At 48.3% G+C, this 115,343-nt stretch carries 93 protein-coding genes, 3 rRNA genes, 1 other RNA gene and 2 pseudogenes (2 of these 99 running past the window's edge); 51 read left to right on the top strand and 48 right to left on the bottom strand.

Going from position 1 to position 115,343, the window contains the following annotated elements; all coding sequences use genetic code 11:
* On the top strand, positions 1-912 hold the 3' portion of the coding sequence (gene yjeH, locus N5E87_RS20165; RefSeq protein ID WP_086903538.1) for an L-methionine/branched-chain amino acid transporter. It extends 357 nt beyond the left edge of the window; the window shows 912 of its 1,269 coding nt (coding positions 358-1,269); the start codon falls outside the window, past its left edge; its stop codon occupies positions 910-912.
* A 72-nt stretch (positions 913-984) separates the two neighbouring features.
* Here the strand turns inward: yjeH and N5E87_RS20160 are convergent, their stop codons facing one another.
* On the bottom strand, positions 985-1,596 hold the full coding sequence (locus N5E87_RS20160) for an energy transducer TonB (RefSeq protein ID WP_086903539.1): 612 nt from the start codon (positions 1,594-1,596) through the stop codon (positions 985-987).
* Positions 1,597-1,891: 295 nt separating this feature from the next.
* On the opposite strand from N5E87_RS20160, the gene N5E87_RS20155 reads away from it, so the two are divergent.
* Positions 1,892-2,716 (top strand): HDOD domain-containing protein, encoded by an 825-nt coding sequence (locus N5E87_RS20155; protein WP_011624479.1) that lies wholly within the window; start codon positions 1,892-1,894, stop codon positions 2,714-2,716.
* Between the two features lie 89 nt (positions 2,717-2,805).
* Here N5E87_RS20155 and N5E87_RS20150 read toward each other — a convergent pair whose 3' ends face one another.
* Complete coding sequence (locus N5E87_RS20150; RefSeq protein ID WP_279775798.1) at positions 2,806-3,267, bottom strand: TerB family tellurite resistance protein; 462 nt, start codon at positions 3,265-3,267, stop codon at positions 2,806-2,808.
* Positions 3,268-3,363: 96 nt separating this feature from the next.
* Positions 3,364-3,891 carry a DUF2780 domain-containing protein gene (locus N5E87_RS20145; protein WP_011624477.1) on the bottom strand — a complete coding sequence of 176 codons (528 nt, stop codon included), beginning with the start codon at positions 3,889-3,891 and terminating at the stop codon, positions 3,364-3,366.
* A gap of 190 nt (positions 3,892-4,081) precedes the next feature.
* On the opposite strand from N5E87_RS20145, the gene N5E87_RS20140 reads away from it, so the two are divergent.
* Positions 4,082-4,789, top strand: coding sequence for a hypothetical protein (locus N5E87_RS20140; protein ID WP_011624476.1), 708 nt, complete (start codon positions 4,082-4,084; stop codon positions 4,787-4,789).
* Positions 4,790-4,825: 36 nt separating this feature from the next.
* On the top strand, positions 4,826-6,283 hold the full coding sequence (locus tag N5E87_RS20135) for a DUF4145 domain-containing protein (protein WP_086903542.1): 1,458 nt from the start codon (positions 4,826-4,828) through the stop codon (positions 6,281-6,283).
* 2 nt (positions 6,284-6,285) lie between these two features.
* On the opposite strand, the gene N5E87_RS20130 is transcribed toward N5E87_RS20135, so the two are convergent.
* Positions 6,286-6,621 (bottom strand): hypothetical protein, encoded by a 336-nt coding sequence (locus N5E87_RS20130; protein WP_086903543.1) that lies wholly within the window; start codon positions 6,619-6,621, stop codon positions 6,286-6,288.
* 444 nt (positions 6,622-7,065) lie between these two features.
* Here N5E87_RS20130 and N5E87_RS20125 point away from each other — a divergent pair, with 444 nt between their 5' ends.
* Positions 7,066-8,937, top strand: coding sequence for a methyl-accepting chemotaxis protein (locus N5E87_RS20125; protein WP_086903544.1), 1,872 nt, complete (start codon positions 7,066-7,068; stop codon positions 8,935-8,937).
* A gap of 62 nt (positions 8,938-8,999) precedes the next feature.
* On the opposite strand, the gene N5E87_RS20120 is transcribed toward N5E87_RS20125, so the two are convergent.
* Positions 9,000-9,959, bottom strand: a complete 960-nt coding sequence (locus N5E87_RS20120) for a LysR family transcriptional regulator (protein WP_126512152.1) — start codon at positions 9,957-9,959, stop codon at positions 9,000-9,002.
* 115 nt (positions 9,960-10,074) lie between these two features.
* Between N5E87_RS20120 and N5E87_RS20115 the strand changes: the two genes are divergently transcribed.
* Both N5E87_RS20115 and N5E87_RS20110 read left to right on the top strand, forming a co-directional pair.
* Positions 10,075-11,283: a multidrug effflux MFS transporter gene (locus N5E87_RS20115; RefSeq protein ID WP_086903546.1), complete on the top strand. Its 1,209-nt coding sequence runs from the start codon at positions 10,075-10,077 to the stop codon at positions 11,281-11,283.
* Positions 11,284-11,408: 125 nt separating this feature from the next.
* Positions 11,409-12,011 carry a tRNA-uridine aminocarboxypropyltransferase gene (locus N5E87_RS20110; protein WP_086903547.1) on the top strand — a complete coding sequence of 201 codons (603 nt, stop codon included), beginning with the start codon at positions 11,409-11,411 and terminating at the stop codon, positions 12,009-12,011.
* Between the two features lie 267 nt (positions 12,012-12,278).
* Here N5E87_RS20110 and N5E87_RS20105 read toward each other — a convergent pair whose 3' ends face one another.
* Positions 12,279-14,399, bottom strand: a complete 2,121-nt coding sequence (locus N5E87_RS20105) for an EAL domain-containing protein (protein WP_086903548.1) — start codon at positions 14,397-14,399, stop codon at positions 12,279-12,281.
* A gap of 291 nt (positions 14,400-14,690) precedes the next feature.
* Here N5E87_RS20105 and N5E87_RS20100 point away from each other — a divergent pair, with 291 nt between their 5' ends.
* Both N5E87_RS20100 and N5E87_RS20095 read left to right on the top strand, forming a co-directional pair.
* Positions 14,691-15,044, top strand: coding sequence for a hypothetical protein (locus tag N5E87_RS20100; protein ID WP_086903549.1), 354 nt, complete (start codon positions 14,691-14,693; stop codon positions 15,042-15,044).
* A 60-nt stretch (positions 15,045-15,104) separates the two neighbouring features.
* On the top strand, positions 15,105-15,743 hold the full coding sequence (locus N5E87_RS20095; protein ID WP_086903550.1) for a class I SAM-dependent methyltransferase: 639 nt from the start codon (positions 15,105-15,107) through the stop codon (positions 15,741-15,743).
* A gap of 16 nt (positions 15,744-15,759) precedes the next feature.
* Here N5E87_RS20095 and ftsZ read toward each other — a convergent pair whose 3' ends face one another.
* Positions 15,760-16,896, bottom strand: a complete 1,137-nt coding sequence (ftsZ, locus tag N5E87_RS20090) for a cell division protein FtsZ (protein ID WP_086903551.1) — start codon at positions 16,894-16,896, stop codon at positions 15,760-15,762.
* An 81-nt stretch (positions 16,897-16,977) separates the two neighbouring features.
* Positions 16,978-17,973, bottom strand: a complete 996-nt coding sequence (locus tag N5E87_RS20085; RefSeq protein ID WP_086903552.1) for a WYL domain-containing protein — start codon at positions 17,971-17,973, stop codon at positions 16,978-16,980.
* A gap of 320 nt (positions 17,974-18,293) precedes the next feature.
* On the opposite strand from N5E87_RS20085, the gene N5E87_RS20080 reads away from it, so the two are divergent.
* The 3 genes from N5E87_RS20080 to N5E87_RS20070 all read left to right on the top strand — a co-directional run bounded on the left by N5E87_RS20080 (position 18,294) and on the right by N5E87_RS20070 (position 22,635).
* A complete protein-coding gene (locus N5E87_RS20080) occupies positions 18,294-19,706 on the top strand; it encodes an amidohydrolase (protein ID WP_086903553.1) in 1,413 nt (470 codons plus the stop codon).
* 137 nt (positions 19,707-19,843) lie between these two features.
* On the top strand, positions 19,844-21,175 hold the full coding sequence (locus N5E87_RS20075) for a pitrilysin family protein (protein WP_086903554.1): 1,332 nt from the start codon (positions 19,844-19,846) through the stop codon (positions 21,173-21,175).
* Positions 21,172-22,635, top strand: coding sequence for a pitrilysin family protein (locus N5E87_RS20070; protein ID WP_086903555.1), 1,464 nt, complete (start codon positions 21,172-21,174; stop codon positions 22,633-22,635). Before N5E87_RS20075 ends, N5E87_RS20070 begins: the two co-directional genes overlap by 4 nt.
* A gap of 74 nt (positions 22,636-22,709) precedes the next feature.
* Here N5E87_RS20070 and N5E87_RS20065 read toward each other — a convergent pair whose 3' ends face one another.
* Entirely contained in the window at positions 22,710-24,737 is a 2,028-nt protein-coding gene (locus tag N5E87_RS20065) for a S9 family peptidase (protein ID WP_086903556.1), read from the bottom strand.
* A 244-nt stretch (positions 24,738-24,981) separates the two neighbouring features.
* Here N5E87_RS20065 and N5E87_RS20060 point away from each other — a divergent pair, with 244 nt between their 5' ends.
* Entirely contained in the window at positions 24,982-25,536 is a 555-nt protein-coding gene (locus N5E87_RS20060; protein WP_086903557.1) for a hypothetical protein, read from the top strand.
* A 1,166-nt stretch (positions 25,537-26,702) separates the two neighbouring features.
* Here the strand turns inward: N5E87_RS20060 and N5E87_RS20055 are convergent.
* Positions 26,703-27,680, bottom strand: coding sequence for a transposase (locus N5E87_RS20055; RefSeq protein ID WP_086903558.1), 978 nt, complete (start codon positions 27,678-27,680; stop codon positions 26,703-26,705).
* 95 nt (positions 27,681-27,775) lie between these two features.
* Positions 27,776-28,240, bottom strand: a complete 465-nt coding sequence (gene trmL, locus N5E87_RS20050; RefSeq protein WP_011624457.1) for a tRNA (uridine(34)/cytosine(34)/5-carboxymethylaminomethyluridine(34)-2'-O)-methyltransferase TrmL — start codon at positions 28,238-28,240, stop codon at positions 27,776-27,778.
* A 197-nt stretch (positions 28,241-28,437) separates the two neighbouring features.
* Here trmL and N5E87_RS20045 point away from each other — a divergent pair, with 197 nt between their 5' ends.
* Both N5E87_RS20045 and N5E87_RS20040 read left to right on the top strand, forming a co-directional pair.
* Positions 28,438-29,292, top strand: coding sequence for an EamA family transporter (locus N5E87_RS20045; protein ID WP_086903559.1), 855 nt, complete (start codon positions 28,438-28,440; stop codon positions 29,290-29,292).
* A complete protein-coding gene (locus N5E87_RS20040; RefSeq protein WP_086903560.1) occupies positions 29,293-30,228 on the top strand; it encodes a LysR family transcriptional regulator in 936 nt (311 codons plus the stop codon).
* Here N5E87_RS20040 and N5E87_RS20035 read toward each other — a convergent pair.
* Entirely contained in the window at positions 30,221-31,093 is an 873-nt protein-coding gene (locus N5E87_RS20035; protein ID WP_086903561.1) for a patatin family protein, read from the bottom strand. The genes N5E87_RS20040 and N5E87_RS20035 overlap by 8 nt on opposite strands.
* 79 nt (positions 31,094-31,172) lie before the next feature.
* Positions 31,173-32,135 carry a LysR family transcriptional regulator gene (locus N5E87_RS20030; RefSeq protein WP_086903562.1) on the bottom strand — a complete coding sequence of 321 codons (963 nt, stop codon included), beginning with the start codon at positions 32,133-32,135 and terminating at the stop codon, positions 31,173-31,175.
* A 121-nt stretch (positions 32,136-32,256) separates the two neighbouring features.
* Between N5E87_RS20030 and N5E87_RS20025 the strand changes: the two genes are divergently transcribed.
* Positions 32,257-34,248: a ligand-gated channel protein gene (locus tag N5E87_RS20025; RefSeq protein ID WP_086903563.1), complete on the top strand. Its 1,992-nt coding sequence runs from the start codon at positions 32,257-32,259 to the stop codon at positions 34,246-34,248.
* A 57-nt stretch (positions 34,249-34,305) separates the two neighbouring features.
* Here N5E87_RS20025 and N5E87_RS20020 read toward each other — a convergent pair whose 3' ends face one another.
* The 3 genes from N5E87_RS20020 to N5E87_RS20010 form a co-directional block, all read right to left on the bottom strand.
* Positions 34,306-35,244 (bottom strand): DUF4424 domain-containing protein, encoded by a 939-nt coding sequence (locus N5E87_RS20020; protein ID WP_279775795.1) that lies wholly within the window; start codon positions 35,242-35,244, stop codon positions 34,306-34,308.
* Between the two features lie 28 nt (positions 35,245-35,272).
* On the bottom strand, positions 35,273-35,506 hold the full coding sequence (locus tag N5E87_RS20015) for a helix-hairpin-helix domain-containing protein (protein ID WP_279775794.1): 234 nt from the start codon (positions 35,504-35,506) through the stop codon (positions 35,273-35,275).
* A gap of 115 nt (positions 35,507-35,621) precedes the next feature.
* Entirely contained in the window at positions 35,622-36,959 is a 1,338-nt protein-coding gene (locus N5E87_RS20010) for a coproporphyrinogen III oxidase family protein (protein WP_011718647.1), read from the bottom strand.
* Positions 36,960-37,345: 386 nt separating this feature from the next.
* Between N5E87_RS20010 and N5E87_RS20005 the strand changes: the two genes are divergently transcribed.
* Entirely contained in the window at positions 37,346-38,275 is a 930-nt protein-coding gene (locus N5E87_RS20005; protein WP_011718646.1) for a bile acid:sodium symporter family protein, read from the top strand.
* Between the two features lie 99 nt (positions 38,276-38,374).
* Here N5E87_RS20005 and N5E87_RS20000 read toward each other — a convergent pair whose 3' ends face one another.
* Both N5E87_RS20000 and N5E87_RS19995 read right to left on the bottom strand, forming a co-directional pair.
* Positions 38,375-39,958, bottom strand: a complete 1,584-nt coding sequence (locus tag N5E87_RS20000; RefSeq protein ID WP_086903565.1) for a methyl-accepting chemotaxis protein — start codon at positions 39,956-39,958, stop codon at positions 38,375-38,377.
* Positions 39,959-40,292: 334 nt separating this feature from the next.
* Complete coding sequence (locus N5E87_RS19995; protein WP_041412850.1) at positions 40,293-40,541, bottom strand: hypothetical protein; 249 nt, start codon at positions 40,539-40,541, stop codon at positions 40,293-40,295.
* A 43-nt stretch (positions 40,542-40,584) separates the two neighbouring features.
* Here N5E87_RS19995 and N5E87_RS19990 point away from each other — a divergent pair, with 43 nt between their 5' ends.
* Entirely contained in the window at positions 40,585-42,642 is a 2,058-nt protein-coding gene (locus tag N5E87_RS19990) for a TonB-dependent receptor (RefSeq protein WP_011718644.1), read from the top strand.
* Positions 42,643-42,722: 80 nt separating this feature from the next.
* Here the strand turns inward: N5E87_RS19990 and N5E87_RS19985 are convergent, their stop codons facing one another.
* From N5E87_RS19985 to N5E87_RS19930, 12 genes are all read right to left on the bottom strand, one after another.
* Entirely contained in the window at positions 42,723-43,706 is a 984-nt protein-coding gene (locus N5E87_RS19985; RefSeq protein WP_086903566.1) for a formate dehydrogenase subunit gamma, read from the bottom strand.
* A gap of 76 nt (positions 43,707-43,782) precedes the next feature.
* Positions 43,783-44,352, bottom strand: a complete 570-nt coding sequence (gene fdh3B, locus N5E87_RS19980; protein WP_011624446.1) for a formate dehydrogenase FDH3 subunit beta — start codon at positions 44,350-44,352, stop codon at positions 43,783-43,785.
* A gap of 29 nt (positions 44,353-44,381) precedes the next feature.
* Entirely contained in the window at positions 44,382-47,234 is a 2,853-nt protein-coding gene (locus N5E87_RS19975; RefSeq protein ID WP_086903568.1) for a molybdopterin-dependent oxidoreductase, read from the bottom strand.
* 17 nt (positions 47,235-47,251) lie between these two features.
* Complete coding sequence (locus tag N5E87_RS19970) at positions 47,252-47,452, bottom strand: twin-arginine translocation signal domain-containing protein (RefSeq protein ID WP_011624444.1); 201 nt, start codon at positions 47,450-47,452, stop codon at positions 47,252-47,254.
* 380 nt (positions 47,453-47,832) lie between these two features.
* Positions 47,833-48,861 (bottom strand): formate dehydrogenase subunit gamma, encoded by a 1,029-nt coding sequence (locus tag N5E87_RS19965; RefSeq protein WP_037423454.1) that lies wholly within the window; start codon positions 48,859-48,861, stop codon positions 47,833-47,835.
* A gap of 49 nt (positions 48,862-48,910) precedes the next feature.
* A complete protein-coding gene (fdh3B, locus tag N5E87_RS19960; protein ID WP_011074129.1) occupies positions 48,911-49,507 on the bottom strand; it encodes a formate dehydrogenase FDH3 subunit beta in 597 nt (198 codons plus the stop codon).
* A 26-nt stretch (positions 49,508-49,533) separates the two neighbouring features.
* Complete coding sequence (locus tag N5E87_RS19955) at positions 49,534-52,383, bottom strand: molybdopterin-dependent oxidoreductase (protein WP_086903569.1); 2,850 nt, start codon at positions 52,381-52,383, stop codon at positions 49,534-49,536.
* A gap of 17 nt (positions 52,384-52,400) precedes the next feature.
* Positions 52,401-52,598 (bottom strand): twin-arginine translocation signal domain-containing protein, encoded by a 198-nt coding sequence (locus N5E87_RS19950; RefSeq protein ID WP_011074127.1) that lies wholly within the window; start codon positions 52,596-52,598, stop codon positions 52,401-52,403.
* Between the two features lie 167 nt (positions 52,599-52,765).
* Positions 52,766-53,443, bottom strand: a complete 678-nt coding sequence (locus tag N5E87_RS19945) for a molecular chaperone TorD family protein (RefSeq protein WP_086903570.1) — start codon at positions 53,441-53,443, stop codon at positions 52,766-52,768.
* A 10-nt stretch (positions 53,444-53,453) separates the two neighbouring features.
* Positions 53,454-55,115, bottom strand: a complete 1,662-nt coding sequence (locus N5E87_RS19940; RefSeq protein ID WP_176370330.1) for a 4Fe-4S binding protein — start codon at positions 55,113-55,115, stop codon at positions 53,454-53,456.
* 186 nt (positions 55,116-55,301) lie between these two features.
* Positions 55,302-55,958, bottom strand: a complete 657-nt coding sequence (locus N5E87_RS19935) for a DUF3306 domain-containing protein (protein WP_126512138.1) — start codon at positions 55,956-55,958, stop codon at positions 55,302-55,304.
* On the bottom strand, positions 55,958-56,422 hold the full coding sequence (locus tag N5E87_RS19930; protein WP_011718638.1) for a DUF3305 domain-containing protein: 465 nt from the start codon (positions 56,420-56,422) through the stop codon (positions 55,958-55,960). Before N5E87_RS19930 ends, N5E87_RS19935 begins: the two co-directional genes overlap by 1 nt.
* A gap of 297 nt (positions 56,423-56,719) precedes the next feature.
* Here N5E87_RS19930 and N5E87_RS19925 point away from each other — a divergent pair, with 297 nt between their 5' ends.
* The 6 genes from N5E87_RS19925 to N5E87_RS19900 all read left to right on the top strand — a co-directional run bounded on the left by N5E87_RS19925 (position 56,720) and on the right by N5E87_RS19900 (position 65,807).
* A complete protein-coding gene (locus tag N5E87_RS19925; RefSeq protein ID WP_086903573.1) occupies positions 56,720-57,616 on the top strand; it encodes a formate dehydrogenase accessory sulfurtransferase FdhD in 897 nt (298 codons plus the stop codon).
* Between the two features lie 56 nt (positions 57,617-57,672).
* Complete coding sequence (locus N5E87_RS19920) at positions 57,673-58,578, top strand: helix-turn-helix transcriptional regulator (protein WP_011624435.1); 906 nt, start codon at positions 57,673-57,675, stop codon at positions 58,576-58,578.
* Between the two features lie 705 nt (positions 58,579-59,283).
* Positions 59,284-60,826, top strand: a 16S ribosomal RNA gene (locus tag N5E87_RS19915).
* 306 nt (positions 60,827-61,132) lie between these two features.
* Positions 61,133-64,026: ribosomal RNA gene (locus N5E87_RS19910) — 23S ribosomal RNA — on the top strand.
* Positions 64,027-64,157: 131 nt separating this feature from the next.
* Positions 64,158-64,273: ribosomal RNA gene (gene rrf / locus N5E87_RS19905) — 5S ribosomal RNA — on the top strand.
* Together the 16S, 23S and 5S rRNA genes form the textbook arrangement of a ribosomal RNA operon.
* A gap of 259 nt (positions 64,274-64,532) precedes the next feature.
* Positions 64,533-65,807, top strand: a complete 1,275-nt coding sequence (locus N5E87_RS19900) for a CinA family nicotinamide mononucleotide deamidase-related protein (protein WP_279775872.1) — start codon at positions 64,533-64,535, stop codon at positions 65,805-65,807.
* A 97-nt stretch (positions 65,808-65,904) separates the two neighbouring features.
* Here the strand turns inward: N5E87_RS19900 and N5E87_RS19895 are convergent, their stop codons facing one another.
* Together N5E87_RS19895 and ppc are read right to left on the bottom strand one after the other, a co-directional pair.
* On the bottom strand, positions 65,905-66,450 hold the full coding sequence (locus tag N5E87_RS19895) for a DUF1439 domain-containing protein (protein WP_279775792.1): 546 nt from the start codon (positions 66,448-66,450) through the stop codon (positions 65,905-65,907).
* On the bottom strand, positions 66,450-69,119 hold the full coding sequence (gene ppc, locus N5E87_RS19890; protein WP_279775791.1) for a phosphoenolpyruvate carboxylase: 2,670 nt from the start codon (positions 69,117-69,119) through the stop codon (positions 66,450-66,452). Before ppc ends, N5E87_RS19895 begins: the two co-directional genes overlap by 1 nt.
* Positions 69,120-69,784: 665 nt before the next feature.
* Here ppc and argC point away from each other — a divergent pair.
* The 5 genes from argC to argH all read left to right on the top strand — a co-directional run bounded on the left by argC (position 69,785) and on the right by argH (position 75,232).
* Positions 69,785-70,765 carry an N-acetyl-gamma-glutamyl-phosphate reductase gene (argC, locus tag N5E87_RS19885; RefSeq protein WP_279775790.1) on the top strand — a complete coding sequence of 327 codons (981 nt, stop codon included), beginning with the start codon at positions 69,785-69,787 and terminating at the stop codon, positions 70,763-70,765.
* A 31-nt stretch (positions 70,766-70,796) separates the two neighbouring features.
* A complete protein-coding gene (gene argB / locus N5E87_RS19880) occupies positions 70,797-71,579 on the top strand; it encodes an acetylglutamate kinase (protein WP_037424139.1) in 783 nt (260 codons plus the stop codon).
* A 12-nt stretch (positions 71,580-71,591) separates the two neighbouring features.
* Positions 71,592-72,497, top strand: coding sequence for an ornithine carbamoyltransferase (locus N5E87_RS19875; RefSeq protein ID WP_011624429.1), 906 nt, complete (start codon positions 71,592-71,594; stop codon positions 72,495-72,497).
* A 60-nt stretch (positions 72,498-72,557) separates the two neighbouring features.
* Positions 72,558-73,781 (top strand): argininosuccinate synthase, encoded by a 1,224-nt coding sequence (locus tag N5E87_RS19870; RefSeq protein WP_086904085.1) that lies wholly within the window; start codon positions 72,558-72,560, stop codon positions 73,779-73,781.
* Positions 73,782-73,864: 83 nt separating this feature from the next.
* Positions 73,865-75,232, top strand: coding sequence for an argininosuccinate lyase (gene argH / locus N5E87_RS19865; protein WP_109287268.1), 1,368 nt, complete (start codon positions 73,865-73,867; stop codon positions 75,230-75,232).
* A 61-nt stretch (positions 75,233-75,293) separates the two neighbouring features.
* Here the strand turns inward: argH and N5E87_RS19860 are convergent, their stop codons facing one another.
* Entirely contained in the window at positions 75,294-77,813 is a 2,520-nt protein-coding gene (locus N5E87_RS19860; protein WP_279775789.1) for a PBP1A family penicillin-binding protein, read from the bottom strand.
* 191 nt (positions 77,814-78,004) lie between these two features.
* Between N5E87_RS19860 and N5E87_RS19855 the strand changes: the two genes are divergently transcribed.
* From N5E87_RS19855 to N5E87_RS19835, 5 genes and pseudogenes are all read left to right on the top strand, one after another.
* Positions 78,005-79,084 (top strand): pilus assembly protein PilM, encoded by a 1,080-nt coding sequence (locus tag N5E87_RS19855; protein ID WP_086904088.1) that lies wholly within the window; start codon positions 78,005-78,007, stop codon positions 79,082-79,084.
* On the top strand, positions 79,072-79,656 hold the full coding sequence (locus N5E87_RS19850; protein ID WP_086904089.1) for a PilN domain-containing protein: 585 nt from the start codon (positions 79,072-79,074) through the stop codon (positions 79,654-79,656). Before N5E87_RS19855 ends, N5E87_RS19850 begins: the two co-directional genes overlap by 13 nt.
* Positions 79,653-80,279 (top strand): type 4a pilus biogenesis protein PilO, encoded by a 627-nt coding sequence (locus N5E87_RS19845; protein WP_086904090.1) that lies wholly within the window; start codon positions 79,653-79,655, stop codon positions 80,277-80,279. The genes N5E87_RS19850 and N5E87_RS19845 overlap by 4 nt, the downstream gene beginning before the upstream one ends.
* Complete coding sequence (locus tag N5E87_RS19840) at positions 80,279-80,794, top strand: pilus assembly protein PilP (protein ID WP_011718625.1); 516 nt, start codon at positions 80,279-80,281, stop codon at positions 80,792-80,794. The genes N5E87_RS19845 and N5E87_RS19840 overlap by 1 nt, the downstream gene beginning before the upstream one ends.
* A gap of 21 nt (positions 80,795-80,815) precedes the next feature.
* Positions 80,816-81,637 (top strand): annotated as a pseudogene (locus tag N5E87_RS19835) (AMIN domain-containing protein); the annotation flags it as partial.
* A gap of 10 nt (positions 81,638-81,647) precedes the next feature.
* Here N5E87_RS19835 and N5E87_RS19830 read toward each other — a convergent pair.
* Positions 81,648-82,856, bottom strand: a complete 1,209-nt coding sequence (locus N5E87_RS19830; RefSeq protein ID WP_088585397.1) for an IS4-like element IS10A family transposase — start codon at positions 82,854-82,856, stop codon at positions 81,648-81,650.
* 106 nt (positions 82,857-82,962) lie between these two features.
* Here N5E87_RS19830 and N5E87_RS19825 point away from each other — a divergent pair.
* The 5 genes and pseudogenes from N5E87_RS19825 to N5E87_RS19805 all read left to right on the top strand — a co-directional run.
* Positions 82,963-84,207: pseudogene (locus N5E87_RS19825) on the top strand (type IV pilus secretin PilQ family protein); the annotation flags it as partial.
* Between the two features lie 219 nt (positions 84,208-84,426).
* Positions 84,427-84,942, top strand: coding sequence for a shikimate kinase AroK (aroK, locus tag N5E87_RS19820; protein ID WP_011718623.1), 516 nt, complete (start codon positions 84,427-84,429; stop codon positions 84,940-84,942).
* A gap of 5 nt (positions 84,943-84,947) precedes the next feature.
* Positions 84,948-86,027 carry a 3-dehydroquinate synthase gene (aroB, locus tag N5E87_RS19815; protein WP_086904092.1) on the top strand — a complete coding sequence of 360 codons (1,080 nt, stop codon included), beginning with the start codon at positions 84,948-84,950 and terminating at the stop codon, positions 86,025-86,027.
* A gap of 18 nt (positions 86,028-86,045) precedes the next feature.
* Positions 86,046-87,461: an AAA family ATPase gene (locus N5E87_RS19810; protein WP_279770632.1), complete on the top strand. Its 1,416-nt coding sequence runs from the start codon at positions 86,046-86,048 to the stop codon at positions 87,459-87,461.
* 48 nt (positions 87,462-87,509) lie between these two features.
* Positions 87,510-88,349, top strand: a complete 840-nt coding sequence (locus N5E87_RS19805; RefSeq protein ID WP_279770631.1) for a Dam family site-specific DNA-(adenine-N6)-methyltransferase — start codon at positions 87,510-87,512, stop codon at positions 88,347-88,349.
* Positions 88,350-88,375: 26 nt separating this feature from the next.
* Here the strand turns inward: N5E87_RS19805 and N5E87_RS19800 are convergent, their stop codons facing one another.
* Both N5E87_RS19800 and N5E87_RS19795 read right to left on the bottom strand, forming a co-directional pair.
* The gene (locus N5E87_RS19800; RefSeq protein WP_011624416.1) at positions 88,376-88,561 is read right to left on the bottom strand and encodes a DUF2970 domain-containing protein; all 186 of its coding nucleotides are present in this window, start codon (positions 88,559-88,561) and stop codon (positions 88,376-88,378) included.
* Positions 88,561-88,926 (bottom strand): hypothetical protein, encoded by a 366-nt coding sequence (locus tag N5E87_RS19795; protein ID WP_011624415.1) that lies wholly within the window; start codon positions 88,924-88,926, stop codon positions 88,561-88,563. Before N5E87_RS19795 ends, N5E87_RS19800 begins: the two co-directional genes overlap by 1 nt.
* Positions 88,927-89,188: 262 nt before the next feature.
* Between N5E87_RS19795 and rpe the strand changes: the two genes are divergently transcribed.
* From rpe to trpS, 3 genes are read left to right on the top strand one after another with little or no spacing between them, the layout of a single operon-like run.
* The gene (gene rpe, locus N5E87_RS19790) at positions 89,189-89,866 is read left to right on the top strand and encodes a ribulose-phosphate 3-epimerase (protein WP_011624821.1); all 678 of its coding nucleotides are present in this window, start codon (positions 89,189-89,191) and stop codon (positions 89,864-89,866) included.
* A complete protein-coding gene (locus N5E87_RS19785) occupies positions 89,866-90,549 on the top strand; it encodes a phosphoglycolate phosphatase (RefSeq protein ID WP_279775788.1) in 684 nt (227 codons plus the stop codon). The genes rpe and N5E87_RS19785 overlap by 1 nt, the downstream gene beginning before the upstream one ends.
* Before the next feature lie 36 nt (positions 90,550-90,585).
* The gene (gene trpS / locus N5E87_RS19780; RefSeq protein ID WP_011624823.1) at positions 90,586-91,584 is read left to right on the top strand and encodes a tryptophan--tRNA ligase; all 999 of its coding nucleotides are present in this window, start codon (positions 90,586-90,588) and stop codon (positions 91,582-91,584) included.
* A gap of 223 nt (positions 91,585-91,807) precedes the next feature.
* Here trpS and N5E87_RS19775 read toward each other — a convergent pair whose 3' ends face one another.
* Both N5E87_RS19775 and N5E87_RS19770 read right to left on the bottom strand, forming a co-directional pair.
* Positions 91,808-93,421, bottom strand: coding sequence for an IS1634 family transposase (locus N5E87_RS19775; protein WP_218558478.1), 1,614 nt, complete (start codon positions 93,419-93,421; stop codon positions 91,808-91,810).
* Positions 93,422-93,685: 264 nt separating this feature from the next.
* On the bottom strand, positions 93,686-94,558 hold the full coding sequence (locus N5E87_RS19770; protein WP_011624411.1) for a LysR substrate-binding domain-containing protein: 873 nt from the start codon (positions 94,556-94,558) through the stop codon (positions 93,686-93,688).
* A 120-nt stretch (positions 94,559-94,678) separates the two neighbouring features.
* Here N5E87_RS19770 and N5E87_RS19765 point away from each other — a divergent pair, with 120 nt between their 5' ends.
* A complete protein-coding gene (locus tag N5E87_RS19765; RefSeq protein ID WP_279775787.1) occupies positions 94,679-95,599 on the top strand; it encodes a DMT family transporter in 921 nt (306 codons plus the stop codon).
* An 18-nt stretch (positions 95,600-95,617) separates the two neighbouring features.
* Here N5E87_RS19765 and dolP read toward each other — a convergent pair whose 3' ends face one another.
* The 4 genes from dolP to N5E87_RS19745 all read right to left on the bottom strand — a co-directional run bounded on the left by dolP (position 95,618) and on the right by N5E87_RS19745 (position 99,087).
* Complete coding sequence (gene dolP, locus N5E87_RS19760) at positions 95,618-96,184, bottom strand: division/outer membrane stress-associated lipid-binding lipoprotein (protein ID WP_011624409.1); 567 nt, start codon at positions 96,182-96,184, stop codon at positions 95,618-95,620.
* On the bottom strand, positions 96,181-96,774 hold the full coding sequence (locus N5E87_RS19755) for a phosphoheptose isomerase (RefSeq protein ID WP_011070670.1): 594 nt from the start codon (positions 96,772-96,774) through the stop codon (positions 96,181-96,183). The genes dolP and N5E87_RS19755 overlap by 4 nt, the downstream gene beginning before the upstream one ends.
* Positions 96,775-96,880: 106 nt before the next feature.
* Entirely contained in the window at positions 96,881-97,207 is a 327-nt protein-coding gene (locus N5E87_RS19750) for a YraN family protein (protein WP_023266395.1), read from the bottom strand.
* Positions 97,204-99,087, bottom strand: coding sequence for a penicillin-binding protein activator (locus N5E87_RS19745; RefSeq protein WP_279775785.1), 1,884 nt, complete (start codon positions 99,085-99,087; stop codon positions 97,204-97,206). Before N5E87_RS19745 ends, N5E87_RS19750 begins: the two co-directional genes overlap by 4 nt.
* A gap of 88 nt (positions 99,088-99,175) precedes the next feature.
* Here N5E87_RS19745 and rsmI point away from each other — a divergent pair, with 88 nt between their 5' ends.
* The 3 genes from rsmI (at position 99,176) to N5E87_RS19730 (ending at position 102,067) form a co-directional block, all read left to right on the top strand.
* Entirely contained in the window at positions 99,176-100,021 is an 846-nt protein-coding gene (gene rsmI, locus N5E87_RS19740; protein ID WP_279775784.1) for a 16S rRNA (cytidine(1402)-2'-O)-methyltransferase, read from the top strand.
* Positions 100,022-100,096: 75 nt separating this feature from the next.
* Positions 100,097-100,450: RNase P RNA component class A (rnpB, locus tag N5E87_RS19735), an RNA gene on the top strand.
* A gap of 72 nt (positions 100,451-100,522) precedes the next feature.
* Entirely contained in the window at positions 100,523-102,067 is a 1,545-nt protein-coding gene (locus N5E87_RS19730; protein WP_279775783.1) for a tyrosine-type recombinase/integrase, read from the top strand.
* A gap of 251 nt (positions 102,068-102,318) precedes the next feature.
* On the opposite strand, the gene N5E87_RS19725 is transcribed toward N5E87_RS19730, so the two are convergent.
* On the bottom strand, positions 102,319-102,861 hold the full coding sequence (locus tag N5E87_RS19725) for a recombinase family protein (protein WP_279775782.1): 543 nt from the start codon (positions 102,859-102,861) through the stop codon (positions 102,319-102,321).
* Between the two features lie 422 nt (positions 102,862-103,283).
* Between N5E87_RS19725 and N5E87_RS19720 the strand changes: the two genes are divergently transcribed.
* Positions 103,284-103,676, top strand: a complete 393-nt coding sequence (locus N5E87_RS19720) for an ASCH domain-containing protein (RefSeq protein ID WP_279775781.1) — start codon at positions 103,284-103,286, stop codon at positions 103,674-103,676.
* 22 nt (positions 103,677-103,698) lie between these two features.
* Positions 103,699-104,208: an ATP-binding protein gene (locus tag N5E87_RS19715; RefSeq protein ID WP_279775780.1), complete on the top strand. Its 510-nt coding sequence runs from the start codon at positions 103,699-103,701 to the stop codon at positions 104,206-104,208.
* 41 nt (positions 104,209-104,249) lie between these two features.
* Here the strand turns inward: N5E87_RS19715 and N5E87_RS19710 are convergent, their stop codons facing one another.
* Positions 104,250-105,305 (bottom strand): hypothetical protein, encoded by a 1,056-nt coding sequence (locus N5E87_RS19710; protein WP_279775779.1) that lies wholly within the window; start codon positions 105,303-105,305, stop codon positions 104,250-104,252.
* Positions 105,306-105,630: 325 nt separating this feature from the next.
* Between N5E87_RS19710 and N5E87_RS19705 the strand changes: the two genes are divergently transcribed.
* Positions 105,631-106,824 carry a hypothetical protein gene (locus N5E87_RS19705; RefSeq protein ID WP_279775778.1) on the top strand — a complete coding sequence of 398 codons (1,194 nt, stop codon included), beginning with the start codon at positions 105,631-105,633 and terminating at the stop codon, positions 106,822-106,824.
* A gap of 372 nt (positions 106,825-107,196) precedes the next feature.
* On the opposite strand, the gene N5E87_RS19700 is transcribed toward N5E87_RS19705, so the two are convergent.
* From N5E87_RS19700 to N5E87_RS19690, 3 genes are all read right to left on the bottom strand, one after another.
* Complete coding sequence (locus tag N5E87_RS19700) at positions 107,197-107,724, bottom strand: hypothetical protein (protein WP_279775777.1); 528 nt, start codon at positions 107,722-107,724, stop codon at positions 107,197-107,199.
* A gap of 132 nt (positions 107,725-107,856) precedes the next feature.
* Positions 107,857-109,497, bottom strand: a complete 1,641-nt coding sequence (locus N5E87_RS19695; RefSeq protein ID WP_279775776.1) for a hypothetical protein — start codon at positions 109,495-109,497, stop codon at positions 107,857-107,859.
* 175 nt (positions 109,498-109,672) lie between these two features.
* Positions 109,673-110,893 carry a threonine/serine exporter family protein gene (locus tag N5E87_RS19690; RefSeq protein ID WP_011718608.1) on the bottom strand — a complete coding sequence of 407 codons (1,221 nt, stop codon included), beginning with the start codon at positions 110,891-110,893 and terminating at the stop codon, positions 109,673-109,675.
* A gap of 155 nt (positions 110,894-111,048) precedes the next feature.
* Between N5E87_RS19690 and N5E87_RS19685 the strand changes: the two genes are divergently transcribed.
* Both N5E87_RS19685 and N5E87_RS19680 read left to right on the top strand, forming a co-directional pair.
* The gene (locus N5E87_RS19685) at positions 111,049-111,447 is read left to right on the top strand and encodes an MAPEG family protein (RefSeq protein WP_279775775.1); all 399 of its coding nucleotides are present in this window, start codon (positions 111,049-111,051) and stop codon (positions 111,445-111,447) included.
* A 213-nt stretch (positions 111,448-111,660) separates the two neighbouring features.
* The gene (locus tag N5E87_RS19680) at positions 111,661-114,012 is read left to right on the top strand and encodes a YgiQ family radical SAM protein (protein ID WP_279775774.1); all 2,352 of its coding nucleotides are present in this window, start codon (positions 111,661-111,663) and stop codon (positions 114,010-114,012) included.
* A gap of 203 nt (positions 114,013-114,215) precedes the next feature.
* Here the strand turns inward: N5E87_RS19680 and N5E87_RS19675 are convergent, their stop codons facing one another.
* A protein-coding gene (locus N5E87_RS19675; RefSeq protein ID WP_011624392.1) for a porin crosses the window boundary here: on the bottom strand, positions 114,216-115,343 show its 3' portion. The gene runs 27 nt beyond the window's last position; only the last 1,128 of its 1,155 coding nucleotides appear in the window; the start codon falls outside the window, past its right edge — the gene reads right to left on this strand; it ends in the stop codon at positions 114,216-114,218.

Below are 115,343 nucleotides of genomic sequence, written 5' to 3'. Positions count from 1 at the left end.
TGGTCTAAGGTGGGCGCTGAGGTATTAGTGATTTTCGGCTTGTTCCTACTTAATCTGCGTGGCATTCAAGTCTCGGCCAAGCTGCAATTTGGCTTAACCCTTTGTATTGTAGCGATTGTGGTGCTGTTATTCGGGGCGAGCAGTGTGCAACCTGGGCACTTAACCTCATTAGCGAGCTATGGCGCGCCAGAAATCCCCACCATTATGATTGCCGCAGGTATCGCCTTTTGGAGTTTCCTTGGGATTGAGGCCATGACTCACCTCGCCGATGATTTCCGCCGTCCGCAGCAGGATATGATCCCAGCGATGATGATGGGCACTGTGCTGGTGGGCATTATTTATGTGGCCTGTACCTTGATTTTATTGTTAGTGCCGACCGATAAAAGCGTGGCCATGATCGGTGTGTTCGATGCGCTCTTGGGCGGCTATGGCGCACAAGTGATTGGTGTGCTGGGGATTGCCAGTGGTCTTGCTACGGTTAACGTGTATGCCGCCAGTGCCGCACGCCTTATCTGGAGCTTTAGTAACGAAGGCATTTTGCCACGCTGCTTTGCGGTAAAAAATCGTCACGGGGTGCCTATCCGCGCCTTGGCGGCGTTACTCAGCGTGATGGCGAGTGTGATAGTGCTGACCCACACCACGGGCCAAGAGCTCGAACATTTGATTGCATGGAGTAATGGGGTGTTCGTGGTGATTTATTTAATGGCGATGTTAGCCGCGGCTAAGCTATTGCCCCGCAGCAACTTACCCTTAGTGGTATTAGGTTGTGGCTTCTGTTTGGCCTTAGGTATCGCGCTTGGGGCAAGCATGGCCTACGTGCTGGTGTTGATTTTGTTCGTGGCACCATTTTTGTGGTGGCAAAAGACGCATATCAGTCGCAAACAGAGCTTAGCGGTAAATAAAGTGTCTTAGTGTCCGAAGTGCAGAACTATCTTTGAATGACAGACCAGAACGCCAACTATCATGCGTTCTGGTCTCTTGGTCTTAAATCTTCTGATCCAGTTTAAAGTCGAGCTGTACCTGTTGATTCAGCTGTGGCACGGCCTTGCCAGAATCAAACTTAGGTTTGTATTTCCAGTTTTGCACCGCTGACAGTGCCGCCTTATCAAACACTCGCTTCGGATTAGCATCGAGCACGCGCACATTGCTGACACTACCATCCGCCGTAATATCAAATCCCACGACCACATAACCTTCCTTGCCATTTTGCGCCGCATCAATGGGATAGCGAGGTGACACTTGCACCACAGGTAAGGCTTCGGCCGTCATTGCCGATTGGGTAAAGAGTGTGGTTTGAGTTGGCATTTCGGGGGTAAAAGTCTGAGTGTTGAAATCGACGAGTTGATTGCTCTCACCCGGAGCGGTAACGCGCTCCCTAGCCGGAATGGGTTTAGGTGGTTCGGGTTTACGGCTTTCCTTCGGCGGAATGGGTGTTCGCTCGCTCATCAAAATATTAATTTGCGGCGCATCGCTCGCTTGTCCGCTCAAGGGCTGCGGATTATGGATAAGTTGCGCCATAAACACGAACAAACCTAAGGTGATCAGTGCGCTAACAAGGATAATACCTGTGCGATTAACGAGTGCATTTTGGCCCACAGTGTTTCCTTACAATGGATGAACAAGATTTAATCTATATCACCTATCACTAAATTTTAGAAATATTTATTTACAAATAAGCATAATTGTTGAGCAATTTTTGACGGGCTGGAATGGCATAAAGCACGAGCCAATCGCGCCTGCCGAGCGGATTTGTAGCAATCACGGCCTGCTTTCAATATCGTTTGAAGTAAGACAAAAGTGCCAGACGCCATTGATATACGGCGATATCTTTGCAAGCGAGGCTAAATTCTGTGTTCTATATTTTGATCATTCATGTCGAAGGAGAATAAATATGGATTCTGCTGCGCTACTGAGTCGAGTCGATGACTTACCCCGTTTACCTAAAGCCATTAGTGAGCTGCTTGAAGTAGTTAACGATGATAATGCCACGGTCAAAAATATTGCGACTAAGGTGTCCCACGATCCCTTGATCAGCGCTAAGGTGCTGAGGCTGGCAAATTGCGCCCACTATGGTCACAGCCGCGAGGTGGGCAGTATTGACGAAGCCGTAGTGCGCCTTGGCATGCAGACGCTGCGGACGTTGGTCCTAGCGTCGGCGGTGATGGGCTCTGTGCCTAAATGCCAAGGGGTTGATCTCGCGCAGTTTTGGGGGCAGACCTTTGAAATTGCACTCTATTGCCAAGAGATGGCCAAACGTTGTGGGGTACAGCCCGATGAGGCCTTTACCTGTGGGATCCTCCATCGGATTGGTGACTTACTGATTGCGGCGATTTCCCCCGAAGATGCCGAGAAGATTACCGAAGCCGTCGCTCAGGGCAAAGATAAGCATACGTTTGAGCGTGAACTGCTCGGCTATGATTCGCCCGATATAGGCGCCTTGTTGGCCCAAAACTGGAAATTTACCCCCGCGCTGGTGCAGGGCATTCTGTATCAGGATCACCCCAAGGATTCGAATCCGTTTTCTAAATTGGCCGCCTTGTTGTGCCTCGCCTATAAAGTGCTGGAGGAGTGGGACAGCATAGATGATGACGATAAAACCAGTTGGTTATCGCAATTAGCGACCAAGAAGGGCTTAAAGATGGAAATGGGGGGATTGCGAGTCAAGTTAACAGAACTGAGAGGCGCTGGATTCGAAATAGGTAAGGCCCTTGCTTAAGACTGTTTGACCCGCAAACGGCAATTTAAAACGTTAAACTCAAAGCATGAATGGCAGCACTGCGATTCATGCTTTTTTATTGGGCGCTTTTAGCGTGCCGCTTGGGTCGCTTCGATAGCCTGATTACGCATCTGGATCAGTTCACTGTGCTTGAGGTACAACAAATCGGCGGTACGGCGAATAATTTGATCTTCGTACTGGGAGAGTTGTCCATCGGCATAGGCCAATTGCCACATAGCTAACAGCAATTGTTGCTTTTGCTCCAAGCTAAATTCGGCATTGATGGTATCGGTAAACTCAAACAGCGAGGTGGCATTACCTTGGGCTTTTTTCGCTTCTTCAATCAGTTCATTGGCTTCCTGCGCTGGCATCGACAATGTTTCTGTCAGCAAGGTCGGCAGTAACGCCATTTCTTCTGCCGCGAGGGTTTCATCGGCAAATACCACTTCGAGCAACATGCTCGCGGCCGCCAACTTCAGCTGGTGGGCTTTCTCCTCGGGGGAGATGGCCTGGGTGTGGGATTGAAGGAATCGTTTCAGCTTAGCAATCATAAAAGGGCACTGCTCTGGCAAGAAGGGATAACTAAATAGAGTGATTTACGGCGCTAAAGTTCACCCTAAGCCGTGTGCTTAGGGTGAAAGCGAAGATTACAGCAGAGAGTTTAGGCCCTTCATCAGAAGATCTGAGCTGCCTTCTGCACCATTTGTCTCAAGATAAGACTTGGCGATATTGATCATCGGCATAGCGAGATCTTTAGAAATACCTAATTTTTCAAAAGCATCTAACACCATTGCGCTGCCTTGAAGGGAAGATCCAATATTACCCGCCTTAGACAATAGGCCTGAAACGCCTGAGTTAGCGTCAAGCTTTGGCGCTGCGGCTAATAGGCTGTCGGCATTAGGAATGCTGGCGGCTAATTTGGTGTAATCATTCGAACCTAGGCTAGACTGGGCTAGGCCTAACAGGCTACCTAAACCGCCTTCGGCTTGGTTTTGACTTAAACCGAGTTGCGACATCACACTACCGACTAACTCGTTGGATTGAGTCGCGGTACCTGTGGCTACTTTTTCTGTTTTTGCTTGTGTTCCTGCGAGGTTATCTAACCAGCCTGCACTGGCGGGAGCCGCTAAAAGCGTGGCGCTGATCAGGATTGAGAGAGTGAGAGTGTGTTTCATGAGTGGCATCCTTTGAGGGTTTGCGCGCAATAAAGGCCCACAGTGTAACGGCTTTGCGACTTTTGTTGCAGTCCTTTTCTGTGATTTACGGTTCACTCAAGTGATTTGTGTTGTGCATTGGGGCGGGATTTTGGGTATCCTTAGCGGCAATTCACGGTGTTAATTTACTTCAATTATTTTGGAAAGGCGCATGTCACTATCCGCAATTTTGACCGAAGCTTATAACTTTTTCCGTAATCATCTCACTCAGCTTGCCATGCTGACAGTGCCATTGCTGTTAGTGCAGGTGGGGATCCAGCTGTGGCTAGGCACAGAGATGAGCAAAGTCGATCTGGAAAACCCACAGTTTGGCGCGCCACATATGATCGCCATGATGCTACTGTTATTGATTTTTTCGGTGCTGATCGCCGCATTAACGCTATTTTTAGAGCTGAGATCCCAAGGGCATAATCCCCCGACGGGTATGGTATTGAAGGCCAGCTTACCCTTTGTACCGCCCCTGCTGCTGGCGGGTGTGTTTTCGGGACTGGCGATTTTAGCGCCTGTGATGCTATTTGCGGCGTTCGGTCCTCTGTGGTTAGTTGGCCTCGTCATCAGTTTCTATCTGTTTGCGCGACTCGCCTATGTGAACTTTATGGTGGTGGTTGAACGTCTCACACCGCTAGAAGCCATTAAGGCAAGCTTTAGCTTTAGCGGTCCTATCGTACTGAAAACCATCGCCTTATTGATGCTTTATCTGCCGCTTTCTGTCGTGGGTGCGCAGCTCTCTGGCGCGGCTTCTCTGGGCGGCCTGCCAGTGCAAATGTTGGCGGATACCTTGATGGCATTTATCGGTCTATTCGTGAACTTAGCGCTGTTCCGCCTGTATATGGTGACGAAAAAGCCTACCGCGGAATAATATCAACTGAGTACATTTGAACTGAGGTAAAGATTTATGGGGACAGGGGCTGAGTTACTGGATAGCGAATTTATCCAAGGGTTTTCGGCCTCTCTCCTCGATGATTACCTCAACGCCAAAAACTATGTGCAGGATGTGCCCACCCAGTCACTGCTGCATATCCGCAGTTTTACCCACAGGCTGACTGAACTACTCGGTCAGGATAAAGCCGTCTCCTTCACCAGTCCTAACCTCTATGATCGTATCGAGCTGTTAAACCAAAAGCGACTGATCGATGTGAAGACGACTAGAGCCTTGCATCGCCTGCGTGGCGATGGTAACCGTGGCGCCCACCCTGAAAAATACCATTTAACCCAAGAACAATTGCTCGCCTTGGCCCAAAAGGCCATCAAGGATGTGTTGGCCTTAATTGAGCACTTGTATCCTAAGGTGGTTGGGCGTGCGGCTCCCGCTTATCGTTACCAAGCCAGCGATGCAGTTACCATCAAAGATCTCTGTTACCGCGCGGTGATGGAAGACGACCCTAAGGCACAATATCTTGTGGGGATTTCTTTTAAAACCAAAGCATTAATGCTTAAAGAACAAGAGCTTGCCTTGGCTGACCAATCCTATGGTAATGAAGATGAAAATGGCCCAGCGGTAAAGGAAGTGGCGCAAAAAGCCAGTGATACCTTTGCTAAAGCTGCCTATTGGTTTGCCCTTGCGGCGCCAAAACATTCCGATGCCCTCTATGAACATGGGGTGGGGCTTATCCATGGCTATCAAGGACAGGCCGATGCCATTCAGGGCGAAGCTGCAATTGCCAAGGCTGCTCAGGCGGGCGTTGTCAATGCAATGGCGTTACTCGGGTATTTTTATCTGGTGGGCAGCGAGTCATTTAAGCCGGATTTAGTGCAGGCGAAGCACTATTTGCAACTGGCGGCCGAGGGCGAGCAGACCGAAGCCATGGCGAATTTAGGCGTGCTTTACTATCAGGCGAAAGATCTGACCCAAGCCTATCATTTTATTAATAAAGCGGCGCAAGCGGGTTATCCCCATGCCCAGTACCATTTAGCCTTAATGCTCGCTAATGGCGATGGTTGTAAGCGCGATCCTATTGTGAGTGAATATTGGATGGCTGAAGCGGCGGAACAGGGCCAACTCGATGCCATGCTTACCCGCGCACAACACATGTTAAACGATGAAAGTGGTTTGGGTGGCGATGTGAGTCAGGCGGAGCGTTACCTGCGTGAAGTGATTAAATACGGTCACAGCGTGCCAGCCATGATTGAACTGAGCATGGCACTCGCAGACGGTATTTTAGGGCGCATCGATGTGGTGGGCTCTGCGGCACTGCTCAACCTCGCGCGTCGTCATGCTAATGCCAAAGAGGCCGAGATCATCGAGCCTCTCTGGCAATCACTCGCGCTGCAAATTGATACTGTGCTGGATATGACCCAAGATCCCGCTGAGATTCAAACCCTTAAGCGCGCAAAGACATTACTAAGCGCCTAGTATTATTTCTCATCCTGTTGATGCTCGAAGGTGCGGCCACGATAATGTTCTGCATGGGGTTCACGTACCACATTCGCCGAGCGATAAAAGTCCGATGCTTGGCTTGCCGCCTCCTGTGCTTGCGCTTGGGCGCGATTAAACTTACTCATTTGGCGTGCGACATAAAAACGGCTAAATAGCACGACACATCCGAGCGCAATCGCGCCGAATAAAAGCACAAAAGGTAATAAAAACAGAGATAAGCAGATTAAGCTGACGCTGATCGCCATGGCTAACCAAGCCCGAGCTCCTGAAATGCGTGGCTGAAATGGGCTCTGTTGAAATTGTTGATAGATCATAAGAACTCCTAATCAAAATGGGCGAGGCGGAAAACGAATAAAGCCATATTGTAGAGTGGATGTCACCAAGCTGGCGCCATCAATGGGCCTCTTTCCCAATGCTATGGAGGGTCAGTGTGCAATAAATAATCGGATTGGGTCACGTTAATTTGGGTTAATTTACGTTGTTTTACGTCTATGAAGCCGAAATTGTTGTGCCTTTTGTTTGACTGTGATCTTTGTGTTTGCCTGAGGTTTGTTTTTGGCGTCGTTTAGTTATCTTAATGTTTTTGCTTAATTATTTGTTATTCCGACTGTAACGTATTCTTTGTTTGTTGTGCAATATGTGCGAAAATTTAGCCGATATTTTGATTGGTTTTGGCTAAAACTGTAAATTTACGACGTTAACTGCCTGCCTCTCATCATTACCTTCCTTCAGTGCTGTGTAAAACCGTAGATACCAAAATGAACTCATATTCGCTTAAACAAAAGATCCTGATTTCGGTCGTGATCGCGCTTTCCCTCGTCATCGGCTCACTGTCATGGCAAAGCTATTCCAGTCAAAAGTCATTGTTGCTGCAAAATAGCCTAGAGCAGGTGCAGCGCTTGGGTGAACAACAGGCCGAGCGCATTCAGGAGTGGCTCGCAGGACGCCAAGATATCGTAGGCGCATTGGCCTCTAAGGTTGAAGGTAATAGTTTAAGTGCATTACAGCAGGCGCAGGCCTCTGGGCGATTCCAGCTGACCTATTTTGGTACCGAGACTGGGCAAATGTTGGATTCAGATCCAAGTATAGACCGCATGGGTTACGATCCGAGAACGCGTCCTTGGTATAAACAGGCGATGAATGAGCGCGGCCTCATCCTGACAAAACCCTATGTCGACGTGGCCTATAACGTGTTAGTGGTCACTATGGCACAGGCGACCTCGCAAGGTGTGGTGGGGGGCGATCTCTCAATTGCGAGCCTAGTTGAGAGCGTGAATCGTATGACTCTTCCCGCCAATGGCTATGCGATCATGATGCACAAAGACGGCACTGTGATTGCTTACAAAGATGCTTCAAAGGCGATGAAGCCTGTCGGCCAAATCGACAACGATCTGAATCATGATTTACCCCAGCAGAGCCGCAAAGCGGGAACCTTGCTGCCCATGTATTTTGAAAATGAGGGCCGCGACAAGTTAGTCTGGGGCGTCGATATTCCCAATACCGATTGGGAATTGGTGATAGTGCTGGATAAGGAGACTCTTGAGGCACCTCTGACCGATCTTTTGTTGACGCAATTTGGACTTTCCGCCGTTGTATTACTCCTGAGCGTGTTGGCGATTTCCTGGTTGGTGAATCTATTGCTAGGTCCACTCGGACGCGTGTCACAGGCACTGGCACGCATTGCCGACGGCAATGGCGATTTAACTCAACGCATCGAGGTCGACACACAGGATGAAGTGGGCGTGTTGGCCGATAGCTTTAACCGTTTTGTCGGCAGCCAGCACCAACTCATCAGCCATATTCGTCAGTTAGCGAGCGAGCTGGATGCGGATGCCGAGCGCAGTCTTAAAACCAACCATATTGCCGTGGCAGAGTTGCAACGTCAGCAGCAGGAAGTGGCTATGGTGGCAACGGCGGTGACCGAAATGGCAAGCGCGACGAATGAAATTGCCGCCAATGCGGAAAACACTGCGACAGCGGCGCAGCAGTCGGCCGCGAGCAGTTTCCAAGGCAAAGAGCTGGTCAATAAAACCCGCAGTTCGATCAATTCCCTAGCCGATGAAGTCGCTCAGGCAACGGACGTGATTGAAGATTTAAGTCGCCATGCCCAGTCGATTTCTAGTATTTTAGCGACTATTCAAGGGATTGCGGAACAGACTAACCTATTAGCGCTCAACGCGGCGATTGAAGCTGCCCGCGCGGGTGAGCAGGGCCGTGGTTTTGCTGTGGTCGCTGATGAGGTGCGGGTATTGTCTCGTCGGACTCAAGATTCGACCCAAGAAGTACATGCGACCATTGAAACCCTGCAACGCACCACAGCAAAAGCCGTGAGTTTGATGGAAAGCAGTCAAATGCTTGCAGGCAACAGCGTGGAAGATGCGAATGCCGCCGCAAAGGCGTTGGAAGAAATCACCCAAGCCGTGAATGTGATTTCGGATATGGCAGGCCAAATTGCCACTGCCGCCGAAGAGCAAACACAGGTCACGGGGGAAATCACCCAAAATACCGTAGCGATCAAGGACGTGACCGACGAAATCACCGAGGCAGCGAAATCGGATCTGACTCAAGCCCAAGGATTAAAGGCGCGCGCGAATGATCTCAACGCGCAGGTAGCGACCTTTATTCTGTAAGTGTGTTGAGTTGAATAAGCCCAGGATACGCTTGTACCCTGGGCTTTTTTATGGCTTTTATCCTAAGGTTGCATAAGTTTTTCAACACTTTGGCAGATGGTATCACGCATCCATTTATGGCCTTGGTCTTCATCGTTGCGCTGATGCCAGAGCAGCACATAGGCCATAGGGATAAATTCAAAGGGCAGAGGCAATAGCCTTAGTGGATACAGCTTGCATGCGTGCAGTGCAAAGCTCGAAGGCAAAGTGAAAATTAAATCACTGTGGGCACAGATGCTGGCCGCGCCATAAAAATCGGGCACAGTCGTGCTGATTTTGCGCCTGTGGCCAAGGTCGGCCAGAAAGTAATCCAGCGCCCACCAATCACTCCCTTCACAACGAACCTGCACATGTGCCATATCCAAGTACAGGGATAAATCCCACTTGGGCGAGGTGAGTGCAGTCATCAAGGGATGATCTTGGCGCACCAAACACACTTGCCTGTCGGTAAACAGGGTTTGGCAGCTAATGCCATCTGGGAGTCTGTCCGTTTGCGAGTCCGACAGTGGGTGTAGATCCCGCCCCGAGATCCCAAAGTCAATTTGCCCCTGCTGTAAATCGTGCATCGATTTCTCGGTCCACACATAGGAGTCGAGCTTCAGATTCGGTGCAGTACTTAATAACGGACCGATAAAATAGGGAATTAAGGTTTCGTAGGCGCTTTCAACCATGGCAAAGGAAAACTGCCTGTTACTGCTGGCCGGCGTAAACGTCGGTGGCTGAGTGAGTTGATATAAGTCCTGCAAAATATTCGGCAACTTGAGCCCGATATTGAGCGCATGTGCCGTGGGTTTTAGGCCGTGGGCAGTGCGCTGGAACAGGGGATCATCTAGAGTTTCTCGCAGGCGATTCAAGCTCTTGCTCAATGCCGACTGGCTAATATGTAATCGACTCGCCGCGCGGGTGACGCTCTGCTCTTCGAGCAAAACCTTCAATATCACCAGTAGGTTGAGATCGATTCTGGCTAAGTTGTCGAGATTCATAGATATTCCTTAAAGGAAATTCACTTTGGAAATTATACCATTTCTGTTCATACCTTGAGTTATTTAAAATAGCGCCCACTGAAATACTTTTTACTGTTTAACCGAGATAAGTTTTATGCGGCGCAATCTGTTACCTATTTTGATGTCTTTGGTGCTACTTAGCCCTCTGGCAATTGATATTTACCTCCCTTCTATGCCCACTATGGCGGCAGAGTTCGCCGTGTCTGCCAGCGAAGTACAGTCCACCTTAGTACTGTTTTTATTTGCTATGGGTGTGGGACAGGTATTGATTGGCCCCTTGGCCGACCGTTATGGACGTCGCCCCGTGGCACTCTTTGGTGTGTTGCTCTATGGCGCGAGCAGTTTGCTCGCCGCTGCCGCGATTGAATTTCACTGGTTGCAACTTGCTCGCGTGCTGCAAGGGTTAGCGGCGTGTTCAACCTCGATTGTGGTCTTTAGTGCTGTGCGTGATTGTTATTCGCCGAAGGAAGGCGCCCGTATTTACAGTTACTTAAATGGTGCTATTTGCGTTATTCCTGCCTTGGCACCTACCCTTGGCGGACTATTAGCCATGCAATTTGGCTGGCGCTCGACCTTTGTGTTTATGACCCTATACGCGATTTTGATGATGTTATTGGTGGGCTATCGTTTACCCGAAACTCGTCCAGCCAATACCGTTAGCACAGGCCCATTGTACCGTTGGAGTCGTTATAAGCCGGTGCTGAGCAATACCCATTTCTTGTTTTATGCCTTTGCCTGTATGTCGGCGATGGCGGCAATTTTAAGTTATGTGTCTTACTCTCCCGTGTGGCTTATCGGCCATTTAGGGGTGTCTGAGTTAGCTTTTAGTGGTTTGTTCGGTTTGAACGCTGTAGTCAATATTGTGGCCTGTTTTGCCGCGCCAGTAGTGATCCGCAAATTAGGCAACCGTCCAACTGCAATCCTTGCCTTAGTGCTACTGGTGCTCTCGGCGGTATTGATTATCGCAACGCAAGCCTTCGGCCCGAGTGTAGGCATGGCAGCCGCCTTTGCCTTTATGCTACCTATGATGCTGTTGTGTATTGGTTTTGCGCTGTTATTAGGCCCAGCGACCAGTATGGCACTGTCTGCCTTTGGCGAGCGGGCGGGTACCGCGACGGCGATGTTAGGTTTTATTCAGATGAGTGGTGCGTCTGTGGTGGCTGGCCTTGTGCAGCAAACAAACCTGACCGCCCCCTATGCCGTGGCCTTAGTGATGGGAGTATTTTCTGTCGGATTACTTTCAATGATGGCGCTCAGCCGCTTCGACCACTGGCACCAAGAGCAATTAGCCGCAGAGCATTAATTCACCCTAAACGGCTAACCAAAAACACCCTTTGCCCGTAGCTTATTTGACCATAACTACGGGCATTTTTTATCGATAATTCAAGCTGCTATACTGGTGGATAAACGTTTTATAGAGATTTTGCTTTGAGTCGCCACTATTGTCCTATTTGCTGTTATCCGATGAATGCGTGCCTCTGCGCCCATGTGCAGCCGATACAGCCGCAAACGCAGCTAGTGATATTGCAACACCCCTCCGAAGTCGAGCATAAAAAGAATAGCGTCAAGGTGTTAAGTCTAGTGATACCCAACACCCAAGTGTATGTGGGGGAGACTGAAGCGGATTTTGCTTTATTGCGCGAACAATTCATGAATGGCGGACGCCCAGTCTATCTTGTTTATCCCTCTGAGCAGAGTGTGAGTGTTGAACAACAGAAGCTTTGCGCCGATTGTGTACTGTTGTTGATCGATGGCACCTGGCGCAAAGCCTTTAAAATCTTGCAGCTCAATCCATGGTTAGCTCAATTGCCGGCGGTGCACTTGGCCGAAGGTTATGCATCAAGATATAAGATCCGCAAATCGAGTCGCAGCGACAGTTTATCAACCTTAGAAGCGAGTGCTTATATGCTAAAAGCACTCGAGCCGGATTTAGATGTGTCGCCTCTATTGAATGCCTTCGATGCTATGGTGGAGATGCGCATTCGGGCGATGCCAGCTCAAGTAAGACTGCGTTATCAGGGCGGAGAATAAGTGTTTTTAAATTCTTACGTTTTTGAGACCCCGTACGAATTAAAATAGTTAAAATCTTATTCAGATCACGCTAACGTAACGTAAAACAAGGTTTAATAGCGGTGATTCATTTGCAGCGCAAATGATGAGATAGCTTTGCCAGCCAATTGCTTTGCAGGGGAGTGATTCCATTCTTAATGGTGTGCTGGCAGGGCTATCGAGCCAATGAGTCAATTCGTAAAAATCCACCCATAAACCAGTCAATTATCACCGAGTTGCAGCTCAACCTTAAGCGATACACCTTTCGGCTAAAAAGGCTTGGGTAAACTGCTCAACCGAACTGGGATAGCCAAACAAAAAGCCTTGTGCAAAACCTTGCCCCATATGGGTAATGATGTCTTTTTGCTGCTGTGTTTCAATGCCTTCTGCCACAAAGTGAATATCGAGAGCCTGTGCTAATTGCACTATGGCATGGCAAAGTTTTTGTCCCGAGGCATCATGTAAACGCAGAGCAAATTCAGCATCAATTTTGACACTGTCTATCGGTAAGGTTCCTAAGCGGCTGAGTGATGAGAGACCCGTACCAAAGTCGTCAATGGCGATGCCGACACCTAAGGCTTTGATGCGCTCAAGGGTTTGGCGCGCTAACTCGGGTTGACGTAACAGCGCTGACTCGGTGATTTCTAAAATCAGCGCTTCGGCGGGCAGAGCGACCATTTCTAGGGCGCTAATCACTTGGCCGACAAAATCCACATGCTCCAACTGTAAGGGCGATACGTTAACCGACACTTTAAAATCAGGCTGATAACTCGCGCGCCATATGGCGGCCTGCTTACAGGCTTGCTCCAGTGCCCATTGCCCAATGGTAATAATCAGCCCTGTTTCCTCGAGTAAAGGGACGAATTCGGCCGCTTCATAATGCTCGTTGGGGGATTTTTGCCAACGCAACAGCGCCTCGGCACCAATGGGCTTATTGGTGTGTAAATCCACAATTGCTTGATAGGCAAGATTGAACTGCTTGAGGCTATGTGCATGCCTTAGATTGTTGATAAGCTTTAATTTAAGCTCAGCTGCTTGGCTCATCGCCTTGTCATAAAAGACTAAGTGCGGCTGATTTTTCTTCGCGCTATACATGGCGGTATCGGCCAAGCTAATCAGCTGTCCCGCTTGATCGCTGTGGGTTGGGAACAGTGCGATACCAATACTGGTACCGAGGAAGAACTTTTGCCCTTCGATTTCAAATGGACTGTCGAACAGGCTCAGTATTTGCTCGGCAAATAATTGAATTTCTTCCTTACAGCTGCATTCCTGCAGCACTAAGGTAAATTCATCGCCCCCCATACGGGCGATATCGGCCTTCTCAATGCAGCCCGCTTCTAAACGCGCGGCCACCAGTTGTAACACCCTGTCCCCCATGGAATGACCAAAGCTGTCATTGATGTTCTTAAAACCATTGAGGTCTAAAAACATCAGTGCGCCGAGGGTGGAAGGATCATCCTTCAGTTTATCGAGGGCACTATTGAGTATTTGCTTGAGATGATAACGGTTCGGCAACCCCGTTAATGTGTCGTACATAGCGCGGGTGGTGAGCTGCGTTTCGAGCAGTTTTTTGGTGCTGATATCGCTGAAAATATTCACATGATACAGGGCATTATCATCGGTCTCGATTCGGCGACTGCTCTGCCATGCGGGAAAGTGGCTCCCGTCAGATCGCTGTTTAAGCGTCTCGCCATGCCAAAATCCCCGAAGTTTCATGGCGGCTTGGCAATCGGTTTCTTGCCCTGGAGGCAGGAGTTTAGCCTCTAAAAACTCAGGGGTTTTACCGATCAATTGCTCCGCACTGTAACCGCAGATACGGCACATAGCCTTGTTTACGGCCAATATGCGATTATCAGCATCGGTGATGTAAACGGCCTCGGCACTCTCCTCGAGTGTGGTCGCCATAATCTCCCGTGGGATATGGGCAAAGCCATCGGAGATCGACGGCCGAACTTGAGTTCGACGGTTGAGGGCTTGTAGCTCAACGAGCACTACGGCTTGTTGCTGTAAATAACAAGGGTAGAGTCTTACCTTGGTGGGGAGTTCTTTACCCTGTTGGCTCAGGTGGAGCCAACTAAATTCGACATGGTTCCCCGATGCCGCCTCAATAATCATTTCCCGTGCAAATTCAACGCTATTGCGTCCAGAGGATTGGATCCTAGGTGAAAAGTCATAGGGCGTGGTATTCACTAAGGCATCGTATTCGGTACCAAAGTAATCGAGGGTGGCGCTATTTGCGCTAATAAAACTAAAGCCTTGGATCAGGGCGAGGGGAGTCTGGTACGGATCGGCTTGCCAGCATGACAGCTTATCTTGCAATACAGGGTCATCTGTACTGAGTTTATTGAGCAAGTGTTGCCATCTGATCATTTAGGATACTCCCTTGTGACGCAAATTAAGGTCACATCCTATAGCTAGGTACTTCGTTTATAACGAAATTAATTCAAATAGTACATCATTCCAGCGAGGTTAAAATAAACCTAATCGAGGTTTTGCTCAAATAACAACTAAAAACTGACAGTCTAAGATAGCTGATTTTCAGCGTCTTACACGAAAATCATTCTAACTCACCACTGCAAAATACGGTTTTATGCTATGTTTTGCCCTGAATACCCAGTTTGCCGTGTCAATCAGCCGAGGAAGGACTCTAAGGAACATAGGATGCAAAAACTTATCCCCACCATCGCATTAAGTGTCGTTGTCGGCCTAGTATTACCTTCCGCGCACGCGGCTGATCAGTCGAAACCACGGCTGACCTTAGAGCAACGGGCCGATAAGGCGCGTATCGACTCGCAGCGTATCGAGCAGGCGCAGCTTGAAAAGGCACGTCGAGCCGCCCAAGAGACCTCGGCACGGGAAGAAAAAATCCGCCAACAGTCCAATCCGCAGGATTGGGAAGCCCAACAAAAGCTTAAGGCTCAAAAGCAGTTCGATGAAAGGGAAAGCCGCGAGCAAAAATATCTGCAAGAAGCCAAGGAAGCGGCCGCCAAAGAGCGTAAAATCCCCAAACCTTAGTTATTTTTACATTAAGGGCAATATTCACCGTTTGCCCTTTGATTCTGCTAGGAATTGCCGTTGAACACCTGCCCCCTTTGCCACAGTGCCAATTTAGTGGCTTACCACCAAGATAAACGCCGTCGTTACCAACAGTGCCAGCAGTGTGCCTTGGTGAGCGTGCCTGCCGAATTTTATCTGAGTCCTGCAGCCGAAAAGGCTGAATACGATAAGCACGAGAATCACCCGCAGGATCTCGGTTATCAGCAGTTTCTAGACCGAACCCTCGCCCCCTTGTTGAGCCGCTTTGCGCCAACGGCATTGGGGCTCGATTTTGGTTGTGGTGAGGGCAAAGCTTTGAGTCTACTGGCGCAAACGCGGGGTTATCGGGTCGAAAACTACGATCTCTATTACGCCAACCACCCCGAGTTACTCACGCGGCAATACGATTTCATTACCCTGACAGAGGTCATTGAGCATGTGAGCGATGCCGATGCGTTACTGACCTTATTAAACACCTTGCTCAAACCCAAGGGCATTTTGGCCGTGATGACGAAGCGAGTGCTCAATCCCACGGCCTTTAGCACTTGGCATTATAAAAATGATCCCACCCATATTAACTTTTACTCCGAAGCCACCTTTCAATGGCTCGCCGAGCATTACGGCTGGCAATTGGAAATCATCGACAAAGACGTCGTGTTTTTGCATCAAGCTAATTAACCTGAACTCAGGTTAACTAATGCGCTTGGGGCTTTTGTTGCCGCAGATAAGTTGGGATTTGTAAGTTTTCTAAATCAAACTTGGATGGTGCAGGCTCGGCGATGGATATTGCCTGACGCTTAATAAAATCATGCACATTGATATAGTTGTCATTGACTGCCTGGATAGGAGCTTGAATTTCCGGCGGCGCGAATCCAATCCCCGTTGCTATCACCATGATTTCGAGCTCCGATTCGAGGTTCGGGTCGAGAGTGAGCCCAATAATCACTAGGGCATCCCGCGGTAATTGCTCATGTACAGTTGCGCCGATTTGGTTGTATTGACTGAGCTCTATCGTGTCTTTTGCGACAACACTGACAATTGCCGCTTGTGCTTGATTGAGTTCAATATTATCGAGCAAAGGATGTTGCATGGCGCGTTTAACCGCCGAGATAAGATCCTCGTCGCCCTGAAGGCAGCTCACGCCCATTGCGGCGCGACCTTGGCGGCTGATAACGGAAATAAAGTCATTTAAATCAATATTGATAAGCCCAGCTTGGCTGATGGTATTGGCAAGCCCCAGTAATACATCCTGTAAAATTTTATTGCTCTCTTTGAATGCATTAAGCAGGGTCACTTTGGCGCCAAGCACCTCGGCAAGCTTATCGTTGGGGAGAACGATAACGGCATTGGCGCTCTCCAATAATTCCTGCAGTCCGGCTTCGGCATTGGTCTTTCTGTGCTGGCCCTCAAAGCTAAAAGGCATGGTCACAACGGCGATAACAGGTTTGGTTAACTCTCGAGCGAGCTTTGCCACCTGCGGTAGCGCGCCCGTACCTGTGCCGCCGCCTAATCCCGCGGTGAGAAACACGATATCGCTATGCTGCATTTGTTCAGTTAATGCCTGCGCCGACTCAATCGCTGCTGCGCAGCCGACATCGGGCTTGGCGCCTGCGCCTAAGCCTTTCGTCGTTTGTGGACCAATTTGAATGCGGTAATGGCTGCTGGTGGCGGCCATGGCTTGGGCATCGGTATTGACGGAAATTAATTCTACGCTGGATGGCAGATTGACTTGGCTGAGTTGATTAATGGTATTACAACCACAACCTCCGACGCCGAATACCGTTAATTTGGGCATGGCGCCAGTGGCGGTTTCATGAATTAGTTCAAACATAGCACTCTCACAGTTAGCAATGGTAAAGCAAGACTAACCTTGAGTTGCGACTCAGCTTGTCGCATCACTGCGATAAACGGTTTAACGGTATTTCGCCGCCATTTTTTGGCTGAGGGCGGCAAAGTGCTCCCGCAGTTTTACCGGTGCTAGCACCTCCACGGTATCGGCCATTTCCCACAATGCTGCGCGCAGTTTTGGGGTGTCAGTGACTTCTGCGACCACATAAAAGCGGCCATCCTCGCGTAATTGCATGGTCTGGTTATCGCTAAACTTGGCTTCGCGCATGATAAAACTCGCCTTATCGGAGAGCAGCAGTTCGAGACGCATCTTCTCGCCACGCGAGCCCTGTGCGGTTTTATTTATATCAAAATCGGCACTCTTAACCGCCGCGCTGGGCAATAGCTGCGCATTACGCAGTAAGCCTATCGGTTTGTGGTGGCGGCGCTTATCAAAGCTGCCAATGGTAAAAGCGAGTAGCGCCACCCCATCGCGAATTAAAATTCCTTGTGGATTTATAGGGTTGTAATGCAGCCAATGCATTTTGCCATTGATCCATTTTTTGATATCGCAGCGAATTTGTTTCTTATCCAAAATCGCTTGCTGTATGACCTCTAAGGACTGAGGTTGGTGCTGCGGCAGGATAAAGGGGTAAGGCTCGGGAAGCTGTGCGACTCGGCACGCCCAATAGAGCCAAGGGTTTTCGGGATCGCTAGCCAGCACCTGATCGGCCCTGTCGAAGTAGGGCTGTAGTTGTTGCAAGCTTTGTGGTGGCATCAACTGACTCGCACTGCGCTTTAAGGTGGTTAAAGCCAGCGCCATATGTTGGTCCATTAGCTCTAGGTTCAACCCGCGCCAGCAGGACTCAATCGACCAACCATAGGGCTTGTTTCTATCATCGAGGCGTAAGCCAAAGGTGCCCATTTCATACATGGCCTTTAAATCCCTTTGCACCGAACGCTTACTGATATCCTGCGTGCGGTTTGCCAGCCGCTCGACTAATTCGTTCACCGAGATTTTACGTGGCGCCCGCGGGATTAAGCTCAGTAGTGTCACTTGGCGTTGAAAGTTAGGCTGCATGATGAATTTTTCGATGTTTAGCGGAATAACATTATATTAATCAAAGGCTGCGACAAAAGCTGTCGCAGGTTTTGTATGGTGTGTGAAAATCTTTCAAAATCCCGACTGACTCACCTTATGCGAGTAATCGCATTGTCTCGGCTTTTGATTTCATAAGACCATCAACAATGGATTGTCGGCATATTTTGCAAGCCGCGTGATTTACACTGAGTGTAGTAAAACATTCACTGCGTAATGTCTCCTTACTATTAAATCTATTAACAATTTCTCAATGTCCGTGTAGTTTAGATAGCTTATAAAAACAACAATAGGTTATCGCTATGACTGTATCCTCGGTATCGCGCGCGTTATCAACATCCTCTGTAGCTACATCCTTTGCACCTTATTCCCGTTCACTCGGTGTGAGTCCATCCAAACTGACCAAGAGCTTACTCGCTTCCCTTGTCACCTTGAGCTTAATGGGCGCTGGGGTAAGCGCTGCTAATGCGGCGCAGCCCGACGCGGCCAAGTTAGCGGCGGGTGTGGAGCAAAAGGTGATCGACTGGCGCCGTGATTTGCACCAACATCCTGAGTTATCTAACCGCGAGTTTCGCACCAGCAAGATTATCGAAAAACATCTGAAATCCCTCGGATTAGAAGTACAGACGGGCATTGCCCATACTGGGGTTGTTGCTATCTTGAAAGGCGGAAAGTTAAAGGGCGGTAAACCCGGCCCCTTGATTGCGATTCGCGCGGATATGGATGCTTTGCCCGTGACCGAAGTAGTCGATGTGCCTTTTGCCTCTAAAGCGACAGATACCTATCGCGGTAAAACTGTTGGGGTGATGCATGCCTGTGGCCATGATACCCATGTGGCTATGTTGATGGGTGTGGCCGAAAATTTAGTGAAAGTGAAGGATAGTCTTGCCGGCGATGTGATGTTTATCTTTCAACCCGCCGAAGAAGGTGCGCCTGATGGCGAAGAAGGCGGCGCGGAATTAATGCTAAAACAAGGGCTGTTTGCCAAGCGTAAACCCGACCAAGTGTTTGGCATGCATGTAACTTCAAGTATGCCAAGCGGCATGATTGGTGTGCGTAGCGGCCCAGCCATGGCGAGTGAAGATTCCTTTATAATCAAAGTGAAAGGTCGCCAAACCCATGGTTCGCGCCCGTGGAATGGCGTCGACCCTATCGTCGCCGCGGCGCAAATTATTACCAATGTGCAAACCATTGTCAGTCGTCAGGTGGATATTACCAAAGCACCCGCCGTGGTGAGTTTTGGCGCAGTAAATGGCGGCATTCGCTCGAATATTATTCCCGATGAAGTGGAACTGATTGGCACCATCCGTACATTCGATCAACCTATGCGCGCCGATATTAAGGTGCGCTTGGCCGAAATCGCCGAGTTATCGGCAAAAACCTTAGGCGCCACCGCGACAACCGAAATCCATCAAGGTTATCCCGTGGTGGTGAACAATCCTGAATTGGTCGCCAGTATGCGCCCCGTGCTTGCCAGTGTGGTCGGCGATAATATGTTGATTGAGCCCGGATTAATCACAGGTGCCGAGGACTTTTCCTTCTATGCCCTAGAGTCTCCTGGGATGTTTTTCTTCCTAGGGGTAACACCAAAAGACACAGATCCTGAAACGGCGGCCAGTAACCATTCTCCCGCCTTCTATGTGGATGAAAGTGCGTTAAAAGTTGGTGTTGAGGCCATGACCAAGGTTGCCCTTACGGCACTTAAGGCGCAATAAACCGCTTAAGCCTTATTCCGTCAGCTTTTCGGTATAACTTGAGCTTACAAAAAATCGGCGCGGGAAGGCCTTCCTGCGCTTGATTTGCTAGGCAATTTGCCTTCATATGTGGATTTTTACAGCAAGGAGCGAACAAGATGAAGCGCACGCTATCGGCGCTGGTGTTGGCGATGGGGCTCTTTAATCCCTTGAGCCAAGCACAGGCCACAACGGCAGAAGACATCAAGAGTTTTACGCTAGCCAACGGCATGAAAATCATGGTGCTAGAGGACTCTTCTATTCCCAATGCCAACATGTATCTGTTTTGGAAAGTCGGTTCCCGCAACGAAGTCCCGGGGATTACCGGTATTTCACACTTTTTCGAACATATGATGTTTAACGGCTCGAAAAAATACGGCCCTAAGATGTTCGACCGTACCATGGAAGCCGCAGGCGGGGCTAACAATGCCTACACCACAGAGGATATGACGGTTTACACCGACTGGTTCCCAGCTAATGCGCTAGAAACCATGTTCGACCTCGAGGCTGACCGTATCGCCAACTTAGATATCAATCCCGATATGGTGGAAAGCGAGCGTGGCGTAGTACAGTCGGAGCGTTCGACTGGGCTTGAAAACTCCAACTGGAATACCCTCGAAGGCGAAGTTAAAGGCGTGGCCTTTTTAGCGCACCCTTACTCTTGGTCTGTGATTGGTCATGAGTCGGATATTGCCGCTTGGACTCTAGAAGATTTAGTGCAATACCATAAAACCTACTATGCGCCGAACAATGCGGTCGTAGTGATTGCCGGTGATGTAAAGCTGGCTCAAGTTAAGGCATTGGCGGATAAGTATTTTGCGCCCATTCCTGCGCAAACGCCGCCTAGGGCCGTGCGTACCGTCGAGCCTTTGCAAAAGGGTGAGCGCCGTACTTTCGTTCAAAAAGCCTCGGTCAGTACACCTAACGTGATGTTGGCGTACCATGTGCCAGCGGCGACCCATGCCGATTATTATGCCTTGGATCTGCTCAGCTCTATCCTAAGCCAAGGTAATAGCTCGCGTTTATATCAAGCGCTGGTAGATAAGCAAGTCGCGCTCGAAGCCGAGACTTATATGCCGATGTCGGTCGATCCTAACCTGTTCTATGTGATGGGCGTAGCCACGCCTGAAGTGAATGCTAACACCTTAGAGCGCGCGCTGATCGAACAAATTAATAGCATTGCGACCAATGGCGTGACCCAGCAAGAGCTAGATAAAGTCAAAAATATCAAGTTGATGGACTTTTATCGTGCGATGGAAACCATCAATGGTAAGGCCAACACCATAGGCACCTATGAAATGTATTTTGGTAGCTACGATAAATTATTTAATGCGCCAGAGGCCTATAACAAGGTAACGCCTGCGGATATCCAACGTGTTGCCCAAACCTATTTACGCAAATCGAATCGCACTGTTGCGGTATTGGCGGCAAACGAGGAGTCGGATCAATGAAATTCTCCTTTGTTAAATCATCCTTTATAAAATCATCTCTGCAGCCGACTAAGTTAATGGTCGCATTAGCCCTAGGCGCTAGCTTAGCCTTATCCGGCTGTGCCTCCACCACGGCACCAAAACGCGTCGATACCGGCAGCTTTGCCATGCCAAGTTACGACAAGTTAGTGCTAGATAACGGCCTAACCGTGTATTTAATGCCACAGCGCGAAGTGCCGTTAATCACCCTAAACGCGGTCGTGCGTGCTGGGGCGGTAAACGACACCACAGCGGGTATCGCTCAAATGACCGCCGAGGGTTTACTCCTTGGTGCGGCGGGTAAATCCAAGGCCGAGATTGAGCAGCAAGTGGATTTTCTCGGCGCTAGCTTAGGGGCCGAAGCCGACAAAGAAGGCAGTTATCTGGCCGCCGATTTTATGGCGAAAGATACCGATGTGATGCTCGGCCTATTCAGCGCCGCGCTATTAAGCCCAGACTTTGATTCGGCCGAGTTCGACAAGCTTAAGCAGCGCGCCATTGCGGGTTTACAGCAGGATAAAGAAAGCCCGCGCGCCGTGATTGGTCGCTACTTCGATAAACTGGTGTTCGGTGCCCATCCTTACGGTAATGCCTCATCGGGTAATCGCGAGTCACTTGAGCAAGTCACAGTGTCGCAGCTGCGCGCCTTCCATAAAAGCTACTATCAACCTGCCAATACCGCATTAACAGTGGTGGGGGATTTTGATGTGGCGGCGATGAAGGCCAAGCTAACCCAGACTTTTGGTCAGTGGAAAGGCAGCGAAAAACTCGTTCAGCCCGACTTAAACCAAGGTTTGCCAAAGTTAACTGAGGCCAAAGTGCTGCTGGTGGATAAGCCAGATGCGATGGAAACCACCTTTGTTATCGGTGGTTTAGGCATTAGCCGTGATAACCCTGACTATGTGGGGCTAACGGTCGTGAACACCATTTTAGGTGGCCGTTTTACCTCTTGGCTGAACGATGAACTGCGGGTGAATGCGGGGCTAACCTACGGTGCTCGCTCCGGTTTTAGTCCTTATACCGACTCGGGCGTGTTTACCATTAGCACCTTCACTAAGACGGAAACCACTCAAGAAGCGATTGATTTAGCGCTGAAAACCTATGCTCGCTTATGGGAGAAAGGTGTCGACCAAGCGACTCTTGATTCGGCTAAGGCCTATGTTAAAGGTCAGTTCCCGCCTAAGTTTGAAACCTCGGGCCAATTGGCTGGACTCCTATCTGGCATGTATCTCTACGGCTTCGATGATAAGTTTATCAATGAGTTCCAAGCCAAAGTGGATGGCTTAACCTTAGAAGAAACCCAAAGGTTAGTGAAAACTTACTTCCCACAAAAAGACCTGCAGTTTGTGCTGATTGGCAACGCCAGCAAGATAGCACCTATCGCGGCCAAGTATGGCCAAGTGCAAACCGTGGATATTAATGCGGTGGGTTTCGGTCAATAACCACTGGCGTTAGTCTATTTCGCCCAATAAAAAGGTCTGCTTAGTGCAGACCTTTTGTTTTTCTTTTCTAGGTGTTATTGCGCACCGGGCTTAGCGTAATGGGTCATCCAATCCTTCACTTGGTTATACCAATAGATGGAGTTGTTGGGTTTCATGATCCAATGGTTTTCATCGGGGAAATAAATCATCCGCGATTCGACATTACGGGTTTGCAGGGTGCGGAACAGCTCAAAACCTTGGCCGACGGGCACACGGTAATCGAGTTGTCCATGGCTGACTAAGGTTGGGGTGTTAAAGTTGGCGGCAAAGTAATGGGGCGAAATGGCTTTATACAGCTCAGGATTATCCCAGTAGTTACCAAAGCGAGTGCTGTGGACGGCAAAGTCCGCCGACATTTGGGAGTACATGTCGTACACCGCTGCGTGGATCAGCAGCGCCTTGAAGGGATGCGGCTGACCTAAAATAATCGAGGTTAAGTAGCCGCCATAGCTGGCGCCGCCGGCGACCATACGATCGCTATCGATCCAACTTTGTTGCTTAAACCAGTCTGCGGCTTTGAGTACATCTTCGAGGGATTTGTTTTTCCAATCTGGGTTAATAGCATCGGCAAACTCTTGTCCGAAGCCGCTAGAGCCGTGGAAGTTTGGCCAGGCGGTGACATAACCCCAAGAGGCGAAGGTTTGTGCGTTCCAGCGGAAGTGGAAGCCATCGCTAATGGCGTTGTGTGGGCCACCGTGGATCAACATAAACAGCGGGTACTTTTTGCTGCGATCGAAGCCGGGTGGATAGTGCACCCACATTTGAATGTCTTGGCCCTGGTAACCCTTGTAGGTGACCGACTCATAGGTGCCTAAATCGACATCCTTTAAAATCTCGTCGTTAAACTGCTCTAAACGCTCGGTTTTACCATTGCGAGGGTTGATGCTGACTAAACGCGCGGGATACAAGAAGCTTTGATTGGTCGCAATCAACTGGCCATCTTTAGCGATAGCTGGCTGGCTAAAGTCGGTGGCTTGAGTGATGGCCTTGGCCTTACCGCTCTTGGCATCGATATGATAAATACGGTTTGTCGCCGCATCATCAATGCTGGCATAGAAGCCCTTGCTGTCGGGTGTCCACTCGAATTGAGACACTGAGCGATCCCAATCCGCGGTGAGCGTGGTGAGTTTGCGACTGTTCACATCCAGCAGCATCAACCTTGCGGTATCGGCATAAAATCCGGGGATTTTTTGGCGAGTAAAGGCGAGGGTTTTGCCATTAGGGCTAAATGTTGGGTTCAGGTCCGGCGCTGGGTTATCTGGAGTGATATTTTCAGCCTTGCTGCCGCCAATGGTGGCGAGGAACAAGTCTAACTTAGGGTCGACGCGATTATCCGAACCATAGGCGCTGAAGGCTATTAAGCGTTCATCAGGGGAAATATCATAACTTGAGCTGCTTTGGCTTGAGCGTGGCAGTTCATGGCCTAACGGCTGAGTCACGGCTTCAACCGCGCCGCCTGTGGCTGGGATCCTAAATACATGGGCCTGACGGCGCTCATCTAACCAATGATCGAACTGCGAATAGGGCAGCGCATTCCACTGGCGGGCGGAGACTTTATTGTCTTTATCAGTCTTAAGCTGGGCCTTCATTTGCTCCCAATTCTGCTCAGGAAAGATATTGCTGATAAAATACAAATGCTTGCCAATCCACTTGATGCCATTGACGCCGGTGGGTATATCCGTGAGCTTGCTGGCTTCACCCGGGCCGTCCATAGGTAACAGGTAAATTTGGCCCGCGTCATCATCGTTACGTTCGCTGATAAAGGCCAAGGTTTTGCCGTCTGGCGAGAATACTGGCTCGCTGACTTTTAAGCCTTTGGCGGTAATCGCACGGTTATTTTTACCTTCACCGTCGAAGCGCCACAGTTGGGTTGAACCTTTGTCTTCCTTAAGGTCGTATTCAGTCACAGGCGCAATAATGTGCTCGCCCGTGGAGGACACCACTGGGCTACCTATGCGTTTGAGTTGCCAAAGTAATTCGACTGAGAGTGGTTTGCTGGCTTCTGCAAATGCCGTACTGAGGGGCATTAGCAGACTCAGCAGTATAATTCCTGCCTTCTTCACTAGATGTCTCCTTATCATTCAGAGTGTTATCGTTATTTTTCCCATTAAACCCCAAAGTATAAAAACCGAGCATGAAATCAAGCTGAGTCTGTGAAGGTTGAGACGGACTTTTATGTAAGTAACTGTAACCACAGGCCTCATTTTGATGACTAGGTATGACATGCACGGCGCAAACTGTCGTAGCGTATTTGTGGCTAAGGTGTTTTAACGCTAATGTATTGGGAGATTGAAATAGGACTCGAATATGGCGTTAATCATCCCGCAAAAACTGGGCAAGCTATTGATAAAAAATGTATTGATACTCGCCTTGGGCAGCTTAGCTATCTTTCCTGCGCAAGCCGCTAAGATCAGTTTTAAAGCCTTTTGCCCACAAATGGTGGGGCAGTGGCAGGGCAATGCCGCGAAGGTGGGGGAAATCCCGAAGCAAGTCATAGTCAACGGCTTTTGCTCCCATGATCAGCGCCAGTTGATCCTCTCCGTAAGTGTCGGTACACGCGCTCCCTACAGCGAGACATGGTGGTTTCGGGAGCAGGGCGAGCAAGTACTGTTAACCTACTACGACGGTGTCTCACAGGAAAAGCAGCAACTCTTTAGTTTATATCAACAAAATGGCGATTATTCCCTGCTGGGCGAGGGAGTCGTGAATGCGCGCGCCGCCTTAATCCAACTGTTATTTGAAGCTAAATCGCCCCAGGGCGCATGGCAGTGGACACAAAATATCCAATATTTAGACGATGATATCGACCGCTATCAGCTCTTTCGTGGGATAGAGATGGCGCCTTTCGCACCATCTCATTAAGCCAACTCATTGATACCAGAATGGGCAGTTTTGATCATGTAGTACAACCTTGGCTGGATACCCATAAAATTCACTTCTGAGCGTAGGAGTGACATTCAAAGACAAGTATTTTTAGTTAGTACTTGTTATAAATAATTTTCAGCTTTTCCTTAAGCTCTTTGGCTGGCCGACTTCTGTTGAGCACAAAAATACTAATAAGCAAACTCGGGACATACAAAAATAGAACGGCCCCTGCGAATGCGTTTTTAGCTTCAGGAGATATTGCTACGATAACTAATGTTACTGATAACAAAATACAACACCACACCATCCTAGAGATGAACCCCTCTACAGTGCGAATGATCTTTGAACTACGTGAATAACAATATAGAGAAAAGCAAAAAATACTCAAAAGTATTAATGCCTTATCTATATTTCCTTGAATAAGACAATAAAGAATAAAACCTGGCATCAATACTGGTATGAAAGTGATTAAGATATAATTTCTCTCAAACGCTCGATTACTCAAATAATACCTCGATGGAAATTAAATCTAGCCACCCATTTTAAATCAATAACATAATGCACTTTAGGTTTGCCTACAACTTGTCCGAGTTAAAATGGCTTAAACAAGAACCATAAATCGCCGCATGGACAGCATCGGGGTAATAAATTGCGCTAGTTCCATCTAAAATGGGGGATTTCAAACGAGGTATATCGTCCCATAGGATTGGGAGCTGCTGAGATAAGACTACTTTAGGAGTGATGTAAGCCGTTGTCAGTTGCAGTGAAATTGCTGGTAGCTTGTCACAAAGTGTGGTCATCGAGCCTAGCGGGACAACTCTGTTAAATAAAACCGCATTGTGTCAGTGGGAAACAATGACAATTCATCCAACATACCTGACGGCAAAATTACTGGCTTTCAGGCCGAATTGAGTTAAAGCGATCTTTCGGAAGCTAAATCTTGCCACCCATTTTAAATCAACAACATAATGCACTTTCCGTTTACCTACAACTTGTAAAAGTTAATGTTGTTTAAAAAAGAACCATCACAGTCGCAGGGACAACATCTAGGGCAATAAATTACGCTAATTCCTTTAAAAATGGGGTATTTCAGACGAGATAAGTCATCCCTTAGTGCTTGGGATGTGTTCTGGATGGGGCATTTGAAGTGATATAAGCCGTTGTCAATTGCAGTGAAAGTGCTGACAGCTTGCCGCAAAATGCCGTCGTCGCTTTTCTAAGTGTTCGCAGTAATCGGTTAGTGCTTGCAGTGTGCCCACGGGACCATGAAATAACTTGCCAAATTCGGTTGTCAGTTTGAGCCAATTATCATGGGGGATATTTAATCTGTTCAGTATCTTGGCGCTACTTTCACTGATGTATCCACGTTTATCATTGCGAATAATTCGGCCAGTATCATCGACTAATTCGAGATAATCCGTTAATGAAAACGCAATGCCATTGGGTTGATTGTCGCACTCGCTACCAATAAAAGGCAGGAGATTGCTTGGCTGCTCACCTTTTAATGCGGCCCGAATACGCAGTTGAATACTGGTATGGTCGGATTGTTCTGGTGTATCAGCAAGTTGCGCTCGAATCGGATTCAAATCAACATAGGCCATACAGGCTAACACCGCGGCTTCATCGAGTAGGGCTTGGGATTTAAACCGACCTTCCCAGAACCTGCCTGTGCAGTTATCTTCTTGATTTGCTTGCCTTGCAATCGGTTCGTTGAGGCAGCGCATAAACCATGAAATATCACACAAACGACTGCGATAAATGGCAATTGAATGCTTTAATCGGTTGACCTCATGAGCTTCAACCAATTCACCTTTGGCGAACTTTTGTGTTAATTCATCGCCTTTAAACAACTTATGCCATTGCTCTAGTACTTCGCAGTCAGTCCAACGATTGGCAGTCTCGATATCTACCCGCAACACCACATGCAGATGATTCGACATCACAGCAAACGCGGCCACATCAATAGCAAAAACCGCTTCAAGTTCAAACAATAATGCCCCTACCCAAGCGCGGCGATGGTCATAGTTTTTACCCGAATAGGTATCATCGCCACATAAAAATGCACGCCGCACCACGCGACTACAGCAATGGTAATAGGGCGTGTCTTCAAGACTTATCTGAGTTCTGCGAGGGCGCGGCATACAAACCTCCTTGTTCAATGCTTAACCAAAGCATAGTCGGAGGTTAACTAACGCGCTATTAACGTTGGGTGTCCAACTTTAAACATTCTTACTTATTAAATTGCGCCTTCAAACCCGAGCTGACGCCAGGCTTCGTAGCTGATAATCGCCACGGCATTGGAGAGGTTGAGGCTGCGACTGGTGGCTGCCATCGGAATGCGTAATCGCTGCTCGGTCGGGATCGACTCGATAATTGGCATAGGTAGACCGCGGGTTTCAGGGCCAAATAACAGTACGTCATCCTTAGCAAAACTGAGTTCAGTGTGAGGGCGGCTGCCCTTAGTGGTACAGGCCATAATGCGTTTGCCTGCCATGGCTTCGAGGAAGGCATCGAAGTTTTTATGGCGAGTCACATTGGTTAAATCGGCATAGTCTAGGCCCGCGCGGCGCAGTTTTTTCTCTTCAAAATCAAACCCTAGTGGCTCAATTAGATGCAGTTGGCTACCGTTGTTTGCGCAAAGGCGAATGATATTACCCGTGTTGGGTGCGATTTCTGGCTCATAGAGTGCGATATGGAACATGCTTGCCCGCCTATAAAAAATGACGCCCGATTATACGGCAAACAAGCCTTAAGCGCAGCTCTGCGTGCGCATATCTAAAGCAGTATAAACGCCAGTCCATTTTTCTTTTCTCCCTATTAACCTTATCTCAGCACTTGCCTGTTTTATTCTCTCAAAGTAATATATCTCAACATCAAGATACTTTTTAAGAAGTCATTATGCCGTTTGTGATTGCGTTACTCGCCCCTGTGTTTTGGGGGACCACCTATGCATTGGTGAGTCTTTACTTACAGGATATGTCGCCCTACTGGGTGGCGGTTTGGCGCGCGCTGCCTGCGGGCATTTTGCTGCTGATGCTGCGCCCACGTTTGCCGACACTGGCATGGTCCAAATTAAGCTTGCTGGCGTTTTGTAATATTGGCGCCTTCTTTGCGCTGCTGTTTATTGGCGCCTATCGGCTACCGGGTGCCGTCGCGGGCACGCTGGGGGCGACATTGCCATTAATCTTTTTGATCCTCGCTTGGCTGATCGATAAAAAACGCCCGGGGATGAAGTGGCTACTGCTTGGTTTAATGGGCCTCGGTGGCGTGATTTTATTGCTTAATCCCTCGGCGGATCTCGACCCGATTGGTGTCCTGTGTATGCTGAGTGCGACGACTCTGATTGCCTTTTCTTCCTGCTGGATGCAGCGCTGGGATGTGGGCGACTTTTTAGTGCTCACCGCTTGGCAATTACTCTTGGGGGGATTGATGTTGATCCCGCTGGCGTGGTTTATGGCGGGGCCGCCACAGATCCCGAGTATGGATGTGGTTCCCTCATTAATCTGGTTGGTTACCGCCAATACCGCAGTGGCTTATTGGGCTTGGCTCTGGTCAATGCGAAATTTAGGACCAGAAATCATGGGGATGGTGGCTTTAGTCAATCCCGTGGTTGCCGTATCATTAGGCGTATTGATTGTGGGTGAAGCCTTAGATATGCGCCAGTGGGCAGGGATTTTAGTGATTTTACTGTCGCTACTGCTGATGAAGTTGCCGCAAAAATTGAGGTGGAATCCCTTAAAAGCGAGGGGTTAGATGCTAAAACACTTAGACTTAAACTTACTGCCCGTACTGGAAATTCTCCTCGAGGAGCAGAGTGTCACGGCTGCGGCGGCGCGGCTGCATTTAAGTCAGTCGGCGGTGAGCAAGCAATTGACCCGCCTGCGCGAAGTGTTTGATGATCCCTTATTCGAGCGCACCGCCTACGGCCTCAAGCCGACGCCCAAGGCGCTGTCGCTGGCGCCCGACTTGCGCCAATGTTTACAGCAATTAGCGCAATTTACTCGGCCAGACAGTTTTGAACCCGCCTTAAGTCAGCGCCAGTTTCGAATGCATCTGGTCGAAACGACCTACTCGCTGACCTTCCCACACTTTATGCCTTCGCTCTTAGCGCAGGCGCCCGGTGTGAGCATTAATTGCCAAACCTGGCGGCTGGATACCATGGACAGACTGCTGCGCTGCGATATCGATCTTGCCATAGGTTGCCGCGAATGGGATGAACGTTCGCCCATGCATGTAAACCATATTCCGGATGATATCCATTATGTTGAATTGGTTCAGGATTACACAGTTTGCCTGATGCGCCGTGACCATCCTGCACTTTCGCAGGAATGGGATCTCGATACCTTTTTAAGCTATCGCCAGTTACAGGTCGCCTTTGGTGGCTTGGAATATTGGTTGTTAGACGATGTGCTGCAAATCCAAGGGCGTAAACGGGATATTGCGGTCAATATGACCGACTTTCTGAGTGCGCTGGCCCTGTGTGAGCAGAGCGATTTGATTCTCTGCGCTCCTTCCCGTTATGCCTTAGCGATGATGAAGTCGTTTGATCTTAAGTATTTACCCTCGCCAATTAAACTGATCCCCGGTGCCTATCTGCTGATGTGGCATAAGCATTTCGAGCACGATCTCAGCCATAAATGGCTGCGGGAACTGATTATTAACAAAGTCAGCGCCTCGCTCCCTAACTGATATCTGCCCCAGTGTTTAGCCAAGCCTGCAGCTTGGGCAAAATCGCCTGTCCATCGGCCAGCCCTTGGCGATATACGGCGGTCACTTTATCGATATTGCGGTCAAGTCGCGAGAGGTTAAGTGGCGCAGCGGGGCGGATCACAAAGGTATCGCCGCTGACAACACTCTGGGTGAGTTCCTCGAGGGATTGGTTATAACGTTGATGGCGTACTTTGAGCGCGGCGGCCACTGCCGGATAAGCTTGATAACGCTTGCGCGCTAACCAGTTGAACTTCATCGGCGATTTTCGATAGTTTGCGTCCTGAGTCAGGATCACCACCTGCCGCTTATAGCCCTCTTGCTGCGCCTTCGCTACCGGAATGGGCGCGGCGATACCGCCGTCGAGGTAGGTTTGCTGGTTTATCCGATAGGGATTGGCCATAAAAGGCAGGCTAGAGGAGGCGATAAGCACGTCGAGCAATTTGTCGTGCTCTTGAAAATCGGCCATGCCAAAGTAATCAGTTTGTCCTGTCTGGCAGTTAAATGCCCCGACCTTAAACTCGGTTCCACTGGTTAAAAAGGTTTTAAAATCAAAAGGCAGTAACTCATAGGCCATGCGCTTATAGGTAAAGTCGGTGTTGACATAATTACCCGTGGCTAACCAGTGGCGTAGCCCCATGTAGCGCTTATCCCGCAGATATTGCTGCTGAATTTGTAAATTGCGGCCAAATTGGCGTGAAACATAAGAAGCGGGATAAATCGCCCCCGCCGAGACACCAATCACATAGGGGAAGTGCAATTGTTGCTGTAAAAAGGCATCTAACACGCCGGCGGTATAGATTGCCCTCAGGCCGCCGCCCTCTAACACTAAGGCCACATCTTGCATTGAGTTACTACTGTTTAATCGAATGGATAGAACAGCATACTCTAACTCACCTGATAAATGAAACGCGTGTCTACAAGGGTTAGGCGGGTATGGCTAATCTTGGCGTGTGCACGCAGGCGCTGGGTTGAGTCAGTAATGCTGGGTTCGGACTAAAATCCATCTGGCTAAAATATTGGCTGAGCGCCGCTATGGCCTCTTTCACTTTGGCGGGCTGTTTATCCCGCGCGGAGGTCACGCTGTAAACACTGTAGGTGCGTAGCGACCAGTCGGGCAAAAGTGTCACCAATTGGCCAGATGCAAGATATTGATGGACTTCGGGCTCTGGCAATACGGCATAACCTAATCCATCGAGGGTGAGTTGGATAAGCGTCTGCATATTGTTGACGTTGATGCGCTGGGCAGGGAGTTCTATTCGCTCTTGAGTCTGTGAATGGGTTAAAAACTCGGGCTTAGCATAGCTGTGGCTAATACGGTTGAACCCTTGTAACTCGTCAGGATGCTGTAGGTGTTGATGCTGAGGAATATAGTTAGGGGCGACGCACAACAACATGCGCCAATCCGCCAAGGGGCGAGCGATAAGGTTCGAATCCGATAGAGGGCCGATGCAAATTGCCAGATCGATTCCTTCGTTAACTATATCGATTGGGCCGTCCTGTAACTGCAGATTGAGGCTGATCTGCGGATGAGCCGCCAATAAATGCGCTAATGGCTGGCTGAGTAAACCACCGCCAAAACCGACTGGCGCGGCGATTTTAAGCTCCCCCGAAGGTGTGCCCTTTAATGCGTGTAGCTGATGTTCGGCGCTTTCTACTATTTTTATGATTTTAATGCAGTTTTCATAAAATAATGTACCCGCCTCTGTGAGTGTCAGGTGGCGGGTATTACGGTGAAACAGACTAATTCCCATATCCATTTCAAGCTTTGCGACTTGCTGGCTCACCGCCGATGAACTCAGATTAAGCTGCGTTGCCGCAGCACTCATCGAGCCTTTTTCCGCGATGGCGGCAAACACGATCATGCCCTTGACCATATTTCTATTCATTCTTAAGCAACTCTTACAAGTGATTACTCAAAGTCTAACTTGAGCCGATTGTAACATAGGGATACATTGCCGTATTGAAAATTATTATCATTTACAAAGGGTCAAGGGAGATTTGTTGGTTATGTTGTTACGTCGTAAAAAGATCCTCGCACAGCTGGTATCTACAGCTTTATTGCTACCAGCCACTCAGGCTTTGGCGGATACCGCCCCCGAGCAAGACAAAATGATGGAAAGGATTGTCGTCACCGCATCGGGCTTTGAGCAGCAAGTACGTGACGCGCCTGCATCGATTAGCGTGATTACCCGTGAGGATCTCGATACACGTTTTTACCGTGACTTAACCGACGCCATGTTAGAAGTCCCCGGCGTGGTGGTAACTGGTGGTGCCGACCGTCGGGATATTAGTCTGCGGGGGATGGGCAGCCAATACACGCTGATCCTCGTCGATGGTAAGCGTCAGTCTTCCCGCGAGACCCGCACCAACAGCGATGGTCCTGGTGTTGAAGGCGCTTGGACGCCGCCGCTCGCCGCAATCGATAGGATTGAAATTGTCCGCGGCCCTATGTCATCCCTTTATGGTTCGGATGCTATCGGTGGGGTGATCAACATCATCACCCGTAAAGTGCCCAATGAGTGGCAGGGGGAACTGCGCCTCGACACCACGCTGCAGGAGAAGTCGGACTCGGGTAATGTGTATCAGGGCAACTTTTTTGTGAACGGTGGCTTGATTAAAGACCTGCTCGGCGTGCAGTTATATGGCCAATATACCCAGCGTGAAGAAGATAATATCTACGGCGGTTACCGAGGTCGCGATGCGGATAATCTCACTGCCAGATTTGCCCTCACACCTAACCAAGACCATGACATCATGTTGGAAGTCGGCATCGCCAACCAAGAGTTGGATAGCACCTTAGGGAAAACCGTTGCACCATTAGCGCCAGGAGCCAGTTGTGGCCGCAGCGGTTGCCCTGCATCGTCGACAACCGAATATGAAAACAGCACCATTTCGCTATCGCATACCGGGCGTTGGGACTTTGGTACCTCGGATACTTATATCAAGCACGAAGTGTATGATAACAAGTCCCGCAAGATGAAAATCAAGAATACCGATGCTCAAACCAGCCTGATCGCTACCTTAGGTGAAAGCCATACCGCTACGTTCGGCGCGGCTTTCAATAAGCAAGATCTCACCGATGAAACAGGCAATCAGGTCAGCGAGTTAACCGATATTAGTCGCCGCCAATGGTCGGTGTTCTCAGAGGATGAATGGCGTATCGTCGATAATTTTGCCTTAACCTTAGGCCTGCGTTTAGACGATGATGAAAACTTTGGCGACCACCTCAGCCCACGGATTTACGGGGTATGGGGGCTGACCGAGCACACTACCTTAAAGGGCGGTGTGTCGACGGGCTTTAGGGCGCCTAGCCTGAGGCAAACCGTACCCGATTGGGGGCAGGTGAGCCGAGGCGGCAATATGTACGGTAACCCCGATTTACAACCCGAAACCTCAGTGAACTATGAGCTAGGGATTTACACCGATCTTACCGATTCCATCACCACCAGTGCTGGCGTGTTTTATAACGAGTTTGAGGACAAGATCACCCGTGTCGCTTGTCCTGCGACTCAATGTACCGATGGGCCGAATCAGTTTGGTTCTGACCCAACCACCTATGTGAATATCGATGAGGCGGTCACCCAAGGGGTTGAGTTCAGTATCGACTATAAAATCTTGAGTAACTTAGCATTAACGGGCAACTACACTTATACCGACTCGGAGCAGAAGACGGGTGCCTATAAAGGTAGTCCATTGAATCAGTTACCTAAACATCTGGTGCAATTGTCGGTTAACTATGAGCCGATAGATAAGTTAAGCACTTGGCTGCGGGTCAACTACCGTGGCGAAGAGAGCCAACCAACCACAGGGCCTTCTTCAAGCAGCTTAATTGCGCCTTCCTATACGCTGTTAGATTTAGGGGCGAACTATCGCGTTAATGACAGCATTAAGTTCAGCGCGGGCATCTATAACGCCTTCGATAAGGACATCACGGAAGAAGAATACGGTTATATCGAAGACGGCCGTCGTTACTGGTTAGGTATGACCTATAGCTTTTAATCGCCTTTTAAAATTAGTCGCTTAATACAAAAGCCAGCATTTAGCTGGCTTTTTCGATTATTCATAATCCGGTTTACGGATAAATAGGATGCTGAGATCCTGTGTTGGGGTGAATTGTTTTTGCTGAAACTCAAAGGTGAGTGGGTCGATTTTTTTAAGCTCGCCATCAAAACACAAGCTAATGAGATCTGTGGGCTGGGATTTTTTCAGCGTCAGTTTGAAGTCCTTAATCGCCCCTTGCCAGTTATTAGCCGTCACCAATATATAGCTAAGATGGCTCCACTCGACGCCAATCTCCTGATCTTCACCGTCTTGTTTAACGATAAGGTTTCGCTTACGAATGCCTTGCTTGGCGCTTTCATCTAAACAGGCAAGTTCAGTGTAAGTATCGATAATACTGCTGGCGGTATCGGGCACGCCCGTTGAGAGGCTCGGGGTGTAACTGTGGCTGATGGCAACGGTTTTTCCTGCGGGAAAGGTTTGCTGCCACACAAAGTAGTCACTCAGGGTAAAGGCGATTTGTTGGTCCTCATCCAACCATTCCTTGGGGAGCATGGGTTTACCTTTGGGAACTTCGCCGTACTCGGCAAAATAGGCGACTTCCTCTACGCCCCAGCCGAGATTTTTAAGCTCTAGTGAAATATCCGTCTTATCGGCAAGTTGGGCGACGAGCCTGTGCTGAGTTGGCTGGGTTTTGCCATTCACTTTGAGGGTGAAGTTATCGATACTGCTGTGATCTGCGGAGCCAAAAAACATCGGCGGCATGGGGAAGGCAATGGGGACGATAAGATCCTGCGAACTGGTGTTGGTAAACAGATAATCGACCCTAACTTCGGCCTCGCTGATAAAGAGCGACTCCTTGTCCATACTGATATGCGGCTGATATTTAAGGGTGATAGAGCCATTAGCATCACCAAAACTGCTGTCATTGGCGAAGGCTGCCGTGCTCATCAGCGCGAGTAAACCGCCCATTAGGGCGCGAATATGGATTGACATAAACATCTCAAAAGATAGCAATAAAGGATTAGGCGCGGCGGGCAAGCGCAATGGCTGCGGCGATGGCGTTGCGAGCCTGTGGGCTGTTTTTCCAACAAGTGGTGCGTAACATGCTGGCGACGAGGTTGGCGATATCCTCGACCTCATGCTCGGCTAACTGCTCGAGTGAGTTAATGCCGATTTCTTCAAAGCGTTTAATGACAGTCGGGCCAACGCCTTTAACGGCGAGTAGTGCTTGTTTTTCTTGCTCATTAAAACCCATAACGAATACTCCTTTATTACTGGGTGACAGACTCATGCGTGAGTGGTGGCAAGCGTAGCCTGAAATGGCGCTAACAAAAAGGCCCATCATGGGCCTTTTGTGGTTTAACTGATAGTTACATATCGCAGGGCTTGAGTGGTTTACGCAATTGCGCGCGCACGTTATCCATGCCGGCGTAGAACTCTTTCATCATTAACAGGCCCATCATCTTGCCGTTATCTGTGATGATCAGATTATCGGGATCGGTGGGGTCGTTCTTGATGGCGCCAATTAGCTTCATCGAGGTCATTTCCTTAAACAGGGCTGTGTCTAAGTTAACGCCGAAGGTTTCGCGGAAGTATTTGCGCGATAGGCGACCAGAGAACATCCCCAGCAGGAAGCGATACTGCATCACGTCCTTTTTGCTGTAGTTTTTCTGTTGCTCGACGCCCATCTTGCCGGCGGCGATCCGCTCTTGGTATTTACGCAGCGAGAAAGTGTTGACGTATAAAGTGTCGTTCAGGAAGCTAAATGAGCCTGAACCCACCCCTAAATACTCATCGTAGTCGATAACATATTCGTCGAAGCCTTCGTCATTCGCCTTACCAAAGGCCCATGCAGACAACTGATTATATTGACCATTTAAACGGTTTAAGATCTGGCGATATTGGTTGGCCATATCCGCCTGTGGCGCTGCCAGTTTACCTTTAACACTCTTACGCGTTTGGTGCGTGATCATCAGCGGATAGGTGGTGATCTGTCTTGGGTCGAGGCGCGATGCCATGTCTAAGTCGTGCTGGATCACTTCATCGGTTTGACCGCGAAAGCCAAAAATCAGGTCGACGTTGATAATAGGGAACAGCTCTTTGGCCGCCATGATCTTGTCGAAGGTTTGCTGACCTGTGCCGAATTTTTCGAGGCGATCGGTCATTTTTAAAATGTCGTCGTTAAAGCTTTGGACGCCGATGGACATGCGATCCACTAAGCCCTTGAGTTGCTTAAAGCCTGGGCTGTCTAAATGCTGTGGATCCGACTCGCAAGACACTTCTTTAATGCTTGGGAATAGGGTCTTGGCATGCTCAATAGTACGGGCGAGTTCGTCTTCTAATACTGTGGTGGTGCCGCCGCCAATGTACATAGATTCAAAGTCATAGCCTAAGGCTTTGACCATCTCCATCTCTTTACGCAGAGAGATAAAGTAAGCGCGCGCCTTGTCTTCCTTAAACATAAAACGGTGGAAGGTACAGTAAGAACACAAGGTATGGCAGAAGGGCACATGGGCATAAAGCATGTACTTTTTACCTTCGACCGGGGCGGGCATGATGTCGGCGGAGAGCGTATCGAGGCGAAGATTCTTATCGACATAATACTGCATGACTCGTTCCATCGAGCTGAGCATCCAGTTAGGGACGGTAATATTCGCTTGATAAGGCGTTGCGATCGCGCGATTGAGCGTTTGAATAACTGAAGACATAACGATTCCTATCTGAGAGTGCTAACCGTAAACACCGAAATTGCTTTAGGTAATTCACGACCACCTAGCGCAATTAGACTACCTCGTATGGAGTAAGCAAAACGTGAACTGGTTATAAGTTACGGTTTCCTAACAAGGAAATCACTGGCTTTTTGTTAAGCAGATCATGTTTTAGTAAACATAGATGCATATTTACTGAGGTTTTTGGCTGTTTGTTATTGAATTTGAGCGATTAACTTTAGTGCTCAATCGAAAGACTGAAATGATAAAAAGTTGAGCTTCTTACTTGTGGGCATTTTGACTTGTACTGAGGGTATCTGGCTGTCATTATCCCTGCGGACATTGCTTAATCTCCCCAAACCGCCTGAAATCTTGGAGGATCCCCATTGGTTAATATCAACCGCTTTTTTCCGCTATTTGCCTTACTCGGGGCGGGTACGGCGTATTTGATGCCCGCATGGTTTAGCGGATTGAAAACCAGCATAGTGCCGTTGCTGGTGGTGATTATGTTATCTATGGGACTGACCTTAGATGTGCGGGATTTTGCCTATGCATTCAAACAGAAACGTGCCGTTATCACTGGCTTAATCTTGCAATTTACCCTGATGCCCTTAAGCGCCTTAGCCATTAGTTTACTATTAGGGTTCAATCGGGAATTGACCATAGGCATGGTGTTGGTGGGGAGTGTGGCGGGTGGCACTGCATCGAACGTGATTTGCTATTTGGCCAAGGGCGATGTCGCCTTATCTATCACTATGACTGCGCTATCCACCTTAGCGGGTGTGGTGCTCACTCCCTTGATTATTGAGCTATTAATCGGTGAGATGGTCGCCATTCCTTTAATGGATATGCTAGTCAGTCTCGTTAAAATCGTGCTTATCCCTGTGACTGTGGGTGTGGTGTTGAATCACTTCTTTAAACCGCAAGTGGCTAAACTTGCCCCCGCATTGCCCATCATTTCTATCGTGGCGATTGTACTGGCCATCAGCATTATTGTGGCCCTAAATGCAGGGCAATTTTCGCAGGTGGGGCCTGTGATTTTACTCGCGGTGTTTCTACATAATGGTTTGGGACTCGCCTTGGGTTATACCTGCTGCCGCTTGCTCGGCTTTAACCATACAGTATGTAAAACCATTTCGATTGAGGTGGGGTTGCAAAACTCAGGCCTTGCGACCGCATTATGCATCAAGTTTTTTAGCCCGCTCTCCGCCGTCCCCAGCGCGATTTTCTCGATTTGGCATAACCTTTCAGGTGCGATGTTGGCAGGATATTGGGCGAGCTTAGAGCAGAAGAAACAGAGCGATGGATTGGAATAAACCATTAGATGTTTATTTAAGGCTTTATGCATTGCTCTAAAAAAGTTCGGCCTAACATCTTGCGATATTAGGCCATTGTAACGACTTAGCTGACTCGAATTAGAGTCTAAAATGCGAGACTACGCCTGTTAGCTGTTCTTTCGTGGCGGCCAAGGAGGTCGCGCTATTGAGGGTCGCTTTACCACTTTGATTTAATTCTTCAACCATTTCGCGAATGGTATTCAAGTTACGATTAATCTCTTCACTGACGGCGCTTTGTTCTTCGGCGGCGGTGGCGATTTGATTGCTCAATCCATTAATATCAAATACATAAGTGGTCAAGGTTTCCAAGCTTTCAGTCACCAACGTGGTGGTGTCCGCTGCATCTTGGCAACTCTGTTTAGTCTCATCCATCGCATTAACGGCGCTGTTAGCACCCGTGCGCAGGCGTTCTAGCATTTGATTGATCTCGGCCGTGCTCGCTTGGGTGCGAGCGGCAAGGGCGCGTACTTCGTCGGCGACGACGGCAAAGCCTCGACCTTGTTCACCGGCGCGGGCGGCTTCGATGGCGGCGTTAAGGGCGAGTAAGTTGGTTTGGTCGGCGATATCTCCAATCACATCTAAGATGGTGGCGATATGGCGGGTGTTTTCATTCATTTCCGCGATGGTGTGAGCGGCGGTATCGACCTTACCAACTAAGGCGACGACAGTATTTGCCGCCTGTTCGACAGCCTTTTTCGACTTATCAGCCTGTTCATTTGCCTGCTGGGTAAAGCGTGCGGCAGAGGCGGCATCACCGGCAACGTTATGGGCAGTTGCACTCATTTCGGTCATGGCCGTCACCACTTGGTCGGTTTCTACCGCGTGGGTTTGCAATGCATGGGTATTGGCATTGGACTGCACATTCAACTGACCAATTTGATCCGACATATGTTCAGAGGCCTGGGCAATATCGGAAATCATATGGCGCAAGTGGTCAATCACTCGATCAAGATCGGCGCCGAGCGCACAGAGTTCGTTTTGCCCACTGATTTGAGTCTTCTGGGTGAGATCGCCATCGGCAAGGTGTTCTACAACCCGCTTGATTTGATGAACGATATTGACTAAACGTCTGCTCATAAACAGGGCGCTTAGCAGGGACGCGACAATGGCAACTAGGATTAGGCCAAGGAGCAGCGCTTCGGTGGCATTGACTTTGTCTTCTGCCTGTTTGCCTAGTTCATGGTTGCGTTGGGTGATCAATTTGACTAATTGATTGATCTCATTACTGACTTTGGGCCCAAGTGCGCCGCGTTCTGGTGTGAGTTCAGGCTCGGTGCCCGTTTGTTTGGCGTAGGCTAACTCCTGCTGATAGAGACGCACATATTGCTCGATTTGCGGCAATAGTGTGCGGATTGTTCTAGCATCTTGCCCCATAAAATCGGTGTTAAATCCTGCGAGTTGCTCGACAAGCTGCTGCACATTGCGTTGCTGCAAGCTGATGGCGTCGCTGTTATGGACTAATGTGGCTAAGCGCAACTCGAAGAAAGCTTCACGCACATTGGTGAAGGTTTCGGCGAGTTGGGTGTTGTTAACTAGTCTGCTGCTGGTGTCATTGAGTTCAGCAAAGCCCCGATAGGAGGAAATGCCGATAATGATCAATAAAATACTCGCAAACACTGAAGGCAGCGCCGTCAATGTGCTGGTTTTTGCATTGTTAAACATGGTGGCCTACTGGGGTATTAATCAAGACGGGGTGTAATTAAATTACACATTGAACCCATTTTAACGCTTGGGTTTAGGCCGCGGCAAGGCGACATTTTGAGCGTTTTAGCTATAGTGGTATGTTTTAAAAGGGATTGTTTTTACCGTGTTAATTGGGAATGGTGCAGTGGTTGCCAGATGTTATGTAAGTAAAAATCAAAGTATTCTCAGTTGATTGATTTTCATGGTGAAAATAAAGTGATGTAGCAGTCACTCTACAGCCTATTAACAGTGCAAAAAGCGATTGTGAGGCAGATCGCAAAACTTACAAATGTTTATAAGTGTATCCATGGTGCTATCGCACGTTGGGGCTGAACAACCAAACGCCACGTGCTTTCGCTCGAATCAAAGCCCGCCAAATCTCTGCAAAAAACTGAGGCGTCAATGCGTCCTCGTCTGTCAAAGCGAGTGACAATTGTTCCTTGCTCAATTGTTTATCTCTCATTCCTACGAATTTGCGTTCGGTCACAAAGTCATAAGTAGAATGTAAATGATATTGGTTATCATCTGGATTTAAGGTTGTTTTAATGTAGATTGTCGGCATTTCAAGCTAACACCGTTTATCAATGAGTGCCGTCGAGGTTTTTATGGAATGCAGGGCGTTTAAGAAAAGTGCAATTGCAGTAATGGTTTCGAGTTTAGTGATGTCCTCAGCTTACGCTGCTGTGGACGCAGAATCTTCTGAACCGATTGAAAAGATAACTGTTTATGGTGAGAAAATCGAGCGTAGCCTTAAGGATACGACTTCCTCTATTTCGGTTATCGATAAAGACGCGCTCGACAGCGGTCAATATCAATCTACCTCGAGTGCCTTATCTGAAGTGCCTAACGTGGTGGTGCTTACGGGATCTGTGCCGGATATCCGTGGGGTTTCTGGTAATGGTTCTGCCTCTGGATTTAACTCTTTTACCGGCGGTGCTCGGGCGCGGGTATCCACCTTAGTCGATGGAGTTGCCGAACCTTTTGTGGCCGATCTTACTGGTGATACTGGTCTGTGGGATATCCAACAAATTGAGGTGTACCGCGGTCCGCAATCGACAATTAACGGTCGTAACAGCATTGGCGGCACAGTGTTTATTAAAACGGAAGACCCCACCTTCGATTGGCAAGGTGCGGCTCGTGTCGGTTATCGCAATCAAGATAACTTTATCGATAGCGCCGTTATGCTCTCAGGCCCGATTCTCGATGATGAGTTGGCGTTTAGGGTGAGCGGACAAAATGTGACAGGGAATACCTTCAATAAAGGCTTGGAATATGAGACAAATCCAGCCCCATTCGACCTCAATGAACTGATCACCAATCGCTGGCGCGGTAAATTCCTGTGGCAGCCGAGTGCGATTGAAGATCTCAAAGTGCTCTATAGCTTTTCATACAATGATGAGAAAGGTGACTCTGGGCGCAACTATTTTACCGGCGATGATCCTTGGGCGTTTAAGCCTATTTTCCAACGTTATATCGAGACTAAATCCACGACTCACTCAGTGAAAGTCGATTATGACCTCGGTGAAGGCCGCGCCTTCGATCTCATCGTCGCTTATATGGATTATGACTGGGGCTTTGAATCCTATGAGGCTCTCGCCACGGCGCAGCAATATGTTGATATGAATGACCAGAGTTACACCGTCGATGGTAAGTACAGCTTTGGTCTAAAAGATAAAGATTTCAACGGCTTTGTGGGTTTAGCCTATTTTAAACGCGATCAAGATTTTGGTAGTACTGGCAGCTCTGTTTACAGTGGGGATGACAGCACTGAATCCACCTCCATTTATGGTGAGATGACCTATGGCCTTGCCGAATCTCTCTGGGTCACATTCGGTGGCCGCGTGATGCGTGAGGAGCAATTGCGTAACTTCAATATGCTCTATCAAGGCAGCCAATTGCGGGAAAAACTCGATAATGCCAATACCGTTACCCTGCCGAAGTTAGTGCTGCAATATGCGCTGAATGACAGCACAACTTTAGCGGCCAGCGTGCGTCGCGGTTATAACTCGGGTGGCGGTGCGTTGTCGTTAGCCGAAAGTGAGTATTACTACTACGACGAAGAGTACGTTAATACCTATGAAATCAGCAGTCGCAGCGCGTTTATGGATGGCGATGTTAACTTTAGTGCCAACCTGTTCTACAACGATTTCGACGGTTACCAAGCCTCTAACAGCGCCCGCAAAATTACCAATATCGATAAAGCGGTCAGCTACGGTATTGAGGCTGAATTCAGCGCTATGCTCACCGAAAACCTGCAGTTTATTTCGGGCGTAGGTTTACTCGATAGTGAGACCAAGCAAGCGGATCCTAGTTATGGCGACATTATCGGCAATCAGCTGAACTCGGCGCCGCATGTGACCGCCAATGCGGGCTTAAAATATTGGTTGGGCGATGCGTTTTCTTTCGGTTTTTCAGGTAACTACGTAGGTGAGTATTATGCGGATATCAATAATACTGAATCACGGGTGGCTGGCGATTATGTTGTTGCCCGCTTAAGCCTCGATTATCAAACCGATAGCTGGAGAATCAGCGGCTTTGTAAACAACCTGTTTGATGAGCAAGCGTTGACGGTAAATGAACCCGCTAGCCGCAGTTATCCCGATGGTTATGCGGCGATTATCGACCCTAGAAATCTCGGTGTATCTGTGATGTACCGCTTCTAAGCGCTCGATTTGACGCACTTATTTTACCGATAAAAAAACCTCCACAGCATGCTGTGGAGGTTTTTTGTTTTCAGCGACTTTTACTCTTTATATTTCAAAGTGCCGTTGGCTTTGATTTCGTCGTACCACAGGTTGTGGTGTTGGGTTGCCCAGTTTTCATCACAATAACCAGACACCATACACTCCATACCGCCTTCAGACATTACCGTTGCCATAAAGATATGCACGATAGAGAAGGCGCAGATCACGATAGCGCTCACTGAGTGCAATACCAGCGCGATTAAGCTTAAGGTGCGGCTAGGTTCGAAAAGATTTGGGAACAGTAACAACATGCCTGAGGCTGAAATCACTAATCCAAACAGGGCAAAGGCCCAGAACCACATTTTTTCACCGGCGTTAGCAAAACCTGCGTCAGGGTGCTTACCTTTGAAGGGGCCAAAGTTGATGTAACCACCCACAACGAGGAACCACTTCACGTCGTACATTTTTGGCAGCTGGTTCTTCGCCCATAACACTGTCATCAATGCCCAGCCGATCATAAACGGAATCGCCATCACATCGTGGATTTGCTTGGCGCCATAAACGATGGCTTCCCAGATGCCTTCGCCCAACCAAGGTTGGAAGAAGAAACGACCCGCTAATAAGGTTAAGCCCGTTAAAATCAGCATTAAGCACGGGATCGCGCCTAACCAGTGGATTGAAACGTCAAACTTTGACCAGCGATACACTAGCTTGCCCGAAAAACCATGGTGTAGCTTGGAGATGCCGTTCACCTTGATAAATAAGACAAAGATAATGATCATGCCGAATAACGCCGCCATTAAGGCCGGCGCTAACCAGTCGCTACGCAGCTCCAGCACGCGCAGATCATAGGTATTGATCGGTTGTGCGTGGAACTCGCTTTGGGAGGTAGTGTATCCCGTGGCGCCGTCCTTCAGCTGTGCCCAAATTTGGGCATCAGAGGCTTGAGGTTGGAGCGCCTGTTCATCACCACCATTGGCTAGACACACGGCACTAAATAGTAGTGCAATGGCTAAACCTATGTGTTTGAACCATTTGTTCATCATACATCCTCTCTCGCTTAGTGGCGCCTGCTAGCAGGCGCCAAGCTAAGTCTGTGGACAGATCCTGTGACCTGAATTAATTCCAAGCCGCGTTTTTAGCGCCACGGTAAGCCACTCGCTCACGGAAGATGCTAGAAACCACTTCTGCATCACCCGCTAACAGGGCCTTAGTCGCACATAGTTCTGCGCACATTGGCAGTTTGCCTTCGGCAATACGGTTTGAACCGTACTTCTGGCGCTCTGCCTCTGAGTGGTTTTCTTCTGGGCCGCCGGCACAGAAGGTACATTTATCCATCTTACCGCGGCTACCAAAGGCACCTTTTTTCGGGAACTGTGGTGCGCCAAATGGACAGGCGTACAAGCAGTAACCGCAACCAATACAGGCATCTTTGTTGTGTAGCACAATGCCGTCTTCGGTTTTGTAGAAGCAGTTTGCTGGGCAAACTGCCATACATGGCGCGTCTGAGCAATGCATACAGGCGACAGAGATTGAAGCTTCACCGGGTTGACCATCGTTGATAGTCACGACGCGGCGGCGTTGGATTCCCCACTCGAGAGCGGAATCGTTTTCGTTTTTACATGCGGTGACACAGCCGTTACATTCGATGCAGCGCTTGGTGTCACACAAAAATTTCATTGTAGCCATAGTGGCAATTCTCCTAGCTTAAGCTGCACTTACGCTTTAACGATCTGACAGAGCGACGCTTTGGTTTCCTGCATTTGAGTCACAGGGTCATAACCATAGGTCAGTGCCGTGTTAGCGGATTCACCGATAACGTAAGGCACAGTGCCCTCAGGATAGTTAGGCGCTAAGCTTTCACCGTGCATCACACCCGCAAAGTGGTATGGCATAAAGGTCACACCTGGTTTAACGCGTGGCGTTACCATGGCTTGTACTTTAATGCGGCCACCTTCGGCGCCCTCTAACCACACAAACTCACCGTTGCGGATACCGCGGTCGGCTGCGTCACCAGGGTTGATTTCAACAAACATTTCCTGTTGAAGCTCAGCCAGCCATGGGTTAGAACGAGATTCTTCACCACCACCTTCGTATTCCACTAAACGACCAGAGGTCAGTACCAGTGGGTACTTGCCGCTGAAGTCTTTCTCTTGGATTGACTTGTACAGTGTTGGCAGACGATGAACTTGCATGTCGTCGTAGGTTGGGTATTTAGCCACTAAGTCACGGCGTGCTGTGTATAACGGCTCGCGGTGAACTGGCACTTGGTCTGGGAAAGTCCAAACAATACAACGGGCTTTCGCGTTACCAAATGGAATACAACCGTGCTTAATTGCCACGCGCACGATACCGCCTGATAAGTCGGTCTTCCAGTTGCGGCCTTCAGCTTCGGCTTTTTCTTCCGCAGTCAGGTCATCCCACCAACCGAGTTGCTTCAGCAGCTTGTCGGTAAATTCTGGGTAACCGTCTTGGATCTCGGCACCTTTAGAGAAAGAGCCTTCAGCCAGCAGGTTTTTACCATTGTATTCAACGCCATAACGAGCGCGGAAGTTACCACCGCCGTCTTTAACGTGTTTGGATTGGTTATACAGAATTTGGGTACCAGGGTGTTTAGCTTCTGGTGTGCCCCAACATGGCCAAGGTAAACCGTAGGTTTCGCCTTTAGCTGGGCCGCCGGCGGCTTCGAGCGTCTTGTTGCTGAAAGTGCCCCAGTTTTGGGTGTGCAGCTTGATACGCTCAGGGCTTTGACCTGTCATACCGATGGTCCACATGCCGCGGTTGATTTCGCGGGTGATCTCTTCGATAACTGGTAAGCCGTTTTCTTTGGCGATGCGTTTAGTGTATTGCTCGGCGATACCGAGTTTTTGCGCTAAACGGTACATGATCTCGATGTCGGTTTTTGACTCGAATAAAGGTTGGATAACCTGCTCACGCCATTGGATAGAACGGCCTGAGTTAGACACTGAACCTTGAGTTTCAAACTGAGTCGCAGCAGGTAACAGATACACGCCATTCTTACGACGGTGCATAACACCCGCCATGGTTGGGAATGGGTCGACAACCACGACTGTGTCCATCTTGTCTAAGGCATCACGCACTTCACGTTGACGGGTTTCAGTGTTGACCGATTGACCCCAGAAGAAGGCCATACGGATATTGTCTTTCTGTGCCAGCTTGCTCTTATCTTCTAACACGCCATCGTGCCAGCGAGAACAAGGAATACCTGGGGTGGTCATTGGATCTTTGCCTAAGTAGGCGTTTTGATCGAAGCGGCTCTTCACCCACTCCATATCCAGATCCCACACATGGGTCCAGTGAGTCCAAGCGGCTGAGGTTAAACCGTAGTAGCCAGGCAGGTTGTCGAACAGCAGACCTAAGTCAGTCGCGCCCTGTACGTTGTCGTGGCCACGGAAAATGTTAGTGCCGCCGCCAGAAACGCCCATGTTGCCTAAGGCTAATTGCAGAATACAGTAAGCACGAGTGTTAGCGTTACCGACATGGTGCTGAGTACCACCCATACACCAAATCACAGTACCCGGACGGTTTTCTGCCATCAGTTTTGCGGCTTGATAAACCACTTCTTCGCTCACGCCAGTGATATCCGCCACTTCTTTAGGTGGGAACTTTTTCACTTCTTCGCGGATGGTTTCCATCTCGAATACGCGTTGTTGGATAAAGGTTTTATCTTCCCAACCGTTTTCGAAAATGTGCCATAACATACCGTAGATAAACGGAATATCAGTACCAGGACGAATTGCACAGTGCAGATCTGAGTGCGCCGCTGTGCGAGAGAAACGTGGGTCAACAACGATGATTTTCGCGTTGTTTTTCTCTTTGGCGATCAGAATGTGTTGCATTGAAACCGGATGCGCTTCTGCTGGGTTTGCCCCGATCAGGAAGATGGCATTGGCATTCTGAATGTCGTTGAAAGAGTTAGTTTGCGCACCGTAACCCCAAGTGTTAGCAACACCGGCTACCGTGGTAGAGTGACAAATACGAGCAGAGTGGTCGACGTTGTTTGTGCCCCACATGGCCGCCAGTTTGCGGTACATATAGCAGCCTTCGTTAGAGAACTTAGCGCTACCCATGAAGTACACAGAGTCTGGGCCAGATTCTTTACGAATGTTGAGCATTTGGTCGCCCACTTCGTTAATCGCATCTTCCCAAGAGATTTTTTTCCACTTGCCATCAACCAATTTCATTGGGTATTTCAGGCGTTTTTCACCGTGGCCATGCTCACGCAGTGCAGCACCTTTCGCGCAGTGACCGCCGGCATTGAATGGGTGATCGAACGCGGGTTCTTGACCTGTCCACACGCCATTTTGCACTTCGGCATACAGACCACAACCCACAGCACAGGCACTACAAATCGTACGTTTAACTTCGATCGGCGCGTCGTGTGGCACATCTTTGGCTTCTGCGCGGCGCATCATGCCTGTACCCATCAGAGAAGCGGCTGCGATACCACCAGTAGTAATACCTGCTTGCTTCATAAATTGACGACGGCTAATGCCTAACGTCGGTTTGTCGGCCACTTGGGCGACATCGGACTTGCGAGTTAACTTCATCGCTGACTTCTCCTAGATTAGCTACGCAGGCTATCGTAATAGCTGATAATGTGCGCAGTTTCGTGGTAACCCTTAGGCTCTTTAGTTGTTACCTTGCTGCTCTCGCTGGCTTGGGCTGCGCTCATGCCGGTAGCGGCAATTGCGGCGCCGGCAACGCTGCCAACGGTGAGTGCTTTAAGCAAAGAACGGCGAGATAAATCGCTAGGTTGTTGCTTCATGCTGACTCCTGAATGAGGGGTTATGGTTCTTGGATGGCGCGACTTTTCGAGGGATTAAACTTGTTATCAAAAAGTGAAGATTAGAGGTGGAAAAGATAATGAAATCATCTTGCTTGCCGTTAATCATCGCGCGTGAGGGCAATATAGTAGGAAAAGATTGAGTAGGATTTGATCTAGAACAGTTTGCAGCCGGACAGGCAGGCGTGCTGATGCAAAAGCGTTAACTCGCTCATGGTTTCAGCACTTGTGTGAACACGCAAAAATGGGTCGGTTTTCGGATAAAAATGAAACGCTTGTTAATGAGTTGTTGTTTGGAGTCTAGGTAAAAAAACACCCCGCACTGCGAGGTGTTTTTATTGGGGTAAAGCTTCAGGCTTTAGTTAGTCTTTATAACGCAGACTGCCGTTAGCTTTGATTTCGTCATACCATAAATTGTGGTGCTGGATAGCCCAGTTTTCGTCACAATAGCCTGACTTCATGCACTCCATACCGCCTTCACTGAGTACGGTCGCCATCCAGATATGCACTATGGTAAAGGCAATCAGGATAACGGCACTGATCGAGTGGATCAGCAGCGCGCCCATCGAGGCTTCACGGGGTAGGTCTAAGCCGGGTAATACCAACATGATGCCAGATACACTGATAAACAGCCCGAATAGGGTCAGTGTCCAGAACCACATTTTCTCACCGGCGTTGGCAAAACCACTGTCAGGGTGTTTACCTTTGAATGGGCCAAAGTTGATATAGCCACCGACCACTAAGAACCATTTAAGATCGTACATCTTAAAGGTTTGAAGTGGCATCCATTTCACTACGCAGACAATCCACGCCATGATAAAGACGGGGCCAGCCCAGTCATGCACAGTTTTACTACCGTAGATCAGTGGTGCCCAGATATCTGGCCCAAGCAGCTCCTGCACGACATGCTTACCGAGCATAATAGTTAAGCCAGTAAACATCAGTGCAAGACAGCTAATTGCCATGATCCAATGGATCCACAAATCTGCCTTTGACCAACGTACAACCATCTTGCCCGAGAAACCGTGGCTGAGTTTTGAAGGACCATTCACCAGATAAAACAGTAAGAAAGCACCAAACACACCCGTCACGGCCAAGGCCATAATCGGGGTGATATATTGATTCCTTATTTCTTTACCTTGGTTACCGGCAACGTTAATCAATACCCCAGTTTCGACCCCTTTGGCCGTGGTATAGCCAGTTTCACCCGACTTTACCGCACGCCACAGATCGGCTTCGCTGGTTTGCGCTTTCGCCTGCTGTTGGCTCGATTGCTGATCACTTGCCAGTACTGAGCCTGCGCTCATGACTGAGCCAAGTCCCAATCCCATCACGAGTACCATCAGAGCAAACAGACTGCGCAGTGATTTGTTTAACTGTTTGTTTAACATTTTCACTCCTTGCCAGAGGTTAGGGATCACTCCCTAACCTTCACTCTGCTTAGTTAATCTCACCGGTTTTTGGGTTGTAGCCCCAAATCACGTTAGGATTGCCTCGAGATGCCATACGTTGACGGTAAATGTTTGATACCACTTCCGCATCGCCAGCGAGCAGTGCTTTAGTTGCACAAAGCTCTGCACACATAGGTAGCTTGCCTTCAGCAATACGGTTGGCACCGTATTTCTTGTGCTCGGCTTCGGAGAAGGTTTCTTCTGGGCCACCGGCGCAGAAGGTACACTTATCCATTTTACCGCGGCTACCAAAGGCGGTTTTCTTCGGAAATTGCGGTGCACCGAATGGACAGGCATAGAAGCAGTAACCACAACCGATACAGGTATCTTTGTTGTGCAGCACAATGCCATCGTCAGTACGGTAGAAACAATCTGCCGGACATACGGCCATGCAAGGAGCGTCGGTACAGTGCATACATGCGACTGAAATCGATGCTTCACCTGGTTGACCATCGTTAATTGTCACCACGCGGCGACGTTGAATACCCCACTCCAGCGCGGAGTCGTTTTCGTTTTTACATGCTGTGACGCAGCCGTTACACTCGATGCAGCGTTTGGTGTCACACAAAAATTTCATGACTGCCATAATGGCTTATCTCCTCATCAAGTTGGTTAGGCTTTGCTTATCTGGCACAAGCTGGACTTCGTTTCTTGCATCTGAGTCACAACGTCATAGCCGTAAGTTAAAATGGTGTTTGCCGACTCACCTATCACATAAGGCACAGTGCCTTCTGGATAGTTTTTCGCTAGGCTTTCGCCTTCAAATACCCCTGCGAAGTGGTACGGCATAAAACATTCACCCGGTACAACCCGTGGCGTCACCATTGCCTTCACTGTGATCTTGGCGCCTTCAGGGCTATGAACGAAGACATTGTCACCGTCACGAATACCACGGTCAGCAGCGTCTGCCGGGTTCATTTCGATAAACATTTCTTGTTGTAGCTCGGCTAACCAAGGGTTAGAACGAGATTCTTCACCACCACCTTCGTATTCCACTAAACGACCAGAGGTCAGTGTCAGTGGGAAGCCTTGGGTAAAGTCCTTATCCTGAATTGACTTATACAGAGTCGGTAGACGCGCAACCATACGGTCTTCGTAGGTTGGGTATTTAGCGACTAAGTCACGACGAGGAGTGTAGAGTGGCTCGCGGTGCAGTGGGATATCATCTGGGAAAGTCCACACGATACAACGTGCTTTCGCGTTACCGAAAGGAATACAGCCGTGCTTGATAGCAACACGTTGGATACCGCCAGACAGGTCTGTCTTCCAGTTTTTGCCTTCGGCCAGTTTCTTCTCGTCTTCGGTTAAGTCATCCCACCAACCCAATTGCTTGAGCATGTCGGCGGTAAACTCAGGATAACCATCTTGAATTTCACTGCCTTTAGAGAATGAACCGTCGGCAAGAATGCTAACGCCATTGTGTTCAACACCGTAACGGGCACGGAAAGTACCGCCGCCGTCTTTCACTTCTTTAGATTGATCGTAAAGAATTTGGGTACCAGGGTGTTTCATTTCTGGCGTACCCCAACATGGCCAAGGTAAGCCGTAGACTTCGCCTTTAGCTGGGCCGCCCGGTGCGGTCAGGCTATTCACATCGAAAGTGCCCCAGTTTTCTTGGTGCATTTTCAAACGTTCTGGGCTTTGACCTGTGTAACCGACGGTCCACATACCTTTGTTGAACTCGCGAGTCACATCTTCAATTAATGGCTCTTCGCCATTGACTTGGATGTGCTTACAGAATTCTTTTTCGATACCCAGCTTTTTCGCCAGTTTGTACATGATCACGTGGTCAGGCAGTGACTCAAACAATGGCTCAATCACTTTAGAGCGCCATTGAATTGAACGGTTAGTGGCTGACACTGAACCGTAGGTTTCAAACTGCGTGGCTGCGGGTAGCAGATATACCCCGTCTTTACGTTGGTGCATCACACCAGCCATGGTTGGGATTGGGTCAACAACGACCACAGTATCTAACTTGTTCAGCGCTTCACGCACTTCACGGCCACGGGTTTCGGTGTTAACTGATTGACCCCAGAAGAACGCCAGACGGATATTGTCCTTCTGCGCGATCTTGGTTTTATCTTCGAGTACACCATCGTGCCAGCGAGAGCAGGGGATACCCGTTGAGGTTTGTGGGGTTTGACCTAAGTATTCGCCTTGGTCGAAACGGCCTGCAACCCATTTTGGATCTAAGTCCCAAACGCCAGACCAGTGAGCCCAAGCGCCTGAGGTTAAGCCGTAGTAACCGGGTAAGTTGTCGAATAACAGACCAAAGTCTGTTGCACCTTGCACGTTATCGTGACCGCGGAAAATGTTGGTACCGCCGCCAGACACGCCCATGTTGCCCAGCGCTAACTGTAAAATACAGTATGAACGGGTGTTGGCGTTACCGACGTGGTGCTGAGTACCGCCCATACACCATACGATAGTGCCTGGTTTGGTCTCTGCTAACATTTTTGCGATACGGTACATTTGAGCCTTAGGCACGCCTGCAACGTTTTCGACTTCTTCAGGGGTATATTTTTTCACTTCATCGCGAATACGTTCCATGCCGTAAACACGTTGATTGATGAACTCTTTATCTTCCCAGCCGTTTTCAAAAATGTGCCATAACAGGCCATAGATGAAGGGGATATCGGTACCTGGGCGGATATGCACGTACTCGTCAGACTTAGCTGCAGTACGGGTGAAACGTGGGTCAACAACGATAATCTTAGCGCCGCGCTCTTTGGCCACCAGAATGTGTTGCATGGCGACAGGGTGTGCTTCACTTGGGTTTGAACCCACGAACATGATGCACTTAGAGTTGCGGATATCGTTTAACGAGTTGGTTTGCGCACCGTAGCCCCAAGTGTTAGCAACACCGGCTACCGTGGTAGAGTGACAAATACGGGCTGAGTGGTCGACGTTGTTTGTGCCCCACAGTGCCGCGAGTTTGCGATATAAATAAGCCTGTTCGTTAGAGAACTTAGCACTACCCATGAAGTAGATAGAGTCTGGACCCGATTCTTGACGAATCGCAGTCATTTTATCACCCACTTCATTGATGGCTTGATCCCAAGAGATCTTCTTCCACTTACCGCCTTCTAACTTCATTGGGTATTTCAGGCGTTTTTCGCCATGGCCGTGCTCACGCAGAGCTGCACCTTTAGCACAGTGACCGCCTTGGTTGAATGGATGGTCAAATGCGGGTTCTTGGCCTGTCCACACACCGTTTTGTACTTCAGCATAGATACCACAACCCACAGCGCAGTGAGAGCAAATGGTACGCTTAACTTCGGTCGGTGCATTGTGGGGGATATCTTTGGCTTCTGCTTTACGCATCATGCCAGTACCTAGCATTGACGCTGCAGCAATACCACCAGTGGCAAGACCTGCCGATTTTAAAAATTGGCGACGATTGAGACCGAGGGCGGGCGCTTTAGGCTCGACAACTTGGTCTGTTTTGCGGGTTAATCGCATCACACACACTCCTCTGGTTAGTTGTTCAACGACGCATAGTAATTACGGATATGGTCGGTTTCGCGATAGTTGTCACTCTTAGGTTCGCTTGGGGCAACAGTGGGGGTCGCAGCCAATGCTTGGCTACTCACAGTCGCTACCGCGCCAGCCGCACTGCCGAGTGCTAATGCTTTGAGCAGTTGACGGCGGCCCATGTCGGAAGCTTGCTTCTTCATAGTGTCTCCTTGTGTTACTGGGTGAGGTGATGCATACCACGACCACCTCGGTTACTGTGGAAGCCTAAGCTTCCTTTTTGTGGCAAAGGTGAACCTTAAGTCCACCTTTGCCTATCAAACTAAAACGCGACAGGCATTGAATCTGCGTATCGCTAACCGTTTTAAGTTTAGTTCATTAATTCCACTTGTTTTTCTAAATCGCTGGCGGCGGGTTGTAACTCCGCACTGCCGGGGCAATTGACGGGAATGTCTAAACTCAGTTGTTCAAATTCGGTGGCTTCCATCTCGAAAAATGCCTTAGCAAGATGGGCAACCGTGGCATAAAACGCTGCGCTCGGGGCTTTGCTGACGGCGTCGCAGAAGCGCTGAATCCAACTGCCCATGTGGCGCTGATAAAACGCCAGCTGACGGTAGCCTGGGGCTTCAAGAATAAGCGTACCCATGACTTCGCACAGAGCGGCTACATGATCCTCGGGTTCTTTGACGTTTTCTTCACGTTCAAAACCGAGTTGCATTAAGTCTTGGCGCAGCAGTGCTAAGGGTTTGTCCATTAATGAGCCAGTCATAAACCAACTGCCATAGGGCAGAATTTCGCCACAACCCACACCGAGGAACAGGGCAAAATACTCATCTTCTAATTGTTCACTGCTGAACTGCTTTGCAGCCAGTTGTACAGATAACCAAGCCTTGGTCATCTCATTGTCTTCATCGGCATCGATTTCAAGGTTGGCCAAAAATTGCAGCAGCTCAGGGCTAGGATGGCGACGCAAAAGGGCGGCTAACAGTTGATAGATATCGGCTCTCAACTGATCGTTTTCTGATACTTGTCTTACTGATTCGGTCATAGCGGATCTCTTATCGCAGTTGCTTTTCAGGATCTTGAAGAATGTCTTCAAACATGTCTTTTACCCGGCAATCACCACACATTTTCAAGCGTTCTATATTGGCTGAAAATGCACTGTGCGCGCCGACCATATCCAGCATCCGATGCACCATAGATTGGGTCGCAAAAGGAGAGCCACAGCGAATACATTCGAACGGGGCTTCTTCTTTCAGGGTTTGTAATTGCTGACGAGCAGCTTTATCAAAGTTAATTTGTGGCGTCAGGCTGATGACCTTTTCAGGGCAAGCCGCCTCACATAAGCCACATTGCACACAGTTTTGCTCAATAAAGTGTAGTGCAGGTTTGTCGCCACCATCTTGTAATGCCATGGTGGGGCAAATCGCCACACAGGACATACACAGGGTACATTTCTCGACATTGACGCTGACGTTGCCGTAGGGAACGTTGTTAATACTTAAACAAGTATTGATTTCACCCGCTTGGCTGTTTAGATGATCAATCGCATCAAACAGAGTGTGACGTTTGCTGGTGGATGCAAAAGCGCCGGGCACAATCACTGGCCAATCGAGGCTGATGTCGAGCAGAGGCTCCAAATTCGCCAGCATGCTTGGGTCGATAAGACTCAAGCGCTGCGGTTGGCCCATTTCATCTAAAATGCTGTTGGCTAAAGCCAGTTCACCTTTCAACATTTGTGTGAGCGTAGGGGCGGTTGCCTCGGTATTGAGGATTAACACTTGGCGTGCGCCCCAAGCCAGCGAAGCTAACCAATGGTCAATGCTGGCAACGGTAATTTCTTCGAGGGCGACAGGGAGCACATCCCCGGCTAAGTCGTCACCTATCAAGCTCGCACCAACCGCGTTGTCGTGGAACAATATCACTGGTGCTGTTTGCGCTTGCTCACGGTAACGACTGATAATTTTATTCAGGTAAGAATGCAATGCCTGTGGTGTCGGTAAGTCATAACCAATCGCACCCGTTGGGCAGGCACTTGAGCAGCTGCCTGCGCCGTGGCAGAGGTAAGGATCGACCTCAATTTTCTTGGCGACACTGCTAATTGCATCGGCAGGGCAGAAGTTGAGGCAACGGTTACAGCCGTTGATACCGTTGCGGTCATGGGCGCACAGGTCGGCATTGATTTTGACGTAACGAGGTTTATCAAATTGCCCTACCAGTTCAGGGAGTTGCTCTAGTGCATCGGCGAGCTTTATGTCGTCTTGGCCAACATAGAAATAACCCGGTGGTAGCATTTCAAGATTCAAGCAAGGTGTGCTGCTTAAATCGAGTATCAAGTCAAAGTGCGGTTTACGAATGGCGACAACACTCAATTCCGCTGCACCGTTTTGATGCTCAACGCTAACTTGGAACTGCCCTAAAAAACCTTTAATACCGATCAGTTTGTTGTAGTAACTTTCGACATTCGTGGCGGCAGCCATCACTCGCTCAAGGTGTGCTTCATCTTGGCTGGTAATCGCTTCGTTCGCTAAAATGACGCGGCTTGCCATAGTGGACAATTTGTCCGCTGCGAGGCGTGCTAGATCCTCTGGGCCAATAATTAGCACTGTGCCTTCAGTGGTGTAGCTCACTGTTGGCGGGATCAGATTCTGTAAAATCTGCGTTTGGGCTAACACATTTTGCCGCGCTTGTTTTAGCGCAAGCTGGGTTTGATTGGTCATCAAATGAGTGCTCACATTGCGTTCCTGAACAGTACTTTGGCTGCTCTTTTATAGCTGTTTTGCTGCAGATTTAGGCGGTAATTTGAGACTAAGTCATTGCCTTTTCTGCTTTTATCTAAGTTTTTATCCCTTAGTACAGCAATTCACATACCAAAGTTATGGACATAAAAATTAGCTAAACTGACATTAAACAACTGGCTTTTGCATCTGAGCGGTTGGCTCTGGTGCATTTTGGGGTAGGTCATCAGTCTCCCCATCCAAATTGTCCGTGATCTGAGTGTTTGCTAATTCGGTTTCGACACCACTGTTTTTTGATTCCATTGCATTTTCTGTATTCACCACCGCATCGTTAGGGATTGAGACCAGATCTTCGTCTGACTCTTCATTCTCTTTGGTGATAAAACGGAATACTTTTTGGGCTAACTCAGCGGATACCTCAGGCGTCAGCTTTGGCTGATTACTGTAGTCGAGCGCATATTCCAAAAGACCATCTATCTCATTGAAATGAGGTTGTTTCCACAAGGCTCGGAGCGCTGCTGTTTTGGCCGCAGGGTCAACATTGGCTCCCATAAACTTAGCAAAGCTGCCGCCAATCTCAATTTCTTCGGGATTGGGCAGTTCCTCTGCGGTGAGGATACGGTTGGGGTCCTCATCGGTTTTTGGGAGGGCATCTTGAGGTTCAGAAGTCGTCGCGGCAGACTCTGCCGTGGTGTCAGGCTTTACTTCTGCAAGATTTTCGGCCGTAGTTTGGGCTGCAAGTGCGGCTTCTTCGGCTGCGACTTGCTCACGGCGCTGGCTCCAACGGCTAAAAAAGCCGTTAGCCTTCGGGGTTGAGTCAGTCATTAGTCCCTCCGCAATGGGTCGCGGCTAGGGCCTTGGTTTTTACGGTGGTCGACATGCTTGCGACGATAAGCGGCGATTTCAACTTCACCGTATTGGGTGATAAAGGCTTCAATCCAGCAGGCGATGGCTTCAGGCATCAGCATATTGATAACGGGAGTGTTGCCTTCAAGGCAGCCTGCTGCCACGTTTTGATCCGCCGAGAGTAGCGCGGGGACCCAAGTGCCATCTGCCATTTCATCGCAGACCAAATACAGCATGGCGTTGTCCATGTCGAGGTTGATGCGATAACTGGCGCGTTCATCTTTGTGCAGTTCGAGCAGCACTAAGGTCGCGCCTTCGGGGGCTTCGTGGGTGGCGGGCAGCAGATGATCGATTTCCCATTGTACCGAGGTCCAACGGCCCATTTGTTTCTCTACTTTTTTGAGCGAAACGTACATTGGCCAAACACTAGTAGTATGTTGCATTGTCTCTCCGTTTCAGCCGAGAGGGGACGAACCTGAGCTAACGGTTCTCTTTCCCCTACTGATTGCGATAAAAGGTCACTGCAATATTAATGCCATTAAACAGGGGGTATTTGTTTGAGGTGGATCATCAAAATAAGGGTGAATTTAGGACATTTTGTCTAATTGGACATTTTGTCTGGGACATTTCCGCCCAGTGAAATATTCAGAATTGCGACGGATCACGCATTTAGCCCAGAGTTTCATACCTAGGTATAAATATTGCTATGCTGATGCCATCACACGTAACGCGGTAACATTATGATTTCTGATAATAGTTCTAATATTGCTCAGCAAGCACAGCCGAATGACCCTCCATCGCCAGCGAAGTCAGCCTTCACATTTGTGAAAACACAGGCTGAAGTGCCGTTAACGATCGCAGTCAAAGCCGTTGATGAGTCGGGCGAGGTGATTGATAAGCATGTTGCCTGTGAGAGGCCCTTAACGGTTTACCTTAACTGGCGCCCGATTGTGACTTTGATGACCTTAGGGGCAAAACCCGAGTCGCTGGCGTTAGGCTATCTCAAAAATCAGGGCTTTATTTCAGATGTCAGCCAGTTAGACTCTGTAATTGTCGACTGGGATGTTAACTCCGCCGCCGTATTAACCCGTGAACAAACTGCTGATATCGAGCAAAAATTATCGGAAAAAACCGTGACCTCAGGCTGTGGTCAAGGAACTGTATATGGCAGTTTTATGCAGGATTTAGATGATATCCAGCTACCCACACCTAGCCTTAAGCAAAGTACGCTCTACAGTTTGCTTAAAAATATCAATGAATATAATGACACTTATAAGAATGCCGGCGCCGTTCATGGCTGCGGTGTCTGCGAGAACGACCAGATCCTTGCCTTTGTGGAAGATGTGGGACGCCACAATGCCGTGGATACCTTAGCGGGTGATATGTGGTTGGCACAGGATCGGGGCGATAACAAAATTTTCTACACCACGGGACGACTCACCTCGGAGATGGTGATTAAGGTCGCCAAAATGGGGATCCCCGTATTGCTGTCGCGCAGTGGCGTGACACAAATGGGTTTAGAACTGGCTCAACAGCTAGGCATCACCATTATTGCCCGAGCGAAAGGGCGCCACTTTTTGATCTATCACGGTAGTGAAAATCTCGAATTTGATGTGAATACCCCGTCAGGCAACTAATGCCGCGATAAAAGGTATTGCTTGAACTCAGAGAGATAGGACGACAAGGACATAAGATGACATCCGCCAGTGAATTGATTTACATGAGCGCGAAGCAGGTTGCTGAGTATTTAGATCTGAACGAGAAGAAAGTCTACGCCATGGCGAATGACCGAATTCTGCCAGCAACGAAAATCACCGGTAAATGGTTATTCCCTAAGGTGCTAATTGACCGTTGGGTGATGGACTCTTGCCACAGCGGCATGTTAACCGACCGACTCTTGATCACTGGCAGTGATGATCCTCTGCTTTCTATGTTAGTCGCACGCTTAATGGCGCAGGTTGGTAGTCGTGAGCTGATCAGCTACAGCGCAACAGGCTCACGCCTCGGGTTAGAGCTTTTAGCAAAGGGTTATGCCGACGTTTGTACTCTGCACTGGGGCAGCATGGAGGATAGAAATATCCGCCATCCAGCCTTACTCAAAGGTTATCAGAACCATCAGCAATGGATCATGGTCCATGGCTATTCCCGTCAGCAAGGCTTGATCATGCGAACCGATATGCACCACAGATGCCAAGAAGAGGACAAGGTACTCACCTTACCCTGGCGCTGGGTCAGTCGCCAAGGTGGCGCAGGGAGCCAACAACATTTAGAACAATGGCTATTAAAGCAAGGGGCACGTTTAGATCAACTCAATGTTGTGCTAACAGCCTACAGCGAGCGTGAACTTGCAGGATATATAGCACGGGGTGATGCCGACATTGGGTTTGGTTGCCAATCCGTAGCCTTGGAAAGTGGTTTAAGCTTCGTGCCACTCGTTAAAGAGTCCTTCGACTTTGTGATGCCACAAAGCATCTACTTCCGCAGACAACTGCAACAACTCTTTACTATGTTAAGCAGCGGGCATACACGCCAAATGGCAGCGTTGTTAGGCGGATACGATCTTACCGATTGCGGCCAGTTATTGTGGAGTGCTAACTAACACCATAAGTAATCCGCGTTACACGACCTTATACTTTTATGTAGCTATATAAGTATAAGGTCGCTACTTCGTCTCTTTGTTCTCCAATTCTAATTGCCGACTTTCATCTTTAATTCCTTTTTTGCTTCAGCGGTACGCTTCAATCGTGCGATGAACCGCTCTAATTAATGATTTTGCTGGCATGCAGTGATGATAAATGCAGCGATTGTGGATAACTATGGGAATAAGTAGTGGGTAGCTTGTGCCTAGTTTGGGTGTAAAAAGTGATTTGAAAAATAATGCAAAAAACCTGAAAAAAGCCCTTGCGTAAAAAGTTCTGCTGCCTATAATGCGCATCCACTGACACGGCAGACAGCGAAAGCAACCGCGGTGACAGTGCGAATCGAATGCAAAATGTGCAGTTGGTTCGAAAGCCTCAAGAAGTTTGCAAAAACGCCTTGACGCGACAGGGGAAATGCGTAGAATACGCAGCCCTGACCCGCTGAGCGGTAACGCGAAAGCTGAGGTCAAATGCTCTTTAACAATCTAAACAAGAAATCTGTGTGGACACTCACAGGTGTTGAGTTAATCGAAATTACTCTGCCGTTTGGCGAGTAATCAAAATTTAAATCAATGAATGAGTGTTCATAGCAATATGTACAACGACTTATTAAGTTAAGTCGATTCAGAATTCATTGAGTCGAATCTTCGGATTCACAAAACTTTTAATTGAAGAGTTTGATCATGGCTCAGATTGAACGCTGGCGGCAGGCCTAACACATGCAAGTCGAGCGGCAGCACAAGGGAGTTTACTCCTGAGGTGGCGAGCGGCGGACGGGTGAGTAATGCCTAGGGATCTGCCCAGTCGAGGGGGATAACAGTTGGAAACGACTGCTAATACCGCATACGCCCTACGGGGGAAAGAGGGGGACTTTCGGGCCTCTCGCGATTGGATGAACCTAGGTGGGATTAGCTAGTTGGTGAGGTAATGGCTCACCAAGGCGACGATCCCTAGCTGTTCTGAGAGGATGATCAGCCACACTGGGACTGAGACACGGCCCAGACTCCTACGGGAGGCAGCAGTGGGGAATATTGCACAATGGGGGAAACCCTGATGCAGCCATGCCGCGTGTGTGAAGAAGGCCTTCGGGTTGTAAAGCACTTTCAGTAGGGAGGAAAGGTTGTAAGTTAATACCTTGCAGCTGTGACGTTACCTACAGAAGAAGGACCGGCTAACTCCGTGCCAGCAGCCGCGGTAATACGGAGGGTCCAAGCGTTAATCGGAATTACTGGGCGTAAAGCGTGCGCAGGCGGTTTGTTAAGCGAGATGTGAAAGCCCCGGGCTCAACCTGGGAATTGCATTTCGAACTGGCAAACTAGAGTCTTGTAGAGGGGGGTAGAATTCCAGGTGTAGCGGTGAAATGCGTAGAGATCTGGAGGAATACCGGTGGCGAAGGCGGCCCCCTGGACAAAGACTGACGCTCAGGCACGAAAGCGTGGGGAGCAAACAGGATTAGATACCCTGGTAGTCCACGCCGTAAACGATGTCTACTCGGAGTTTGGTGTCTTGAACACTGGGCTCTCAAGCTAACGCATTAAGTAGACCGCCTGGGGAGTACGGCCGCAAGGTTAAAACTCAAATGAATTGACGGGGGCCCGCACAAGCGGTGGAGCATGTGGTTTAATTCGATGCAACGCGAAGAACCTTACCTACTCTTGACATCCAGAGAATTCGCTAGAGATAGCTTAGTGCCTTCGGGAACTCTGAGACAGGTGCTGCATGGCTGTCGTCAGCTCGTGTTGTGAAATGTTGGGTTAAGTCCCGCAACGAGCGCAACCCCTATCCTTATTTGCCAGCACGTAATGGTGGGAACTCTAGGGAGACTGCCGGTGATAAACCGGAGGAAGGTGGGGACGACGTCAAGTCATCATGGCCCTTACGAGTAGGGCTACACACGTGCTACAATGGCGAGTACAGAGGGTTGCAAAGCCGCGAGGTGGAGCTAATCTCACAAAGCTCGTCGTAGTCCGGATTGGAGTCTGCAACTCGACTCCATGAAGTCGGAATCGCTAGTAATCGTGGATCAGAATGCCACGGTGAATACGTTCCCGGGCCTTGTACACACCGCCCGTCACACCATGGGAGTGGGCTGCAAAAGAAGTGGGTAGCTTAACCTTCGGGAGGGCGCTCACCACTTTGTGGTTCATGACTGGGGTGAAGTCGTAACAAGGTAGCCCTAGGGGAACCTGGGGCTGGATCACCTCCTTACCTATACGACTAACTCGATGTTTGTTGAGTGTTCACACAGATGGCTTGTTGAACTTCTCGAAAGAGGAGGGAGAGCGAAATGCACCGCGAGCCGGTAAGCATTGTTCTTTAACAATTTGGAAAGCTGATAGTAATTAACGCAATGATGTCTGTCGTTGTGTTAATACGAAAAAAATTGAGTTCTTAAAACACTTTTTAAGTGTCTTGAATATTCAAGTCTAAGGCGAGTCCATTTCCTTGGTCGGAAATGAGACAAGTAAAACCAGCTGGTCGCAACAATTCAAGTGAAACTCATTTGGGTTGTATGGTTAAGCGACTAAGCGTATACGGTGGATGCCTTGGCAGTCAGAGGCGATGAAGGACGTAGTAACTTGCGAAAAGCGTTGGCGAGCTAGTAACAAGCATTTGAGCTAACGATGTCCGAATGGGGGAACCCAGCAGCATAAGCTGTTATCACTACATGAATACATAGTGTAGTGAGGCAAACGAGGGGAACTGAAACATCTAAGTACCCTTAGGAAAAGAAATCAACCGAGATTCCCCTAGTAGCGGCGAGCGAACGGGGATTAGCCCTTAAGTCAGAGGGGTGTTAGTGGAATGGTCTGGAAAGTCCAGCGGCACAGGGTGATAGCCCCGTACACGAAAACTAACCTTTGATGAAAACGAGTAAGGCGGGACACGTGATATCCTGTTTGAATATGGGGGGACCATCCTCCAAGGCTAAATACTCCTGACTGACCGATAGTGAACCAGTACCGTGAGGGAAAGGCGAAAAGAACCCCTGTGAGGGGAGTGAAATAGAACCTGAAACCGTATACGTACAAGCAGTGGGAGCGGTTCTTGAGACCGTGACTGCGTACCTTTTGTATAATGGGTCAGCGACTTACGTTTTGTAGCGAGGTTAAGCGAATAGCGGAGCCGTAGGGAAACCGAGTGTTAACTGCGCGTTTAGTTGCAAGGCGTAGACCCGAAACCCGGTGATCTAGCCATGGGCAGGTTGAAGGTTGAGTAACATCAACTGGAGGACCGAACCGACTAATGTTGAAAAATTAGCGGATGACTTGTGGCTGGGGGTGAAAGGCCAATCAAACCGGGAGATATCTGGTTCTCCTCGAAAGCTATTTAGGTAGCGCCTCGGACGAACACCTTTGGGGGTAGAGCACTGTTAAGGCTAGGGGGTCATCCCGACTTACCAACCCTTTGCAAACTCCGAATACCAAAGAGTGCTATCCGGGAGACAGACGGCGGGTGCTAACGTCCGTCGTCAAAAGGGAAACAACCCAGACCGTCAGCTAAGGTCCCAAAGTGTATGTTAAGTGGGAAACGATGTGGGAAGGCTTAGACAGCTAGGATGTTGGCTTAGAAGCAGCCATCATTTAAAGAAAGCGTAATAGCTCACTAGTCGAGTCGGCCTGCGCGGAAGATGTAACGGGGCTAAACATACCACCGAAGCTACGGGTGCAATCCATTAGGGTTGCGCGGTAGAGGAGCGTTCTGTAAGCCGTTGAAGGTGAAGGGGTAACCCACGCTGGAGGTATCAGAAGTGCGAATGCTGACATGAGTAACGATAAAGGGGGTGAAAAACCCCCTCGCCGAAAGACCAAGGGTTCCTGTCCAACGTTAATCGGGGCAGGGTGAGTCGACCCCTAAGGCGAGGCCGAAAGGCGTAGTCGATGGGAAACAGATTAATATTTCTGTACTTCCGCTAACTGCGATGGAGAGACGGAGAAGGCTAGGCTAGCGCGGCGTTGGTAGTCCGCGTTTAAGGTGGTAGGTGGAACGCTTAGGCAAATCCGGGCGTTCTTAACACTGAGAGCTGATGACGAGTCCCCAAGGGGATGAAGTAGTTGATGCCATGCTTCCAGGAAAATCTTCTAAGCTTCAGGTTAGCGGGAATCGTACCCCAAACCGACACAGGTGGTCGGGTAGAGAATACCAAGGCGCTTGAGAGAACTCGGCTGAAGGAACTAGGCAAAATGGTACCGTAACTTCGGGAGAAGGTACGCTGCTGTTGGTGATGGGACTTGCTCCCTAAGCTGACGGCAGTCGCAGATACCAGGTGGCTGCAACTGTTTATCAAAAACACAGCACTGTGCAAAATCGCAAGATGACGTATACGGTGTGACGCCTGCCCGGTGCCGGAAGGTTAATTGATTGGGTTATCGCAAGAGAAGCTCATGATCGAAGCCCCGGTAAACGGCGGCCGTAACTATAACGGTCCTAAGGTAGCGAAATTCCTTGTCGGGTAAGTTCCGACCTGCACGAATGGCGTAATGATGGCCACGCTGTCTCCAGCCGAGACTCAGTGAAGTTGAAATTGCGGTGAAGATGCCGTATACCCGCGGCTAGACGGAAAGACCCCGTGAACCTTTACTATAGCTTGGCACTGAACATTGACCCTACATGTGTAGGATAGGTGGGAGACTTTGAAGCGGGAACGCTAGTTCTCGTGGAGTCGTCCTTGAAATACCACCCTTGTAGTGTTGATGTTCTAACTTGGGCCCCTAATCGGGGTTAAGGACAGTGCCTGGTGGGTAGTTTGACTGGGGCGGTCTCCTCCCAAAGAGTAACGGAGGAGCACGAAGGTTGGCTAAGTACGGTCGGACATCGTACGGTTAGTGCAATGGCATAAGCCAGCTTAACTGCGAGACAGACACGTCGAGCAGGTACGAAAGTAGGTCATAGTGATCCGGTGGTTCTGAATGGAAGGGCCATCGCTCAACGGATAAAAGGTACTCCGGGGATAACAGGCTGATACCGCCCAAGAGTTCATATCGACGGCGGTGTTTGGCACCTCGATGTCGGCTCATCACATCCTGGGGCTGAAGTCGGTCCCAAGGGTATGGCTGTTCGCCATTTAAAGTGGTACGCGAGCTGGGTTCAGAACGTCGTGAGACAGTTCGGTCCCTATCTGCCGTGGGCGTTGGATGATTGAGGGGAGTTGCTCCTAGTACGAGAGGACCGGAGTGAACGAACCGCTGGTGTTCGGGTTGTCATGCCAATGGCATTGCCCGGTAGCTATGTTCGGAATCGATAACCGCTGAAAGCATCTAAGCGGGAAGCGAGCCCCAAGATGAGTCATCCCTTGGACTATAAGTCCACTAAAGAGCCGTTCGAGACTAGGACGTTGATAGGTCAGGTGTGTAAGCGTTGTGAGGCGTTGAGCTAACTGATACTAATGACTCGAGAGGCTTAACCATACAACCCAGATGGGTTTTGCTAAGTAGCACTTAGCTTGAATACAAACACTTAAGAAGTGCAACTCAATCCAGCTTTCCGAATTCATTTACTGCCTGCGTGAGATAAGACGGGTAAGTAAATAGCAAATTTGCTTGGTGACAATAGCATTGTGGTCCCACCTGATCCCATCCCGAACTCAGAAGTGAAACGCAATCGCGCCGATGGTAGTGTGGGGTCTCCCCATGTGAGAGTAGGTCATCGCCAAGCGCCTAATTAAACAATGAAGCCAGCTGAATAAGCTGGCTTTTTTGTTTTTCGCGTTTGCCATTTTTAGATTGTGATTTTGAAATCATTCATTCCAATTTTTAGCCTCTTTCACTCACCCCCGCTAATGTGCGCTAAATCCCGACTTGTAACCTTCTTTTCTTCACGTTACTGAGCCATACCTGCCGATGGCAACTCTTGCTATTACTTCAGAGGTTACTTACCTTATGCAGTAATTTATTGGGGTAGCTAAGGATCTATGATGAAGTTAGAGATGATTTGTACTGGGGAAGAGGTGCTGTCGGGTCAGATTGTTGATACTAACGCGGCCTGGTTTGCCAGCACTATGATGGAGCATGGCATTGAGATCCAACGACGAGTGACTGTGGGGGATCGCCTCGAAGACTTAATTGCGGTTTTCCAAGAGCGTAGCTTGCATGCCGATGTCATCTTAGTGAATGGCGGCTTGGGGCCGACCAGTGATGATATGTCTGCCGAAGCAATGGCTAAGGCTAAGGGAGAGTCTCTGGTTGAGAATCGCGAGTGGCGTCAGCACTTAGAAGATTGGTTTACGCGTAATAACCGTGAGATGCCCGTCAGTAATTTGAAGCAGGCGATGCTGCCTGAGTCTGCGGTAATGGTGGATAACCCCGTCGGTACGGCTTGTGGATTTAGAGTGAAGTTGAATCGAGCCTGGTTATTCTTCACCCCAGGTGTGCCATTTGAACTCAAGCATATGGTGAAGGAACAATTTATTCCTTTTATCCGTGAAGAGTTTTACCTCGATGCTAAGGTGGCGCTGAAGAAGCTGCTGACCATAGGTCATGGCGAGTCTTCCCTTGCCGACAAAATTGAGCCATTGGAGTTGCCTGAGGGGATTACCATTGGTTATCGCTCCTCAATGCCGCATATTGAGATTAAGATCTTTGCCCGCGGTGAGAAGGCGATTGCTTTGCTGCCACGGGTGACTGGGCACATCAAAATGGTGCTGGGTACTGCGGTTGTCGCCGAAGATAAAGCGACGCTTGCCGAGGAAATCCATGCGAAGTTACTGAATTCTGGCTTGACCTTGAGTGTTGCCGAGTCTTGCACGGGTGGGATGATTACGAGTCAGTTAGTGGATTTCCCGGGCAGTTCTTCCTATTTGCAACACGGTCTGGTGACTTACAGTAACGAGTCTAAGGTGCGAGTATTAGGGGTTAATCCGGCGACGTTAGACGATCACGGCGCAGTGTCTATTCCCACGGTCGAAGAAATGGCCAAGGGCGCGCGTGCTATCTTAGACAGTGATTTTGCCTTAGCGACCAGTGGAATAGCGGGACCAGATGGCGGAACCGAAGAGAAGCCCGTCGGTACAGTAGCAATTGCCTTGGCAACCCGCAGTGGCGTGTACAGCCAAATGATAAAACTGCCGCGACGTTCACGGGATTTAGTGCGTAGCTTAAGTGCGGCAGTGGCCTACGATATGTTAAGACGTGAATTACTCACAGAAGCTGTGATTGTGGATTATCAATCGATAGGGCGTTTCAGCAAGTAACTCTTTGGATACTTAAGGGTTTTAGTCAGTCTAGCTGGATTAATAAAATGCTCCCGAGGGAGCATTTTTTATGGCGAATGGTTTGCAACGCAAGCCGTTATTTAGTGAACTTAAGGACTAATTTGCCAGGGACGACTTGAATGCTCTCGGTCATCTTGGCCATCAGCGCTTGATTACTGTCCTTCGTATCGAGCACATAAACGGGCTGACTCTCGAGGAAATGCCTTAAGTAGCCCATAACCTGTGGCGTCGCGCTGCTGATGGCTTTCTCGATATCCTTAGGCGTTGATTCGACTTTCACCAATTCAAGCTGGCGCAGGTAGACGCTGTGGGTAGCACTGTCATACCAAGGCTTGGCCTCGAAGGTGGTTGATAGTTGCGCCTTCAACGGAAAAATAGGATTAGTGATGGACACTTGAGTGGCCGCACTGACGCTCATAGTGTCAGGCTTTTCGCCGAGTCTGACACTGATGTCGTTAATGCGCACTTGCGCGCCCACGAGTTGATTACCTTGTTTCACCTCAAAATGGATCTCTTTGCTGAGATACTGCTCCATTTCATGCTCGCTGATACTGTACTGCGTGACGCAGCCGCCAAGCAGTACAGATAATCCCAAGCAAAGGCTAAGCGTGAGTTTTTTCATTAACCTGTGTTTCTCATACCCGCCGCTACACCGGCAATCGTCAGCATTAAGGCGAGTTGCACGTGTTCGGAAGCGGGAGCTTCGGTTGTTTCCTTGCGAGTACGAGCTAATAACTCGGTCTGCAGGAAGTTTAATGGATCGATATAGGGATTGCGCAGTTTGACTGATTCGCGATTCCAGGGTGTATGCGCCATTAAGGTATCCGATTTAGTCAGCTCGAGCACCACTTTAATACCGAGATCTAAACGCTGGCGTAAAGTTTCGCCTAAGTGGTGTAGATTGGGCGGTACTAAGCAGGTTTCGTAGTAGCGCGCTAAGTTAGGTTCCGCCTTGGCGTACACCATCTCCAGCATGGAAATCCGTGTGCTAAAGAAGGGCCATTCGCGTTCCATATCCTGTAGCAAGCCTATTTCGCCACGTTGGCAGGCAGCCTGCAATGCTTCACCGGCGCCGAGCCATGCTGGCAACATTAAGCGGTTTTGAGACCAAGCGAAAATCCAAGGAATGGCACGTAAGCTCTCGATACCGCCATCGACACGGCGTTTTGCCGGGCGACTGCCTAATGGTAGTTTGCCCAGTTCAACCTCTGGAGTGGCTGCACGGAAATAAGGCACAAAATCAGGCTCTTCACGGACAATACCGCGGTAAGCACTCACTGACTCCTCAGCAATACGCTCCATGCAATTGCGCCATTCCTGCTTAGGCTCAGGCGGCGGAAGCAAGGTCGCTTCTAACACCGCTGAGGTGTACAGGGCTAAGCTTTGCACCGCCAATTTAGGCAGGCCGAACTTAAAGCGGATCATCTCACCTTGTTCGGTAACGCGAATACGACCATCAACTGAGCCGGGCGGTTGCGACAGAATCGCTTTGTGAGCTGGGCCGCCGCCACGACCAATACTGCCACCACGACCATGGAACAGTGTCAGTTTAACGCCAGCCTGTTTACAGACGGCGACTAATTGCTCCTGTGCGCGATATTGCGCCCAAGCGGCTGCCATTACACCCGCGTCTTTGGCCGAGTCAGAATAGCCGATCATCACCTCTTGCATGCCTTTGGTGTAACCACGGTACCAGTCGATATCGAGCAGTGCGGTAATACACTCGGCGGCGTTATTTAAGTCGCTTAAGGTTTCAAATAGCGGCACAACACGCATTGGATGAGTGCAGCCAGTTTCTTTGAGTAGTAATAATACGGTTAATACATCTGAAGGCTTGCTCGCCATGGAAATCACATAGGAGCCCAACGCCTTAGCAGGATGTTTAGCAATTAAGCGGCAAGTGTTAAGCACTTCGGCCACATCGGCAGAAGGTTGCCAGTTACTCGGGATCAGCGGGCGACGGTTACTGAGTTCACGCAGCAAGAAGGCTTGTTTTTCGGTTTCATCCCAATGGTTAAAGTCACCCATACCTAGATAGCGGGTTAACTCTGCAAGTACATCGCAGTGGCGGCCTGCGTCTTGGCGGATGTCGAGCCGTAACATATGGATGCCAAAACAAGCGAGACGGCGCAGAATGTCGAGGAGTAAACCGTTAGCAATCAAACGCATGCCGCAGTCACATAAACTCTTATACAGCATCTCTAGCGGCGCTTTCAGATCGCTTTCTTGCCAAATCAGCGCCGATTTATCCACTTCAGGATTATGGCCCTCGATGCGGGCGTTTAAGTAATCTATGGTGTCGCGCAGTTTTTGTCTTAATGAGCGCAGCACAAAACGATAGGGTTCACAGCTATTGTTGGTAAACGCCATCAGCTCGCTGTTGGCTTCTTCCATCGATAACTCGCCAACCAGCAACACTATGTCCTTGAGGAATAAACGGGCGGCGGCATGGCGATTACGATCTAACACTTCTTGGGTGACTTTAGCAGTCACAAAGGGGTTGCCGTCGCGATCGCCACCCATCCAGCTTGAGAAGCGCACCGGTGCGATATCGATAGGCAATTGTTGGCCTGTGCGATCTTGTACTTGATCGTTGAGCTGCCTTAAAAAGTCGGGGACGGCATGCCAGAGGGATTCTTCAATGGTGGATAATCCCCAGCGGGCTTCGTCCACAGGTGTTGGGCGTTCACGTCGAATTTCATTGGTGTGCCAGATTTGGGCGATTAACTGGCGCAGACGCAGATTAATTTGGCGGCGCTCTCTGTCCGACAGTTGATTGTTTTCTTGCTCGGCGAGGCAATCCACAATCGCTGCATATTTTTGGATCAGTGTGCGGCGAGAGATTTCCGTTGGATGCGCGGTGAGGACTAAGTCGATATCCAGCGTTTTTAAGCAATCCAACATCTTGGTTTGATCGATACGGCCATTAAGCATGCGGCCAAGCAACTGTTCGACCGGATCCGGTACGCAAACCAGCTCATCGCAGTTACGGCTAATAGTATGAAATTGTTCGGATAAGTTTGCTAAGTTGAGGAATTGGTTGAAGGCTTTGGCAAAAGGCACTAACTCTTCATCGGGGAGCGCCGTGAGCAGTTCTAGCATTTGCTCACGTGCCGCTTCGTCGCCACGGCGGGAATCTTTTGCGAGTTTACGAATTTGCTCAACCTTCTCGAGGAAAGAATCGCCGAGGTGGGTGCGCATCGTATCGCCCAAGATTTGCCCTAACATACTCACGTTCGATCTTAACGACGCATACATGTCGGTCACATTGTCTGCCACATTACCTGCCATAGTTACTCCGAATTGAAAAATATAAAAATCCGCAATATACCCAAACAACCTGTAGGTGATGAGAGTCTTCAGGTCGCTTGGGTATATAGCCCGCTAGCACAATACCCACCACTGAGGGCAATGGTCAACAGCAGAACTTATAACTTATACGACTGGCTTATCTGATATGCAACTAATCGCGATAATTGTTGAAGAATATTCAATATAAATGCGAGCTAACGCAATATTTTATTATGTTTAGTGGAAGTGAATATGAACTGCATCATTTGCGGCTTTGCGGGGATGTGTATTCGGTGTTAATAAAAAGGACTGATTTTTCAGTCTTTCATCCATAGATAACTGAGTTATTAAGCAGTTAGTGAAGTATTGTGTTATTTGCTAAGCGTGCTTGAACGCAGATAAAAGACAAAATTTAATAAAAATATATATTCACATATATTGCATAAATAGATCTTTGTGGTAGTCTAGCCAGCAGTTGAGATGAGTCACCCCTTGTGACCTGTAGAGTAAATATCATGATGTATAGCGTTAAGCCGTCAGTGAATAAAATAACGACCCATTACGATTTCCTACGACGATAGTCTTGTCATCATAGATATACGCTGGTGCGTGTACGCTATTCATCTATTCTTTAAGTCTCTTTGATTCGGTTTATAAAAATACATATGAAAAACATCGCCATTATCGGTGCCAGTGGTTACACAGGCGCACAACTAACAGCTTTAGTCCATGCGGAGTCTGAATTATCGATTCAAGGTCTGTATGTCTCTGAAAATAGTTTAGATAAAGGTAGAGCTTTAGCAGATTTGTACCCTGTCTACAGCCACATTGACTTAGCTCTGTCACCACTGACTGAAGAAGCGAAGGCGAAGATCGTTGCCGAGGCGGATGCCGTGGTGTTAGCGACCGAGCATTCGGTGAGTTTGCATTTAACGGCTTGGTTCTATAACCAAGGTTTAGCCGTGTTTGACTTAAGCGGTGCCTATCGTTTCAGCGATGTGGCGCAGTACCCCAAGTGGTACGGTTTTGAGCATGAATATCCCGAAGTGTTGGCCAAGGCAGTCTATGGTCTAGCCGAGTGGAATGCCAAAGAAGTCGCCGCGACTAAGATGATTGCTGTGCCAGGTTGTTACCCAACAGCATCATTAACAGCATTGAAACCATTAAAGAATTTACTGACCTCAGCCTATCCAGTGATCAATGCGGTCAGCGGTGTGACGGGCGCGGGTCGTAAGGCACAGCTGCATACCAGTTTTTGCGAAGTGAGCCTCACACCCTACGGCGTATTAGGCCACAGACATCAACCCGAGATTGCCACTCAACTGGGGCAAGAGGTGATCTTCACGCCGCACCTAGGCAACTTCAAGCGCGGCATTTTAGCGACCATCACGGTACAGCTAAAACCAGGCACTACCACTGCCGATGTGGCTGCGGCATACAGTGTGTATGACCAAGCTCCGCTGGTGACAGTGAAACAGAACCAGTTCCCGAAAGTGGATGATGTGGTGCTGACTCCGAATTGCCACTTAGGTTGGAAGTTTGATGAGAACAGTGGCTACTTAGTGGTTGCCAGTGCGATCGACAATTTGATGAAAGGCGCGGCGAGCCAAGCCCTGCAATGCATAAAGATTCACTTTAACCTTTAACCGTTCATCCTTATTTAAGAGAGTCGTCAAGATGTCTACCAACAACTCAGTATTAGTTCTTAAAGTCGGCGGCGCCCTGCTGCAGTGTGAAATGGGGATGGCGCGTTTAATGGATACCGCCGCAGCAATGATCGCCAATGGTCAGCAAGTGCTGATGGTGCATGGCGGCGGCTGTTTGGTCGATGAGCAATTAGCCGCAAACGGAATGGAAACCGTCAAGTTAGAAGGCCTGCGGGTGACCCCGCCGGAGCAAATGCCGATTATTGCTGGTGCACTGGCCGGAACATCAAACAAGATCCTCCAAGGCGCAGCGACAAAGGCTGGGATTGTGAGTGTGGGCATGAGCTTAGCTGATGGCAACACAGTATCGGCCAAGATCAAAGATGAGCGTTTAGGGTTAGTAGGCGAGGTTTCTCCTAAGGACGCCACTTACCTCAAGTTTATTCTGTCCCAAGGTTGGATGCCGATTTGTAGCTCGATTGCGATGATGGACGATGGCCAAATGCTGAACGTGAACGCTGACCAAGCGGCGACGGTATTAGCTAAGTTGGTCGGTGGCAAGTTGGTGCTGTTATCGGATGTGTCTGGCGTGCTCGATGGTAAAGGTCAATTAATCCCTTCACTGAATGGTAAGCAGATTGCCGAGTTGGTGAAGCAAGGCGTGATCGAAAAGGGAATGAAAGTAAAAGTAGAAGCTGCGCTCGAAGTGGCGCAGTGGATGGGGCAGGCGGTTCAAGTTGCCTCATGGCGTGATGCAAGCCAATTAGTCGCATTAGCAAAAGGTGAGGCCGTGGGCACACAAATCCAACCATAAGCGGAGTAGGTTATGAAGCATTTACTATCGATAAAAGAGTTAACCCAGCAACAGTTGCTGGATCTGATTACCTTAGCCAAGACGATTAAAGCGAATCCCGCTGAGTATCGTCATGCGCTGGACGGTAAGAGTGTGGTGATGTTATTTGAAAAGCCATCCCTGCGTACTCGTGTTAGCTTCGATATCGGTATTAACAAGCTCGGCGGCCACTGTTTATACCTAGACCAACAAAATGGTGCCTTAGGTAAGCGGGAATCGGTCGCTGACTTTGCTTCTAACCTGTCCTGTTGGGCCGATGCTATTGTGGCGAGAACTTTCTCCCACAAGACCATCGAACAATTGGCCGAGTTTGGCACTGTGCCTGTGATAAATGCGCTTTCGGATTTATATCATCCCTGCCAAGCGCTGGCCGATTTCTTAACTTTGGCCGAGCATTTTGAAAATATCAGTGATGTTAAGTTAGCGTACGTAGGTGACGGTAATAACGTGACGAATTCATTGATGTATTGCGCGGCCATTCTCGGTGCCACCATGACAGTGATCTGCCCTGCGGGTCACTTTCCTGATGGCTACGTCGTGGCCGAAGTACAAGAACTTGCCAGCCGATATGGCGGCAAGGTTGTACTGACTTCAGATATTGGTGCTATCGAAGGTCACGATGCTATCTATACTGATACTTGGATTTCCATGGGTGATCCAACACCGTTAGCGGAAATTAAGGATAAGTTTGCACCTTATCAGGTCAATAAGGGCTTGATGGCGAAAGCGGGTGCTCACTTCTTTATGCACTGCTTACCCGCTCACCGCGGTGTTGAAGTGACCGATGAAGTGATGGATGGCGAAGGTTCCTTGATCCTGCAACAAGCAGAGAATCGGATGCACGCCCAAAACGCAGTACTGGTAACCCTATTTAGTTAATTTAACCCTGTTTAGCAGCCTACTTTCTCCAAGGTGAGAAACGAGTTATAGGAATTTAAGATGTCTATCGAGAACAAAAACACTGGCGTGAAAAAAGTCGTTTTAGCCTATTCGGGTGGTCTAGATACTTCGGCCATTATTCCTTGGTTAAAAGAAACCTACGACAACTGTGAAATCATCGCCTTTTGCGCTGATGTAGGTCAGGGTGAAGAAGAATTAGTGGGTCTGACTGAAAAGGCATTAGCTTCTGGCGCATCGGAATGTCATATCGTCGATCTGAAAGAAGAATTCGTTAAAGATTACATCTACCCAACCATGGCAACGGGTGCAATCTATGAAGGTACTTACTTGTTAGGTACTTCAATGGCGCGTCCAATCATCGCTAAGGCGCAGGTTGAAGTGGCTCGTAAAGTGGGGGCCGATGCCCTGTGCCACGGTTGTACCGGTAAGGGTAACGACCAAGTGCGTTTTGAAGGTTGCTTTGCGGCATTAGCACCTGATTTAAAAGTGATTGCACCATGGCGTGAATGGACCATGCAGAGCCGTGAAGATCTGCTGGCTTACTTAGCTGAGCGTAATATCAAGACGTCGGCTTCTGCGACTAAGATCTACAGCCGTGATGCTAACGCATTCCACATTTCCCACGAAGGTGGCGAGTTGGAAGATCCATGGAACGAGCCAAGCAAAGGTGTGTGGACGCTGACTGCCGATCCAGAAGATGCCCCAAACCAAGCAGAATATGTGTCACTCGAAGTTGAACATGGCCGTGTGACTAAAGTAAACGGTGAGCTATTAACTCCTTACGCTGCACTGATGAAGCTGAATGCGATCGCTGCACCACATGGCGTGGGTCGTATCGATATCACCGAAAACCGTTTAGTGGGCATGAAGTCTCGTGGTTGCTACGAAACTCCAGGCGGCACTGTGATGTTTGCTGCGCTGCGCGCGATTGAAGAGTTAGTGCTGGATAAAACCAGCCGTACTTGGCGTGAGCAAGTGGGTGCCCAAATGGCACACTTAGTGTACGACGGTCGTTGGTTTACACCTCTGTGTAAGTCGCTGCTGGCGGCATCTGAGTCATTAGCCGAGTCTGTTAACGGTGAAGTTGTGGTTAAACTCTACAAAGGTCACGCGATTGCCGTTAAGAAGCGTTCGCCAAACAGCTTGTACTCAGAAGCATTTGCCACCTTCGGTGAAGATCAAGTGTATGACCAGAAACACGCTGAAGGCTTTATCCGTCTGTACTCGTTAGCAAGCCGCATCCGCGCGCTCAACGCTAAGTAATAGGCAGACTCAAAGGGCGCCTAGCGCCCTTTTTTATATCTTAAGTTTTAACGTATTCAAAGCAGTGACCGAGGGGATTGAGCATGGCTTTATGGGGTGGAAGATTTCAGGGCGAAACCAGCGCGCTATTTAAATTATTCAACGATTCACTGCCTGTGGATTACCGTTTGTTTGAGCAGGATGTGGTCGGCTCTATCGCTTGGGCCGATGCGATTGCCAGTGTCGGCATTATCACTGCCACTGAATGCAGCGATTTGAAGAAAGCACTAAATGAGCTGCTGGTGGAAGTGAAGGGCGATCCTGCGATTATTCTCGCATCGGGCGCGGAAGATATTCACAGCTTCGTGGAGTCGGCGTTGATCGCTAAAGTCGGCGATCTGGGGAAAAAACTCCATACGGGCCGTAGCCGTAACGACCAAGTCGCTACCGATTTAAAGCTCTGGTGCCAATCCGAAGGTGCGGCATTAGTGGCTCGCCTGCAAACCTTACGCAGCGAACTTATCGCGCTTGCTGAGCGTGAATTCGATGCTGTCATGCCGGGGTATACTCACCTGCAACGTGCTCAACCAGTCACGTTTGGCCACTGGTGCTTAGCCTATGTGGAGATGATTGAGCGCGATCTTAGCCGCTTAACCGATGCCTTAAAGCGCGCCAATACCTGTCCGCTTGGTTCGGGCGCCTTGGCAGGCACAGCCTATCAAATGGATAGACATGCGCTGGCGGCGGCACTGAACTTTGCATCGCCAACCTTAAACAGCTTGGACAGCGTGTCGGACCGCGACCATGTAGTTGAGCTATGTTCTACGGCTTCAATCAGCATGATGCACTTAAGCCGTATGGCCGAAGATTTGATTTTCTTCAACTCGGGTGAAGCGGGTTTTATCTCATTAAGTGATGAAGTGACCTCGGGTTCATCGTTAATGCCACAAAAGAAAAACCCCGATGCGCTGGAGCTGATCCGCGGTAAAACGGGCCGTGTGTACGGCAGTTTAGTGGGTATTCTCACCACGATGAAGGCATTGCCTCTGGCCTACAATAAAGACATGCAGGAAGACAAAGAAGGCTTGTTCGATGTGGTCGACAGCTGGGCAATCTGCTTGGATATGGCGGCATTAGTGTTATCTGGCTTAGTCGTTAACCGCCCGAATGCGCTGTTAGCCGCGCAGCAAGGTTATGCCAACGCGACCGAATTGGCGGATTATCTGGTGTCTAAAGGCATGCCATTCCGCGAAGCGCACCATGTGGTCGGTGTGGCTGTCGTTGCCGCGATCGCTAAGAAGATCCCGTTAGAAGCCTTCTCTCTCGCTGAGTTTAAAACCTTTGCCGATATCATCGAGGCGGATGTGTATCCCAACCTCACTATCGAAGCCTGTTTGGCAAAACGTGATGTCCTCGGCGGCACGGCGTTGACTCAGGTGAAGCAAGCCATCGCGGCAAAGAAAGTTGTTTAATGCTTTAATCGAGTAATAAAAAAACGCGACTCCAGGGTCGCGTTTTTTATGGTGATTTATTCTATTGGAACAAATCGTCTGTCGGCGCATCGATGAATAGGTTGTTTTCATCTTGGCTTTCACTGATATATTCCTTAGGTTCAGTGCCCGAGATAAAGTATTCAAATGCGCTAGTGTAGTCAGTCTTACGAGTCAACTTGCCGGTCGCCAGATCGATCCGCACCGAGACAATCCCTTCTGGCGGAATCGCTGTGGTTTCGGGTACGCCCTTCAGCACGTTATTCATAAACTCGTTCCAGCCTGGGCCTGCGGTCTTAGCGCCCGCCTCAGTACCCGTGATTTGATCCTTCTCACCGTTGGAGTTCCATGCGGTTCTGCCTAACTGACGACCATGGTCATCAAACCCAACCCAGAAGGTGCTGGTCAGTGTCGGACCAAAACCACTGAACCAAGTATCGCGTGATTCGTTGGTTGTGCCCGTTTTACCTGCAATATCATGACGCTTGATTAACTGCGCAGCACGCCAAGCTGTACCTTGCCAGCCAGTGCCTTTACTCCAATCGCCACCACCCCAGATCACGCTCTTCAGCGCTTCGGTGATCAGGAATGCCGTTTGTTCAGAGATAATTTGCGGAGCATAACGGCCAGTTTGCTCGAAGCAATGGGCAACAGGTTCATCGGTTTGAGTGGTTGGCTCACCAAAACTCATTGGATCGCTGCTAGGCTGCACAGAGCTGATGTTAGGCTTACAGGCCAAAGTCGGATTTGCCTTCTCAATCACATTACCGAAGGAGTCTTCTACTCGTTCGATATAGTAAGGTTCAACCAAGAAGCCACCGTTCGCGAACACGTTGAAAGCGGTTGCTACTTGCAACGGGGTGACGGAAGGAGAACCTAAGGCTAACGACTCGTTACGAGGTAAGTCGTTAGGATCAAAGCCAAACTTAGTCAACTCGGCGATGGCTGCATCTAAACCAATATGGCGCATGGCGCGAACTGACATCACGTTGATCGATTGCGCTAAGCCCACACGCAGACGTGTTGGACCGCCATAGATATCGGGCGAGTTTTTAGGACGCCACGCAGTACCTTGGCTAATATCGGGTTTGTTAATCGGTGCGTTGTTAATCAGAGTCGCGAGGGTAAAGCCTTTCTCTAATGCCGCAGCATAGATGAAAGGTTTAATATTCGAACCTAATTGGCGTTTCGCTTGCGTCACGCGGTTGTATTGGCTTTGGCTGAAGCTATAGCCACCCACTAAGGTTCGGATAGCACCATTTGTAGGATCGAGTGCAACAGTGGCACTGGCCACTTCTGGCACTTGCGATAATTGTAAGTACTGACCGTTATCGCGGATCCAAATGCGCTCACCGACTTTTAGCATATCCGAAGCCGATTTTGGCACCGAGCCTTGGCGTTTATCGGTGATAAATTTACGCGCCCATTTTAGGCCATCCCACTTAATGACTTTGGTTTCGCCCTTGGCGGTTAACACGCTAGCTTGCTGACCATCGATGTTTAATACCGCAGCAGGCTGCAACTCTTGCACTGGCGTAATTTTTGCGAGCTCGGCTTTGATTTGTGCATCGTCCGGCTTAGCGTCGGTCCAGAGAACCGCCGCAGGACCACGGTAACCATGGCGCTCATCATAGGCATAGACGTTATTACGTAATGCTTGCTGTGCTAGCAGTTGCTGCTCTGATGAAATCGTGGTGTAGACGTTGTAGCCATTGGTATAAGCTTCTTCTTCACCGTATTTTTGCACCATGTAATCCCGAGCCATTTCAGAGATATATGGGGCGTAGAGGTCGATTTCAGCGCCATGGTATTTGGCGACGAGCGGCTCTTGCACTGCAGCTTGGTATTCAGCCTTGCTGATGTAACCCACTTCGTTCATCCGCATCAATACCACGTTGCGGCGAGCGAGTGCACGTGAAGGGGAGGTGATAGGGTTTAGCGTCGACGGTGCTTTAGGCAAACCCGCGATCATGCTCATTTCGGAAAGCGTCAGATCTTGAACGTTTTTACCAAAATACACTTGAGCGGCCGCGCCGACACCATAGGCTCTCTGACCTAAATAAATACGGTTAACGTAGAGCTCTAAAATCTCATCTTTAGTTAACAATTGCTCGATGTGGTAGGAAATAAAAATTTCCTTCACTTTACGAATAATGGTCTTGTCGCGGGTCAGGAAGAAGTTACGCGCCACCTGCATGGTGATCGTACTCGCACCTTGCTTCTTTTCGCCTGTGGTGAGCATGACGATTGCGGCACGCATTACCCCAACAGGATCGATGCCGCCATGCTCATAAAAGCGTGCATCCTCGGTGGCGAGGAAGGCTTGCAGCAGCGGTTTAGGCACTTCTTCGAGTTTCAGCGGAATACGGCGCTTCTCACCAAACTGAGAGATGAGCTTGCCATCGCTACTGTAAATGCGCAAAGGTGTTTGTAATTGCACATTTTTTAGTGTCGATACATCCGGCAGATCCGGCAAAACATAAAAGTATGCTGCAACAATGGCGCCCACGCCCAAAAGGGCTAGACTGAATAGAGCTATAACAATACGTTTTAACCACTTCACCTAAATTGATCCTAATGTTCAGTTAAGTGCGACAGTATATAAGGCGCGCACGTTTGGGTGAAGCAAAAACGTGACGTCCCTAAAATGGCGTTTGTAAAATCTTGAAACATTCTATACAAATACGTATAACGGGTTGATTTTGTGCTAATCTCTTTTACTACTGAATACAAATAATAAAGTGACAACGGACTATGCTTTCAAATTTATGGAAGCGTCAGGCTCCGCAAATGGTCGGGATTGATATTGGTTCCCATGAAGTAAAGGCTATTCTGCTGAGTAAGACTGCTGATGGATATAAAATACTAAGTCATGCAGCGGTTCCCGTAAAAAAGGGGGCTATTAACGATCATGATATTCGTGATGCCGATGCCGTTGTTGAATGTCTCAAACAGATTAAGCGTATTTTGCCTAAGTCGGTTAAATATGCAGCGGTTGCGGTCTCAGGTTCTGCGGTGATGACTAAGGTTATCTACATGGATGCCTCGCTGAGCGAGGAGGAAATGGAAGCGCAAATTGAGATTGAAGCCGATAACCTGATCCCATACTCCCTCGATGAAGTTAGCATTGATTTTGAAACCTTAAATGTCAACAGCACCGATCCTTCTAAGGTTGATGTGCTGCTTAGCGCGTGCCGCACTGACAATATTGATGCAAGAGTCGATGCGCTCGATGAAGTCGAGCTCGAAACCAAAGTTGTTGATGTGGAAGGTTATGCTCTGGGCAGAGCCGTTGAGTTGGTGCTAGGACAGTTACCCGAAGGCGCTCGGCAGAAGGCGGTGGCCATGGTCGATATTGGCGCCAACATGACGACCTTCAGTGTGGTGGAGTCGGGCGAAACGACCTTTATTCGTGAGCAAGCCTTTGGCGGTGAGTTATTTACTCAGTCGATTCTGTCTTTTTATGGCATGTCCTACGAACAAGCTGAGAAAGCCAAAATTGAAGGCGATTTACCACGTAATTATATGTTCGAAGTGCTATCTCCCTTCCAAACGCAATTACTGCAACAAATTAAACGAACCCTGCAAATTTATTGTACGTCGAGTGGTAAAGATAAAGTCGATTATCTCGTATTATGCGGTGGAACATCTAAACTGGAAGGCATGGCTAACTTATTAACGAATGAGTTAGGCGTCCACACGATTATTGCTGATCCTTTCCAAGGGTGTCTGCACGCGGATGAATCCGTTAAAAATATACTGCAACCTAGCATTAGCAAATATATGGTTGCTTGTGGCTTAGCGCTGAGGAGCTACGGTCAATGGCGAACATAAACCTGCTTCCTTGGCGTGAAGAAGCAAGAGAAAAGCAGAAGCGCGATTATATTGGAATATTAGCGGCGGTATTTTTAGGCTCAGCAGTTTTAGTCTATGTTGCCTTGTCTTTACTCGACATGATGACCGATGAACAGCGCGGACGGAATGCTTATTTACAGTCCGAAATTCAACAACTCGATGCGCAAATCGCCGAGATTAAAAAGATCACCGAGCGTAAAAAAGATATTGAGCGTCGTACCGAGATCATTTTGAACCTTCAGCAATCCCGTAATTTGCCGACACACGTATTAGATGAGCTGGTGCGTATCGTGCCGCCCGGAATATATCTATCTAGTCTAGAGAAAAAAGGCAGTTTATTACTGATTGAAGGCCGCAGTGAATCGAACAACAACGTGGCCAACATGATGCGTAAGGTGAAGGCATCCGAATGGTTAACCGATCCCAATATGCAATCTATCGTGTCTCAAGATGATGAGCTAAGACAATTACAACGCTTTAGCTTAAGAGTGAGTATTAAAGGTGCCATGGCTGATGAGCCTATTAAAACGGCAAAAGGAGCGAGTAAATGAAGCTCGATCTAAGTCAGTTTAATGATATCGATTTTGAGAACATCGGCGGTTGGCCAAATCAAGTTAAAGTATTTTTCGCTGTGCTATTGGCGCTTTGCGTTTTCGCTGCGGGTTATTTTCTCGTGGTTTCGGATGCTATCGATGTGTATAACGCGGAGCAAACAAAGGAAGAGCAGCTGAGAGAAGATTTTAAAACCAAATATCAGCTTGCCGCTAACCTTAAATTGTACCGTGAACAGTTAGCTGTGATGGAGGAGCAATTTGCCGAGCTACTCAAAATGCTGCCCTCTGAGAATGAAATGCCAGGGCTGCTCGATGACTTAACTTTTGTGGCCACTGACGCCGGATTACGGATTAATAGCTTGAATTGGGAACCTGAAATTCAACGGGATTTCTATATTGAGTTCCCGATAAAAATGTCTGTCACAGGTGATTATCACCAAATCGGCAATATGGTCAGCGGCGTGGCTAAACTGCCTCGTATTGTCAGCTTGCACGATTTTACGATAAAGCGTGACGAGAGCGGTAATCTGGCCATGGATATCTTGGCCAAAACCTATCGCTTTAAAGAGGGAGCAGAATTACCTCCCGAAAATGCAGCCAATAACAAGGGGAAGAAATAATGAAACTCTTACCTCTGTTAGCATTAAGTCTTTTTTTAATGGGTTGTGTTGGCGATCGTAGTGATTTAGAGCTATTTGTTACTACTACCAAGGCACAGCATGTGGCGCATATTCCACCCTTAAAAGAGCCACCTAAGTTTGAGCATTTTGCGTATCAAGCCGAATTAATGCGTAGCCCTTTTGTCCCACCTTCTCGAGAGTTAACGGAAGAAGTGGTTGATACCAGCAAAAACTGCTTACAGCCGGATTTAAAACGTCGTAAAGGCCGTTTAGAAACCTATGCTTTAGACAATCTAAAAATGCGCGGCACCTTAAGCGAAGGAAATTCGATTTGGGCGCTTATTGAGACCAATGATGGCAGTGTATATCGGATGGGCGTAGGTGAATATCTTGGATTGTTTAATGGACATATAGCGAAAGTGACTTCTCAAAATGTGGAAGTTGTAGAATTAATTCCGGATGGTTCTGGTTGTTGGTCTGAACGTACAAACAACATCGAACTTTCTGGAAAATAACAAGCGAAGGATGAGGGAATAATGAAATCTTCTGCCGCGATAAAAATCCCGTTATCGTTTTTATCTTCAGGCTTAGCCAAGTCTGTTATTGGGATCGCATTAGTATTTGGATTTTTGCCATCGAGTTTTGCGGCAAATAGGTTGATGGATGTCAAATACCATGCTCTTGTCGATCATCAATTAGAAGTCGAGTTAGTATTTGAGGGGGCGATTAGCGCACCCACAATTGACTCTAATGCTTCTCCTGCTCAGTTGGTATTAACCTTCGATGACAGTATTTCAGGCCTGTCTAAGGATCGTCTGCCGATTAACCAAGTCGGTGTGAAGGACATAGTGACGGCGCAGCAAGATACCCATTTAATGGTGACGTTGGGTTTATCTAAGGTTAAGCCATATCAAGGTAGTGTCGTTGGTAATTCTTATCGTTTAACGATTAACGATGAAGTTGCAGGCTCACAAGCTGCTAATAATCCGTTCGTTAATAGCGTTAAAAATATCGATTTTCGTCGCAATGCAAATGGCGGTGGTGATTTATTAGTCTATTTAAATAATCGCTCGGTTGCCGCGAACGTTGAACAAATTGGTGCCAAGCTTGAGGTTCAGCTTTACAACACAGATATTAACAGTGACTTGTTATATGTGATGGACGTGCAGGATTTCTCCACACCGGTAAAGCATTTTGAAACTTTTAAGGACGATTTAACGACTCGGATTTTAGTCGATGTCTCGGGTAACTATGAGTTCAATTACAAACAGGAAGACAATCTCTTTAGGCTCTCAATTAACAAAGTAGAGCGCGCTGCGGCGACCAAAGAGGTAAAGAAATATAACGGTAAAACCCTGAAGGATCCCCTCATAAATCAGCCATAGCATAGCCATATTTGAGCAACTGATTGGCGAATAATACCCAGGCCGCCAGCAATTCTTTCTCCGTGATTTGATAATCAGGCCGCCTGAGTACCTCCAATCCCAAGCGAATCGTTGAGAGTACCGTTCGATGCCCAATGGTATTGGCCTGAAAATGCTTATCCCAGCCCTGTTGCTGTGCGTGTAAACCAACTAGCCACAACAGGCATTGAACCATCAACGCTATCAGTAGGATGATGTCGAATCGCTCTGGACTGTTGGTACGACTTTGGCGTAAGCCAAAGCCGTATGCCGGGCTTTTGAGGTCACGAAAGGTTTCCTCTATTTGCATACGTTTGGCGTACAGGTTTACCAGCTGCTTTGGGCTCCGAGATTCTGGTGGTAAATTGCTGGCTAACACCCAAGGCTCTTTCGCCGATGTTGAGTACGTTTTTGCCGATGGATGGTGGCAATTAGTCCTCGTTGAACGCTGATTTGTACGCCCCTTAGGTTTGCTACGATAAAGCGTGAGATGGCAATTGATAGGGTTAGTTTTGGTCAAGGTCTTACAACCCAGGCTCTTCGCTTGACCGTTGGCCAAGTCATGTGTACTGCGAACTGCACGCCAATTTTCAGCGCCAATATCTGCAAATTGAACTGTACCGCGAATACGGCTTAGCCAAAACCAACCATGCGCCTCAACCTCTTTGTACCAAGGCACTTTGAACCCCGCGTCAGTCACGATGAGAGGGGTAACATGCAAAGGTAAAATCTTGGCTAAGTCCGCTAAAAAACCGTTGTGGGAGGCCTTAGAGCATTGTTCTGATAGGGGATAGGACTTCTCATACAGGGTAATAGAGCGGCCATTGAAGGCTATTGAGGCGCGCAGAGCCATGATGCGTTTATGCTCTCGGATGTCTGACCAATCGACGAGCACAATCGGCATAGGGTTACCAGAACAGATGAGGCGGGCATGCCATTGGTAGACAGCTAACCGTTCTTGATGCAGATGCGTGTTGCCGAGCAAACGATCAATGCGCTTGATGTTGTGCTTGGTTCGGGCCGTGGTTGGTAAATTTCGACCTAACTCAGTCAAGGTCAGTGTCTTACATTCAATCAGTGCCTTAGAGGCCAGCATCAAGCTGTTTAATCGTTTTAGGTGAAGTTCTGGGCAGTATTGGTGTAAAGAATGTTGTAGGATATTGGCTTCGCGCATCTTGTTGTCCAAGTGTAGTTTTTAGCGAAACCATTTGATCATGCAACAAGATGCGCTTCCACTCTAATTTGATGATTTATTTGTAAATCATCAGGGGATTCTTCAGGGTAAAACCCTTTCGTTAAATTTCCAGAATATTTCAGTCCGTACTGTGCTGCAGATTATTGCCGACTACAACAACTTCAACTTAGTCACCAGTGACACGGTTGAGGGTGATATCACCTTAAGACTCGATGATGTGCCTTGGGATCAAGCATTGGATTTGATCCTGCAAACCAAAGGACTCGATAAGCGGATCGAAGGTAATATTTTGATGGTGGCGCCAAGTGAAGAACTGGCGATTCGCGAAAGCCAAAACCTCAAGAATAAGCAGGAAGTAAAAGAGCTTGCGCCACTCTACTCTGAGTATTTGCAAATCAATTATGCCAAGGCGACTGATATCGCCGAGTTACTCAAAGGGGCAGATTCTAGTTTATTGTCGCCACGTGGTTCAGTGGCCGTCGATGAGCGTACCAACACAGTGTTAGTGAAAGATACCGCTGAAATCATCGAGAATATCCATCGTTTGGTTGAAGTGCTCGATATTCCTATCCGCCAAGTGTTGATTGAATCTCGCATGGTCACTGTAAAAGACGACGTGTCTGAAGATTTAGGTATCCGTTGGGGCGTGACTGATCAGCAGGGTAGCAAAGGGACGTCAGGAACCCTTGAAGGCGCAGGCAGCATTGCCAATGGTACTGTGCCAACACTGGATAACCGTTTGAACGTGAATTTACCTGCGGCGGTGACAAACCCTACCAGCATTGCTTTCCATGTGGCAAAGCTTGCCGATGGCACCATCTTAGATTTAGAGCTGAGTGCGCTTGAGCAGGAAAACAAAGGTGAGATTATCGCGAGCCCTCGCATTACCACCTCTAACCAAAAAGCGGCGTATATCGAGCAGGGTGTGGAAATCCCTTATGTACAATCCACTTCCAGTGGCGCGACGTCGGTGACCTTTAAGAAGGCGGTATTGTCATTAAGAGTGACACCACAAATTACCCCTGATAACCGCGTGATTCTGGATCTTGAAATCACTCAAGACTCTCAGGGTAAAACGGTGGATACTCCCACAGGTCCGGCAGTCGCTATCGATACTCAACGTATTGGTACGCAAGTGTTAGTGGATAATGGGGAAACCATTGTACTCGGTGGTATTTATCAGCAGAATTTAATCAGCCGCGTGAGCAAGGTGCCTATCTTGGGTGACATTCCTTTAGTTGGCTTCTTATTCCGTAACACTACTGACAAGAATGAGCGCCAAGAGCTGTTGATTTTCGTGACGCCTAAAATTGTGAACGAGAAGCTCTAATCGTTTGTTACGAGTCGAATAAAGCCAGCATACATTGCTGGCTTTATTGTGTCTGAAATACAATTCTTATCATAAATAGCGTGCATCACTTGCCAGACTAGACATGAAACTGAGATAATCCTCGGTCAAGTCTCATTAGAGCAAGGTAACATACAGTAGGTCGGCTTGTTCATGAGTCGACATAGGCATACTTTTCATTAAGATTCAGACGTACAAGAAATGGCTGAAAAACGTAATATTTTTCTGGTAGGCCCAATGGGCGCAGGTAAAAGCACAATTGGTCGCCATCTGGCGCAAATGCTGCATTTAGAATTCCACGATTCAGATCAAGAGATTGAGCAACGCACAGGCGCCGATATTGCTTGGGTGTTTGACGTTGAAGGCGAAGAAGGTTTCCGCCGTCGCGAAGCTCAGGTTATTGCTGATCTGTCTGAAAAACAAGGTATTGTCCTTGCCACTGGCGGTGGTTCAGTTCAGAGCAAAGATATCCGTAATCATTTATCTGCTCGCGGTATCGTGGTGTATCTCGAAACCACTATCGACAAACAGGTTGCGCGCACTCAAAGAGACAAGCGTCGCCCATTACTGCAAGTAGATGATCCGCGAGAAGTATTAGAAAACCTCGCAGAAATCCGTAACCCTCTGTACGAAGAAATTGCTGATGTGATCGTTAAGACCGACGATCAAAGTGCAAAGGTTGTTGCGAATCAAATCATTGAGCAATTAGGTTTCTAGGCAGAATGACAAAACAAATTCAGGTTGATTTAGGTGAACGTAGTTATCCCATTTATATTGGCCAGAGTTTGATGAGTGATGGCGAGACATTGTCTCGCTACCTGCTGAAAAAACGTATCCTTATCGTCACCAATGAAACTGTCGCGCCCTTGTATCTTAAGCAGATCCAAGACACGATGGCTTCGTTTGGTGAGGTAACCAGCGTCATCCTTCCTGATGGCGAACTATTCAAAGATTTAACCTATTTAGATTCCATTTTTACGGCTTTGCTGCAACGCAATTATGGCCGTGATTCAGTGCTGGTGGCTCTCGGTGGTGGAGTTATTGGTGACATGACGGGTTTTGCCGCAGCCTGTTACCAACGTGGGGTCGATTTTATTCAAATTCCTACCACGCTGTTATCACAAGTAGATTCCTCTGTTGGTGGGAAAACCGCAGTTAATCATCCGCTTGGCAAAAATATGATCGGGGCTTTTTATCAGCCACAGATCGTCATTATCGATACTGAATGCTTACAGACCTTGCCCGCGCGTGAATTCGCTGCGGGGATGGCAGAAGTCATTAAGTATGGCATCATGTGGGATGCTGAGTTTTTTCAATGGCTTGAGAACAATGTCCAGGCATTGAAAAGTCTAGATACTCAAGCTTTGGTCTATGCGATTTCTCGCTGCTGTGAGATTAAAGCCGATGTCGTGAGCCAGGATGAGACCGAGCAGGGCGTCCGCGCGCTATTAAACCTTGGGCATACCTTTGGGCATGCGATTGAAGCCGAGATGGGCTATGGTAACTGGCTGCATGGTGAGGCGGTTGCGGCTGGCACAGTCCTTGCTGCACAAACAGCTAAGTCCATGGGATTGATTGATGAGTCAATTGTTCGTCGTATTGTGCAATTGTTCCACGCTTTCGAGCTGCCTGTAACAGCGCCGGAATCGATGGATTTCGACAGTTTTATTAAACATATGCGTCGCGATAAGAAAGTCTTAGGTGGTCAGATCCGGCTGGTACTCCCGACGGCCATTGGTCGAGCTGATGTCTTTAGCCAAGTTCCGGAATCTACCCTAGAACAGGTTATCTGCTGCGCATAAACCTTGTGTGGTGGATGAGTGACGTTTCAGGGGCAAGTCTTGCTTCCTTCACAGGAAGCCCTCGTAGAAAGATTGCATCATGTGGCCAGTTATAGCGACCAGCTACTGGTGCTTGTGGGTGCGCACGGTTCGGGGAAGACGACACTACTCACGGCGCTAGCCACAGATTTTGATGAGTCGAATGCCGCGTTAGTCATTTGTCCTATGCATGCCGACAATGCTGAAATTCGTCGCAAGATTTTAGTGCAATTGGTGTCATCCCCGATTTTTGATGACGAAATCTCCCTCGCTGAAACCATACTGCGTGTCGCGTCGAAACAAAGTAAGCCGCTGCACATCATTATCGATGATGCTCATTTACTCTCTAAAGAATTGTGGGCCGAGTGCATCATACTCAATCAAGTGCAATGCGCGGGTCAGCGCATCGCCGTGACGTTAGCGGTACCGCCTACATTTTTAGCCGACTTACTCCCTCAGCTGCCAGAGTCGTTAAGACGACAAATTCTGCCAGTCAGCATTGATCCCTTAAGCCTGCCGGAGCGCGAGGCGCTGTATCAAACCTTGCTGCGATATAGTGACCAAAATCCGTTTACGCCAAGGGATATAGTGCGTGCTCAGCTCGAGAAGCAAACGGGCACTCCTCAGGAGGTGGTGTCCTTGCTGGAGCTGGCTCTACATGGTCAGGGTGAGAAAAAATCAGTATGGACACAATACAAAGTCGCGCTAATTGGGCTCGCCAGTGTGCTGATTTCCATAGTAATTTGGCTTGGTCTGGCTAAACCCTTTTCCAGTGAGCCAATTCCTGAGATCGTGACTTATCCTGCTGTGGATTCCGCAGAGTTTCTTGCCCATGGCAAACAGATACTAGCGCCGTATTTTAGGCAGCGATCCGAGTCGTTAGCGCAGGCATTATTAGCGGAAGCGGTGGAACAAGCGGACCCATTGGCTAAGTTCCATGGGGAAGAGCCTCAAGTGGAAGGAGAGACTGGCATAGCGCCACCAGTCGATGAAGCGACAAGTAAGGGCGACAGAACCGTCACCGAGGTTGATGAGGCAGAGCCTGCGCCAGCTCCTACAGAGCACGCGAAAGGTGACTCAGCTGCTCAGGTGGTGCATGCAACTCCTGAGCCTGCATCACTCGTATCGGTGCGGCCGAAAACCGGCTATGCGATCCAAATTGCGACCGTCTCCCAGCGTGAAACTGTACAGTCACTCCTTAAGAAACTGCATAATGTGCCAGAGGTGCGAGTCGCCAAGTACAAACAGTTTTGGGTGGTGTTAGTAGGGCAGTTTAACAACAGTCAATCGGCACAGCAGGCGGCCGCAGAATTGGTCAAAGAGTATCATCTTAGCCAACCCCTGATAAAAAAATGGGCAGAACTCGGCGGTTATCAACTACAAGAAACGCGCTCAAGCGGTGAAATTTCAGAATAAACAGAGTACAATCATGGCCTTTATTTTTGTCGGCATTCATCAAGTTAAATGATCAAAAAACATAGAGCCTTCCTGAAATGGGCCGGCGGAAAATTTAAATTGGTGGATGAGCTCGCGAACTACTTACCGACAGGTGAGCGTTTAGTTGAGCCCTTTGTCGGCGCAGGTTCAGTCTTTTTAAATACTGACTATCCCAGCTATTTACTCTGCGACATCAATCAAGATCTGATTAATCTCTACAACATAGTGAAAGAAAGGCCTGTCGAATACATTGAGGCGGCCAGGAAGCTATTCGTCGATGAGATGAATCAAAAGGATGCCTACTACCGCGTGCGTACAGACTTTAATAAATCCCGCGATCCTTTTTTGCGCTCGGTTTATTTTTTGTACTTGAATCGCCATGGTTTTAATGGCCTTTGCCGTTATAACCGCAAAGGGGGCTTTAATGTGCCCTTTGGCTCCTACAAGAAACCGTATTTCCCTGAGAAGGAAATTCTAGCCTTTTCAAAGAAAGCTCAGCGTGCCGAGTTTAAGTGCATCGGCTATGAAAAAGCCTTCGAGCAAATCCGTACTGGCGATGTGATCTATTGCGATCCACCCTATGCGCCACTCTCGACCACTGCGAGTTTTACCACCTATGTCGGTGCGGGTTTTAGCCTAGATGATCAGGCGCTGCTGGCGCGTTATTCGCGCCATATGGCGTTAGAGCAACGCATTCCTGTCGTGATCAGTAACCATGATATTCCGCTGACACGTGAGTTGTATCGCGGAGCCCACCTTGCCAAGATCCAAGTGCAGCGCAACATTAGCCAAAATGGCAGTGGTCGTAACAAAGTCGACGAGCTGATTGCGTTGTACGATGAGAATTATGATCCGCAGGATGATTGATACTGGGTTGTGTAGTATCGAGTGGCTTAACCAACAACTTGGCTAACAAGTAGAATCAGGCTGGCGACTAAGGCAATTGCTAACACTATCCCCATCAATATGTACGGTAATGGTGAGTTGGTCTGGAAGTCTTTTTGACGATTTCTATCTGACTGCACCCCAAAGAAGGCGGCTATTGTACTGTGAAAGACTTGCCAGATCCGGCTGAGCATCAATAGGACTGTTGTGAATTAGCGGGCTTTAGGTCATCGATAGGTTTGTCTTGATGACCATGGAGTAATTCAAGCAAGTCGACAAAATGGAACTGGCTAGAGCGATTTTTGCCAGTGAGCCAAGTCTTCCAACTTAAGGTTTGCGCCTGTTCGGCACAGCGGTTATTTGGATGGCTGCTAGGTAAGCTGTTGTTGTAACGAGTATCGCTACTACAAGCACAGGCGGAGGTATCGTTACTCGCGGTGAGTTTTTCCACGCCAAAGGCTAAGGAGGCGACTACCACTGCGGTAAATGCCAACATCATCGATGACTTAAAGGTCACCGAGCCTAAAATGTGTGAAAACTGTGTTAACCGCCCCTTCATGATACTTCCTTTGCAACCACTAAATGATCCACGATAGCGACCCGAGTATAACAAACTCGCTTAGTTTATGAACAATAATTTATCAATCTTCACTAAAATCTTTCTAACGATTCAGCATCTCCTTGAGTTTACCGTACGTTATGAGTGCGCCAATAGCGCCTCTATTGGGTTTCAATCGCGATAAATGTGGCATTTGCTATAGAGGCATGACCTAGCTAAGGGTAAAATAAGGCACTTTTTGTTCAATAGCAGCGAGTGTCCTATGCGCCCATTTTTAATTGCTCCATCGATTTTATCCGCCGATTTCGCCCGTTTAGGGGATGACGTTAAAGCCGTGTTAGATGCAGGGGCTGACGTAGTGCATTTTGATGTGATGGATAACCACTATGTGCCCAACTTAACCATTGGCCCTATGGTGTGCAAAGCGTTACGCGACTATGGCATTACGGCCGATATCGATGTGCATTTAATGGTTAAGCCTGTTGATCGTATCGTGCCTGATTTTGCCAAGGCGGGTGCGTCTATTATTACTTTCCATCCCGAGGCCTCTGAGCATATCGACCGCACTCTGCAACTGATTAAAGAATCGGGCTGTAAAGCGGGTTTAGTGTTTAACCCAGCAACACCGCTGCACTATCTTGACCATGTAATGGATAAGCTAGATGTGATTCTGCTGATGTCGGTCAACCCAGGTTTTGGCGGCCAATCCTTTATTCCTTCGACTTTAGATAAATTACGTCAAGTGCGTGAGCGTATCGATGCCAGTGGTTTCGATATTCGCTTAGAGGTCGATGGTGGCGTTAAAGTGGATAACATTGCCGAAATCGCCGCCGCAGGCGCCGATATGTTTGTCGCCGGCTCTGCCATTTTCGGTAAGCCTGACTATAAGGCCGTCGTCGATGAGATGCGCGCCGAGCTAGCGAAAGTTGAGGTCAAATAATGCGGGAACAGATTAAAGCGATTGCCTTTGATCTCGACGGCACACTGATTGACAGTGTGCCCGATCTTGCGGTCGCGACTCAGGCGGCACTCGCCGAATTAGGTTTAGCAAGGTGTACCGAGGCACAGGTGAGAACTTGGGTGGGCAATGGCGCTGAAATGCTGATGCGCCGCGCCATGAGCCACGCTTTAGGCACAGCTGTTGAGCAAACGGTATTGGATGCGGCTATGCCCATCTTTATGCATCACTATCAAGAAAACCTTGAGAAGCACAGTGCACTCTATGCCGATGTGCACCAAGTGCTGCAAATCCTGTTTGATGCAGGATTTAAGCTGGCGGTGGTGACCAATAAGCCCTATCGCTTTACCTTGCCTTTGCTTGAAGCCTTTAAGATTAATGACTTCTTTAGCCTAGTGCTTGGCGGTGATTCGCTGGCGAAGATGAAACCCGATCCATTACCGCTCGAGCATCTATTAGCCGAATGGCAACTCGATAAAAGTGAGTTGTTGATGGTAGGTGATTCTAAAAATGACATTTTAGCGGCGAAAGCGGCGGGTGTTGCATCAATCGGCTTGACCTATGGCTACAACTACGGTGAAGATATTGGGCTCACTGGCCCTGACGCTGTATGCGAGCAGTTTGTCGAGATCCTGCGCTGGCTAAATCTCGCTCAGCCAGTTTAATCGAATCTTTTTATCTTTATTTGGAGCAATGACGTAATGACCAAACCCATAGTACTCAGCGGTGCACAGCCGTCCGGCGAATTAACCATAGGTAACTACATGGGTGCATTGCGTCAATGGGTTGCCATGCAAGATAGCCACGACTGCCTATATTGCGTGGTGGATTTGCATGCCATTACCGTGCGCCAAGATCCTCAAGCATTGCGTGAAGCCTGTTTAGATACGCTTGCACTGTATTTAGCCTGCGGTGTCGATCCAAAGAAGAGCACAGTGTTTATCCAATCCCAAGTGCCACAGCATACCCAGTTGGGTTGGGCGTTAAATTGCTACACCCAAATGGGTGAATTGAGCCGTATGACGCAGTTTAAGGATAAGTCACAAAAGCACGCCAACAATATTAACGTCGGTTTGTTTGGTTATCCTGTACTGATGGCGGCGGATATTCTGCTGTATCAAGCAAATGAAATCCCCGTTGGCCAAGATCAGAAACAACATCTTGAATTAACTCGTGATATCGCCACTCGCTTTAACAACGCGTACGGCGAGACGTTTACCATTCCTGAGCCTTTTATCCCTGAGCATGGCGCTAAGGTGATGTCGCTTCAGGATCCGCTGAAGAAGATGTCTAAGTCGGACGACAACCGTAACAACGTGATTGGCCTGCTTGAAGATCCAAAAGCGGTCATGAAAAAGCTGAAAAAAGCCATGACCGACAGTGATGAGCCGCCAGTCGTGCGTTTCGATATGGAAAACAAGCCAGGCGTATCTAACCTGCTGAGCTTAATGTCGGGTATCACGGGGCAAAGCATTGCCAGCCTTGAAGCTGAGTTTGAAGGCAAGATGTATGGTCACTTAAAAGGTGCCGCGGGTGAGGCGGTAGTGGGCATGTTAGAGCCGCTGCAAGAGCGATACCGTGCGCTGCGTGCCGACCGTGCTTACCTCGACCAAGTGATGAAAGCTGGCGCTGAAAATGCCCAGGCTCGCGCCGAAGTGACGCTTAAAAAGGTGTACGAGAAGATCGGTTTGTTAGTGTAATTTGCCCTAAAAAGTCCATTATACAACACTCGATTAAGCCGACCTATTCCTAGGTCGGCTTTTTTATATCTGTTATTCATTGCTCTGCTTGATACAGAGCTAATACCAATCGTATTAAATATCTGTTCATTCAGCGGGAGTTAAACGGGCTTTAGGCAAGGCGAAGGCTTGAAGGCATAGTGGCGCTCTGTCGAAAGCCTTAAACCGACATTCCGCACCTGATTTAGGAATAAATTTGCCGATAGCGTTCACCTAACACGTCGAGAATGATCTGCTGGTCGGCCGTTAGCCCCGTGACCTGAGGTGGCGCCTCTCCTAACTGGTACTCGTGTACCCCGCCAAAGCGTAAAAAGATCCAGCGCGCAGTTGGTTTTTGCGTGGGTTTCTTTTTCATGTCCGCCACACTGCGATTCTGCTCTACTAAGCCCTGCCGGATACGGTGCTCCAGCGCCGCATAAATCATCAGGCTACAGGTCATCACCATCAGTAATGCTTCGATACGTTCTGGTTTTTTAAGATACAACGACGAGGTTAAAAATTCGGGACTTTTCAGAAAGCGAAACCCACGCTCGACGTTCTGCTGGGCTTTATAGATTGCCAACAGCTCAGCCATGGTGAGCGTTTCACTGTGATCATTGGTCGCGAGGATGAACACCCCAGTCTGGTTGCGTGCCTCTGCTACCCGCGCCAAGCTACTTGCGGCTAACCCCTTGATGTGAAATTGGTAGCTCACCGGCACTTCACCCTTTTGCGGCCTTCCGCGCCCAGCATAGAGAGGTTCACTCACGACCTCTGCTTCCAGTTGCAGCAGATTTAAGTTGGCTGCAAAACGGGCTAATTCAGCCTGCGCATCGGCCTCGCAGGCAAAACGCTGAGCACATAATTTGCCAAAGGCTTTCAGCTCACGCGTGCTGTCTTTCAGTAGGTTTTTGGCTAATGTTTGCTGCTCACGGTGGCTAGCCTGTTCGCTGCGCACCAGCAACCAACGCTGCGCGACGTCGGCATAATTGGCGCTTTGCCAACAGCCATGATAGCCATTGCCCAGCGCAACCAGCGACTGGGTGCCAATGGTTGCCACGGCTCGCTTGGCCTCATTGAGGGTGACAGGCACACGAGTCACGAACAACTGTTGCTGTTGTGCCAGTAGTTGCAAGGTGTCGGTGCAATACAGCGCCGCATCGCCGACCAGATAACGACTCTCCTGCGCGGCCTTGAGACTGCTCAAGTGGCGCCGTACGGTCTGGGCAAAGGCCTTGGTATCATTACTATTGCCACTCAAGGCTTGCATATAAATGGGCAGGCCGGCTTGATTTTCGCAGATAAGTTCCAGGATAACCTGGTTTAGCTCTGGCCGGTGGTCGCGGCTGTAGCCCCGTACCAATTGCAACTTACCGAGCTGTTCGCCATCGACTTGGTCATAGGCACCATCGACGTGGAAACTGGTGATATCGAGGTGTACTGCGGTACTTTTGAGCTCCAATCGCTCGACGACCTGTTCCGCCATCACCTGATAAAGCGTGCTGACATCGGCCTCAAAGAGGGCATCAAGGCAGCGGCCGAGCACGTCATCATTTAGGTCATCGGCACAGATCCCAGGGCCAATCAGACGCTCTACAGGCTTGTTGGCAAAGAATTGCGGGAACATGTGCAAGGTGGAGCTATGAAAGCCAAGACCATTCAGAATCATCGCCACCAAGGCTTCACCATGTGAAACTTTGTAGGGCGGCGTTTTGGGGAGCACCGCATCAATCATGCGAGCAATGCCGAGTTCTTGGCAGAGTGCAGCGACCAAACCAAGGTGGTCGAGGTTACGAATAGCGATAGCGGGAGTGGCCATAATGATCTACCTGCAAAAAGTAGTAATAGATCAGAATGGCCGATCGCCGTCAAGTTTTTTTAAATCGAAAATTAGGTGCGGAATGACGGCTTAAACGCAGTATAAAGCCCGTTCAACCACGCCCTTCGGGAGCCTCACAGGCATCTCACTCCCGTGTTACATTGACTTAAAAGGGAATAACCATTTCTTCGTCAATGCGCCTTGGATTGAGATGCCTGTGAGGCTCTGAACTGATTAGATATTTAATGTGATTGGTATAAGCGTTTAGGCTTGGGATTTCAGCCAGGAGGAAAAGGCTGCGATGGCAGGCTCCGTGAGACGGCGTTGCTTACAGATAAAACTAAACTCAAAGCCCGTATGAACATCGGGCAGATTAACCGCAACCAGTCTGCCGGTGCTGATATCACCTGCCACCATAAAATCGGGGGCGAGGGCAAGGCCTTGGCCTGCAATTGCCGCCTCAATCGCCATTACGATATGGCTAAAAATATGTTGCTGCTCGTTATTCAGCGGGATCTGGTGGGCCGATGACCATTTATGCCAATCGAGCCCTAGCGGCCCCTCATCCACAATCAACAGTGCCTGTTGTTGAAAATTGCTTAAGTTAATATCACGCCACTTGGGGTAAAAACTCGGGCTACACACTGGGATGAGCCGTTCCTTATGCAGTAGCTGCTGCCAATAGCCCCGTTGATTGAGTTTGCCCGCGATAAAAATATCGGCCGTGCTGGTGCTGAGATCGGGGTCTTGGGTGATCATCTCGAGGCGAATTTTAACGCTGGGATATTGGCGTCTAAAATCCGCTAATCTCGGGATCAACCATTTCACCGCAAAAGAGCTGTACACCGCCAAACAGAGTTGTTGGTTTGGGGTGTCGCGGATCTTGAGATTAAGATCGCTTAACTCATTAAAAATCCTTTCTAACTCAATAAATAAGCTTTGGCCTTTAGGCGTGAGTTGCAATTTTCGTCCCTGACGGTCGAAAAGCTGCTCGCCAAAATATTCCTCTAATACACGCACTTGATGTGAAACCGCGCTTTGGGTAATGCAAAGTTCGGCGGCAGCCTTGGAAAAATGCTGTTGTCTAGCGGCGGTCTCGAAGACTTGTAGCGCGCGTAATGGAGGAAGCTTTCTCATGATTTTCAATGCCTAAAAAATTTAGTATGAATTTAATTCATCTAGCATGAGAAAGCATCATTTCAGCTTAAGTTTTGTGGGGATTATCATGCCAGCATCGAGATTTGCGGATGGTAAAAAATGCAGCGCCCTGTAGTTATCGGTTTGATTTTATTGATAGTGGGTAATCTATTTAGTGCTTTTTACGATGTATCGATCAAATGGCTGCCAGAAGATGCAAATGCGGCCACTTTTCTACTCGTGAGACAAATCACCTCAGTATTGATGTTAATCCCCATTTGGTTGTACTCGCAGCGACCCAAGACGGAACATATTTCGGTCCACCTTTGGCGTGCCAACATAGGCTCGGTTGGCGCGCTTTTTTTAATTATTGGCCTAATGGCTTTGCCGCTCGCGACGGTCAGCTCCCTGTTTTACTCGGCGCCGTTGATGATTATTCTGATGGGCTATTGGTTTTTAAAGGAGCGGATCACTACAGAACAAGTGGTATGCACATTACTTGGGTTTGTCGGGATCTTAATTATCCTCAGACCGAGTGAGATGAACTGGTTTGGGTTGGCTGTGTTATTTTCGGCGTTTACCTTTGCCGTCAACCAGTTGACCCTGAAAAAAGTCCCAAATACTGAACATCCAGTATTAACCTTGATGCTGTATAACCTGCTGGGTATTCCTGCGACCTTAATCATCGCGGCCTTTCAAGGACTTGAGGGGCTGAGCTGGGGATTGTTAGCCGTAGCACTACTCAGTAATGCTTTTTTGCTGATTTATCACTGGTTCTGCGTGCTGGCCTATCGTCGCGCGCAGGCGAGCGATATTGCGATTGCCGAATATACTGGCCTGTTATTTATCGTCTTTTTGGGCTGGCTGTTATTCGATGAATGGTTAGATAGCCTAAGTTGGCTGGGTGCCGCGCTGATCGTGTTGCCGTCACTGTTTTTACCTTGGATTGGCATGTGGATGGCCAAGTCACCCAAGGTAATGGATAACATCCAAGTAAAAGCGTTAGGACTGGAAGCGGTAGAAGGCGAGCCTAAACCCTAAGAGCTTAGGCTCAATCGGTTATTCGATGTATTCGAATACTTTAACGACTTTACGCACACCGGCGGTGTTACGCGCGATATCGACGGCCATATCGGCTTGAGAACGGTGAATGAGTCCGAGTAGGAAGACTTCACCGTTTTCAGTGATGACCTTAATACGGGTGACATCCAACTCTTTCTCGTTGAGCATGCGTCCCTTCACTTTCGTCGTCACCCAAGTGTCATTGCTACGGGTGGTGAAAGAGGTTGGGTTACCGATGCGGATCTGGTTGTGGATCTTTCCGCCAAGCTTAAGATCTTGTACGACCTTAATCGCCTTATCCCTCAGCATTGAGTTGGGTGCTTGGCCAATCATCAGCACATTACCGTTAACCGAAACACCCGTGATATTCGTTTGTTTCTTCAGATCTTCATGCTCTAGCAGGGCACTGGTGATCTTAAAATCGGTATTGGTATCGTCGAGCTGAGTCTTCACCGAACGCTCATCGTTGGCCATCATGGCGCCACTGACTGCGCCCACCATAACGGCACCGGCGCAACCTTGCAGCAGCATGCAAACCATTAACAGTGGGGCAGCATATCTCATTGCTGTTCGTCCTGCGGGAAGAGCGTGCGATCGATATTGTCACAGAGACAGTGGATAACCAGTAAATGCACTTCTTGAATACGTGCCGTCACGTTAGAAGGGACACGGATTTCCACGTCACCCACGCTCAGTAATCCCGCCATCGCGCCACCGTCTTTACCGGTTAAGGCAACGATAGTCATATCGCGGCTCAGGGCGGCTTCCATGGCTTTAATCACGTTGCCTGAGTTACCGCTGGTGGAAATCGCCAGCAGAATGTCACCTGGTTGACCTAAGGCTAAGATTTGTTTTGAGAAAATCTCATCATAGCTGTAGTCGTTGGCAATCGCCGTGATGGTTGAAGTGTCGGTTGACAGCGCAATCGCGGGCAATGGTGGACGTTCAATTTCGTAGCGGTTTAATAGCTCGGCCGAGAAATGCTGAGCATCACCGGCACTGCCACCGTTACCGCAGGCAAGAATTTTATTGCCGCCCAAAAGACATTGCACCATCATCTCGGCCGCTTTGGCGATGGATTCTGGCAGTGCTTCGGCTGCATCGATTTTGGTCTGGATAGATTCAGTAAAGCTGTCTTTAATGCGTTCTAACATGGATACATCCTTTCAGGATAAAGTGTGGCTATGATGCCATATTTCCACGATGGAGTTGAGGCATAAGCGTTAAAAATTATTCGATTAGCTGAGTCGAAGGCCTCGTTTAAAAGGCATCGACTAGCCAGTGGATTTGCGCGTCCTCGATGGCGACAACGTCGAATCGGCACGGCACATCCAGTTTATGCGTCTGTAAATAGTGGCTGGCCGCCATGCGGATCCTGCCGATTTGTGCTTTGCTAAGTGCTTGTATTGCGCCGCCAAATTGATTTGCTGAGCGATATTTTACTTCAACAAATACCCAGTGGTGTTTATGGCGCATGACGAGGTCTATTTCACCAAAGGGATAGCGGACATTGCGCTCGACAAAGGTTAAACCTTGCTGTTCTAGGTAACCTTGAGCGAGCGACTCTGCCTGCTGTCCGAGTGTCATAGTTGACGGAAACTGCCTCTTTGATAGCGTCCCCAGCTTAATTGGCGGTTAATCACGCCGTCTGGATTGACGGATAACACGCCGCTACGTCCATTGAACTGGTAACCTGTGAATGAGCGCATCTGCGCCAGTTTGCTGATCAAATCCATAGCATCATAACCCATCACGAACAGGCGTTTTTGGCCGTTATTCCAGCCCGACCATAGTGTGTTAACCATCAGGTTTTCTTCACTGTTTTGCATTAGCCAAGGTGCATCGCTCATGGTCAGGTTATTTAAATCCTGCGCCGTTTGGCTCGATTCGTTGTCGATGCGGCTGCGGCTTGAGGTGTACAGCGGCACTGGCTGAGTAAAGACGCTGAAGTTCACATCGATAAAGGCCTTGAGCAAGGTTAAATCCTGCGGCGTCGAGATCATATAAATCGCATCGATATCTTGGCGTGAGCGAAAATCGGCCTGTACCGAATTACCGAGTAGCTCCTTGATCCGCGCGATACGTGCTTGGCTATCACGGACACCGAGTGCATCCTGCACTGTGGTTTTCATCTTGTCGCCACCATCGTAGTAATAGACTTCGATAGGGGTATCGCTTTTCTTTTTCCAAGCTTGGATAAAGCTTTCTGCCATACGCTTACCGATGGCGTCGTTGCTGGCGAGCAGCAATGGCATAGTCACGCCATCTTGATACATGCGCGTTGCGGCATCGGCTGCTTCTTGGGCTGGTGATAGTGCAAAGTAGAACTTATTGATATCGGGCACAAACTTATCAGTTTGATTCAAAAATAGCTGCGGGATGGGTGCTATCGGATCCGTAGGTGTTGCGGGAGCTGTGCCCGATGGCGTGCTGGTCGCAGGGGCTGTGTTGTTTAGTGCCAGTAATTGATCGATTTCATTTGGCAGTAAGGGGCCAATAATAAACTCAGCACCCGCATTCACCGCTTGCTGATAGGCGGCGACGGCATCATTGGCGGTATCGTAAAAATTTACCGCAACCTGTTCATTGGGTTTGGCTAAATAGCTGGCCAAAATCCCTTGGCGAATCGCATTGGCCGCGCTAGCGCGTTGACCTGTGAGCGGTAACAGGACGGCGATATTCTTCGGCATGAATGGCTTGGCATTAAGCGCCCGATCCAAATCGGTCGGCAATTTGGCTGCCGCAGGATGATAAGGATTCTGCTTTTGCCAGTCGCCTAAGTAACGAACCAGTTGATTAGGGTCGACCGCATAATGTTTGGCGATATAGGCGAGCTGCAACCAACCAGCAAATACTGGGTTGTTGGCATCGCGGATAAAGGTTTGCAGGGTTTGCTCATGCATTGGCTGCAATACTTGCCAGATCTGGTTATTGACTTCACTCGCCTCGGCGGGCGGTAAATAGGTAGTCAATAAACTCAACTCGCGCACTTGCTCGATAGGTTGCTTATTCAACTGGAATAAATGCGCTCTAAATTGATGATATGCGGCCATTTGCCAGCCGGGTAACACCCAAGTGCTTGGATAGCTCAGGGTCTTGAGCGCCTCGACATAGGTCGATGTGTGCTCTAATACCCGCGCCGTCAGGTATTTATGCTCGGCCACCAGAGTTGGGGTTTGGGTCAGACTTGGCTGCATCGACTTCAGCAGTTTCTGCGCTGCCGCATAGTCATTGGCATTGATATAGGCATGCGCCGCCAGCAGCAGGTTAGTGTCGCGCTGCTGCGGATCTTTGCTATTCGCGGCCTGTGCTAAATACACATTGGGCGCCAATGGTGCAGAGGCTAAAGAGGTGGCCACTGTGGGGGCAGTACCGGTTGAGCTGGGCGCTTGGCTGCCGCAACCCGCCAACACTGCGGATAAAATGGCCACGGAAACGAACTTAGTTGTATTCAGGCTTTTTAACACTGGGCTTCACTCTGGTAAGATGCTGCCTCTAGTTTAACCTTCTCTTGCGCTTGACGAAAGTCTTGGCACTGTCATTACCGAGGTATATATGGACCAAAGCGTCGCACTCTACATTGTTCCCACTCCCATTGGTAACTTGGGGGACATGAGCCCACGTGCTATCGAAGTGCTCACTCAGGTCGCATTGATTGCCTGTGAAGATACGCGCCACAGTGGCAAGTTATTGAGTCATTTTGGTATTTCTACCAAAACGATCGCGTTGCATGACCATAACGAGCGCGCCCGCGCCCAATGGATTGTGGAGCAGTTAGCCGCAGGGCAATCGATTGCGCTGATTTCCGATGCGGGCACACCGCTGATTTCTGACCCCGGCTATCACTTAGTTTCCCATGTGCGCCAGTCGGGTTTTAGAGTGATCCCATTGCCCGGCCCTTGCGCGGCGATTACCGCATTAAGTGCATCGGGTTTACCGTCGGATCGTTTCTCCTTCGAAGGCTTCTTACCTTCTAAAGAGAAGGCGCGCGCCGATAAGCTGCTCGAGCTTAAGGAAGACTCTCGCACGTTAATTTTTTATGAATCACCGCACCGCATCGAGCATAGCCTGACGACCATGGTCGAAGTGTTAGGCGGCGAGAGGCAAGTGGTGATGGCGCGGGAAGTGACTAAAACCTTCGAGACCTTCCTCTCTGGCCCTGTTGCCGAGGTGCTCACCACGGTCAGCAGCGATCCTAACCAGCAAAAAGGCGAGATAGTGCTGATGGTGCATGGTCATCGCGCCGCGGAGGATGATGACGCCATTCCGACTGTCGCCATCAACACCTTGAAATTACTCTGTGAAGAATTGCCCCTCAAAAAGGCCGCCGCCATTGCCGCGCAAATTCACGGTCTTAAAAAGAATGCCCTGTATAAGTTCGGTTTAGAGTCGGATTTATAAGCGGATCTTTGAGATAGGCGCACATGGGCGGGATTAACAGTGGTACGCGCAGATTGCTTAGGCTATAATCCGCGCCGAGTTGGCCAGACAGTCGCTGCGCTCGCAAGAGCGGGGAGGAAAGTCCGGGCTTCAAAGAGCGGGGTGCCAGGTAACGCCTGGGCGGTGCGAACCGACGACAAGTGCAACAGAGAGGAGACCGCCATCATAGCTTCGGCTAAGGTGGTAAGGGTGAAAGGGTGCGGTAAGAGCGCACCGTGCGGCTAGCAATAGTCCGTAGCAATGTAAACTCCACCCGAAGCAAGACCAAATAGGGTTCCGTATGGCGTGGCTCGCGTTGGAACCGGGTAGGTCGCTTGAGCCTGCGAGCGATTGCAGGCCTAGATGAATGACTGTCCAAGACAGGACCCGGCTTATCGGCCAACTCACCAAATCACACTAAGACGCTGTTTTTGTGTTGTTTTTGATTTTATTTGAAACCGCTGAGACTTAAGTGGTACACAAATGAGACATTTACAACGCAGAAATGGCGTTTTTTATTTCCGCTACAGACTTCCCAGACACCTTGCAGTTATCGTTGGAAAAGCAGAGATTAAACATTCTCTTTTGACTACTTCAGAAGAAATAGCAATTGGACTCATTGCGCCTAAATTAGCCCTTTTAAGGAGAATTAAGCTGATGTCGAGCGTAGCTAACAAACAGATATTACTAGATTTATTTGCTGAATTAACAGATTACGGCTTCGTTGACAATTTGACCGAGTATCAACGAGAAGAGGAAAGAGAGTTCGCAACCGCTTGGGAGGTTGCTCAGTCTGAAATAGGAGATTCACTTAAAAATGGTGGACACAGCTTTGACCCTAGCGATTTCGGCATCAAGACACCTTATCCATCAGACATAAAAGATAAAAGAGATTATCAGCAACTAATGTTTCATTTGGCTGGCGCAATGCGCGAGCTGATTATCAATGGCAGAAGCCAACAGTTCAAAGAAGAGTTTAGTAGTGCCAAATCATGCTTGGATGAGCTTTTATCTTCAGGTGAGGCTGTAAAGCAAGTTGCAGTGAGTGCCGCTCCTAAAGTCTTAATGCTTTCTGATGCTATTAAGATGTATTTGGATTGGAAATCAGAAACTTCACACAAACCAAAGAAGCAGATGGAGCGTCACGCTGACATTATGCTTAATGTGCTTGGGGATAGAAATATCTACGACATTCGCAAGGCAGACATTAAGCAATTACTTAAGCGGTATGAAGCTTTCCCCAAAGGAAATACTGGTGATTTCACTAAAATGTCGATTAAACAAATAATGGATTATGATGTTGATTTAATTGATGAAGAGGATAGAGTTTCTTCGAAGACTGTCAAAGAGTTATTCAAGTTTTGCGGAAGTCTCTTCAACTCTTTCTTAGTCGAGGAAATGGATTTACTAGAGAAGTCGCCTACAGATGGAATCGTTTATAAGGTGAAGTCTAAAAGCTATTCAAATTTTAGTAACAACCAGATTTTAAGCATTATTAAAGCGGTCTCTAAGGAAGAGGGGTGGAAAAAGTGGGCTGTACTTATCAGCATTTACACTGGCGCTAGACGTGGAGATATAGCAAACCTCAGAACTGACAGCTTGAAATATGATGATAAAACTGGGCGTCCTTATCTGTGGATTGAAGAGGGAAAAACTGATGCTGCACAGAGGGCTATACCAATCTCCAGAGCACTTGAAGAGCTAGGGATTATTCAGTTTATCAAAAGTGCAAAAGATGATGTCTTCCCTAAGCTTAAGGCCAATCGCAATTTATTTACTGATTACTTTAAATCTGTTGTTAAATCCTTGGGTATTCCAGATAAAAATGATGCAGGTGAAAGATACAGCTTACACGGATTGAGACATACATTTATCACCAAGGCTTTCGAGAAAGGCTGTATGCGGGAGCAGGTGCAATCAGTTATTGGTCATGTAATTACAGCAAATGGAGACATCACAACTAGATACACTCATAAGTTTCAAGTATCGGCCTTGTTCGGTGTTGTTGATGCCATTGATTTTGATTGAATTAGGAAGCCATTTGCTTTCGCCAAAGCATTTAATATCCATTGAACAACAGTAAATAACTATTGAGATTAATAATGTTAATCACTCCAACAGCGGTGAGATTAGGTTTTATCAATATTACTGTTATTGTCGAATAATCAATAAATTAAGAATAAGAATTTGCTGGTGGCATAAAGATTGTCACCTAGCGATGTTATATGGAAGTGTGGGAATAGACTAAGGCTTAAAATCAATCCCAAAACTGTCGCAGTCTATTGTTTTAGTATCCTGTAGAGTGTGGCAACTCCAATACCTAATTCTTTGGCAGCTTTCTCTTTGGTAACACCTGTAGATAGTTTTGCTTCAATATCATCTTTAGAGACTTGTACTGAAGGTCTACCAGCATACTTCCCTTTAGATTTGGCTGCTTCTATGCCCTCTAAACGTCTCTCGTTGATGAGTTCTCTTTCCATTTGAGAAACCGCAGCAAGAATACTTAAAACGCCTTTCTGTGCTGCTGTGAGCGTCCCATTGAAGGTTAATCCTTCTTTGTGAAAGACAATTGAAACTCCTTTAGCCGTCATTTCCTCAACAATAGCCACAGCATCACCCGCACCAGAACGACAGACCCTATCAAGTGAATGTATGTGCAGGGTGTCATTAATTCTACATAACTGCTTACATCTATTCCATTCAGGCCTGTTAATCGACTTAGCCGACAATTTTTCCGTTATGACCATATCAAGCTCAACATGTGCTAACTGTCTATCTGTATTTTGAGCCGCTGTACTTACCCGAATGTAACCAATGTCCATGATTAATTCCTATCAATATTATATAGAATCTATGATAGTCGCGCTATCAAAATAGTCAAATCATATTTTTGAGAGTGTGTTTTGATGGTCTATCAAAACTATAGATTTTGATAAATTTGCTTAGGGATTTTAAAATTGTTAACGATTGGCTTAGGGGCAGTAATGTTAGGCTTATTACTGCAACACTACTAGCATAAAAGGTGTCTGATGCTGGCTTTTGTGTTTATTGCCTAGTAACGTATAGCTATTGCCTTGCATGGTGTTTTGGTGGATAAGTCATGGAGTGACTCTTGCAATCAATGGGTACTCTGAAGTACTGTTTGTATATACAGTATCTTGCTTTGCAAATTAAAAATTAATCTTATTAAAAAAATTTAGATGGATTTGTGTATTTAACTATGGATTAGTTTAGGGAACAGAGAATGAAAGCTTTACTTTCAATTAAACCTGAGTTTGTTGATAAAATTTTCTCGGGAGAGAAATTATTTGAATACAGAAAGGCTATTTTTAAACGTCCAGAGGTTAAATCGGTAGTAATTTACTCGACAATGCCTGAGGGTAAAATTGTGGGTGAATTTAAAATTGGCAATATCCTTGCAAAATGTCCAGAGGAGTTATGGGAGGAAACAAAGGGTGCGTCAGGAATTGATAAGCGTTTTTTTGATGAATACTTTGTAAATAAGAAGGTCGCTTATGCGATAGAGATAACTGAGCTTACAAGATACAGTAAGCCAATCGACCCGTATAAGGGTGATACAAGCTTTAAGGCTCCTCAGTCTTTTAAGTATTTAGATTATTCAGGTAACTTTTGTTAGGTCTTTAGCTAAGGATGGCAAAATGGATATTTATTTTATTTCAGGTGTTCACGGAGTTGGGAAGGGCACTCTTTGCAACGAAATTCGTTCTTTAATCAATATAAATGCTTATTCTTGTAGTGACATAATAAAAGCAAACTCAGATTATATTGAGGAGGGGAAGGGGGTTCAGGATGCAAAGGGTAATCAATCGACTTTGTTGTTTGGACTGGGAAAACTAAATGACAGTAGTATCTTATTAGATGGGCACTTTTGTCTACTAGGGAAGTCTGGCTCAATCATTGAACTAGATTTCAGTGTATTTGATGATATTCGTCCAAAGAAAATCATAACGGTAACTTGCGACACAAATGAAATTCGTAGGCGCTTATTTGAGAGGGATGGTGTAGAACAAGATGTAAAGCTACTTGATGATTTCCAAGCTAAAGAGCTGGAACAAACATTAAAGTACTGCGAAAGTCGCAATGTGCCTAACTTTCTCTACCGTTCTGGGGATGATGTTACTGATTTGGTTGAATGGATACAGAGTTGACGTAAAGGGCACTGCCATTGAAGCAGCGCCCTCCTTGATTTCTATCTAAGGAATTTTCTATCAAGACCAGATAATTCAATGATTTTGTCAAATTGCTTGTCTGATAGAGGCATTACTCCCCAGTAATCAGTGCGTGATAATCCAGCCTCATCCGCCAACATTTTGCGTATAGGTCTCTTGGGGAAGGCTACATTATATGTAAAATTCAGAATGAAGCAGTATCTACGTTCTTTATATATAGTTCTTAATTCTCTTTCAGTAAATACGCTGAATTTTATGCAGTAGTCTATAAACGCTTGTTCATGAGCGAATTCATCAATGTGTTTGATACTTTCTACGACACAGAGTGAAGTTGCAACTGATGTGTATTCAGCGGAATGTCCGTCTTTAGTTCGGTATATGACAATGACATCGCCTCTTTTGAATCGTAATACGGCATCCATTGAGCAGATAAATATTTTATGGATACTGTTTGAATATGAAATGTCTTGTACTATATCAGGAGATTCCGTAAAGAGTTTTGAGTCTGGGAAGAGCTTAGTGTGAAAATTAGGATAAATGGATAGAAGGTATTTATTATTATTTTTGGTATTAACAAAAGGATAGTCTTTGTCTACATCACCAGTTATTTTATGTAAGTTCCTTAATAAAACATTTTCAACCCCATTTGGAGTTGTTTTTGTGCCATACTCTTCAAATCCGTAACGCTTAAATAAATCGACAAGATAGCCATGTTTTTCGCCGAAAATAGTTACGTAGATATCATCAATATCAGGTTTTTTTGATATTGCATAATCAAATATTTTTTTAAGATATCTGTCACCTCTTCGAGTTTGTAAAGGATTGAACTTGAATGTTCCGACCTTCATGTGGTGTGTATTTGGTAATAGCGGGTCAGTGTCATCATTGACGCCATTTTCATATTTAAAATAAAGAAATCCCTCAATACCACCGACTAAGTTATAAAGGACTAGGGCTTCGTTTTCTGCTTTTTTGTGAAACCACTCCGAAAACTCTTTGTAGTTTTCTTTTAAGCTGTTAAAAAATGGGTCGGCTAAGTTTATCTGTGAAAATTTCTCTATCCTTAAGTTTTCCATCCTCTCTACCTCCTTGCTATGGGCTCTTTTCTTTTAACGCAACATTATTGTGTATGGTTAAAGGTGTTGGACTCAATAAACCTACTTAGTTTAGGGAGACTAGCATTAATAAGATAAGTAATGAAGAGTATTTTAAAAAATCACGTTAAATTAGTGGCTTAAGGTCTCTGGGTGTAATGTTCGTGTGTTGTTGGTTGATATCGAATAATTATCGTTTGGTGTGATACTTGAAAGTCTGTTTGAAGATGTTTTACGTTGACATTATTCAGTGGGTTTAAGTCGGTAAACGGCTTAATTCCTAGTTATCTTGAATTGAGGTTAAAGGATGCCAAGGAAAGAATTTTATCTTCACTGTGAGAGTTGTAATGCAGAGTTCAAAACTTCAAGCCAGAAGGTTAAAACGTGCCAAAAGTGCAGAAAACTAGCTACTCAGAAAACAAGACTAGCGAATTTTTTCCGTTCTTCCTTTGGCAAATGGCTGGTAACAAGGATTAGCCAAAGTGGGACAATTAAAGTATTGGGTAATGATTTTAATGTTGATGAGCTGACCAAGTTATATCAGCTTTGGAAATTAAGGCGAAAATACGGTCAGCTTTCGTATGATGCTGATACTAATACTTGGTCTAGTAAAATTGAACTTCAAATTGGTCACATTTTCCCTCTTAAGGGAGGGGATTTCAGAGTTGGAGAGTTGACCCCGAGAAACTTAGTTATAATTCCTTCAGACTTAAACAACAGATTGAAAAATAAGGTTTTTAACTCTGGATTCTATGTTGTCAGTAATGCTTCATTGGATGTGAGACAGACCAAATCGAAACTGATAAAGGCGTTTAAGCCTGTGCTTGTTGATTTTCAAAATCAACATAACCTAAAAGGTGAAAGTTCTGTCCCAAATCATTCGTTTAGCGTTACAAATGAAGAGTTCACATTGCTTGATATTGCTAGGTTAGAGGCTCGTAGACTAGGAGTTGTCTTTGGCACGCAGGATGATGCGAATAAAGTGTATGAGAGAATATTCAAGGCGGGAGTTAAACTCTCGCCACTCGTGGATAAGCGTCCTCCTGCCATTCTTCCTCCTGATGAGTGCAAAGAGATAAGATTGTGGGACTTTCTTGATAGAACTAAAGCTTCTGATGTTGACACTACTACCTACGCGACACTTTCTAGTATTCATGTATTCGTTGGGTTAGATGGTGCGATTAATGTAGAACAGGTTGAATCGGAGTTCGACTACATAACTGTTGAAGGATACAACTTTAATGCCCAAATAATTAAAACCCTGTATTTCTGTCAAACTCTGGAGATAGCGCTAGAATCTTGTTTTTCTGATGCTAATTTGGCAGCCAAGATTTATACAACAATTGATGATTGCGTACATAGCTTTTATCCCATTGAGCTAAGAGAATCTATTGATAATCCTTTTAAGAAGCCTATCCAGTTAAAAAAGGTTCGAAAACTTACAGAAGATTGGACTGATTTTGATGTGTGGACAGGTTTACCCAAAATGGTTCCTAAGTAATAGTTACTCTTCACAGGTGTAAAGTAAAACTCCTTTCTAAACGTTGGTACAGCTGGTTTTTAAAAGGTACACCAGAGTTTCATTAGTGTATAAGGACTATAAACTCACACCAGCAATTTCCATTTGAATGGATGGTACAAAATTGGTACAAAATGAGTTAGGCTAACTCTAATTACATAAATTTGTTTTGAATAAAATCATTGTGTTATGGTTTGTTTAGATGGAGGTTTTGAGCAATTGAGCCAACTCACTCGTCTTATCGGCCAACTCATTAAATTCAGTAAAAAGCCCGTTTATCTAATTAGGTAAACGGGCTTTTTATTTGCTGAGTGATTAGCGGGCTGGATAGCAATAAAAGAAGATTCTTCCCTATTATCTATCTGTCGCTATAGCTTGATTATTCGGTGTTGGTTCTACTGCTGCCGATAAGTGTTTTTGTTCACTCGCAAGCACTTGCGCAATATTAATAAGATTCTGAGCGAGTTCTTTCGCTTTATCCTCGGGGAATTTGGTCTCCAGTGAGGCTTGCAGTTTTTCCTGCAGATTTGCTAATACGGCTTGTTTATCGATCTCAGTGACTGTCTGTTTGAGGTTGGTGATTCCGCTGGCTAGTGCCTGTAGTTCTGGGAACAATTGCGCGTTCTTTAACGGGGCTAAGAGTGCTACGTCCTTTAAATTTGCATCGTCGACTTTATTGTCTAAGGTAAGGAGCAGATTATCGACTCTGTCGAAGGTTTGTTCGCTGCGACTAATTAAAGGCGCGATGGCGGCGTCTTCTATGAGTCCGGTGAATTTATCGACGGTGGCGTATAACAATCCTGCGACGATAATCAGCGGCAGCATGATCCCCGTGAATAATCCCACCCAAAAGTTGTTAAGCCCAGCGGCGAAGTTTTTCATTTTAGTCCCTTATTCCCGTTAAACGCTTAAGTTACGCTATGCGCTTTGTCGATGGCTGACAAGCGTTTACTGCTAAAACTGCGTGCTCAGCGATAAAACGAGGCGCATATCCGATGCGCGATAAACCATAGATTAGAAGCTGCGCTTCACCAGAAAACGCCATTCCCAACTGTTGACCGAATCACCACCCGTGTAGGGCACTGATAGGTCAATATGGGCGACGTTGCCGTAACTGGAGCGTGAGGAATAAATCCGCGCGCCAATACCTATACTGGCAAGCGGGCCACTGACTTCGTTATTGGCCGCTAACGGACCGCCCGAGGCTTGGCCGACATCGGCAAATACCGCCCAACCGAGTTCGGCCAATTGGTATAGGTTGATATTGGGATAATTACGGATTTCGGCGGTGAGTAACCATTGGTTATCGCCCTGTTGATATTCGTTGGGATAACCGCGTACCCCGGTTTCATCGCCAAGCCCTTCGGTGAGATCGAGGTAAGTATTATTTGATACACTCGCCCACGCCTTGCCATAGGCTATCCATTTAGGATTGATTTGATAGAAGTACTCGGCCTGAACATTGGCTTGATAGGTATCTTTTTGGGTGGTGCCTAAGGTGCTGGTGGCGCCCATTTCGAGTAACCATAAATGCTCATCAAACTTATAACCGCGAGTGGTTTGCCATTTGAAGTGGTAACCCACTGGGTTATTGTCGCCTATATCATTGGTCTCGATACCCAATTGAATATAGTGGTGCCAACCTAAGTTAAAGTCTTCGTTATTACGAATAAGATGCACGTTATTGAGCACCTGAAAGTCATCCTGAATAAACTCATAGGCGACCCAGGGATACATAAAATCCCTGTCCTGGGGTAACTCGGAAGTGGGGTACACCTCTGAATTGGCAAACTCGTGCTTATCTTGGGTGAAACCAGTGATAAAGCGCGATAAGTGATCGTTATTCTTATTGATTAACCAGCCATATTGCAGATTGAGATAGTCGACAGTGTGCTCAAACTCGTTCACCTCTTGGCCGTTTTGCCGCAAGATATCGGTGCGGCTATCATCTAAAAACTCTGCCGAGTACATGGTCTCAGTATTCAATGAATAGAAGGGCTTACTGACATACACATGCTTAGCTTGGCCGTCGCTATTATCGTAAAACTCGGCGGCAACAATACCGTGGTCGATAATGCTAATGGGCGCTTCGAAGGCAAACTTATAGCCAGTACGGGATTCATCGGATTGATATTTTAAGCGGGTGCGTATGCCTGTTCCGAAGAGATTGTCTTCTTTCACCCCAAAGGAGTAACGGGTGTCACCGCCTGAGCTACTAAAGCTGGCCGTGGGGAGCAGTGACCAGTTATCCCAGGTTTCGATAACAATTGACTCATCATCGGGGTGAACATCTGCCTCAGGGTCTTTCTCGCTGACATAGACTTTTGCATCGCGAATATAAGGTTCGGCACGCAGCAAACGTTGGGATTCGTCGAGGTCTTTTTGGGTAACAGTCTCGTTTTCACCAAAGGTCAGCCTATCCTTAACCACATATTCCTTAGTGTTGATATGCAGATAGTTTGCCCAGCGGTGGATGAAAAATGCATCGGGATCGGATTCATCGAAGATCGGGTTACTGACAACCACAATCTTACTCACCTTTTTCGGGGCTTCAGCGGTTGCAGTTTTGGGCGCGGCCTCATCCGCTCTGGCTAGGCAGACTAGGCCACAGAGGCAACAAGGTAGAATCAATGCATACAGGGTAAACTTCTGCATAAAACCACTCCCGTAAACTGGATGGCGACAGCTTAAGATTCTGCTGCGCTTCACAATTTAATAACACACGGGAAGTGGCGATTAGTCAAGGAAACATTTTAATAAGATTATGATTTTACTTAATGTTACTTTAAGAATCGGGCTGGAGTTGGCGCCAGCCCTGAGAGAGGGAATGTTACAGCGTACGTCTTGGCGGTACCACGACGTTGGCAAAAATCAGTCCGGCGATAAGCGACATAAAGATCAAAAAGATCTGCGATCCAATATGGGATTGGTTAAGCATAGTTTCGCCGGAGATCAGCGCGTTCAGCCCTATGTAGGTTTTACTGCCGGGCACTAAAATCACAATACCTTGCAGCAGTGCAATCGAGGCGGGCGCCTTCATCCAACGGGCGAAGAGATTGGAATACACGCCTACCGCCAAGGCGCCGAAGAAGATCCCTACAGAATCCCCAAAAAAGTGCCCGCCTAACATGGCAGAGAAGAATGCCACTATCCCCGCCAGTACGCCCCAGGGCGAGTCCTGCATCCGCGCCTTAAAGATAAACACCAGCGCCATCGAGAGAATCGGTACTGCCGACCAAATCGCCCAGCGCGGTAATCCCTCAGGCTCGATATGAATGGCTTCACCGAAGAAGGCTTTACCTATTGCCATCCCTAGCACAGCGCCAAAATACAACTTAAACAACAACATACTGGCATCCATGATCCGCGCTGTGCCAGAGATCAGGTCGCGTGCCGCCAGTTCCGCCAGCCCTAAGGTTAGGGCTAAGCCGGGAATAAAGATGATGATGGAGGAAAGGATCACCACGGGAATATTAATATTGGGATCGATGCGGGCAATGGCGCAGGCGGCAATGGCGCAAACAATCGTCGCGAATGGCTCTAACACTTCTGCCATGCGCGTCGAGCGTTCGGCGCGGTACACAAAACCATAGACCAACAAGCCTAACAAGCCTGACCAAAAGACATCGTTCCAACCCGTGCCCATCAACATGGCAAAGGCAGCCGCCGAGGTACCAAAGGAGAAACAGGTTAATGCTGGGCCGTAGGGGTTGGGTTTGTTGGCGATTTCCTCTAGCCTATCTAAGGCTTCGGTGAGCGTGCGTTTACCCGAGGTGAGCTCATCCACCAGTTCATCGGTGCGAGCGAGGGAGCCTAAATCCAATTCGCCGGGTTTAACCCGCGCAACATGGTTATATTCTTGATCGGTATCGTGTTGTAATACGAAGGTCATGGAGGTCGGCGAGATTAAAAAATAACCTTCGATTCCGAGCGTCCGTGAGACGGTTTGCAAATGGGTTTCAAGACGGTAAGCGGGTGTGCCAAACTTATGTAAAGCCTTGCCTAGCTTAATGATAAATTTACGCTTTTCGAGAAACTGTTCGTTATCCAATCGGGCTATTCACTGTATAAAAAGTTGTAAGAGATCACGCGCGCATATTAACCTATCTTGTCGCTAAAAGGTTAATGGCTTTTAAGCTTAATACAAATAAATTGCTGAATTTTTGCGGCAAATGCCGCGGTGGTGTTAATTAAAAGGGAATCGCTATGCCGTTGATGGTAACAGGGTTTTACGCCAGCTTGACTGGGTTGTTGATAATAGCGCTGGCTTATCGAGTGGTGAAATTAAGACGAAGCCAAAAAATCGGACTCGGTGATGGCGGCAACAATGCCTTGGCGCTGGCGGGCAGGGTGCATGCGAATCTGATTGAGAATGCGCCCATCGTATTGATTTTAATGCTGGTGGCCGAGGCGGGTGGCTTAGCGCATTTCTATTTGCATTGTTTTGGTACCGTGTGGATTGTGGCACGCTTGCTCCATGCAATAGGGTTAACTCAGGGTAAAGGCGGTTATCATTTCGGCCGTTTTTGGGGCGTGTTGCTCACTTGGTTGGTGACTATCAGCCTAGCCTTGGTCAACTTAGTGCATTTTGCCCAAAGTTTATAACCACTGAGATAGTGGTAATGGCCGTCTAAGCCATATCCCTAGCCACTTTAGGGGTATTGAGCACATTGGTGCAAATACCCCGAAAAACACCTCGGCTGCTGTTTTTTTAATCGCACTTATCCCTGTTTGCCTGCTATACTCCGCGTCCCTAAATCGGTGCGGCCCGTTTTTGCCTGCACCTTTGTTTGACATTACGCTTTTGGGTCAAAATCGATGCAAGTTGAATCCACACTGTTTAGCCATCCCAAGTATTGGGCCGAGTGCTTTGGCACAGCGCCTTTTTTACCTATGTCTCGCAAGGAGATGGAGAAATTAGGCTGGGACAGTTGTGACATTATTATTGTCACTGGTGACGCCTATGTGGATCACCCAAGCTTTGGCATGGCGGTCATTGGCCGGATGTTAGAAGCCCAAGGCTACCGCGTTGGGATTATTTCTCAGCCCGATTGGTCGAGCAAAGATGCCTTTATGCAGCTAGGGCGTCCGAATCTGTTTTTTGGTGTCACCGCCGGCAACATGGATTCGATGATCAACCGTTACACCGCCGACCGCCGTATTCGCAGCGATGATGCTTATACTCCTGGCGATGTGGGCGGTAAGCGCCCCGACCGCGCCGTGACCGTTTATACCCAACGTTGTAAAGAAGCCTTTAAAGATGTGCCAGTGATCATTGGCGGCATCGAGGCGAGTCTGCGCCGGATCGCCCACTACGATTATTGGTCGGACAAAGTCCGCCGCAGCGTGATTTTCGATGCTAAGGCCGACATCTTGATGTACGGCAACGCCGAGCGTCCGCTGGTTGAAGTGGCGCGTCGTTTAGCGGCGGGTGAAGCGATTGCGGATATTCAGGATGTGCGCGGTACAGCGGTTATCCGTAAAGAACCTATGCCCGAGTGGCGTGGGATGGATTCGCGTAAGATCGACCAACTGCATAAAATCGATCCTATCCCGAACCCCTATGGCGCCGACGATGTGGGCTGCGCCAACTTATCTGGCCCATCGGATGTTAAAATTTTCGATAACGATGCGCCAAAACCTATCAGTGTGCAGCCACCACGCCCTAAGCCTTGGGATAAAACCTATGTGCTGCTGCCAGCCTTTGAAAAGGTCTCTGAGGACAAATACTTATACGCCCATGCCTCGCGGATTTTGCACCAAGAGCAAAACCCGGGTTGTGCGCGAGCGTTGTTCCAGCCCCATGGTGACCGTGGTGTGTGGGTGAACCCTCCGGCTTGGCCACTCAATACCGACGAGATGGATGCCGTGTTCGATTTACCCTATAAAAGGGTGCCGCATCCTGCCTACGGTAAGGACAAAATCCCCGCCTATGACATGATCAAAACCTCGATCAACATCATGCGCGGTTGCTTTGGTGGCTGTTCATTCTGCTCGATTACCGAGCATGAAGGCCGGATTATCCAGAGCCGTTCGCAAGAATCGATTATCAAAGAAATCAAAGATATTCAGGACAAGGTTCCCGGCTTTACTGGGGTGATTTCCGACTTAGGCGGCCCCACCGCCAACATGTATCGCCTCGGCTGTACCAGTGAAAAAGCGGAGAAAACCTGTCGCCGTTTATCCTGTGTGTATCCATCGATTTGCGGCCATTTAGGCACAGATCATAAACACACTATCGACTTGTACCGCGCCGCTCGTGCCGTGCCCGGCATCAAGAAAATCTTGATTGCTTCGGGCGTGCGTTACGACTTAGCGATTGAAGATCCGGCCTACGTCAAAGAGTTGGTCCAGCACCATGTGGGCGGCTATTTGAAAATCGCCCCTGAGCATACCGAAGAAGGGCCGCTCAGCAAGATGATGAAACCCGGCATGGGCGCCTACGATAAGTTTAAAGAGCTGTTCGACAAGTATTCTAAAGAGGCGGGTAAAGAACAGTTCCTGATCCCTTATTTTATTTCGGCGCATCCGGGCACGACCGACGAGGATATGCTCAACCTCGCACTCTGGTTGAAGGAGCGTAAGTTTAAGCTCGACCAAGTGCAAAACTTCTATCCATCGCCAATGGCAAATGCGACGACCATTTATCACACTGAGTTGAACTCGTTGAAAAACGTCAAGCACACCAGTGAAGTGGTGCCCGTGCCGAAGAAGGGCCGCCAACGTCGCCTGCATAAGGCGCTGCTGCGTTACCATGATCCAGCGGGTTGGCCTATCATCCGTGAAGGTTTGATTGCCATGGGGCGTGAAGATTTGATTGGCAACAGTCCGAATCACCTCGTTCCACCTGAAGGGCGCAACGAACGTGGACAGAAATGGATGAAGGATGCTAACCAAGGGCAAAAAGCCCTGACGCGCTTCTCGGGCAATCAGTTCGATGAGCGTAAGGGTAAAGGTAAAGGCGATGCCAAGGGCAAACCGAGCGCAAGCAAGCCTAAGGGACCTAAGTCTGGGGCGAATGCAACGCAAGGTCAGCAGCCTAAGAGCAGCCGTCCGGGCGCTAAGGCGCCTTTTGGTCAGTCGGGCTTTAAGGGAAAATCTGAGCAGGGTAAGGCTGGTCACCAAGGCCGCGGAAACAAAGCCGCTTCAGGCCGTCAGCACGCTAAGTAACGGCGAAAAAAAGCCACTCCAGTAAACCTATTTGGAGTGGCGCAGAGATGATGGTAAACCAGCGGTACCATCCAATGAGTGTGTGGCGAGCGTTTGTAGACGGAACGTGCGCCGCACCTCAGTCTCAAATGGGCCCACGGATATGAGGAACGTGAGCCACTATCCCTCAATGTACGGGAGAGCCTGATGAAGACTTTCCATTCCTAAAAGAAGTAGTTAATCCCTACCGCAAAGCCATTATCTTCCTGCGCTTCGAGTGCAGGGTCATCCATGTTGCTGAAATCTAACTTCATTTCGGCAAACATCACAGTGTCGTTACTGTAACGGTAGTGCAGGCCAAGCATGGCGAATTGGCGGGTCCATTTGCCTTGGATAGGCGTGCTGGCATCTGTGTCTAAGTCCAAATAGCTGAGGACAATCATAGGCACAAAGCCATTATCGAATTGATAGGCCGTCATCAGCTCAGCGCCAGTAGCGTCGTAGAGTTCGCCGCCGACCAACTCATTGTTCTTACTCTGATGGGCGTTAAAGCCGACGTAGAGACCGCTGGCTTCACGGTTATCGGCGTAGTGATAGTAATCCCCATACATGGCGCCGATACCGACGATTTCGTTGGTTTCATCAACTTGAGTGTTACCTAGATGGCCTTCGAAGTCGCCACGGTTAAAGCCGGCGAGCAGTTTAAATTTATCTGTGAGTGAGTAGGTCAGGCTGGCACCGTAACTGCTGTCGAAATTAAGCTCAGAGTTGGTCATTTCGCTGCCGTCATCGTTTTTTAAGGTGACATCACCATTGGTTTTGGCGGCGTATTGCAGGGCAATTTGCACTGGGCCAAAGCTATTACGGTAGATAAACGCGGAGTCGGCACGGCCAGTTCCGGTTAGTCCGCCATCACTAAAGGCGTAGGCGCCGACGCTATATCCGGCGAACACGTTCGGTAAATCCGTTGTGCCTGCAACATCATAGTAAGCGCCCCATTGCTTACCAAAACTGAGGCTACCCCATTCATCGTGCGACATACCGACATAACCTAAACGGTTATAGAGGAAGTCTTCGGTTTTTTCGGCGGCCAGTTTGCCACCTTGCATCACTAAACTGTCATCGCTGGACACCATGTTGATGCCCCATTCTGTGGTGGCAAAGGCGGTCCAGCCATTTCTCTCGCTGCGTTCAAAGCTAAATCGTACTCGGGAGGAGTCATCAATTACTGAGGTATCGTGGCTGTCGTTGAGTGCCGCGAAGCCTAACCAACCACTTAAATCTAATGAGTTTTTTTGATCGTTATAGAGTTCAACCGCTTGGCTGCTGGTGGCGGCCAACAGCATGGGTAG

The organism is Shewanella sp. GD03713, assembly GCF_029843705.1.
Taxonomy (GTDB): Bacteria; Pseudomonadota; Gammaproteobacteria; order Enterobacterales; family Shewanellaceae; genus Shewanella.
Note: the sequence above shows the minus strand (reverse complement) of the source record. Positions and strands in the feature narration are given on the sequence as shown.

Bases quoted from the DNA above. Each gene is read 5' to 3' on its own strand.
- N5E87_RS20155 (WP_011624479.1), top strand. From the start codon at position 1,892: ATGGATTCTGCTGCGCTACTGAGTCGAGTCGATGACTTACCCCGTTTA.
- N5E87_RS20150 (WP_279775798.1), bottom strand. From the start codon at position 3,267: ATGATTGCTAAGCTGAAACGATTCCTTCAATCCCACACCCAGGCCATC.
- N5E87_RS20145 (WP_011624477.1), bottom strand. From the start codon at position 3,891: ATGAAACACACTCTCACTCTCTCAATCCTGATCAGCGCCACGCTTTTA.
- N5E87_RS20140 (WP_011624476.1), top strand. From the start codon at position 4,082: ATGTCACTATCCGCAATTTTGACCGAAGCTTATAACTTTTTCCGTAAT.
- N5E87_RS20135 (WP_086903542.1), top strand. From the start codon at position 4,826: ATGGGGACAGGGGCTGAGTTACTGGATAGCGAATTTATCCAAGGGTTT.
- N5E87_RS20130 (WP_086903543.1), bottom strand. From the start codon at position 6,621: ATGATCTATCAACAATTTCAACAGAGCCCATTTCAGCCACGCATTTCA.
- N5E87_RS20125 (WP_086903544.1), top strand. From the start codon at position 7,066: ATGAACTCATATTCGCTTAAACAAAAGATCCTGATTTCGGTCGTGATC.
- N5E87_RS20120 (WP_126512152.1), bottom strand. From the start codon at position 9,959: ATGAATCTCGACAACTTAGCCAGAATCGATCTCAACCTACTGGTGATA.
- N5E87_RS20115 (WP_086903546.1), top strand. From the start codon at position 10,075: ATGCGGCGCAATCTGTTACCTATTTTGATGTCTTTGGTGCTACTTAGC.
- N5E87_RS20105 (WP_086903548.1), bottom strand. From the start codon at position 14,399: ATGATCAGATGGCAACACTTGCTCAATAAACTCAGTACAGATGACCCT.
- N5E87_RS20100 (WP_086903549.1), top strand. From the start codon at position 14,691: ATGCAAAAACTTATCCCCACCATCGCATTAAGTGTCGTTGTCGGCCTA.
- ftsZ (WP_086903551.1), bottom strand. From the start codon at position 16,896: ATGTTTGAACTAATTCATGAAACCGCCACTGGCGCCATGCCCAAATTA.
- N5E87_RS20085 (WP_086903552.1), bottom strand. From the start codon at position 17,973: ATGCAGCCTAACTTTCAACGCCAAGTGACACTACTGAGCTTAATCCCG.
- N5E87_RS20080 (WP_086903553.1), top strand. From the start codon at position 18,294: ATGACTGTATCCTCGGTATCGCGCGCGTTATCAACATCCTCTGTAGCT.
- N5E87_RS20075 (WP_086903554.1), top strand. From the start codon at position 19,844: ATGAAGCGCACGCTATCGGCGCTGGTGTTGGCGATGGGGCTCTTTAAT.
- N5E87_RS20070 (WP_086903555.1), top strand. From the start codon at position 21,172: ATGAAATTCTCCTTTGTTAAATCATCCTTTATAAAATCATCTCTGCAG.
- N5E87_RS20060 (WP_086903557.1), top strand. From the start codon at position 24,982: ATGGCGTTAATCATCCCGCAAAAACTGGGCAAGCTATTGATAAAAAAT.
- N5E87_RS20055 (WP_086903558.1), bottom strand. From the start codon at position 27,680: ATGCCGCGCCCTCGCAGAACTCAGATAAGTCTTGAAGACACGCCCTAT.
- trmL (WP_011624457.1), bottom strand. From the start codon at position 28,240: ATGTTCCATATCGCACTCTATGAGCCAGAAATCGCACCCAACACGGGT.
- N5E87_RS20045 (WP_086903559.1), top strand. From the start codon at position 28,438: ATGCCGTTTGTGATTGCGTTACTCGCCCCTGTGTTTTGGGGGACCACC.
- N5E87_RS20040 (WP_086903560.1), top strand. From the start codon at position 29,293: ATGCTAAAACACTTAGACTTAAACTTACTGCCCGTACTGGAAATTCTC.
- N5E87_RS20035 (WP_086903561.1), bottom strand. From the start codon at position 31,093: ATGCAAGATGTGGCCTTAGTGTTAGAGGGCGGCGGCCTGAGGGCAATC.
- N5E87_RS20030 (WP_086903562.1), bottom strand. From the start codon at position 32,135: ATGAATAGAAATATGGTCAAGGGCATGATCGTGTTTGCCGCCATCGCG.
- N5E87_RS20025 (WP_086903563.1), top strand. From the start codon at position 32,257: ATGTTGTTACGTCGTAAAAAGATCCTCGCACAGCTGGTATCTACAGCT.
- N5E87_RS20020 (WP_279775795.1), bottom strand. From the start codon at position 35,244: ATGTCAATCCATATTCGCGCCCTAATGGGCGGTTTACTCGCGCTGATG.
- N5E87_RS20015 (WP_279775794.1), bottom strand. From the start codon at position 35,506: ATGGGTTTTAATGAGCAAGAAAAACAAGCACTACTCGCCGTTAAAGGC.
- N5E87_RS20010 (WP_011718647.1), bottom strand. From the start codon at position 36,959: ATGTCTTCAGTTATTCAAACGCTCAATCGCGCGATCGCAACGCCTTAT.
- N5E87_RS20000 (WP_086903565.1), bottom strand. From the start codon at position 39,958: ATGTTTAACAATGCAAAAACCAGCACATTGACGGCGCTGCCTTCAGTG.
- N5E87_RS19995 (WP_041412850.1), bottom strand. From the start codon at position 40,541: ATGCCGACAATCTACATTAAAACAACCTTAAATCCAGATGATAACCAA.
- N5E87_RS19990 (WP_011718644.1), top strand. From the start codon at position 40,585: ATGGAATGCAGGGCGTTTAAGAAAAGTGCAATTGCAGTAATGGTTTCG.
- N5E87_RS19985 (WP_086903566.1), bottom strand. From the start codon at position 43,706: ATGAACAAATGGTTCAAACACATAGGTTTAGCCATTGCACTACTATTT.
- fdh3B (WP_011624446.1), bottom strand. From the start codon at position 44,352: ATGGCTACAATGAAATTTTTGTGTGACACCAAGCGCTGCATCGAATGT.
- N5E87_RS19975 (WP_086903568.1), bottom strand. From the start codon at position 47,234: ATGAAGTTAACTCGCAAGTCCGATGTCGCCCAAGTGGCCGACAAACCG.
- N5E87_RS19970 (WP_011624444.1), bottom strand. From the start codon at position 47,452: ATGAAGCAACAACCTAGCGATTTATCTCGCCGTTCTTTGCTTAAAGCA.
- N5E87_RS19965 (WP_037423454.1), bottom strand. From the start codon at position 48,861: ATGTTAAACAAACAGTTAAACAAATCACTGCGCAGTCTGTTTGCTCTG.
- fdh3B (WP_011074129.1), bottom strand. From the start codon at position 49,507: ATGGCAGTCATGAAATTTTTGTGTGACACCAAACGCTGCATCGAGTGT.
- N5E87_RS19955 (WP_086903569.1), bottom strand. From the start codon at position 52,383: ATGCGATTAACCCGCAAAACAGACCAAGTTGTCGAGCCTAAAGCGCCC.
- N5E87_RS19950 (WP_011074127.1), bottom strand. From the start codon at position 52,598: ATGAAGAAGCAAGCTTCCGACATGGGCCGCCGTCAACTGCTCAAAGCA.
- N5E87_RS19945 (WP_086903570.1), bottom strand. From the start codon at position 53,443: ATGACCGAATCAGTAAGACAAGTATCAGAAAACGATCAGTTGAGAGCC.
- N5E87_RS19940 (WP_176370330.1), bottom strand. From the start codon at position 55,115: ATGACCAATCAAACCCAGCTTGCGCTAAAACAAGCGCGGCAAAATGTG.
- N5E87_RS19935 (WP_126512138.1), bottom strand. From the start codon at position 55,958: ATGACTGACTCAACCCCGAAGGCTAACGGCTTTTTTAGCCGTTGGAGC.
- N5E87_RS19930 (WP_011718638.1), bottom strand. From the start codon at position 56,422: ATGCAACATACTACTAGTGTTTGGCCAATGTACGTTTCGCTCAAAAAA.
- N5E87_RS19925 (WP_086903573.1), top strand. From the start codon at position 56,720: ATGATTTCTGATAATAGTTCTAATATTGCTCAGCAAGCACAGCCGAAT.
- N5E87_RS19920 (WP_011624435.1), top strand. From the start codon at position 57,673: ATGACATCCGCCAGTGAATTGATTTACATGAGCGCGAAGCAGGTTGCT.
- N5E87_RS19900 (WP_279775872.1), top strand. From the start codon at position 64,533: ATGAAGTTAGAGATGATTTGTACTGGGGAAGAGGTGCTGTCGGGTCAG.
- N5E87_RS19895 (WP_279775792.1), bottom strand. From the start codon at position 66,450: ATGAAAAAACTCACGCTTAGCCTTTGCTTGGGATTATCTGTACTGCTT.
- ppc (WP_279775791.1), bottom strand. From the start codon at position 69,119: ATGGCAGGTAATGTGGCAGACAATGTGACCGACATGTATGCGTCGTTA.
- argC (WP_279775790.1), top strand. From the start codon at position 69,785: ATGAAAAACATCGCCATTATCGGTGCCAGTGGTTACACAGGCGCACAA.
- argB (WP_037424139.1), top strand. From the start codon at position 70,797: ATGTCTACCAACAACTCAGTATTAGTTCTTAAAGTCGGCGGCGCCCTG.
- N5E87_RS19875 (WP_011624429.1), top strand. From the start codon at position 71,592: ATGAAGCATTTACTATCGATAAAAGAGTTAACCCAGCAACAGTTGCTG.
- N5E87_RS19870 (WP_086904085.1), top strand. From the start codon at position 72,558: ATGTCTATCGAGAACAAAAACACTGGCGTGAAAAAAGTCGTTTTAGCC.
- argH (WP_109287268.1), top strand. From the start codon at position 73,865: ATGGCTTTATGGGGTGGAAGATTTCAGGGCGAAACCAGCGCGCTATTT.
- N5E87_RS19855 (WP_086904088.1), top strand. From the start codon at position 78,005: ATGCTTTCAAATTTATGGAAGCGTCAGGCTCCGCAAATGGTCGGGATT.
- N5E87_RS19850 (WP_086904089.1), top strand. From the start codon at position 79,072: ATGGCGAACATAAACCTGCTTCCTTGGCGTGAAGAAGCAAGAGAAAAG.
- N5E87_RS19845 (WP_086904090.1), top strand. From the start codon at position 79,653: ATGAAGCTCGATCTAAGTCAGTTTAATGATATCGATTTTGAGAACATC.
- N5E87_RS19840 (WP_011718625.1), top strand. From the start codon at position 80,279: ATGAAACTCTTACCTCTGTTAGCATTAAGTCTTTTTTTAATGGGTTGT.
- N5E87_RS19830 (WP_088585397.1), bottom strand. From the start codon at position 82,856: ATGCGCGAAGCCAATATCCTACAACATTCTTTACACCAATACTGCCCA.
- aroK (WP_011718623.1), top strand. From the start codon at position 84,427: ATGGCTGAAAAACGTAATATTTTTCTGGTAGGCCCAATGGGCGCAGGT.
- aroB (WP_086904092.1), top strand. From the start codon at position 84,948: ATGACAAAACAAATTCAGGTTGATTTAGGTGAACGTAGTTATCCCATT.
- N5E87_RS19805 (WP_279770631.1), top strand. From the start codon at position 87,510: ATGATCAAAAAACATAGAGCCTTCCTGAAATGGGCCGGCGGAAAATTT.
- N5E87_RS19800 (WP_011624416.1), bottom strand. From the start codon at position 88,561: ATGCTCAGCCGGATCTGGCAAGTCTTTCACAGTACAATAGCCGCCTTC.
- N5E87_RS19795 (WP_011624415.1), bottom strand. From the start codon at position 88,926: ATGAAGGGGCGGTTAACACAGTTTTCACACATTTTAGGCTCGGTGACC.
- rpe (WP_011624821.1), top strand. From the start codon at position 89,189: ATGCGCCCATTTTTAATTGCTCCATCGATTTTATCCGCCGATTTCGCC.
- N5E87_RS19785 (WP_279775788.1), top strand. From the start codon at position 89,866: ATGCGGGAACAGATTAAAGCGATTGCCTTTGATCTCGACGGCACACTG.
- trpS (WP_011624823.1), top strand. From the start codon at position 90,586: ATGACCAAACCCATAGTACTCAGCGGTGCACAGCCGTCCGGCGAATTA.
- N5E87_RS19775 (WP_218558478.1), bottom strand. From the start codon at position 93,421: ATGGCCACTCCCGCTATCGCTATTCGTAACCTCGACCACCTTGGTTTG.
- N5E87_RS19770 (WP_011624411.1), bottom strand. From the start codon at position 94,558: ATGAGAAAGCTTCCTCCATTACGCGCGCTACAAGTCTTCGAGACCGCC.
- N5E87_RS19765 (WP_279775787.1), top strand. From the start codon at position 94,679: ATGCAGCGCCCTGTAGTTATCGGTTTGATTTTATTGATAGTGGGTAAT.
- dolP (WP_011624409.1), bottom strand. From the start codon at position 96,184: ATGAGATATGCTGCCCCACTGTTAATGGTTTGCATGCTGCTGCAAGGT.
- N5E87_RS19755 (WP_011070670.1), bottom strand. From the start codon at position 96,774: ATGTTAGAACGCATTAAAGACAGCTTTACTGAATCTATCCAGACCAAA.
- N5E87_RS19750 (WP_023266395.1), bottom strand. From the start codon at position 97,207: ATGACACTCGGACAGCAGGCAGAGTCGCTCGCTCAAGGTTACCTAGAA.
- rsmI (WP_279775784.1), top strand. From the start codon at position 99,176: ATGGACCAAAGCGTCGCACTCTACATTGTTCCCACTCCCATTGGTAAC.
- N5E87_RS19730 (WP_279775783.1), top strand. From the start codon at position 100,523: ATGAGACATTTACAACGCAGAAATGGCGTTTTTTATTTCCGCTACAGA.
- N5E87_RS19725 (WP_279775782.1), bottom strand. From the start codon at position 102,861: ATGGACATTGGTTACATTCGGGTAAGTACAGCGGCTCAAAATACAGAT.
- N5E87_RS19720 (WP_279775781.1), top strand. From the start codon at position 103,284: ATGAAAGCTTTACTTTCAATTAAACCTGAGTTTGTTGATAAAATTTTC.
- N5E87_RS19715 (WP_279775780.1), top strand. From the start codon at position 103,699: ATGGATATTTATTTTATTTCAGGTGTTCACGGAGTTGGGAAGGGCACT.
- N5E87_RS19710 (WP_279775779.1), bottom strand. From the start codon at position 105,305: ATGGAAAACTTAAGGATAGAGAAATTTTCACAGATAAACTTAGCCGAC.
- N5E87_RS19705 (WP_279775778.1), top strand. From the start codon at position 105,631: ATGCCAAGGAAAGAATTTTATCTTCACTGTGAGAGTTGTAATGCAGAG.
- N5E87_RS19700 (WP_279775777.1), bottom strand. From the start codon at position 107,724: ATGAAAAACTTCGCCGCTGGGCTTAACAACTTTTGGGTGGGATTATTC.
- N5E87_RS19695 (WP_279775776.1), bottom strand. From the start codon at position 109,497: ATGCAGAAGTTTACCCTGTATGCATTGATTCTACCTTGTTGCCTCTGT.
- N5E87_RS19685 (WP_279775775.1), top strand. From the start codon at position 111,049: ATGCCGTTGATGGTAACAGGGTTTTACGCCAGCTTGACTGGGTTGTTG.
- N5E87_RS19680 (WP_279775774.1), top strand. From the start codon at position 111,661: ATGCAAGTTGAATCCACACTGTTTAGCCATCCCAAGTATTGGGCCGAG.